This is a genomic window from Steroidobacter denitrificans (assembly GCF_001579945.1).
Classification (GTDB): domain Bacteria; phylum Pseudomonadota; class Gammaproteobacteria; order Steroidobacterales; family Steroidobacteraceae; genus Steroidobacter; species Steroidobacter denitrificans.
Genome location: NZ_CP011971.1, coordinates 57,672 through 173,014 on the forward strand (window position 1 = coordinate 57,672; position 115,343 = coordinate 173,014).

97 protein-coding genes and 1 pseudogene (2 of these 98 cut by a window edge) are annotated in these 115,343 nt (G+C 62.3%); 68 read left to right on the top strand and 30 right to left on the bottom strand.

What is annotated here, in order from left to right; all coding sequences use genetic code 11:
- The 3 genes in view from ACG33_RS00225 to ACG33_RS00235 are tightly spaced (at most 21 nt apart) and all read left to right on the top strand, a layout consistent with a single transcriptional unit that may run on beyond the window.
- On the top strand, window positions 1-285 hold the 3' end of the coding sequence (locus ACG33_RS00225) for an acyl-CoA dehydrogenase family protein (protein WP_066917825.1). Its footprint begins 852 nt before the window's first position; the window shows 285 of its 1,137 coding nt (coding positions 853-1,137); the start codon falls outside the window, past its left edge; it ends in the stop codon at window positions 283-285.
- Between the two features lie 18 nt (window positions 286-303).
- Window positions 304-723 (top strand): MaoC family dehydratase, encoded by a 420-nt coding sequence (locus tag ACG33_RS00230; protein WP_066917826.1) that lies wholly within the window; start codon window positions 304-306, stop codon window positions 721-723.
- A 21-nt stretch (window positions 724-744) separates the two neighbouring features.
- Entirely contained in the window at window positions 745-1,917 is a 1,173-nt protein-coding gene (locus ACG33_RS00235) for a lipid-transfer protein (RefSeq protein WP_066917827.1), read from the top strand.
- Between the two features lie 22 nt (window positions 1,918-1,939).
- On the opposite strand, the gene ACG33_RS00240 is transcribed toward ACG33_RS00235, so the two are convergent.
- Window positions 1,940-3,649, bottom strand: coding sequence for an FAD-binding protein (locus ACG33_RS00240; protein ID WP_210399118.1), 1,710 nt, complete (start codon window positions 3,647-3,649; stop codon window positions 1,940-1,942).
- Between the two features lie 17 nt (window positions 3,650-3,666).
- The gene (gene cofH, locus ACG33_RS00245; protein WP_066917828.1) at window positions 3,667-6,072 is read right to left on the bottom strand and encodes a 5-amino-6-(D-ribitylamino)uracil--L-tyrosine 4-hydroxyphenyl transferase CofH; all 2,406 of its coding nucleotides are present in this window, start codon (window positions 6,070-6,072) and stop codon (window positions 3,667-3,669) included.
- 498 nt (window positions 6,073-6,570) lie between these two features.
- Between cofH and ACG33_RS00250 the strand changes: the two genes are divergently transcribed.
- Entirely contained in the window at window positions 6,571-7,482 is a 912-nt protein-coding gene (locus tag ACG33_RS00250; protein ID WP_066917829.1) for a TIGR03619 family F420-dependent LLM class oxidoreductase, read from the top strand.
- Between the two features lie 6 nt (window positions 7,483-7,488).
- Here the strand turns inward: ACG33_RS00250 and ACG33_RS00255 are convergent, their stop codons facing one another.
- Both ACG33_RS00255 and ACG33_RS00260 read right to left on the bottom strand, forming a co-directional pair.
- Complete coding sequence (locus ACG33_RS00255) at window positions 7,489-8,298, bottom strand: general secretion pathway protein GspB (protein ID WP_066917830.1); 810 nt, start codon at window positions 8,296-8,298, stop codon at window positions 7,489-7,491.
- On the bottom strand, window positions 8,298-10,001 hold the full coding sequence (locus ACG33_RS00260; protein ID WP_066917831.1) for an ExeA family protein: 1,704 nt from the start codon (window positions 9,999-10,001) through the stop codon (window positions 8,298-8,300). The genes ACG33_RS00255 and ACG33_RS00260 overlap by 1 nt, the downstream gene beginning before the upstream one ends.
- Before the next feature lie 428 nt (window positions 10,002-10,429).
- On the opposite strand from ACG33_RS00260, the gene ACG33_RS00265 reads away from it, so the two are divergent.
- Window positions 10,430-11,347 carry an ABC transporter ATP-binding protein gene (locus ACG33_RS00265; protein WP_066917832.1) on the top strand — a complete coding sequence of 306 codons (918 nt, stop codon included), beginning with the start codon at window positions 10,430-10,432 and terminating at the stop codon, window positions 11,345-11,347.
- A 59-nt stretch (window positions 11,348-11,406) separates the two neighbouring features.
- A complete protein-coding gene (locus ACG33_RS00270) occupies window positions 11,407-12,180 on the top strand; it encodes an ABC transporter permease (protein WP_066917833.1) in 774 nt (257 codons plus the stop codon).
- A 22-nt stretch (window positions 12,181-12,202) separates the two neighbouring features.
- On the opposite strand, the gene ACG33_RS00275 is transcribed toward ACG33_RS00270, so the two are convergent.
- Both ACG33_RS00275 and gltB read right to left on the bottom strand, forming a co-directional pair.
- A complete protein-coding gene (locus tag ACG33_RS00275) occupies window positions 12,203-13,729 on the bottom strand; it encodes a glutamate synthase subunit beta (RefSeq protein ID WP_066917834.1) in 1,527 nt (508 codons plus the stop codon).
- Window positions 13,729-18,378 carry a glutamate synthase large subunit gene (gltB, locus tag ACG33_RS00280; RefSeq protein WP_210399119.1) on the bottom strand — a complete coding sequence of 1,550 codons (4,650 nt, stop codon included), beginning with the start codon at window positions 18,376-18,378 and terminating at the stop codon, window positions 13,729-13,731. The genes ACG33_RS00275 and gltB overlap by 1 nt, the downstream gene beginning before the upstream one ends.
- A gap of 413 nt (window positions 18,379-18,791) precedes the next feature.
- On the opposite strand from gltB, the gene ACG33_RS00285 reads away from it, so the two are divergent.
- The 21 genes from ACG33_RS00285 to ACG33_RS00380 all read left to right on the top strand — a co-directional run bounded on the left by ACG33_RS00285 (window position 18,792) and on the right by ACG33_RS00380 (window position 37,873).
- A complete protein-coding gene (locus ACG33_RS00285) occupies window positions 18,792-18,986 on the top strand; it encodes a hypothetical protein (RefSeq protein WP_066917835.1) in 195 nt (64 codons plus the stop codon).
- Between the two features lie 10 nt (window positions 18,987-18,996).
- Window positions 18,997-19,167: a hypothetical protein gene (locus ACG33_RS15945; protein ID WP_157071608.1), complete on the top strand. Its 171-nt coding sequence runs from the start codon at window positions 18,997-18,999 to the stop codon at window positions 19,165-19,167.
- Between the two features lie 37 nt (window positions 19,168-19,204).
- Window positions 19,205-20,482 carry an alkyl sulfatase dimerization domain-containing protein gene (locus ACG33_RS00290; RefSeq protein WP_066917836.1) on the top strand — a complete coding sequence of 426 codons (1,278 nt, stop codon included), beginning with the start codon at window positions 19,205-19,207 and terminating at the stop codon, window positions 20,480-20,482.
- Window positions 20,479-21,231, top strand: coding sequence for an SDR family NAD(P)-dependent oxidoreductase (locus tag ACG33_RS00295; RefSeq protein WP_066917837.1), 753 nt, complete (start codon window positions 20,479-20,481; stop codon window positions 21,229-21,231). The genes ACG33_RS00290 and ACG33_RS00295 overlap by 4 nt, the downstream gene beginning before the upstream one ends.
- 66 nt (window positions 21,232-21,297) lie before the next feature.
- A complete protein-coding gene (locus ACG33_RS00300; protein WP_066917838.1) occupies window positions 21,298-22,155 on the top strand; it encodes an SDR family NAD(P)-dependent oxidoreductase in 858 nt (285 codons plus the stop codon).
- A gap of 20 nt (window positions 22,156-22,175) precedes the next feature.
- On the top strand, window positions 22,176-23,432 hold the full coding sequence (locus ACG33_RS00305; RefSeq protein WP_066917839.1) for a sulfotransferase family protein: 1,257 nt from the start codon (window positions 22,176-22,178) through the stop codon (window positions 23,430-23,432).
- A 264-nt stretch (window positions 23,433-23,696) separates the two neighbouring features.
- Complete coding sequence (locus tag ACG33_RS00310) at window positions 23,697-24,572, top strand: CoA transferase subunit A (RefSeq protein WP_066922609.1); 876 nt, start codon at window positions 23,697-23,699, stop codon at window positions 24,570-24,572.
- A gap of 11 nt (window positions 24,573-24,583) precedes the next feature.
- Window positions 24,584-25,351: a CoA-transferase subunit beta gene (locus ACG33_RS00315; RefSeq protein ID WP_066917840.1), complete on the top strand. Its 768-nt coding sequence runs from the start codon at window positions 24,584-24,586 to the stop codon at window positions 25,349-25,351.
- An 18-nt stretch (window positions 25,352-25,369) separates the two neighbouring features.
- Complete coding sequence (locus tag ACG33_RS00320) at window positions 25,370-25,804, top strand: Zn-ribbon domain-containing OB-fold protein (RefSeq protein WP_066917841.1); 435 nt, start codon at window positions 25,370-25,372, stop codon at window positions 25,802-25,804.
- Window positions 25,801-26,985 (top strand): lipid-transfer protein, encoded by a 1,185-nt coding sequence (locus tag ACG33_RS00325; protein ID WP_066917842.1) that lies wholly within the window; start codon window positions 25,801-25,803, stop codon window positions 26,983-26,985. The genes ACG33_RS00320 and ACG33_RS00325 overlap by 4 nt, the downstream gene beginning before the upstream one ends.
- Window positions 26,986-26,997: 12 nt before the next feature.
- Window positions 26,998-28,080, top strand: coding sequence for an NAD(P)H-dependent flavin oxidoreductase (locus ACG33_RS00330; protein WP_066917843.1), 1,083 nt, complete (start codon window positions 26,998-27,000; stop codon window positions 28,078-28,080).
- Window positions 28,073-28,828: an enoyl-CoA hydratase family protein gene (locus ACG33_RS00335; protein ID WP_066917844.1), complete on the top strand. Its 756-nt coding sequence runs from the start codon at window positions 28,073-28,075 to the stop codon at window positions 28,826-28,828. Before ACG33_RS00330 ends, ACG33_RS00335 begins: the two co-directional genes overlap by 8 nt.
- Window positions 28,829-28,894: 66 nt before the next feature.
- Window positions 28,895-30,049 carry an acyl-CoA dehydrogenase family protein gene (locus ACG33_RS00340; protein ID WP_066917845.1) on the top strand — a complete coding sequence of 385 codons (1,155 nt, stop codon included), beginning with the start codon at window positions 28,895-28,897 and terminating at the stop codon, window positions 30,047-30,049.
- Between the two features lie 11 nt (window positions 30,050-30,060).
- A complete protein-coding gene (locus ACG33_RS00345) occupies window positions 30,061-31,134 on the top strand; it encodes an acyl-CoA dehydrogenase family protein (protein WP_066917846.1) in 1,074 nt (357 codons plus the stop codon).
- Between the two features lie 18 nt (window positions 31,135-31,152).
- Window positions 31,153-32,307 carry an acetyl-CoA C-acetyltransferase gene (locus tag ACG33_RS00350; protein ID WP_066917847.1) on the top strand — a complete coding sequence of 385 codons (1,155 nt, stop codon included), beginning with the start codon at window positions 31,153-31,155 and terminating at the stop codon, window positions 32,305-32,307.
- Between the two features lie 5 nt (window positions 32,308-32,312).
- Window positions 32,313-33,188, top strand: a complete 876-nt coding sequence (locus ACG33_RS00355) for an SDR family oxidoreductase (protein ID WP_066917848.1) — start codon at window positions 32,313-32,315, stop codon at window positions 33,186-33,188.
- 9 nt (window positions 33,189-33,197) lie between these two features.
- Window positions 33,198-34,316 carry an acyl-CoA dehydrogenase family protein gene (locus ACG33_RS00360; protein ID WP_066917849.1) on the top strand — a complete coding sequence of 373 codons (1,119 nt, stop codon included), beginning with the start codon at window positions 33,198-33,200 and terminating at the stop codon, window positions 34,314-34,316.
- Window positions 34,313-35,482 (top strand): acyl-CoA dehydrogenase family protein, encoded by a 1,170-nt coding sequence (locus ACG33_RS00365; RefSeq protein WP_066917850.1) that lies wholly within the window; start codon window positions 34,313-34,315, stop codon window positions 35,480-35,482. Before ACG33_RS00360 ends, ACG33_RS00365 begins: the two co-directional genes overlap by 4 nt.
- Before the next feature lie 24 nt (window positions 35,483-35,506).
- Entirely contained in the window at window positions 35,507-36,292 is a 786-nt protein-coding gene (locus tag ACG33_RS00370; RefSeq protein ID WP_066917851.1) for an SDR family oxidoreductase, read from the top strand.
- Between the two features lie 14 nt (window positions 36,293-36,306).
- Window positions 36,307-36,765: a MaoC family dehydratase gene (locus ACG33_RS00375; protein ID WP_066917852.1), complete on the top strand. Its 459-nt coding sequence runs from the start codon at window positions 36,307-36,309 to the stop codon at window positions 36,763-36,765.
- An 88-nt stretch (window positions 36,766-36,853) separates the two neighbouring features.
- Window positions 36,854-37,873 carry an MBL fold metallo-hydrolase gene (locus tag ACG33_RS00380; protein ID WP_066917853.1) on the top strand — a complete coding sequence of 340 codons (1,020 nt, stop codon included), beginning with the start codon at window positions 36,854-36,856 and terminating at the stop codon, window positions 37,871-37,873.
- 17 nt (window positions 37,874-37,890) lie between these two features.
- On the opposite strand, the gene ACG33_RS00385 is transcribed toward ACG33_RS00380, so the two are convergent.
- Together ACG33_RS00385 and ACG33_RS00390 are read right to left on the bottom strand one after the other, a co-directional pair.
- Window positions 37,891-39,300, bottom strand: a complete 1,410-nt coding sequence (locus tag ACG33_RS00385; protein WP_157071609.1) for an amidohydrolase family protein — start codon at window positions 39,298-39,300, stop codon at window positions 37,891-37,893.
- A complete protein-coding gene (locus tag ACG33_RS00390; protein WP_083536307.1) occupies window positions 39,294-40,748 on the bottom strand; it encodes a CoA transferase in 1,455 nt (484 codons plus the stop codon). The genes ACG33_RS00385 and ACG33_RS00390 overlap by 7 nt, the downstream gene beginning before the upstream one ends.
- A gap of 270 nt (window positions 40,749-41,018) precedes the next feature.
- On the opposite strand from ACG33_RS00390, the gene ACG33_RS00395 reads away from it, so the two are divergent.
- From ACG33_RS00395 to ACG33_RS00445, 11 genes are all read left to right on the top strand, one after another.
- Entirely contained in the window at window positions 41,019-41,330 is a 312-nt protein-coding gene (locus tag ACG33_RS00395) for a hypothetical protein (RefSeq protein WP_066917856.1), read from the top strand.
- A gap of 9 nt (window positions 41,331-41,339) precedes the next feature.
- Window positions 41,340-42,899: a class I adenylate-forming enzyme family protein gene (locus ACG33_RS00400; protein ID WP_066917857.1), complete on the top strand. Its 1,560-nt coding sequence runs from the start codon at window positions 41,340-41,342 to the stop codon at window positions 42,897-42,899.
- Between the two features lie 33 nt (window positions 42,900-42,932).
- Window positions 42,933-43,796, top strand: coding sequence for a TIGR03619 family F420-dependent LLM class oxidoreductase (locus ACG33_RS00405; RefSeq protein ID WP_066917858.1), 864 nt, complete (start codon window positions 42,933-42,935; stop codon window positions 43,794-43,796).
- A gap of 277 nt (window positions 43,797-44,073) precedes the next feature.
- On the top strand, window positions 44,074-44,697 hold the full coding sequence (locus tag ACG33_RS00410) for a CoxG family protein (RefSeq protein ID WP_168159979.1): 624 nt from the start codon (window positions 44,074-44,076) through the stop codon (window positions 44,695-44,697).
- 237 nt (window positions 44,698-44,934) lie between these two features.
- Window positions 44,935-46,176 carry a CaiB/BaiF CoA transferase family protein gene (locus tag ACG33_RS00415; protein ID WP_157071611.1) on the top strand — a complete coding sequence of 414 codons (1,242 nt, stop codon included), beginning with the start codon at window positions 44,935-44,937 and terminating at the stop codon, window positions 46,174-46,176.
- Window positions 46,177-46,206: 30 nt separating this feature from the next.
- Window positions 46,207-47,427, top strand: coding sequence for a CaiB/BaiF CoA transferase family protein (locus ACG33_RS00420; RefSeq protein ID WP_066917861.1), 1,221 nt, complete (start codon window positions 46,207-46,209; stop codon window positions 47,425-47,427).
- 22 nt (window positions 47,428-47,449) lie between these two features.
- On the top strand, window positions 47,450-48,718 hold the full coding sequence (locus ACG33_RS00425) for a CaiB/BaiF CoA transferase family protein (RefSeq protein WP_066917862.1): 1,269 nt from the start codon (window positions 47,450-47,452) through the stop codon (window positions 48,716-48,718).
- A 156-nt stretch (window positions 48,719-48,874) separates the two neighbouring features.
- The gene (locus tag ACG33_RS00430) at window positions 48,875-50,056 is read left to right on the top strand and encodes a CaiB/BaiF CoA transferase family protein (protein ID WP_066917863.1); all 1,182 of its coding nucleotides are present in this window, start codon (window positions 48,875-48,877) and stop codon (window positions 50,054-50,056) included.
- Between the two features lie 12 nt (window positions 50,057-50,068).
- A complete protein-coding gene (locus tag ACG33_RS00435) occupies window positions 50,069-51,277 on the top strand; it encodes a CaiB/BaiF CoA transferase family protein (protein WP_066917864.1) in 1,209 nt (402 codons plus the stop codon).
- A 34-nt stretch (window positions 51,278-51,311) separates the two neighbouring features.
- The gene (locus ACG33_RS00440) at window positions 51,312-52,220 is read left to right on the top strand and encodes an enoyl-CoA hydratase-related protein (protein ID WP_066917865.1); all 909 of its coding nucleotides are present in this window, start codon (window positions 51,312-51,314) and stop codon (window positions 52,218-52,220) included.
- Window positions 52,221-52,408: 188 nt separating this feature from the next.
- Window positions 52,409-53,113, top strand: coding sequence for a DUF2889 domain-containing protein (locus ACG33_RS00445; RefSeq protein WP_168159980.1), 705 nt, complete (start codon window positions 52,409-52,411; stop codon window positions 53,111-53,113).
- Between the two features lie 116 nt (window positions 53,114-53,229).
- On the opposite strand, the gene ACG33_RS00450 is transcribed toward ACG33_RS00445, so the two are convergent.
- The gene (locus ACG33_RS00450) at window positions 53,230-54,459 is read right to left on the bottom strand and encodes a CaiB/BaiF CoA transferase family protein (RefSeq protein WP_066917867.1); all 1,230 of its coding nucleotides are present in this window, start codon (window positions 54,457-54,459) and stop codon (window positions 53,230-53,232) included.
- A gap of 270 nt (window positions 54,460-54,729) precedes the next feature.
- Window positions 54,730-55,632: a TIGR03619 family F420-dependent LLM class oxidoreductase gene (locus ACG33_RS00455; protein WP_066917868.1), complete on the bottom strand. Its 903-nt coding sequence runs from the start codon at window positions 55,630-55,632 to the stop codon at window positions 54,730-54,732.
- Window positions 55,633-56,145: 513 nt separating this feature from the next.
- Here ACG33_RS00455 and scpA point away from each other — a divergent pair.
- The 8 genes from scpA to ACG33_RS00495 all read left to right on the top strand — a co-directional run bounded on the left by scpA (window position 56,146) and on the right by ACG33_RS00495 (window position 64,998).
- On the top strand, window positions 56,146-58,311 hold the full coding sequence (gene scpA, locus ACG33_RS00460) for a methylmalonyl-CoA mutase (RefSeq protein WP_066917869.1): 2,166 nt from the start codon (window positions 56,146-56,148) through the stop codon (window positions 58,309-58,311).
- Window positions 58,308-59,291 carry a methylmalonyl Co-A mutase-associated GTPase MeaB gene (gene meaB / locus ACG33_RS00465; protein WP_066917870.1) on the top strand — a complete coding sequence of 328 codons (984 nt, stop codon included), beginning with the start codon at window positions 58,308-58,310 and terminating at the stop codon, window positions 59,289-59,291. The genes scpA and meaB overlap by 4 nt, the downstream gene beginning before the upstream one ends.
- A 141-nt stretch (window positions 59,292-59,432) precedes the next feature.
- A complete protein-coding gene (locus tag ACG33_RS00470; RefSeq protein ID WP_066917871.1) occupies window positions 59,433-59,906 on the top strand; it encodes a VOC family protein in 474 nt (157 codons plus the stop codon).
- 167 nt (window positions 59,907-60,073) lie between these two features.
- Window positions 60,074-61,246, top strand: coding sequence for an acyl-CoA dehydrogenase family protein (locus ACG33_RS00475; RefSeq protein ID WP_066917872.1), 1,173 nt, complete (start codon window positions 60,074-60,076; stop codon window positions 61,244-61,246).
- Window positions 61,247-61,253: 7 nt separating this feature from the next.
- Window positions 61,254-62,393, top strand: a complete 1,140-nt coding sequence (locus tag ACG33_RS00480; RefSeq protein WP_066922611.1) for an acyl-CoA dehydrogenase family protein — start codon at window positions 61,254-61,256, stop codon at window positions 62,391-62,393.
- A gap of 124 nt (window positions 62,394-62,517) precedes the next feature.
- Complete coding sequence (locus ACG33_RS00485) at window positions 62,518-63,300, top strand: SDR family NAD(P)-dependent oxidoreductase (protein WP_066917873.1); 783 nt, start codon at window positions 62,518-62,520, stop codon at window positions 63,298-63,300.
- 5 nt (window positions 63,301-63,305) lie between these two features.
- A complete protein-coding gene (locus ACG33_RS00490) occupies window positions 63,306-63,935 on the top strand; it encodes a nuclear transport factor 2 family protein (RefSeq protein WP_066922613.1) in 630 nt (209 codons plus the stop codon).
- A 1-nt stretch (window position 63,936) separates the two neighbouring features.
- Window positions 63,937-64,998 (top strand): alkene reductase, encoded by a 1,062-nt coding sequence (locus ACG33_RS00495; RefSeq protein WP_066917874.1) that lies wholly within the window; start codon window positions 63,937-63,939, stop codon window positions 64,996-64,998.
- Window positions 64,999-65,270: 272 nt separating this feature from the next.
- Here ACG33_RS00495 and ACG33_RS00500 read toward each other — a convergent pair whose 3' ends face one another.
- On the bottom strand, window positions 65,271-67,298 hold the full coding sequence (locus ACG33_RS00500; RefSeq protein ID WP_066917875.1) for a M3 family metallopeptidase: 2,028 nt from the start codon (window positions 67,296-67,298) through the stop codon (window positions 65,271-65,273).
- 278 nt (window positions 67,299-67,576) lie between these two features.
- Between ACG33_RS00500 and ACG33_RS00505 the strand changes: the two genes are divergently transcribed.
- Window positions 67,577-68,110, top strand: a complete 534-nt coding sequence (locus ACG33_RS00505; protein ID WP_066922615.1) for a gamma carbonic anhydrase family protein — start codon at window positions 67,577-67,579, stop codon at window positions 68,108-68,110.
- 53 nt (window positions 68,111-68,163) lie between these two features.
- On the opposite strand, the gene aroE is transcribed toward ACG33_RS00505, so the two are convergent.
- From aroE to ACG33_RS00545, 8 genes are all read right to left on the bottom strand, one after another.
- Window positions 68,164-68,961: a shikimate dehydrogenase gene (gene aroE / locus ACG33_RS00510; RefSeq protein ID WP_066922617.1), complete on the bottom strand. Its 798-nt coding sequence runs from the start codon at window positions 68,959-68,961 to the stop codon at window positions 68,164-68,166.
- 130 nt (window positions 68,962-69,091) lie between these two features.
- Window positions 69,092-70,105 carry a porphobilinogen synthase gene (hemB, locus tag ACG33_RS00515; RefSeq protein ID WP_066917876.1) on the bottom strand — a complete coding sequence of 338 codons (1,014 nt, stop codon included), beginning with the start codon at window positions 70,103-70,105 and terminating at the stop codon, window positions 69,092-69,094.
- 298 nt (window positions 70,106-70,403) lie between these two features.
- Complete coding sequence (locus ACG33_RS00520) at window positions 70,404-71,315, bottom strand: 23S rRNA (adenine(2030)-N(6))-methyltransferase RlmJ (protein WP_066917877.1); 912 nt, start codon at window positions 71,313-71,315, stop codon at window positions 70,404-70,406.
- Between the two features lie 200 nt (window positions 71,316-71,515).
- A complete protein-coding gene (gene hemF / locus ACG33_RS00525; RefSeq protein ID WP_066917878.1) occupies window positions 71,516-72,436 on the bottom strand; it encodes an oxygen-dependent coproporphyrinogen oxidase in 921 nt (306 codons plus the stop codon).
- A gap of 14 nt (window positions 72,437-72,450) precedes the next feature.
- A complete protein-coding gene (locus tag ACG33_RS00530; RefSeq protein WP_066917879.1) occupies window positions 72,451-75,150 on the bottom strand; it encodes a DNA topoisomerase I in 2,700 nt (899 codons plus the stop codon).
- 61 nt (window positions 75,151-75,211) lie between these two features.
- Window positions 75,212-75,691, bottom strand: coding sequence for a DUF494 family protein (locus ACG33_RS00535; RefSeq protein WP_066917880.1), 480 nt, complete (start codon window positions 75,689-75,691; stop codon window positions 75,212-75,214).
- Between the two features lie 5 nt (window positions 75,692-75,696).
- Complete coding sequence (gene dprA, locus ACG33_RS00540) at window positions 75,697-76,833, bottom strand: DNA-processing protein DprA (protein ID WP_066922619.1); 1,137 nt, start codon at window positions 76,831-76,833, stop codon at window positions 75,697-75,699.
- A gap of 114 nt (window positions 76,834-76,947) precedes the next feature.
- A complete protein-coding gene (locus tag ACG33_RS00545; RefSeq protein WP_083536308.1) occupies window positions 76,948-78,075 on the bottom strand; it encodes a LysM peptidoglycan-binding domain-containing protein in 1,128 nt (375 codons plus the stop codon).
- A 351-nt stretch (window positions 78,076-78,426) separates the two neighbouring features.
- Between ACG33_RS00545 and def the strand changes: the two genes are divergently transcribed.
- The 6 genes from def to ACG33_RS00575 all read left to right on the top strand — a co-directional run bounded on the left by def (window position 78,427) and on the right by ACG33_RS00575 (window position 85,696).
- Window positions 78,427-78,972, top strand: coding sequence for a peptide deformylase (gene def / locus ACG33_RS00550; RefSeq protein WP_066917882.1), 546 nt, complete (start codon window positions 78,427-78,429; stop codon window positions 78,970-78,972).
- 73 nt (window positions 78,973-79,045) lie between these two features.
- Window positions 79,046-80,008, top strand: coding sequence for a methionyl-tRNA formyltransferase (gene fmt, locus ACG33_RS00555; RefSeq protein ID WP_066917883.1), 963 nt, complete (start codon window positions 79,046-79,048; stop codon window positions 80,006-80,008).
- Window positions 80,005-81,474: a 16S rRNA (cytosine(967)-C(5))-methyltransferase RsmB gene (gene rsmB, locus ACG33_RS00560; protein WP_066917884.1), complete on the top strand. Its 1,470-nt coding sequence runs from the start codon at window positions 80,005-80,007 to the stop codon at window positions 81,472-81,474. The genes fmt and rsmB overlap by 4 nt, the downstream gene beginning before the upstream one ends.
- Before the next feature lie 30 nt (window positions 81,475-81,504).
- A complete protein-coding gene (locus ACG33_RS00565) occupies window positions 81,505-82,137 on the top strand; it encodes a DUF4390 domain-containing protein (RefSeq protein WP_066917885.1) in 633 nt (210 codons plus the stop codon).
- A complete protein-coding gene (locus ACG33_RS00570; RefSeq protein WP_066917886.1) occupies window positions 82,119-84,344 on the top strand; it encodes an ATP-binding protein in 2,226 nt (741 codons plus the stop codon). The genes ACG33_RS00565 and ACG33_RS00570 overlap by 19 nt, the downstream gene beginning before the upstream one ends.
- Window positions 84,341-85,696 carry a sigma-54-dependent transcriptional regulator gene (locus tag ACG33_RS00575; RefSeq protein ID WP_066917887.1) on the top strand — a complete coding sequence of 452 codons (1,356 nt, stop codon included), beginning with the start codon at window positions 84,341-84,343 and terminating at the stop codon, window positions 85,694-85,696. Before ACG33_RS00570 ends, ACG33_RS00575 begins: the two co-directional genes overlap by 4 nt.
- A 68-nt stretch (window positions 85,697-85,764) precedes the next feature.
- Here ACG33_RS00575 and ACG33_RS00580 read toward each other — a convergent pair whose 3' ends face one another.
- The 3 genes from ACG33_RS00580 to ACG33_RS00590 form a co-directional block, all read right to left on the bottom strand.
- On the bottom strand, window positions 85,765-86,313 hold the full coding sequence (locus ACG33_RS00580; protein ID WP_066917888.1) for an SPOR domain-containing protein: 549 nt from the start codon (window positions 86,311-86,313) through the stop codon (window positions 85,765-85,767).
- Between the two features lie 16 nt (window positions 86,314-86,329).
- Window positions 86,330-88,018, bottom strand: coding sequence for an arginine--tRNA ligase (gene argS / locus ACG33_RS00585; RefSeq protein WP_066917889.1), 1,689 nt, complete (start codon window positions 88,016-88,018; stop codon window positions 86,330-86,332).
- An 88-nt stretch (window positions 88,019-88,106) separates the two neighbouring features.
- On the bottom strand, window positions 88,107-90,326 hold the full coding sequence (locus tag ACG33_RS00590) for a primosomal protein N' (protein WP_066917890.1): 2,220 nt from the start codon (window positions 90,324-90,326) through the stop codon (window positions 88,107-88,109).
- 491 nt (window positions 90,327-90,817) lie between these two features.
- On the opposite strand from ACG33_RS00590, the gene ACG33_RS00595 reads away from it, so the two are divergent.
- Genes ACG33_RS00595 through ACG33_RS00605 form a run of 3 tightly spaced genes read left to right on the top strand, consistent with a single transcriptional unit; the run spans window position 90,818 to window position 92,714 of the window.
- Window positions 90,818-91,384, top strand: a complete 567-nt coding sequence (locus tag ACG33_RS00595) for an RNA polymerase sigma factor (RefSeq protein WP_066917891.1) — start codon at window positions 90,818-90,820, stop codon at window positions 91,382-91,384.
- Window positions 91,378-91,890: a hypothetical protein gene (locus ACG33_RS00600; RefSeq protein ID WP_066917892.1), complete on the top strand. Its 513-nt coding sequence runs from the start codon at window positions 91,378-91,380 to the stop codon at window positions 91,888-91,890. The genes ACG33_RS00595 and ACG33_RS00600 overlap by 7 nt, the downstream gene beginning before the upstream one ends.
- Window positions 91,869-92,714: a DUF3106 domain-containing protein gene (locus tag ACG33_RS00605; RefSeq protein ID WP_083536309.1), complete on the top strand. Its 846-nt coding sequence runs from the start codon at window positions 91,869-91,871 to the stop codon at window positions 92,712-92,714. The genes ACG33_RS00600 and ACG33_RS00605 overlap by 22 nt, the downstream gene beginning before the upstream one ends.
- 63 nt (window positions 92,715-92,777) lie before the next feature.
- On the opposite strand, the gene ACG33_RS00610 is transcribed toward ACG33_RS00605, so the two are convergent.
- The gene (locus ACG33_RS00610) at window positions 92,778-94,043 is read right to left on the bottom strand and encodes a chorismate transformation enzyme, FkbO/Hyg5 family (protein ID WP_157071612.1); all 1,266 of its coding nucleotides are present in this window, start codon (window positions 94,041-94,043) and stop codon (window positions 92,778-92,780) included.
- A 400-nt stretch (window positions 94,044-94,443) separates the two neighbouring features.
- Between ACG33_RS00610 and ACG33_RS00615 the strand changes: the two genes are divergently transcribed.
- The 7 genes and pseudogenes from ACG33_RS00615 to pyrF all read left to right on the top strand — a co-directional run bounded on the left by ACG33_RS00615 (window position 94,444) and on the right by pyrF (window position 100,991).
- Complete coding sequence (locus ACG33_RS00615; protein ID WP_066922621.1) at window positions 94,444-95,571, top strand: NAD(P) transhydrogenase subunit alpha; 1,128 nt, start codon at window positions 94,444-94,446, stop codon at window positions 95,569-95,571.
- Between the two features lie 17 nt (window positions 95,572-95,588).
- On the top strand, window positions 95,589-95,927 hold the full coding sequence (locus ACG33_RS00620) for an NAD(P) transhydrogenase subunit alpha (protein WP_066917895.1): 339 nt from the start codon (window positions 95,589-95,591) through the stop codon (window positions 95,925-95,927).
- 112 nt (window positions 95,928-96,039) lie between these two features.
- Window positions 96,040-97,477: pseudogene (locus tag ACG33_RS00625) on the top strand (NAD(P)(+) transhydrogenase (Re/Si-specific) subunit beta).
- Window positions 97,478-97,730: 253 nt separating this feature from the next.
- On the top strand, window positions 97,731-98,291 hold the full coding sequence (locus ACG33_RS00630) for an HNH endonuclease (protein ID WP_066917896.1): 561 nt from the start codon (window positions 97,731-97,733) through the stop codon (window positions 98,289-98,291).
- A gap of 9 nt (window positions 98,292-98,300) precedes the next feature.
- Window positions 98,301-99,179, top strand: coding sequence for a 5'-3' exonuclease (locus ACG33_RS00635; protein WP_066917897.1), 879 nt, complete (start codon window positions 98,301-98,303; stop codon window positions 99,177-99,179).
- 176 nt (window positions 99,180-99,355) lie between these two features.
- A complete protein-coding gene (locus ACG33_RS00640) occupies window positions 99,356-99,925 on the top strand; it encodes a tetratricopeptide repeat protein (RefSeq protein ID WP_066917898.1) in 570 nt (189 codons plus the stop codon).
- A 208-nt stretch (window positions 99,926-100,133) separates the two neighbouring features.
- A complete protein-coding gene (pyrF, locus tag ACG33_RS00645) occupies window positions 100,134-100,991 on the top strand; it encodes an orotidine-5'-phosphate decarboxylase (RefSeq protein WP_083536310.1) in 858 nt (285 codons plus the stop codon).
- A 37-nt stretch (window positions 100,992-101,028) separates the two neighbouring features.
- Here pyrF and ACG33_RS00650 read toward each other — a convergent pair whose 3' ends face one another.
- From ACG33_RS00650 to ACG33_RS00670, 5 genes are all read right to left on the bottom strand, one after another.
- Window positions 101,029-103,203, bottom strand: a complete 2,175-nt coding sequence (locus ACG33_RS00650; protein WP_066917900.1) for an acetyl-CoA hydrolase/transferase C-terminal domain-containing protein — start codon at window positions 103,201-103,203, stop codon at window positions 101,029-101,031.
- A 1-nt stretch (window position 103,204) separates the two neighbouring features.
- Window positions 103,205-103,771 (bottom strand): YceI family protein, encoded by a 567-nt coding sequence (locus ACG33_RS00655; RefSeq protein ID WP_066917901.1) that lies wholly within the window; start codon window positions 103,769-103,771, stop codon window positions 103,205-103,207.
- 1 nt (window position 103,772) lies between these two features.
- On the bottom strand, window positions 103,773-104,330 hold the full coding sequence (locus ACG33_RS00660; protein WP_168159981.1) for a cytochrome b: 558 nt from the start codon (window positions 104,328-104,330) through the stop codon (window positions 103,773-103,775).
- A 144-nt stretch (window positions 104,331-104,474) separates the two neighbouring features.
- A complete protein-coding gene (gene hemH, locus ACG33_RS00665) occupies window positions 104,475-105,578 on the bottom strand; it encodes a ferrochelatase (RefSeq protein WP_066917903.1) in 1,104 nt (367 codons plus the stop codon).
- A 501-nt stretch (window positions 105,579-106,079) separates the two neighbouring features.
- The gene (locus tag ACG33_RS00670; protein WP_066917904.1) at window positions 106,080-107,357 is read right to left on the bottom strand and encodes an acetyl-CoA C-acetyltransferase; all 1,278 of its coding nucleotides are present in this window, start codon (window positions 107,355-107,357) and stop codon (window positions 106,080-106,082) included.
- A gap of 90 nt (window positions 107,358-107,447) precedes the next feature.
- Between ACG33_RS00670 and ACG33_RS00675 the strand changes: the two genes are divergently transcribed.
- From ACG33_RS00675 to fixJ, 5 genes are all read left to right on the top strand, one after another.
- Window positions 107,448-108,866, top strand: a complete 1,419-nt coding sequence (locus ACG33_RS00675; RefSeq protein WP_066917905.1) for an MATE family efflux transporter — start codon at window positions 107,448-107,450, stop codon at window positions 108,864-108,866.
- 528 nt (window positions 108,867-109,394) lie between these two features.
- Window positions 109,395-110,984, top strand: coding sequence for a glutamate--cysteine ligase (gshA, locus tag ACG33_RS00680; protein ID WP_210399121.1), 1,590 nt, complete (start codon window positions 109,395-109,397; stop codon window positions 110,982-110,984).
- A 123-nt stretch (window positions 110,985-111,107) separates the two neighbouring features.
- Window positions 111,108-111,407, top strand: a complete 300-nt coding sequence (locus tag ACG33_RS00685) for a hypothetical protein (RefSeq protein ID WP_066917906.1) — start codon at window positions 111,108-111,110, stop codon at window positions 111,405-111,407.
- Window positions 111,408-111,583: 176 nt separating this feature from the next.
- Window positions 111,584-113,131, top strand: coding sequence for a PAS domain-containing sensor histidine kinase (locus tag ACG33_RS00690; RefSeq protein ID WP_066917907.1), 1,548 nt, complete (start codon window positions 111,584-111,586; stop codon window positions 113,129-113,131).
- 3 nt (window positions 113,132-113,134) lie between these two features.
- Window positions 113,135-113,761, top strand: coding sequence for a response regulator FixJ (gene fixJ / locus ACG33_RS00695; protein WP_066917908.1), 627 nt, complete (start codon window positions 113,135-113,137; stop codon window positions 113,759-113,761).
- 112 nt (window positions 113,762-113,873) lie between these two features.
- Here fixJ and ACG33_RS00700 read toward each other — a convergent pair whose 3' ends face one another.
- Both ACG33_RS00700 and ACG33_RS00705 read right to left on the bottom strand, forming a co-directional pair.
- Complete coding sequence (locus ACG33_RS00700; RefSeq protein ID WP_066917909.1) at window positions 113,874-114,842, bottom strand: DnaJ C-terminal domain-containing protein; 969 nt, start codon at window positions 114,840-114,842, stop codon at window positions 113,874-113,876.
- Window positions 114,839-115,343 carry the end of a M12 family metallo-peptidase gene (locus ACG33_RS00705; RefSeq protein ID WP_066917910.1) on the bottom strand. It continues 1,115 nt past the right edge of the window, so only the last 505 of its 1,620 coding nucleotides appear in the window; its start codon lies off the right edge, out of view — the gene reads right to left on this strand; its stop codon occupies window positions 114,839-114,841. Before ACG33_RS00705 ends, ACG33_RS00700 begins: the two co-directional genes overlap by 4 nt.

Here is a 115,343-nt window from a genome sequence, read left to right on the forward strand (position 1 = left end):
GAGGCGCTGCGCTCGGTCTATCTGCGGGCCGTATGGGCACTGGAGAACGACCTTCCGGCCAGCGCCGAAGTCGCGGTCGTCAAATGGTGGGCGGCACGTGGGGGCCATCGTGTCACCCATACCGCGCAGCATCTGCATGGCGGCCTGGGGGCCGACGTCGACTACCCGATCCATGCATTTTTTCTGCACGCCAAGCAGATCGAACTGGCGCTCGGTGCGGCTGCACCGATGCTTGCAAAAATCGGCACGCAACTGGCCAGCGGTGCCGTGCGACCCCTGACCTGACCCGAGTTGAGAGGACCTATGGCTGCCCAGATCACCTTCGACAGCGTGCAGACCGGCCAGCAACTGCCTGGTCTGAGTGTTCCCATCACCGTCTCGCTCATCGTTGCGGGTGCCATGGCCACGAACGATTTCTCGCTCGTGCATCACGACAAGGCGTATGCACAGACCGCGGGAACACCCGATGTCTTCATGAACATCCTGACCAGCAACGGTCTCGTGCAGCGCTTCGTGAACGACTGGGCAGGTCCCGGGGCACGTATCAAGGGCGTGAAGATCCGCCTTGGTGCACCGAATTTTCCCGGTGATGTGATGCAGATGTCCGGAACGGTCGCCAGCAAGGAGGTGATCGGCAAGGACAGGATCGTGGAAATTGCGGTGAGCGGCAAGAACAGCCTCGGCGAGCATGTCGCCGCGAGCGTGCGACTGGCACTGCCCTGAAGAACGGGGGAACGGATACAGATGACTCATCCATTGAAAGATCAGGCGGCCATCGTCGGCATCGGCGCCACGGAATTTTCCAAGGACTCCGGCCGCAGCGAGTTACAGCTCGCCGTGGAGGCGATCAAGGCGGCCCTCGATGAGGCCGGACTGAAGACCAGCGACGTTGACGGCCTGTCCACGTTCACCATGGACAACAATCCGGAGATCGAGATTTTCCGCAGTATCGGTGGCAAGGAGCTGAAATTTTTCAGCCGTGTCGACTATGGCGGTGGCGGTGCCTGCGCGCCCGTGCATCAGGCCGCGATGGCCGTGCACAGCGGCGTGGCGGACGTGGTGGTCTGTTATCGCGCCATGAACGAGCGTTCCCAGTATCGCTTCGGTGCGGCCTACGTGCCTCCGCCCATGCCCTCGGCGGCGGTGGCGACCTTCGGCTGGACCGTGCCCTTCGGGCTCGCGACACCGGCGTCCTGGGTGGCGATGGCCGCGCAGCGCTATATGCATGACTTCGGTGCGACCAGCGAGGATTTCGGCCGGGTGACCGTGGCCATGCGTCGCATGGCGGCGAACAATCCACAGGCTTGGTTCTACCAGAAACCGATCACGCTCGAGGATCATCAGCAAAGCCGCTGGATCGTCGAGCCGCTGCGGCTTCTCGACTGCTGCCAGGAGTCCGATGGCGCCGTGGCGATCGTCGTGACGAGCGCTGATCGCGCCCGCCACCTGAAACAAAAGCCGGTACTGATCCGCGGTGCGGCGCAGGGCGCCTGCGATGATCAGATGAACATGACGAGCTTCTATCGCCAGGATATTTCTGCGCTCTCCGAGATGCGTCTGGTGGCGAAGCAGCTCTATGCCATGTCGGGTATCGGACCGGACGACATCCAGACGGCGATACTCTATGACCACTTCTCACCCTTCGTGCTGCCACAGCTCGAAGCCTTCGACTTCTGCAAGCGCGGCGAAGCGAAGGACTTCATCCAGGACGGCCATATCGCCATGAGTGGGCGTTTGCCGGTGAATACCCATGGCGGCCAGCTCGGCGAAGCCTATATCCATGGCGTCAACGGCATCGCCGAAGGTGTGCGCCAGGTGCGCGGAACCTCAGTGAATCAGGTCAGGGATGTTCAGCATGTGCTGGTCACCGCCGGCACGGGCGTGCCGACCAGCGGGTTGATACTCGCGGCGGCCTGACTAGCCGCTGCGACAGATCAGCTTAGGGTGTCGTCGTGCGCGCCAGGTGATTCACGGCGCGAAAGCCGAAAACCAGACTGGGCCCAAGCGTGCCGCCGGCGCCGCCATAGGCTCTACCGAGCGGCGCAGCAGCATTGTTGCCGATACAATAAAGACCAGGAATCGGCTCGCCTGTTTCGGCAATGACCTGTCCGTCATCGGTGATGGCCGGTCCGCCTTTGGTGCCGGTATCGCCGGGCTGGATCTTGACGGCATAAAATGGCGGCTTCTCGATCTTGACCAGGCAGGGATTGGGTTTGGCATTTCGCAGCGCCCAGTAACGATCGAAGGCGCTTTCGCCTCGATGGAAGTCCTGATCCACTCCGGTACGGGCGTACTCGTTGTTCCGGCGCACTGAATCTGCAAGGCCCGTCGGATCCACGCCGATCCGACGCGCCAGACCCTCGAGGCTGGCGTCCTTGAATACGAAATCGCCCCACCATGCCTTGGGTACCTTGGAGTCCGGCATCACCGCTGCAGGCAGCAAAGGTCCGAGCGGACAATCCTTGCGATGCTGCGCATCAAAGATCAGCCATGCCGGAATGCTGCCGCCGGTCTTGGCGTGATCGCGATAAAGCGCCTCGTAAAAGCGATCATAGGAGATCGACTCGTTCACAAAACGTCGACCCTGCTGGTTTACGGCGATCAGGCCACCAAAACCTCGTTCGGCGAATATCGCCTGCGTGCCCTGGGATATATCGGGATGACGCACGGACGGCACGCCCCATGCCAGGGTCATATTCTCGAGCTTGGCGCCGATGGCCTGTGCGGCCCGGATGGCATCACCCGTGTTGATGTTGGCCGGGGTCACCGACCATTCCTGGCGAGTGGGCTGCGGCAGATATTGCTCGCGCATCTGTTGGTTGCGTTCAAAGCCGCCGGCAGCGAGGATCACCCCGCGTCTGGCACGCAGCATCACCGTGTGTCCGCCGCGGTGCGCCATCACGCCTTGCACTCTGCCATTCTCGACGATCAGCGATTGCATCGGGCACTCGAGCCACAGCGGTATGTCGCGCGCGAGCATCGCCTGGCGCAAGCCGCCGATCAGCGCGTTGCCCAGACATAGGCGCCGATCGCGCCTGGTCTTGAAACGCCAGGGCAGATCCAGCCAATAGCGCGCCAGGATTTTCAACGCGACCCCGATCCAGCCAGGCGCCTTGGTGGCCATGGCATTGGATTCGGGGATCGTCATCGACATCCCCATCAGCAGGGAGCCCGGATGACTGGGCCGTAACCGGAAGAATTCCTCGCCCAGCAAGCTGCCGTCAAAGGGCAACGGCTCCATGGCGCGGCCGCTCTCCACTGCACCAGGCATCTCAGGATAATAGTCGGCGTAACCCTCGCTGACCTTGTAGCGCAGCGCGGTCTTTTCGTTGATGAAGCGGATCAACTCGGCGCCGCTTTCAAGATAGGCACGAAGCTTGCTATCCGTTGCGGTGTCGCCGGCGGCAGCCTTCAGATAGGTGTAGGCCGATGCGTAGTCGTCCTTGGCCTGGCCGTTCAGCGGAATCCAGAGTGCGCCGCCCGAGGTGGCCGACGTGCCGCCGTATAACTCGCTCTTTTCGATGACCAGGACGTTCAATCCCAAATCATGGGCACGAACGGCAGAGAGTTGCGCCCCGCCCCCCGAGCCCACGACGATGACATCGAATATGACGTCGTGTTCGACGTCCGCGTGATGCGCTTTCGGCAAGGTCTTTCCCAGAACGGCTATTGAGCGATAGCGATGAACGGCGTCGCGATATTGGTATGCGCGCGCTGATAAAGCGTGGTGCGTTGGAAGGTGGGGCGTCCGAGGGTTTGGGCCAGACGCTCGATACCTGCCGCATCGAGTTCCTGACCGTTGACTCCGCCAGCGGCACGCGTGATGGATTCGTTCATGAGCGTGCCGCCAAGATCGTTCGCACCGGCTTGTAACGTAAGCGCCGCTCCTTCAGGGCCCATCTTCACCCACGAGGTCTGGATATTGGGGATCAACGGATGCAACGCCAGGCGGGCGATCGCATGCACCAGCAGCGCTTCACGGAAGCTCACGCCGGAGCGTGCCAGCCCCTTGCGCCACATCGGCGCTTCCATGTGCACGAAGGGCAGGGGTACGAACTCGGTAAAGCCGCCGGTGCGTTTTTGCAGCGTGCGAATATGCAACAGGTGACGTGCCCAGTGTCGCGGCTGCTCCACGTGTCCGAACATCATAGTCGAGGTGCTCTTCAGGCCGATGCCATGGGCCGTGCGCATGACCTGCAGCCATTCATTGGTCGAGAGCTTGTCCGGACAGATGATCGCCCGGACTTCATCGTCCAGTATTTCAGCCGCGGTACCCGGTAGTGTCGAGAGCCCGGCCGCCTTGAGCCGGCGCAAATAATCCACCAGCGAGAGCTGCAGCGTGCGCGCGCCATGCATGATTTCCAGCGGCGAGAAGGCATGTACATGCATGTCGGGTACGGCCGCTTTCACCGCGGCGACGATCGATAGATAGGTCTCGCCCGTGTAGCTTGGATGAATCCCACCTTGCAGACACACTTCTGTGGCGCCGGCGGCGTGCGCCTCGACGGCCCGCTGCGCAATCTCATCGGTATCGATGCGATAGGCGGGTCCACGTAGATCGCGAGCGCTGCGGCCTTTGGAAAAGGCGCAGAACCCACAGCGATAAGTACAGATATTGGTGTAGTTGATGTTGCGGTTGACGATATAAGAGACCTCGTCACCCACCGCATCCTCACGCACCAGATCCGCAGCCCGGAGCACTTCGTGCAAATCACGGCCGGCGGCGTAGAACAGCTGTTCGATGTCACTTTCTTCGAGCGACGCGCCGCGGCCGGCACGGGCCAGTGCGCGAGCAATGGGACGCGACAGGCCGGAGCGGTGCGAGATACCGGTACCCGTGTCGCGCACCGCCTCGCGAATCCAGGTGTAGGCGGCCGCCGGTACCGGGGTCGCAGCACCCGCGTGCCAGAGATCGGTGCGGGCCAGGCCGCGAGTGTCGGCAGCGCGGCGCACCGCGCTGAGCAGTGCAGGATCGACCCAGTGCTCCGGCGTGCGCACGAAAGGCGGAGCGATTCCCAACCGCTCGGTGAGTTCGCGGTCTGCGGCGGCTGTTTCGGTTGCGAGCGTTTCCAAATGCGGCCAGGGCGCTTCCGGATTCACGTGGTCGGGGGTCACGGGCGATACGCCACCCCAATCGTTCACGCCGGCCCGCACCAGAGCGGCGAGCGCTCCGGGCTGCAGGTTGGGCGGCGCCTGCAGCGAAAAACGTGGGCCCAGCACCAGGCGTGCCACGGCAATCGTCCAGAGATGCTCCTGCAGCGAAGGCTCGGGCGCCTGGCTCATGCGCGTACCTGGCTTGGCGCGGAAGTTCTGTATGATGACTTCCTGCAGATGTCCATAACGCTCATGCAATGCGCGCAGTGCCAGCAATGCTTCGAGCCGCTCGAGCCGCGTCTCGCCGATCCCGATCAGCAGCCCGGTGGTGAAGGGGATGGCCAGTTCGCCTGCCCATTCGATCGTTTCCAGCCGCCGTGCCGGCCACTTGTCCGGCGAGCCGAAGTGTGGACCGCCGCGTGCGCTCAGGCGTTCCGAGGCCGTCTCGAGCATCAGGCCCATGGAGACCGAGACAGGTCGCAGCCGCTGCAGATCCTCGCGATTCATGACGCCTGGATTGAGATGCGGCAACAGTCCGACCTGGGTGAACACCGAGCGCGCGGCCGCCTCCAGGTATTCGAGGGTGCTCGAATGTCCGAGTTCGGCGAGCGCGCGCCGGGCAGCCGAGTAGCGCAGTTCGGGCTTGTCGCCAAGCGTGAAAAGCGCTTCCTTGCAGCCGGCGGCGGCGCCGGTACGGGCGATCTCCACAACCTCATCGGGACTGAGATAGGCCTGCTTGAGCGAGCGCGGCGCCTTGGCGAAGGTACAGTAGTGACAGACGTCGCGACAAAGCTGGGTCAGCGGGATGAAGACCTTGCGCGAGTAGGTCACCGCCCGTCCGTGACCCTCCAGCGTGAGCTCCTCCGCGGCCGCCAGCAGTGGACGCAGATCCGTGAGGTCGGCAAGCGCGAGCACCTGGGCATCATCGAGTCGAGTACCCTCGCGTGCTGTGGCAATCGCTTTTTGCGCAGTCGACATTCTTGCAAGTCTCCGTCGCGGACTCGAAACCGAATCGATCACCGGCCTGCTCGCAGGTGAGCAACATCCCCAGGCGTATCCACGCCGATAGCGGGTTCTGGCAGCCTTGCCGATGGACCTCGGCGTTGCCGGCTCCTCAGCGGTCCGCCAGCGCTGTGTGAATGGGAACTAGAATTCGCCGATGGTCCGAGTATAACGCATCCAATCTGGATTCGCGGGGCTCGGACGCGGTGCGCAGATGGGATGCCGAAGCACGCTGATCAGGTGCGACAGCGAAGTCGCCAGGCGGGCTTCATGACCCTCAACGGGCCCTCCCCAGGCAAGGTTTAGCCCAGGCGGGACCTCCAAGGAGACTACGCGCGCCGGGTTCAGGATGAGGTATGGTTTTGCTTCGAACGATTCGCGGGATTCACTGAGCCTTGAACGATCCGAGACATAGGATCTCGGCATAGGACTTGGGCCTGGGACCTTGAGTAGAGCTTTGGGAGTGATTCAAGAATGGTTCAAGTAGCGCAAGTAGCGATCGGGCTGTACGGTCTGCAGCAATGGTTTGACGGCGATTTTGCGCCGGTGGTGGAAGTGGCCCGCACGGCTGAGGAAGCAGGCGTCGATCAGGTGAGCATCACCGATCATGTGGTGATGGGGGAAAACACCGACAAGTACCCCTATGGGCCGTTTCCCGCGCCATTGGATTACCCCTGGTTCGAGCCGCTCACGGTGCTGGCGGCCATCGCCGGGGGGACGCGCCGTATCCGGCTATCGGCAGGCGTGCTGATCGCACCGCTGCGCCCGGCGGTGCTGCTTGCCAAGCAGCTTGCGACGCTGGATGTCATGTCGCGCGGCCGGGTGAGCATTGGCTTGGGCCTGGGCTGGCAGAGGGAGGAATATGAGGCCTCGGGCGTGCCCTGGGAAGGGCGCTACACGCGTCTCGAGGAGCAGGTGCGCGTGTGCAAGCTGCTGTGGAGCCAGGCGCCGGCCAGCTTCCGGGGCAGCACGGTGCAATTCGAGCGCATCCATGCCTGGCCGCGTCCGGTGCAGGCTGGCGGCATTCCGATCTGGTTCGGGCTGGCACCGAGCGAGCGCAATGTCGAGCGGATCGCCGAGCTCGGCGATGGCTGGATTCCGATGGAACAACGGCCGGAACTGCTGGCCGGGCACATCGACAAGCTGCGCAAGGCGTTCGTCGCGCGCGGCCGCGATCCGCAGCATTTGGCGGTGCGGGTGGCATTGCGCCCGGTGTTTCGGGATGACGGCACGCCGGATCTGGAGGCGACGCTGGCCACCATTCCGGCACTGGCTCGTGCCGGGGTGACAATGGTGGAAGCGCTGCCGCTGATTTTTTGTCGTGGCCCGCAGGATCTGGAGGCTTTCTGTAAGCAACTTGTGGCAGCGGGCCGGCAGGCGGCATAAGCCGTCTTATTGCCGCGTCAGCAGGAAGCGCAGGCCCCGGTGATTCAGGACGACGCCGTCGGGTGTGATGCGTTCGACCTGGGGGCCTTCACTCAAGGACTGTCCTTCAATGTATTTGCGCATGTTCACGAATATGAAACGCTCGGCGGGTATGCCGGAATACACGTGGATATCCAGATGCATATCGGGCAGCGACGTGCCGCCGGCAAGCATGTCGCTCACGGTCGGCAGGACCTCGTTGCCGGGATCGGTTCCGGTGCGCGCGGCCTCCGGGAGGGATTCCCGCGGGACGAGCGTGACAGCCGGCGCTTCGATGCGCCGGACCATGGGCGGGCCGTCGGGGACACCGGCCGCCGCTGCGAGATGCGTGTAAGGGGCGAGGACATCGCCACCGCTCCCGTAGGGATCGGCTTCATCGGCCAGCGAGCGTACGGCCGGACTGCGCGATGCCGAGTTTAGGGTGGACGGTGAAGCAGGCGAGTGGGTGCCGTCCGCCGCAGCGAGATTCCTATCCGGCCTGCTCTCTTGCGGCCTGGGAAGTGCCGGTGAAGGTGCCGGGTGCCGAGACCGGCTGCCGGCGGCGGCCTGAATTTCCGGTTGCAAGGCTGCAGCTGCCGGCGGCAGCTGCGTTTCACTGTTGCGGATCAGCACGATCGCCAGTACGCCTAAGTTGACCACCAGCAGCGCGGCGACGCCGATCACCCACCAGGGACGTTCCTCATCGCGGCGCCGGATGCGTATATCCGTCAGCGAGGGACCGCTGTGGCGCTGCCGCTCGTTCTCGGATTTTTTCAGCGCCTCCAGGATGAAGCTCATCAGGAACTCCCCTGGACGGAGTCGGTGCGTGTCAGCAGTAGCGGGGCGTCGCCGGTATTGCTCAAGGTGTCCAGCACGAGCTGAGTCTGTACGCCGGCAACACCGTCGACCGTCAGCCGATAGCGGCGCTGGAAGTCTTCCACCATGCGGACCAATTCCTCGTCGTAGTAATCGCTCGTGTTCGCAGCGGCGGGTTGGCCGCGCACGGTATTCAACGCAGCGCGCAGCCAGCGCACGTTTTCGCCCTGCATCCCGGCCGACAAGGAGTGCGCGCCCGTGACCTGGGGCCGCCACAGCACCAGGTAATCGCCATACCACAGCCGGGAAATCGAGGCCACCGAGACCGTCTGTTGTGCCTCGGGCAGCTTGATCGTCGCTGCGCCGTCTCGCAGTTCCGCGACCACCACCTGGTGTGCGTTCCCATGATCGTCGATCAAGGTCAGGATCGCAGGCCGGTTCAGGGTCCGCAACTGACCCCAGGAACCCTGCTGATAGACGCATTGCAAACCCTGCTGCAGCGCCTGATCACAGGGGCGACCCCGGGCCGGGTCGAAATGGCCGCCCCATAGGGAAAACAGCTGTGCAAAGGCATTTTCTGTGCTCGTGCCGTGCGGCTGATCCTCCAGCAGCATGGCGATGTCCATCTCCGCGGCGGCGGTTGCCGGCCCGATCGGGCCGGGCTCTTCGGCCTGCGGAGCCGTCCCGGTGGATGACATGGCCGCAGTCGTGATCGATTCGGCCGCCGCGACCGGGTCGTGGAGGGCGGCCTGGGTTCTGTCGGCGCGATCGTCCTGGGGCGCCGAATGCAACTGCCACAGGCCGAATGTCACGCCGGCCGCGGCGACGGCGATGGAGGCAAGCGCCAGCGCCTTCATCCAGGGAGAGCCGAAGCGGCGACCATAGACTTCGCCGGCGGCATGACGCACCAGCGCCGGGCCGATGCAGTGCGTGTCCCGGGTGAACGCGCCCAGCAGCGCACGATCGCAGATCACGTTGATGATGCGGGGAACGCCCTGGCTCAAGGTGTGAACTGTCCGCAGCGCCGCCGGCGTGAAGATCTCACCGTTTGCGCCGGCGATTTTCAGTCGATGGGTGACATAGGCGGCGGTCTCGGTCTTGGACAGGGGATCCAGGTGGTAACGGCCGGTGATGCGCTGGGCGAGCTGCCGCAGCTCGTTGCGGCCCAACAGTTCACGCAGTTCGGGTTGGCCGATCAGGATGATTTGCAGTAGTTTCTGCGAAGCCGTTTCTAGATTTGTCAGCAACCGTACCTGTTCCAAGGTCTGCGGTGTCAGATTCTGGGCCTCATCGACGATCACGACGATTCGCCTGCCTTTCGCATGTGCGTCGAGCAGACGCTTGTTCAGCACATCGACCAGATCCTTGATGCTGGCAACATCCTCGTCACGCATGAAAATGCCCAGTTCTTCACAGATGGTCAGCACGAATTGCAGGGGCGTCAACTGCGGATTCAGGATGACCGCGACATCGGCATGACCCGGCATGCGTTCCAGGAGCGAGCGCACCACCGTCGTCTTGCCGGTGCCGACCTCGCCGGTGAGCTGGATGAAGCCGCCGGCTTCGGTGATGCCGTATAAAAGATGAGCGAGCGCTTCCGCGTGACGCTCGCTCATGAAGAGGTAGCGCGGGTCGGGGGTGATTGCGAAAGGCTTTTCGTCGAGGCCGAAAAAGCTCGTATACATGCCGGATACGGGCCCAGGGTGGAGGTACGAATGCGTCATGATGCGCCCTGGCGCTGCAGCTGGCAAAGGTGGCCGCGCGAGGGGCAGGTCGGTCATTACGGCGCGGTGGAATCGGCCCCGGTCCCAAGTAACCGACAAGGGGACATTCGTATCCGGTTAATCGGATGGTATCTGGTTAAAAGGAGACATTACGATCTGACGCTAACACAGGATCCGGCGCTGACACAGGCCCGCGCCGCCTTGCCGCTGCCGCGTGGTACCGTTACGCTTTACTGCACTTTCCCGAAAGTCCGGCCATCGGGACGGCGTCCGATATCCGGACCACCGGGGCATCTCCCGTTTCACCCTGGAAGCGGACGTCCAAAGGCCTAGCCTCAGGATCAGCTCTCGTTTGCGTATCAGGGCGTACCCGACAATGGAGCGGCGGCGTGAAGGCGCTTTCTTTTCAGAAACTGACCAAAACCTACAAGAACGGCGTACAGGCGCTCAAGGGTATCGATCTGACGGTCGACGAAGGCGACTTCTTTGCCCTGCTGGGGCCGAACGGCGCCGGCAAGACCACGGCCATCGGCATCGTGACGTCGCTGATCAACAAGACCAGCGGCAAGGTCATCGTATTCGGCCACGATATCGACAACGACCTGGCCGGGGCGAAATCCTGCATCGGACTGGTGCCTCAGGAAGTGAATTTCAACCAGTTCGAGGATGTGTCCACGATCCTGCTGAACCAGGCCGGTTTCTATGGGATTCCGCGCCGTCTCGCCAAACAGCGGCTGAAAAAGAATCTCGATGCGCTGCAGTTGTGGGACAAGCGTGATGCCGTGGCGCGCAGCTTGTCGGGAGGCATGAAGCGCCGCCTGATGATCGCCCGGGCGTTGATGCACGAGCCGAAGCTGCTGATCCTGGATGAGCCGACTGCCGGCGTGGACATCGAGGTGCGCCGCACGATGTGGACCTTCCTGCGCGGAATCAATACCGCGGGTACCACCATCATTCTGACTACCCATTACCTGGAGGAGGCCGAAAACCTGTGCCGTCACGTGGCGATCATCGACCAGGGCCGTATCATCGAGAACGATCGCATGAGCGTCGTGTTGCGCAAGCTGCAGAGTGAGGTTTTCGTATTCAATCTGCGCCATCCCGCGCCGGCGCCGCCTGCCTTGCCGGGATATGCGACGACGATGCCGGACGATCATACGCTGGAGGTCGAGGTCACCAAGGAGCAGAATCTCAACGATATCTTCTCGATCCTGAGCGCCTCCGGCCTGGAAGTCCTGTCGATGCGCAACAAGTCCAACAGGCTCGAGGAGCTGTTCATGCGGATGGTGAAGCAGACGGTGACATAATCGGATCGTCCGATATCGCACCGAGTTCCGTCTGTAATCTTTAGTCCGCCGCCGATCCCATGAGTGTCAAAACCAACATCATCGGTTTCAATACGATCGTTCTGCGCGAGTTCAATCGTATCATTCGCATCTGGTTGCAAACGGTCATTCCCCCGGCGATCACCGCGAGCCTGTATTTCCTGATCTTCGGCAGCCTGGTCGGCAGGCGTATCGGCGAGATGGGCGGCTACAACTATATCCAGTACATCGCGCCCGGTCTGATCATGATGTCGGTAATCACCAATTCCTACGGCAATGTCGTGTCTTCGTTCTTTGGCGCGAAGTTCGGCAAACACATCGAGGAACTGCTGGTCTCGCCATTGCCGAACTGGCTCATCGTGACGGGTTATGTCGCCGGCGGTCTGGCGCGTGGGTTGCTGGTGGGAGCGATCGTCACGGCAGTCACGCTGCTGTTCACGCGCATGCAGGTTCACGATGCAGCCGCATTGATCTCGGCGGTCGTTCTGAGTTCGATCGTGTTCTCGCTGGCCGGCATGATCAATGCGATCCTGGCCACGAACTTCGATCAGATCACTTTCATCCCGACATTCGTTCTCACGCCGCTGACGTATCTGGGAGGCGTGTTCTACACGATCACGCTGCTACCGCAGTGGGCACAGCAGGTTTCGTATGCCAATCCGATTCTGTATATGGTCAACGCCTTCCGCTACGGTTTCCTGGGTGTATCGGACGTCGAGTTGCGGGCCGCTTACGCCATCATGATCATCGCCGTGCTGATGCTGTACATCGCCTGCGTCTGGATGCTGCACCGGGGTGTGGGGATGCGGGAGTAGCTACGTTCACGGGCCAGCTGCCTCACGGCAGCTGCGTTGTACCCATCAGGTAGCGGTCGCATTCGCGGGCGGCGCCGCGGCCCTCGTTGATGGCCCAGACGACCAGGCTCTGGCCGCGGCGACAGTCGCCGGCGGCGAATATGCCGCCGATACTGGTGGCGAACCGGCCATGCGCGGCCTGGACGTTGCCTCGCGCGTCGAGTTCCACGTCCAGATCCTTCAGCAGCATGCGTTCGGGTCCGAGGAAGCCCATAGCCAGCAGCACCAGCTGCGCCGGATAGATCTTCTCGGTACCAGCGACCTCTATGGGGACAAGGTGGCCCTGGTCGTTGCGGCGCCAGTCGATCTGGATCGTCACTACTTCCTTGACCGCACCTCGGGTATCGGCGCCGAAATGCTTGACAGTGGTGAGATAGCTGCGTGGATCGGCCCCGAACCTCGCCGCCGCCTCTTCCTGCCCATAGTCCATCTTGTAGACCTTGGGCCATTCAGGCCAGGGATTGTCTGCGGCGCGCTCCAGCGGCGGGCGCTGCATGATCTCTATTTGCGTCAGGCTTTTGCATCCCTGGCGCATTGCCGTCGCCACACAATCCGTGCCGGTATCGCCGCCGCCGATGACGATCACGTCCTTGTCGAATGCATGGATCGGGCTGTCCGAAGCATCGTTCCCAACGTCGCTTCCAGCATCCTTCCCGATGTCATTGGATATATCGAGCAGCGCTTTCGTGCTGGCGGTCAGGTAGTCCATCGCGAAATGCACACCCTGCAGCTCGCGGCCCTCCACGGGTAGGTCGCGCGGCTGCGTGGCGCCGGTGCAGATCACGATGGCGTCGAAATCCTTGCGCAACAACTGCGCTTCGACGTTCTCGCCGACGTTCGCGTTGCAGATGAACTTGATGCCCTCCTTCTCCATCACCTGCAGGCGCCGCTCCACAACCCCGCGCTTGTCGAGCTTCATGTTCGGGATGCCGTACATGAGCAGGCCACCGGGACGATCGTCGCGCTCCAGCACCGTGACCTGGTGGCCGGCGCGATTGAGCTGGGCGGCGGCGGCCAGCCCGGCCGGCCCCGAGCCGATGACGGCGACTTTCTTGCCGCTACGCCGGCGCGGCTGCTCCGGGACGATCCAGCCTTCTTCCCAGCCGCGCTCGGCGATCGCGGCTTCGAGCGTCTTGATCGTGACGGGCGGGCTGGAGATGCCAAGCACGCAGGCACCTTCACAGGGCGCCGGACAGACCCGACCGGTGAAATCCGGGAAGTTATTGGTCATATGCAGCCGGTCGAGCGCTTCGCGCCACAAGCCGCGATACACGAGATCGTTCCATTCGGGGATCAGGTTGTTGACGGGACACCCCGAGGCCATACCGTTGATCATCTTGCCGGTGTGGCAGAAGGGTACACCGCAGTCCATGCAGCGGGCCGCCTGGTTGCGCAGACGTTTCTCCGGCATGTGATGATGCATTTCCTTCCAGTCGTTCACCCGCTCCTGGGGCGCACGGTCGACCGGCAGTTCGCGCACATACTCGATGAATCCAGTTGGCTTGCCCATCAGTTTCCACTCGCTCTGGCCAGATCGCGCGCGTTCTCCTCGAACGCCGCCATGACGGCGTCCTCCCCTGCCAGTCCTTGTTCCTGTGCGCGGGCAATGTTTTCGAGCATGCGCTGGTAGTCGCGTGGCAGGACTTTGACGAAACGTTTCACCACGATGTTCCAATCGTCGAGCACCTGTTTTGCTCGCAAGCTCTTTGTATAAGAGTAGTGACGTTCGATCATCGCGACGACAGCCGTGATTTCCGCCGGCTCCTCCAGTGGAGAGACCGCCACCATCTCCGTGTTGATGTTGTCATGAAAGTCGCCATGCTCGTCGAATACATAGGCGATGCCGCCCGACATGCCTGCGGCGAAATTGCGTCCGGTAGCACCCAGTACAACCACGCGCCCGCCGGTCATATATTCGCAGCCGTGATCTCCGACCGCCTCCACCACCGCATCCACTCCGCTGTTGCGCACACAAAAACGCTCGCCGGCCATGCCGCTGATATAGGCTTCACCACTGGTTGCGCCGTAGAGAGCGACGTTGCCGATGATGATGTTCTCATGCGACTTGAATTTCGCGTTGACGGGCGGATGCAGAATGAGCTTGCCGCCGGAGAGGCCCTTGCCGAGGTAATCGTTGGCATCGCCTTCCAGCGTGAAGGTCATGCCGCGCGGCAGGAAGGCTCCCAGGCTCTGGCCGGCGGATCCCTTGAAATGGATCCGGATCGTGTCGTCCGGCAGTCCTGCGGCGCCGTATCGGCGCGTGATTTCACTGCCGGTGATCGTGCCGACCACCCGATTGACATTGCGGATCGGCAGCTGGGCACTGACCGGCTCGCCGCGCTCGATCGCCGGTGCGCAAATATCGAGCAGCCGGGTCATATCGAGCGACTTTTCCAGTCCATGATCCTGCGCTATCCGGCAGCAGCACTCGTTGTCCATGCCGGCGTCCGGTTGATACAGCAGATTGCTGAAATCCAGGCCCTTCGCCTTCCAGTGATCGAGCGCCTTGCGTGCCTCGAGTTTATCGACCCGGCCGACCATTTCCTCGATGGTGCGAAAGCCGAGTTGCGCCATCAGCTCGCGGGTTTCCATCGCGATGAAGCGCATGAAGTTCACGACATGCTCGGGTTTGCCTGTGAATCTTTCGCGCAGACGCGGATCCTGTGTGGCAATGCCCACCGGACAGGTGTTGAGATGACACACACGCATCATGACGCAGCCGATGGCGACCAGCGGCGCGGTGGCGAAACCGAATTCCTCGGCCCCCAGCAGCGCCGCCACGACGACGTCGCGGCCGGTCTTGAGCTGACCGTCGGTTTCCACCGCGATGCGGCTGCGTAGATTGTTCATCACCAAGGTCTGGTGGGTCTCGGCAAGGCCGAGTTCCCAAGGCAGGCCCGCGTGTGCGATGGAAGTCTGCGGTGATGCGCCCGTGCCGCCGTCGTGGCCGCTGACCAGCACCACATCGGCATGCGCCTTGGCCACGCCTGCGGCAATGGTGCCGACACCTACCTCGGAGACCAGTTTGACGCTGATGCGCGCATGGCGGTTGGCATTCTTCAGGTCATGGATCAGCTCCGCCAGATCCTCGATGGAATAAATGTCGTGATGCGGCGGAGGGGAGATCAGTCCGACGCCGGCGGTCGTATGCCGGGTTTTCGCGATCCAGGGATATACCTTGGTGCCCGGCAATTGGCCGCCTTCGCCGGGCTTTGCGCCCTGCGCCATCTTGATCTGGATTTCGTTTGCATTGACCAGGTATTCACTGGTGACACCGAAGCGGCCCGAGGCGACTTGTTTGATCGCGGAGTTCCTGGAGTCGCCGTTCGCCAGGGGTTGAAAACGTTGCGGGTCTTCACCGCCCTCGCCGGTATTGCTTTTGCCGCCGATACGATTCATGGCGATTGCCAGCGTCTGGTGAGCCTCCTGGCTGATCGAGCCATAGGACATCGCACCGGTCTTGAAGCGCTTCATGATGCTTTCGACGGATTCGACCTCCTCCAGTGCGATCGACTCGTCCGTCTTGAGCTGTAGTAGTCCGCGCAAGGTACATAAGTTTCTGGCTTGTTCGTTGACGAGGCGCGAGTAGTCTCCGAATTGTTCGTAGCTGCCGTTACGTACTGATTTCTGCAGCCGATGGATCGTTTCGGGGTTGAAAAGGTGATACTCGCCGTCAGCGCGCCACTGGTACTGGCCGCCCGTGGACAGAACGTTGCCCTCGCGGCGTTCCGAGAACGCGGCGTCATGGCGCACCAGGACTTCCTGCGCGATCACGTTCATGCCGATGCCGCCGATGCGCGATGGTGTCCAGGTGAAATATTCGTCGATCACGTCCTGTCTCAGACCCACCGCTTCGAACACTTGTGCACCGCGATAGCTCTGGATGGCGGAGATCCCCATTTTGGCCATCACCTTGATGACGCCCTTGGTGACGGCCTTTACCAGGTTCTTGCAAGCAGTAGCGTGATCGATGTTGATGAGACGTCCATCCTGGATCATGGAGTCGATCGTCTCGAAAGCGACGTAGGGGTTGATCGCGCTGACCCCATAGCCGATCAGCAGTGCGAAATGATGGACCTCACGCGCCTCGCCCGTTTCCAGCACCAGGCTCACCCGAGTGCGCAGACCTTCGCGAATCAGATAGTGATGCAGCCCGGCGACGGCGAGCAACGCCGGGATAGGCGCGAACTCCCGGTTGACGCCGCGATCGCTCAGGATGAGGATGTTCACTTCCTCCTCCTCGATCAGGCGCCGCGCCATGAGGCGGATTTCCTCCATCGACTTGACCAGGCCCTTTTCGCCGCGCGTGACGCGAAATAGACTCGGCAGAGTGCCGACCCGCAGACCGGGCAAGTCCATGCGCCGGAGTTTCGCGAATTCCTCATTCGTGAGGATCGGCCACTTCAGTTCCAGGCGTCGGCAATCCGCCGGTTGGGGATTGAGCAGGTTGCCTTCCGAGCCCAGGCGGGTTTCCGCGGATGTAATGATTTCCTCGCGGATACAGTCGATCGGCGGGTTCGTGACCTGCGCGAACAATTGCTTGAAATAGTCATAGAGCAGGCGCGGCTTGTTCGACAGCACGGCCAGCGGCGTATCGTTGCCCATGGAGCCGATCGCTTCCACACCGTTACGGGCCATGGGCGTCAGCAGCAGGCGCTCATCCTCGAAGGTATAGCCGAAGGCGATCTGGCGCTGCAGCAGCGTGTCGTGATCGGGGGCGGGCACCTCCGGTGCCGGTGGCAGATCGTCGATATGCAACAAATGCTCGTTCAGCCAGCGGCGATAGGGATGCCGGGTGGCGATCTCCCGCTTGATCTCCCCATCTTCGATGATGCGGCCTTGTTCGGTATCTACCAGGAACATGCGTCCCGGCTGCAGGCGGCCTTTGATGACGATGTCCTCCGGCGGAATATCCAACACGCCGGCTTCCGATGCCATTACCACCAGGTCATCGCGGGTCACGTAGTAGCGGGTGGGTCGTAGTCCGTTACGGTCCAGCAGCGCGCCGATCTGGCGCCCGTCGGTGAAGGCGATCGAGGCCGGACCATCCCAGGGTTCCATCAGCGAGGAGTGATACTGATAGAAGGCGCGCTTGTCGTCGTCCATGGTCTGGTGGTTCGACCAGGGTTCCGGGATCATCATCATCATGGCGTGGGCCAGCGGCCGTCCCGCCAGCACCAGCAGTTCCAGCGTATTGTCGAACATCGCCGAATCAGAGCCGTTGGGATTGATGATCGGCAGGATCGATTCCATGTCGTCGCCGAACAGTTCGGCTTGAAACAAGGCTTCACGCGCATGCATCCAATTGGCATTGCCGCGTACGGTATTGATTTCGCCGTTGTGCGCGATGTAGCGATACGGATGAGCACGATCCCAGCTGGGGAAGGTATTGGTGCTGAAGCGCGAATGCACCAGTGCGATCGCCGTCTCCATCAGGGGATCGTTTAGGTCGGGAAAATAAGGTCCAAGCTGCTGGGTCAGCAGCATGCCTTTGTAGACCAGCGTCTTGTGCGACAGGCTGGCGACATACCAGTTGGAAGCACCTTCGATTGTCGAGGTGCGAATTTCACTGTAGGCGCGCTTGCGGATCACGAACAGCTTGCGTTCGAACGCCATGGTGTCCATATCCGCATCGGCGTTGCGAGCGATGAAGACCATGCGCATGTAGGGCTCGCAGGATTTCGCCGTGTCGCCTAACATGGAGTTGTTGCAGGGAACGGTACGCCAGCCCAGGATGTTCTGTCCTTCGGATTGCACGATCTGTTCGAAACGCTCCTCGATGTGCCGGCGTAGCGTGGGATTGCGCGGCAGGAACACGATGCCGCAGCCATAGTGACCGGCGGTGGGCAGATCGATGCGGGCTTTCCTGGCAGCTTCTACCAGGAAGCGGTGCGGCATCTGCAACAGGATGCCGGCGCCGTCGCCGGTATCGACTTCGGCGCCGCAGGCGCCGCGATGATCCAGGTTCGTCAGAATCTGCAGGCCCTGCTGCAATATCTTGTGCGACTTGCGCCCCCTGATGTCCGCCACGAAGCCGACGCCGCAGGCGTCGTGCTCGAAAGCCGGGTCGTACAGGCCTTGCCTGGGAGGATAGCCTGCGGGACGAGACCGTGATGGACGGCGCGGTTCGGAGCTCCCTTCGTTCTGGCAGGTGTTCATGCTGGTTACCGTGTCGATAAGAAACCGTCGGGCGCCTGTCCTCCACATCCAGCGCGGCGGCGCATACACCCAGGGATCGTTGAATCCTTGAGCGTCCGCCGGCACCCGGAAAGGACCGCCATGCTTTTGCCTGACAGTCCTAAATTACTGAATCAAATGGGGTTGCTTTATGCGGGCAGGTGCTGCGCCCGGCACCGCGGCGCGACGAACTTTCCAAGCTCAACCCGATGAGATGGCATTCATATTACAACGGTGACTTGCTGCGTCAATGCACCAAAAAAACGCCTCATTTCAGTGCATATTCATGCACTTGCATGGTGCGTCCGGCGCACATGTATAGTGCGCGGACGATATGGAATGAGCGGCATCAGCGGCCTTTTTCAGCTCCATGGAGAGCTGTCCCGCTCAGGATCATGCTGCGTACCATCGTGGTCGGTGCCGGTTCGCTCCCGAAGCAGGGGCTGCCTTCGCTGATGCACCGCAAGCAGTGGCAGGTGATCCTCGATCAAGATGTGACAGGCATGACGAGCATCACGCGTCCGGCGGGCGGCGATCTGCCCAGGGAGCGGCCGTTTCAAGCTGCGCGGCAATATGATGCTATCTCTTGATGCCGCCTCCATGAGCGAGATAGCCAACACTGCTGCCGCCGACCTGCTGGCAGCCTCGATCGCGCCCGGTATATACGTGGCGAGCCATGCTTCGGCGCGTCGGCGGTGTGCGGGAAACTTGACCCCTCGAGAAAAATACCCCACCCTTGAAAAAAATAATCCACATTTATTAATCAATTGATTTAGCCGGCTGTTGGGCTGGCTGCAAGGAGCTGTGGATGGATCCGGTCAGGCAATTGGTCGAAAGCCGTCCCGATTTCTTCGTCAACCGGCCTGCGTACCTCGAGCAGGCGATCGGGATCCGCGACTTCATCTGGCAATCCTCCGGACTTTCCAGCGCCTATATGGTGGTGACGCCGGCCGGCCGGGTGATCATCAATACCGGCATGGGCTTCGAGGCGCCGACGCACAAGCGGCTGTTCGATGCCGTATGTGCGGGACCTACTCCCTACATTCTGCTCACCCAGGGTCATGTCGATCATGTCGGCGGCGTGGCGCTGTTTCGTGAGCGCGGCACACTGCTCGTCGCGCAGCGTGATCTGCCGCTTTGCCAGCGCGACGATCAGCGTATCAAGCAGGTACGCGAGGCCCAGGCTTACATCTGGTTCAGTGATGCCCTCGAAGCTGCGCGTCGGCCGCAAGGTTCATCAGATGCCTCCGCGGCCACGCCGCCTCCCCAGGATGTGCCGGTGGCCGAGGTGAGTTTCGAGGACAGCTACACCTTCGAACTCGGAGGATTGCGTTTCGAGCTTTATGCGGTGCCGGGCGGTGAAACCATCGATAGTTGCGTGGTCTGGTTGCCGCAGCATCGCATTTTATTCACCGGCAACATGCTGGGGCCGCTCTTTCCTCACTTTCCAAACTTCAATACTATCCGCGGTGATCGTTATCGTTTCGTCGAGCCCTATCTCGACTCGCTGCGGCGCGTGCGAGCACTGGAGCCCGAGCTGTTGATCACAGGGCGTTTCGCACCGATCGAGGGTCGCGAACTCATCGGCGCCTGCTTCGAGCGACTGGATGCGGCGGTGGACTACGTGCATCGCCGTACGCTCGAGGGTATGAACGCAGGCAAAGACATCTGGACGCTCATGCGCGAGGTACGACTGCCGCCGGAACTCTATGTCGGTCAGGGTTATGGCAGGGTGAGCTGGGCGGTGCGCACGATCTGGGAACAGTACATGGGTTGGTTCAAGGCGCAGGCGACGAGTGAACTCTATCCGACGCAGCCACGCGATATCTATGATGACCTGGTTGCGCTGGCCGGTCTGGAGGCGGTCGTGGCGCGAGGGCGCAGTCAGCTCGTGAGCGGAGATCCGGAGGCTGCGATGCTGCTCGCCGAGGCGGCGCTTGCGCATGCGCCGCGCGATCGCAGTGCACTCATCCTGGCCCGCGATGCCAATCGCGCCCTGCTGGAGCGCTCGGGCGCCAGTAATTTCTGGGAGGCGGGCTGGCTGCGTACCCAGATTCGCCGGCTTGAACAGGAGATCGAGGCATGACTCGGTGGTCGACCGTACGCTACGACTATGATGGCGCGCAGGTACTGGTCACCGGGGCCACCTCGGGCATCGGCGCCGGGATCGCGGCCGCCTATCGGGAAGCGGGTGCGGCCGTGACGATCACGGGCACGCGCTCGAGCGCGGCTGAATATGGCGGCGATCTGGCCGGTTACCGGTATCTTCGCTTGCGGCTGGAGGACGATGCCGAGATCGAGCAGGTGGCCGCTGCGTTGCCGCAGCTGGACATCTTGGTTAACAACGCCGGTGGTAATTTTGCGGCGCAGAATGAATATGAACCGGAATTCTTCGAGCGTGCCGTACGCGTCAATCTGCTCAGCACCTATCGCATGGCGCATGCCTGCCGCCCCAAGCTTGCGGCGAGCGCGCTCGCCGGCGGTGCCAGCGTCATCGGTATCGCCTCGATGACCTCCTACTTCGGTGTGGAGATCGTACCCGGATACGGCGCGGCGAAAGCCGGGCTGGTGCAGCTGACCAAGACGCTGTCGATCGCCTGGGCGAAGGATCGTATCCGTGTCAACGCCGTAGCGGCGGGCCTTATCCAAAGTCGCATGACCGAGCATTTCCTGGCAACACCCGACAGCGAATCCTCGCGTCTGCGCACCCCCATGCAGCGCTTTGGCGCGCCCGAGGAGATCGCCGGCGCGGTGCTTTTCCTGACGAGCGCCGCAGCGAGCTTCGTTACGGGACAGACGCTGCCGGTGGATGGCGGCTTCAGCGTGATGGGCTGAAATACCCGCGCTCGACGGGCAGGAGATCCTGCCGGCGGCGTCGTTCGTAACGACAGGAGCACAGCGATGACAACCCCACGGGATCTCAAAGAAAAATTCAAGGAAAAATACGGACCCTGGGCGCTGGTGACCGGCGCCTCCTCCGGGATCGGTGAACAGTTCGCGCGCCAACTGGCCCGCAACGGCATCAATCTGCTGCTGGTCGCGCGTCGCGCAGATCGCCTGGCGCGTCTCGCCCAGGAGCTAGGCCGTCGCCGCGGACTGCAGATCGAACCGATCATTGTGGATCTGGCCGAGTCTGAGGCGGTCGATCGTATTGTGGCGGCGATCGGTGATCGGGATCTGGGATTGCTGGTGAGTAATGCCGGCTTCGGCCTCAAGGGTGATTTCGCCGCGGCGGCGCGCGGGCGCATCGAGGCCATGTTAAATGTCAATGCACGAACCCCGCTGTTGCTTGCTCACGCACTGCTGCCGCGGTTACGCGCACGTGGGCGCGGCGGCATCATCTTGACAGGATCGGTCGAAGGCGAGGCGCCTTATCCCTTCTCGACGGCTTATGCGGCGACCAAGGCTTTTGTTCATAGCCTGGGCATGGGTCTTCACGGCGAACTGGCCGGTAGCGGCGTGGATATGCTCGTGCTCGCCCCGGGCGCCACCGACACCGAGGCGATCACGCTGCAGGGTTTCAAGCCCGAGCTCATGCCCAATCTCATGTCCCCGGTTGACGTCGTGAAGCAGGCGCTGCATCAACTTGGCAAGACGCCGTTGCATGTGCCGGGGGTCGAGAATCGCAAGTACGTGAATATGATGCGACGCATGCCGCGCGACAAACTCATCGCCTTCAATGCCCAGGCCGTGTTGGCGGCGCTGGATGCCGGCGCCGCACCAGCCGATGCTAGACAAGCCAGCGATCAACAAGACTGAGCCATCCTGGAACATCTCGCATGGCCAACGCCATTCATATCGATGATCTGGCTGCGCCGCGTCTGGGTGAGGTGCAAGCCGGCGCTCTGGCCTGGGGCGAGACGGTCAGCGTCGATTTCAGCGAACAGGCCATCCTCGAGGCTGCACGTCGGCACACCGGCCTGATGGATTTCGGCCCAGATGATTTTCGCGAGCGGCTCGGCGTGCTGCGCAAGGCCTGGGATACAGATACCGAGATCACCGGCTTCCATCGTTCGGTGCTGCACGGCTATCTGGTGCGCTACGCGAGCAATCGTCTGCTGATCCAGGACACGCTGCAGCGTCATCCCGAGATTCTGCAGGAGCCCATCGAGCGGCCCGTGATCGTGGTCGGATTGCCGCGCTCGGGCACCACGCATATGGTGAATCTGCTGGCTGCCGATCGTCGGCTGCACTCGTTGCCGCTGTGGGAGTCCTACGAGCCGGTACCGCTGCCGGGTGAGCCGGCGTCGGGCGATGCCACCGATCCGCGCTATCGGCGCTGTGCCGAAGCGTGGGCGGGCATGCAGCAGGTCACGCCGCTCCTGGCCGCCATGCATCCGATGAATCCGGATCACGTCCATGAAGAGATCGAACTCATGGGACCGGACTTCGCCTCCTATAACTTCGAATGGCTGAGTCTTACGCCCCAATGGCGCGATCACTATTACGCACACGACCAGACGCCGCACTACGAGTACATGAAGAACGTATTGCGGCTGCTGCAATGGCGCCGCGGCGAGTGTAAGCGTTGGGTGCTCAAGTGTCCGCAACATCTCGAGCAGTTGCCGGTGCTCATGAAGACTTTTCCCGATGCGACAGTCGTGATCACGCATCGCGATCCGGTGGCGGTGATCCAGTCCACGGTCACCATGTTGGCTTACGGTCAGCGCATGAATCGCCGTCATGTCGCGCTGCAATCGCTGATCGAGTACTGGAGCGATCGCATCGAGCATCTCTTGCGCGCCTGTGTGCGGGATCGTGAATCGGTACCGGCGGAGCGCTGCGTCGATTCGATGTTCCACATGTTCATGGCCGATCAGATGGGGACGATGGAGCAGGTGTACGCGATCGCGGAACTCGAACTCGGTATCGCGCCGCGCGCGGCGCTCGAGGGCTACATCACTGATCATCCGCGCGGTAAGGAAGGACAGGTCGTCTATAACTTGCAGCGGGACTTCGGCGTCGATCCGGCGGCGCTGCGCGAGCGCTTCCGTTTCTACTTCGATCGCTTCCCCGTCAAGGCCGAGACGTACTGAACCGGGAGAGCGTCTCTGCGCTCGCGGATGAAGCGGCCATGGTCGGCGGCAAACCACTTTTACGAAGCGGCATTCGCCTCCTAGTCCTTTAGGACGTAGGCTTTGAGCTTCTATTCGCGTAAAAGTACAAAACTAAAACTCCAGGTGGCATTTTTTGAGAACGACTATGGCCCGGCGATCCATCCATGACGGATTTCTTCCGACTATAGCCACTGCAGCAGTCATGCAGGCCGGCAGTGGAACGGTCCCGGCATGAACCGCGGCATGAACAAGTTGGTCGGCGCCGGCGATGTCATTGCGCAGTTGCGCGATGGCATGACCATCGGTATCGGCGGCTGGGGTCCACGCCGCAAGCCCATGGCGCTGGTGCGCGAGTTGCTGCGCAGTCCGTTGCGCGATCTGACCGTGGTCGCCTACGGCGGTGCGGATGTCGGTATGCTGTGCGCGGCAGGAAAAGTCAGGAAGCTGATTTTTGCGTTCGTTTCACTCGATTTCATCCCGCTGGAGCCATATTTTCGTGCGGCACGGCAGTCAGGGGCGCTGGAGGTGATGGAAATCGATGAGGGCCTGCTGCTGCTCGGGCTGAAAGCAGCCGCGATGCGCATCCCGTTCATCCCGACTCGGACCGGTCTGGGCACGGACGTGATCAAGCACAATCCGGACATCCGGTTGGTCGATTCCCCGTATGACGAGCGCCAGTGGCTGGCGATGCCGGCGCTGCCGCTGGATGCCGCCTTGCTGCACGTGGATCGCGCCGATGCGCGCGGCGTGTGCCAGGTCAAGGGTCCGGATCTGTACATGGACGATGTGTTTGCGCGCGCCGCGTCGCGTACCTATGTCAGTTGTGATGAATTGGTGGAACCGCAGTTCTTCGAGCAGGATGAGGAGGCGCGTTATGTATTCTGGGAGCGGGCGGAAACCACCGGCGTGGTACACCTGCCTTGTGGCGCACATCCGAGTTCATGTGCGCCGCTGTATGGATTCGATGTGAAGCATTTCAGAGAATACACCGCCAGTGCCAAGGAGGCTGACGGCTGGGCGAAATATTATGAGCGCTATATCGCCTGCAGCGAGGTGGAATACCTGCAGCGCGTCGGCGGCGAAGCGGCAGTGAAAAAGCTGCCGTTGCCGGTGTTCTGACGGAGAACGCGATGACCGACACTGCATTGGTAGATGCCATCATCTGCGCCGCCTCGGAGGCCTGGCGCAACGACGGGGAGGTGCTGGCGACCGGTATCGGCATCGTGCCGCGGCTGGCGGCCTCACTTGCCAAACTGACCTGCAACCCGGACCTCATGATGACCGACAGCGAGGCGTGGATGGTCGCCGAACCCGTGCCGCTCGGACCGCGGGGCGACTATGTCATGCGTCGCGAATCGCATATGGGATTCGCGCGTATCTTCGACAACGTGTGGGGCGGCAAGCGTCACGCCATGGTCGGCCCGACCCAGATGGATCGCTACGGCCAGGCAAACATCTCCATGATCGGCACGGACTATCGCAAGCCTAAGGTGCAGATGCTGGGCGTGCGTGGCTTCCCCGGTAATTCGTTCAATCACGCCAATTCATTCTTTATCCCGAATCACGGCACCAAGGTATTCGTCGCCGGTGAAGTCGACATGGTCGCCTCGGTGGGCTACAACCCGGCTCGTCTTGCACGCGGCTGGCGGCTCGATGATATCGATATCCGCCTGGTGCTTACCAATCTATGCGTGATGGACTTCGGCGGCCCGGATCACCAGCTGCAGTTGCGCAGTCTGCATGCGGGTGTGACGCTGGAGCAGGTGCAGCAGGCGACGGGTTTCCCGCTGCACGTTCCGGCGTCGGTGCCGAGTACACCGGCGCCGACGGCCGAGCAACTGGCGTTGCTGGCGCGGCTCGATCCGCATGGATTGCGCGCCGGCGTATTCGGAGCCTGATCGGAGCATGAAACGAGCATGAGCGACAAGACGGAGCGGCCGTTTCTCGAGGGCTGGTTCACGCGGGATGAGGCTGGGGCGGCTCTCATCGGTACACGGTGCACGAGCTGCGGGACGTATTATTTTCCACGTCAGACACGTTTCTGTCGCAATCCGGTCTGCGAGGGCGAGCAGTTCGAGGAATTGGCGCTGTCCCGGCATGGCCGGCTGTGGTCCTATACCAACGCCTGCTATCAGCCACCCGAACCGTTCATCGCCGCCGAACCATTTGAACCCTTCGCGATCGCCGCGGTGGAACTCGAGGCTGAACGCATGATCGTGCTCGGGCCGGTCGTGCAGGGTGTCGACGTCGATGCTCTGCAGGTCGGGATGCCGATGGAACTGGTGATCGAGAGGCTGTGCGACACGCCGAGCGAGCGGCTTCTTTCCTGGAAGTGGAAACCTGTCGTATGAGCAAGGATATCGTCATTCTCGGCGTCGGCATGCATCCATGGGGCAAGTGGGGGCGCAGCTTCATCGACTATGGTGTCGTGGCGGCCCGCGCTGCACTCAAGGATGCCGGTGTCGACTGGTGCGATGTGCAATTTGTCAGCGGCGCTGCAACCATCCGCAACGGCTATCCGGGACAGGTGAGCGGCGCGACTTTCGCGCAGGCTCTGGGTTGGCAGGGTGCACAGGTCAATACCTCCTATGCCGCCTGTGCCTCCGGTTCCCAGGCGCTGGCCGCCGCGCGTTCGAAGATCCTGTCGGGTGAATGCGAGCTTGCGCTGGTGATCGGTTCGGACACCACACCCAAGGGTTTTCTGGCGCCGGCGAAGGGGGAGCGGCCCGACGATCCGGACTGGGTGCGTTTTCGTCTTGGCATCACCAATCCGAGTTATTTTGCGCTTTATGCACGGCGTCGCATGGCGCTGTATGGCGATACGGTCGATGATTTCGCGCAGGTCAAGATCAAGAACTCCAAGCACGGTTGCGAGAACCCGAACGCCCGTTATCGCAAGTGCTTTAGCGCAGCGGAGGTTGCGGCCTCGCCGATGGTGGCCAATCCGTTGCGGCTGATGGATATTTGCGCGACCTCGGACGGCGCCGCTGCGCTCATCGTGTCGAGCGTCGATTATGCGCGGCGTATCGGGCGTACCGATGCACCGAAGGTGGCGGCGATCTCCACTGTCACGCCGACCTTTGCTTCGAGCATGATCGAGATGCCGGATCTGGCGACGGATTCGGCCGTCAGCGCCGCGGCTCACAGTTTTCGCGCTGCCCTGCCCGTGAAGGCATATGAGGAAGCCGGCATCGGTCCACAGGACATCGATCTGGCCGAGGTCTATGACCTGTCCACGGCTCTGGAACTCGACTGGATGGAGGATTTGCAGCTATGCGCCCGTGGCGAGGCAGCCGCGTTACTGCGTAGCGGTGCGACGCAGGTCGGCGGACGCATTCCCGTGAATGCCTCCGGCGGACTGGCCTGCTTCGGCGAGGCCGTTCCGGCGCAGGCGCTGGCGCAGGTCTGCGAACTGACCTGGCAGCTGCGAGGGCAGGCCGGCGCGCGCCAGGTCAGTGCCGATGCGAAAGTCGGCATCACTGCCAACCAGGGTCTTTTCGGTCATGGTTCATCGGTGATCGTCAAGCGCTGAGGCGGGAACTCGATGTCGGATTTTCACACGCCGCTTTGTGATTTGCTGGGCAGCCGCTACCCGATCGTGCAAACCGGCATGGGCTGGGTGACCGGCTCCGATCTGGTGGCGGCAACGGCGAATGCCGGTGGTTTCGGTTTCTTGGCCGGCGCTACGATTGCCGCGGATCGGATCGAAGCCGAGATCGTCCGGGTGCGCGAACTGACCGGCGATAAGCCCTTCGGACTCAATTTTCACATGTTCCAGCCGAACGCGGCGCAGCTATTGGATCTGGCTGTGAAACACCGTATCCGCGCCGTGAGCTACGGACGCGGGCCGGACAAGAAGGTGATCGGCCGGCTGCGTGATGCGGGAATCGTTTGCATGCCCACCGTCGGCGCCCTCAAGCATGCGCGCAAGGCGATCGAAATGGGCGCCAATGTCATCACCATCCAGGGCTCCGAAGGGGGCGGGCATACCGGCAGCGTGCCGACCACGGTACTGTTGCCGCAGGTCGTCGATGCTGTAAAGGTACCGGTGGTCGCTGCGGGCGGCTTTTTCGATGGACGCGGATTGCTCGCGGCGCTGGCGTACGGTGCACAGGGAATCGCGATGGGGACGCGTTTTTTGATGACGACCGACAGCAAGGTGCCGGCGGTAACTCTGGAATGCTATCTCGCCGCCCGCGAAGCCGAAAAGATCCAGATTTCCCATCTGGTCGATGGTATGCCGCAGCGCATGATTCCGAACGCCTATCTGGCGATGCTGGAAAAGGCTTCGCCGTTGCGACGCCTGCGAATCGCGCTCAATCTCGCATTGCAATACAAGTCACAGACCGGCATGACCAGCGCGCATGCCCTCAAGGTGCTCTGGCAGAGCCTGCGTGACGATGCGGGCAGCGTGGCACAGACCGTCATGGCCGCCAATGCGCCCATGCTGCTGCAGCGCGCCATGATCGAGGGCAAGCCGGCCGAGGGCGTGATGGCTGCCGGCCAGGTGGCTGCCTTGATCAACCGTGTGGACAGTTGTCAGGAGGTCATCGAAGGAATCATTGCGCAGGCGCGTGAGCGCCGTGATGCGCTGTTGGCCATCGGCACCGAGGAAAATCATGTCTGAGCAGTTCACGAGCCGGATCCATGACAATGGTGTGGCCGAGGTGGTGCTCGATCGCCCGCCGGTCAACGCACTCAATTCCGCCGGCTGGTATGCGCTCGCCGAGTGCATCGCGGCACTCGGTGAAAATACGGCCGTGCGCGTCATCGTCATTCGCGCGCAAGGTCGAGGCTTTTGTGCGGGTGTCGACATCAAGGAACTCGATGCCGACTCCAGTCTGATCGTGGCTGTGAATGCCGGCAACTACGCCACCTTCAAGGCAGTGCATCTCAACAAGGTGCCGGTGATTGCGGCGGTACACGGCTTCGTGCTCGGCGGCGGCATCGGCGTCTGCGGCGCGGCCGATATCGTCATCGCCGCCGAGGATGCGAGCTTCGGCCTGCCCGAGGTGGATCGCGGCGCGATGGGCGGCGCGGCGCACCTGCAGCGCATGTTCGGCGTACAGAAGACGCGATACCTGTTTTTCACCGGTGAAATGATCGGTGCGCCGGAAGCCTTCCGGCTCGGCGCCATCGAGCGGGTCGTGCCGCGCGAGCGGCTGCGGGATGAGGCGATGGCCATTGCCGCCAAGATCGCCGCGAAAAGTCCGGCCATGATCCGTATTGCCAAGGAAGCGCTCACCGGTATCGAGGACGGCAATCTCGAGGTAAAATATCGCTGGGAGCAGGGATTTACCTTGCAGGCTTACATGAGCCCGGACTCGGCGGAGACGCGGCGTGCCTTTGTTGAGAAACGCGATACCCGGTTCTAGTACGGCCGGGCTCAAGCGTAGGGACGACCCTGATGAATATCCAACCCGATCGTGTTTGGGCAGCGCATGGACCTTGATTTCACGCCGCAGCAACAAGCGTTTCGCGCCGAAGCGCGCGCCTGGCTGCACGATCACATACCGACGGCACCGCTCAAGAGCTACGATACCCGCGAGGGCTTCGAACAGCATCGCGCCTGGGAAGCCAAGCTCGCCGAAGGCGGCTATAGCAGCGTGACCTGGCCGAAGGAGTTGGGCGGCCGTGGTGCCAACCTTATCGACTGGTTGATCTTCGAGGAAGAGTACCACGCCATCGACGCACCGATGCGCGTGAATCAGAACGGCATTCTATTGCTCGGTCCCACCCTGATGGAATTCGGTACGGTGGAGCAGAAGGCACGCTTCCTGCCACGCATGGCCCGCTGCGATGACATGTGGGCGCAAGGCTGGAGTGAACCGAACGCCGGCTCGGACATGGCCAATATCGCTAGCAAGGCGGTTCGCGACGGCGATGAGTATGTCATCAACGGCCAGAAGATCTGGTCAACGCGCGCGGTATTCGCGAACTGGCTGTTCGGCTTGTTCCGCAGCGATCCACAAAGTGTCCGGCATCATGGGCTCAGCTATCTGCTGGTGCCGCTGGATGCCAAGGGCATCACGATCCGGCCCATCGTGGCGCTGAACGGCAAGCAGGCTTTCGCCGAGGTGTTTTTCGATGACGTGCGCGTCAGCATTGCGAATCGTATCGGCGAGGAAGGCCAGGGCTGGAATGTGGCGATGGCCACGGCCGGCTTCGAGCGCGGCCTGCTGTTGCGTTCGCCGGCACGCTTTCAGCGTACGGCGCAGCGTCTAGTGGAACTGTACCGACGTCATCAGGCGAGCGCCGATCGTGATCCCTCGATCCGCGAAGGCGTACTGAAAGCATGGATGGACGCCGAGGCGTACAACCTCGCAAGCTACTATACGGTAGGCCGGCTGCTGAAAGGCGGGCGCATCGGCGCCGAGGCCAGCACCAACAAGATTTTCTGGTCCGAACTCGATCTGCAGATGCACGAAACCGCCATACGGATTCTTGGGCCGCGCGCCGAACTCATCGACGATCCCGAAGTACGGGACTGGCTCGAAGGATTCTTGTTTGCGCAAGCCGGCCCAATCTATGCGGGCAGCAATGAGATCCAGCGCAATATCATTGCCGAGCGGGTGCTTGGCCTGCCGAAATCCTGAAGGGGCGAGTCGTGGATTTCACCTTCAACGAGGAGCAACTGGCGCTGCGCGATTCGGTCAGCCGTTTCCTGATGAACGAGGCGGCGCCCGAACTGCTGCGTGAGATCTGGGAGACCGGCGGCGGACGGGCGCCCGAATTACGCGCCAAGTTTGCCCAGCAAGGCGTGACGGCGCTGTCGGTTCCAGAGGCTTATGGCGGCCTTGGGCTGGCCGATGTGGATTGGGCGCTGATCACCGAGGAACTGGGCTATTACGCCATTCCGGATTCGCTGGCCGATACGGTTTACGTTGCCACCGGCCTGCTGTGCGCCGTGCCGGAAGCCGAGTCGCTGCGGGCGCAGTGGTTGCCGGGAATCGCCGCGGGCACCGCGCGCGTGTCGATCGAGCATCCGGTCAATCCATGGGTAGCCGATGCACACCTGGCCGACCTGGTACTGGCGTTTCGCACCGAGGCCGACGGTATCCTCGAATTGCATGCGTTGGCCGGTGCCGGGCTGGCTCGTTCGGCGATCGGCAGCATCGACGGATCGCGCCGCCTCTCCGTGCTGGCGCAGCAGCCGTTGGATGCATCGACCCGGTTGTTGCGCGGCGAAGCCGCACGGACGATTGCGGAGGCAACGCTAGACCGGGCGACGGTCGCGGTGGCCGGACAGCTGGTCGGTTTGGCGCAGCGCATGCTCGATCTGTCGGTGGACTATGCGGCACAGCGCAAGCAGTTCGGGCGGCCGATCGGTTCCTTTCAGGCGGTCAAGCATCATCTTGCCGATGTCGTCACCCGGATAGAGTTCGCCCGGCCGGTGCTTTATCGCGCGGCGCTGGCCTTGCAGCGCAACGAGCGAGATCGTGCCGCGCTGGTCTCACACGCCAAACTCGCCTGTGCCGAAGCCGCCTGGACTGCGGCGCGCAAGGGCATCCAAGTGCATGGCGCGAGCGGCTATACCTGGGAGGTCGACCTGCAGATGTTCATGAAGCGTGCCTGGGTGCTGGATGCCGCCTGGGGCGATCGCGGCTTTCACAAAGCACGTCTCGGCGAGGCGCTGCTGCGCGATGATGCACCGCTCGGACCTGCCGCTACGTTGTATTGAGAAAGGAAGGACGATTCCATGCCAGAAGCCTTTATCGTCGATGCGCTGCGCTCTCCTACGGGCCGGCGTGGCGGTTCGCTTGCCCAGGTGCACGGTGCCGATCTCGGTGCGCATGTCATCAAGGCACTCGTCGAGCGCAATGCCGTGCCGGCGGCCGAGTACGATGACGTCATCTTCGGCTGTGTCGATACCATCGGTGCCCTGGCAGGCGACATCGCCCGCACCGCGTGGCTTGTAGCGGGTATGCCGCTCAACGTTCCCGGGACGACGATCGATCGGCAATGCGGCAGTTCACAGCAGGCGGTGCATTTCGCCGCACAGGCGGTGATGAGCGGGACGCAGGATGTGGTGCTGGCCGGCGGCGTACAGACCATGTCCAGCATTCCGATTTCCTCGGCGATGCTGGCGGGGCGGCCGCTGGGGTTTACGACGCCATTTGCGGAAAGCAAGGGCTGGCAGGCGCGCTTCGGGGATGCCCCGGTGAATCAATTCTATGCCGCACAACGCATCGCCGATCACTGGAATATCAGTCGCGAGGCCATGGAGATCTTTGCCAAGGAGAGCCATGATCGTGCGCTCAAGGCGATGGCGGAGGGGCGTTTTGATCGCGAGGTGGTGCCGTTCGGCGAGTTTCTGATGGATGAGACCGCGCGCGTCAGCACCTTGGAGAAGATGGCGACGCTGCAACCGGTCGATCCGGCGTATCCGAAGATCACCGCGGCGGTATCCAGTTCGGTGTGTGATGCGGCCTCGGCCGTGTTGGTGGTTTCGGAGGCCGCCTTGAAACGCTACGGCCTCAAGCCGCGTGCGCGCATCGTGCACCTCTCGGTGCTGGCCGACGATCCGATCTGGCATCTCACCGCGCCGATTCCGGCGACTCGCAATGCGCTCAAGAAAGCCGGTATGAAACTCGAAGATATCGATCTGGTGGAGATCAACGAGGCCTTCGCCTCGGTGGTGATGGCCTGGCTGCAGGAAACCGGCTATCCGCACGCCCGGATCAACGTGAACGGGGGCGCGATCGCGCTCGGCCATCCGCTCGGGGCGAGCGGTACCAAGCTGATGACGACCCTGCTGCATGAGCTCGAGCGCACCGGCGGACGCTATGGACTGCAAACCATGTGCGAGGGCGGTGGGCAGGCCAATGTGACGATCATTGAACGAATGGGATAAAGATCATGGGTATTTGTGACGGACGTACCGTAATCATCACCGGCGCCGGCGGCGGCCTGGGCCGTGCCTATGCGCTGGCGTTCGCGGCCGAGGGCGCCAGCGTCGTCGTCAACGATATCCGGCGCGATGCGGCGGAAGCGGTGGTCGCACAGATCGTGGCCGCCGGCGGTCGAGCGTTGGCCGATAGCGGTGACATTACGACCTTCGTTGGCGCGCAGGGGATCGTCGACGCCGCGCTGTCGGCGTTCGGCGAGGTGCATGTACTGGTCAACAATGCCGGTGTATTGCGCGATCGCATGTTCCTGTCGCTCAGCGAAGATGACTGGGACACCGTGATGCGTGTGCATCTGAAGGGACACTTTTGCCTCGCCAGTGTGCTCGGCCGGCGGTGGCGGGATGCGAGCAAGGCGGGTAAACCGCTCGATGCACGCATCATCAATACCAGCTCCGGTGCGGGTTTGCAGGGTTCGGTGGCGCAGAGCAATTATTCGGCTGCCAAGGGCGGCATCGCTGCACTGACACTGGTGCAGGCCGTGGAACTGAAGCGCTATGGCATCACCGTCAACAGCCTGGCGCCGGCGGCGCGCACGGCGATGACCGAGGGGGCGATGCCCGAGATGGTGAAAAAACCAGCCAGCGGCTTCGACGTCTGGGATCCGATGAATGTCGCCGCGATCGTCGTCTGGCTCGGCAGCCCGCTGTCGGCGCATGTCAGCGGGCATTGTTTCGAGGCCAAGGGTGGAGAACTGTCGATCGCCGAGGGCTGGCACACCGGCAAGATCACCGACAAGGGCGCTCGCTGGGAGCCGGCGGAGCTGACCGCGGTCATCGATAAGCTCATCGCCGAAGGCAAGCCGGCGCAACCGGTGTACGGCAGCTAGGCGCGCGGCATGGATCTGAGGCTTACCGAAGAGCAGCGTCAGATCGCGCAGTCCGTGGAGCAGCTGTTGGCGCGGGCGAGCGACTCGACGCGCATGCGTCACGCGGCCTTCGATGGCGGCGGTTTCGACGCCGAACTATGGGCGCAGCTTGGCGAACTCGGAGCGTGCGGGCTGCATATCCCCGAGGCGCATGGCGGTCTGGGTCTGGGCGCCACGGAGCTGGCGTTGGTCGCAGAGGCGCTCGGCCGTCGGCTGGCCTGCGTTCCTTGGCTGGAGAGTCTCGTCCTGGCCGGCACGACCCTCATGTCTGTCGGCGAGGAGATCGTTGCGGCACGCTGGCTGCCGTCGCTGGCCAGCGGCGAGCAGGTGTTGACGCTGGCTACCGGCCTGCTGGAGAACGCGCCACCGGCGGTACGACGCGAGGGTGAGTGCTGGCAACTCGATGGCCTGCTGCCGGCCGTGCCGGCGGCGATGGCGGCGCACTGGCTGCTGCTGTCCGCGCAGGCCGGGCAAGAGCGGCTGCTGCTGGCCGTCGATCTGGATGCGCCCGGCGTGAGCCGGCGCCCGAGAGCCAATTATGACGCCACGCGGCCGGTCGCAGAAGTGCGCTTGCAGGGCGTGCAGGTACGCAACAGCGAATGCCTGGCCAGCGGTGCGGCGGTCGATCGTGCGCTTGAACAGGGCCGGCGGCTGGCGGCTGTCGTGCTGGCCGCCGAGCAAGTCGGTGTGGCGCAACAATGTCTGGATATGACTGTCGCCTACCTGGGAGAGCGCGTGCAGTTTGGTAAGCCGCTGGCAACCTTCCAGGCGCTCAAGCATCGCTGCGCGACCATGATGGTGGCGGTGGAACTGGCACGCTCGGCGGTGCAGGGTGCCGCCCATGGGTTGGATGGCCAGCCGGATGAGACGCGCATGCTGCGTCTTGCCACCATGGCCTGCAGCCTGGCCGACGATGCGGCGCAGTACTGCACCCAGGAGGCGATCCAGCTGCATGGCGGTGTCGGCTTCACCTGGGAGTACGATCCGCATCTGTATTTCAAGCGTGCACAGGCAGCCCGTGCCTGGCTCACGCCACCGGCATGGCGCGAGCGGCTGGCCGCTGCGTTGTTGGACGAGGCTGTCGCATGACGGACATCGGTCACAAGGCGTTTCGCGCCGAGGTGCTCGCCTGGATGCAGGCGCATCTGCAAGGCGAGTTCGAACCGTTGCGCGGTCGCGGTGGACTGGGCGACGCCGGTTACGATCCCGAGCTTGCCAAGCGCTGGGAGCAGCAGCTCGCACAGGGTGGCTGGGTGGGCATCGGTTGGCCCAGACAGCATGGTGGGCGTGAGTTGCCATTATCTCAGCAGGTGGCATTTCACGAAGAATACGTGCGCGCCGGCGGTCCGGGACGCCTTGGGCATATCGGCGAGACCTTGCTGGCGCCCACGCTGATGGCGTTCGGTACGCCGGCACAGCAGCAGCGCTTCCTGCCCGGTATTCGCTCGGGCACGCAGTACTGGGCCCAGGGCTATTCCGAGCCGAGTGCCGGTTCTGATCTGGCAAATGTGCAGACTCGCGCCCGCCTCGACGGTGATCACTGGGTCATCGACGGCCAGAAGATCTGGACCTCCTGGGCGCACCAATCGGACTGGATTTTCGTGGTCGCACGCTGCGAGCCCGGCTCACGGCGCCACCATGGCTTGGTGATGTTGCTGGTACCGTTGCGGCAGGTGGGCGTCACGATCCGGCCGATCAGGCAGATCACCGGCGAGTCGGAATTCAACGAAGTGTTCTTCGACGGTGCGCGCACGGAGGCGTCACTGCATCTGGGAACCCCCGGCGAAGGCTGGAAAGTGGCGATGGCGCTGCTCGGCTTCGAGCGCGGGGTGTCGACACTGGGCCAGCAGGCAGGGTTCGAGCGTGAATTGGCGTGTCTCATCGAGGTGGCCCGGCGCAATGGTGCGGCGCGTGATCCGCTGCTGCGCCAGCGCATCGCACAGGCCGCGGTGACGCTCGATGCGCTGCGCTGCAATGCATTGCGCGTGCTCGCCCAGGACGATGCTGGCGCGGGCAGCGCGCCGGTGTCGCGCGAAGCCTATATTGCCAAATATGCCTGGTCGAACTGGCGCCGCGACTTCGGCCGCCTTGCAGCCGACGTGCTCGGTGCAGCAGCCTTGCTCACCGATGAGGATCCGTTGACACAAAAACTGCAGCGGATCTGGTTGTTCAGCCGTTCCGATACGATCTACGCGGGCACCAACGAGATCCAGCTCAACTTGATCGCCGAGCGCGCGCTCGGCATGCCACGCTGACGGCGAAATCATTTTGGAAAACCCATGAGACCACCTCCTGAGTATGTACCCGCGCATGCATTGCTGCGCGACAAGACCGTGCTGGTGACCGCTGCGGCCGGTGCTGGAATCGGCTTTGCGGCCGCGAAACGATGCGCCGAAGAAAACTGCCGGGCCTTGGTCATCAGCGACACTCATGAACGCCGGCTCGCCGAGGCCGTGGCCGCGATTCGCAAGGAGACAGGACTGGAGGCCGTGTATGGTCAGCTCTGCGATATTTCCCAGGAGGAGCAGGTCCAGGGGCTGTTCGAGTTCGCCGCAGCCAGGCTTGGCGGAGTCGATGTGTTGATCAACAACGCGGGTCTGGGCACTAGCAAAAGCATCGTCGAGATGCAGGATGAGGAGTGGGCCAAGGTCATCGATGTCACGCTGACCGGCACGTTCCGCATGATCCGGGCAGCGCTCAAGGTCATGCGCCCGCGCGGACGCGGTGTGATCGTCAACAATGCCTCGGTGCTCGGCTGGCGCGCCCAGGCCGAACAGGCTCACTATGCGGCCGCCAAGGCGGGTGTGATGGCGTTGACGCGCTGTGCGGCCATCGAGGCCGCAGAGTTCGGGATACGGGTCAATGCCGTGGCGCCGTCGATCGCCATCCATGCCTTCCTGCGCAAATCCGCATCGGATGAATTGCTTTCCCAACTAGTGGCTCGTGAGGCTTTCGGGCGCGGCGCCGAACCCTGGGAAGTGGCCAACGTGATGGTCTTTCTGGCCAGCGACTATTCGTCTTACATGACTGGCGAGGTGGTCTCGGTCAGCTCGCAGCGTGCCTGAGGAGTAAAGCGGCGATGACGCAGCTGTTCGATTCGGTGGCGGGTGTACTTGCGGCAGTGGGCCGTGATCTGGGTGTCACCGAATGGATGACGCTCACTCAGGAGCGCATCAACCGTTTCGCGGATGCTACCGACGATCATCAATGGATTCACGTGGACGAGGCGCGGGCGGCCGAAGGTCCGTTCGGCGGCTGTGTGGCGCACGGCTACCTGACGCTGAGTCTTGCCAACAAATTCCTGCCGGAACTGGTAGCGTACGAGGGCTTGAAGATGGGCGTCAACTATGGCTGCGAGCGGGTACGGTTTCCTGCCCCCGTGCGGGCCGGATCGCGCATCCGCGGTCGCGGTGAGGTGGTTGCCGCCGAGAAGGTCAAGGGCGATGGTGTGCAGGTCATCATCCGCATCACGGTCGAGATCGAAGGCGGCGACAAGCCCGCCTGCGTCGTCGATACGATCAGCCGATTATATTTTTGATGCATGCGCCCGAGGAAACCAAGGCATCGAAAGCCAAGATCCACGCCTGCGTGAACAAGGAGATCAGCATGCCGGGAATGACTCGCGTATGACATCGCTCACTTTTCCGTTCAAGGCGCCCGCCTGCAATGGCGAGTTGATCGACGTCGTGCCGGGCTGCATCAAGTGGCTGCGCATGCCGCTGCCGATGGCCCTCGACCACATCAATCTCTATTTGGTGCGCGACGGCGAAGGCTGGCGCATGATCGACACCGGCTTCGATACCGCCGCCACGCGTGAGCTGTGGACGCGGATCCTGCCCCGCCTGGATGCACCGATCACCGGCATCGTCTGTACGCATCATCACGGTGATCATTGCGGCTTGGCGGGCTGGCTGACGGAGAAGCTGCGCGTGCCGCTGTACATGAGCCGTGCCGAATATTTCGCCATGCGCCTGGTGCACGACACGTCCTTCGATTCATGGGAAGAACGGACTTACTTCAGACATGCCGGTATGAGCGAGGCACAAGTGGCCGAGTTGCCGCAGGCCTTGCAGCTGTTCGCCCTGGCATCCCCCCCGGCGCGGGCCTATCGACGGCTGCGCGAGGGTGAAACCTTGGTCATCGGCAGCCACCAGTGGCAGTTGCGCGGCGGCGAAGGCCATTCACCCGAACATATCTCGCTTTATTGCAGCGAACTTGGCGTTTTGCTCAGTGGTGACCAACTGCTCGGGCGTATCAGTCCCAATGTCGGCGTGCTGCCTTTCGAGCCCGAGGCCAACCCGCTGAAGGATTGGCTGATCTCCCTGGAGCACATCGGCGAGTTGCCGGAGGAGACGCTGGTGCTGCCGGCGCACGAACTGCCTTTCTATGGTCTGCGAACCCGGGCGCGTGAGCTGCAGCAGCATCATTTCAGGGTACTCGAGCGCGTGTTGACTCATTGTGCAGAGCGACCCGATACGGCCTACGGTCTGTCGCAGCGGCTATTCCCCGGCCGATCCGCGGCGCTGGAGAATATCCTGGCCGTCGGTGAGACCATGGCGCATCTGGCTTATCTGCTCAAGCAGTGTCGCGTGCAGCGTATCTTGACTGCCCAGGACAGCTACCGGTACCAGGTTTGCGGTATCTGAGTCCTCGTCTCGATGAGCTAACCCTGCCATATCAGGTGTCCAGCCCGTATCGTTGCGATCACGCGTGTCGCTGCGAGATTTTTTTTGGCTACGGTCCAGGGTCGATCCAGTACGCAAAAATCGGCGGTCGAGCCTGGCGCAATCCGGTGGCCGCCACTTCCGGGTGCGAGTGGATCGCCGCTGAAGAGCGATAACGCCTCCTCCGGAGAAAGGGCTTCGTCCTCACCGAGCATTTTGCCGCCCAGGGTTCGACGATCGACGGCAGCCTGCATGGCGAGCCAGGGATTCGGCTCACCGAGCGGCGCGTCCGTACCGGCGGCGAGGTGAATGCCGGCATCGATGAATCCGCGTCCGCGATATAGCCAGGCTCGATCACGGGCGGGGACATCCGTCAGGTAGGTATCGCCGCGCTCGCGAATGAAGTTTGGTTGTGTCACCACCGTAAGCCCCTGGTCGGCCAGCAGCGCAATGACCTCCGGTGGCGCGATCGAGGCGTGCTCGATGCGATCCCCTGGCCGGCTGCCGACCTCGGCGAAGGCTGTGCTTGCAAAGACAACTTCGGTTTCAGTGACGCAATGTATTGCCACCGCCCGGTCGGCTGCGTGGCTGTGCGCAATCGAGGCGAATAATTGCTCGACGGTAGGCAGGGCGGCTTCGCGCAGGTAGATTTTCGTCGGGCCGCGTTGGACGAACGCCGTGGACTGTGCTGCATCCAGGCTGGCATCGCCCATCACGATGAGTCGCTGTAATAATTCATCGCGGGCCACGATGTCGATGAAATGCTCATAATCGCACCACGTGTTGCGTGCACTGGCATCCGTTACGCCGGTGATCCCATAACTCGCCAACAGGGTGCTGGCGCGGCGCAGTGACGGTGCTCGTCCGCCGAGCCGGTCACGAAGCCACAGGTCCGCATCGAGGATGCGGCCGGTTGCCAATTCGGCGGCGGGCGGCGCCTGCCTCAGGGTCGTTGCCGTGGATGAGGAACACAGGCGTTCCAGGCCAGGGGAATTGATGATCCACAGACGGCCGGAGCGGTGTTGTACCCGCACGGGGCGCGATGGCACCACGCGATCCAGCCAGTCGCGATCGATTTCCCCGGCGACCGACTCGTGATAGCCGATGCCGCGAATCCAGTCCTGACCCGGCTCGATCGGAATGGCTGCATGCTCAACAAGCCGATGCTCGAGTTCCTGCGCGGTCGACACATGCGGCGGTCCGCAGCGCAGCGATTCCAGTGAAGTGGCTAGCGCCATCAGGTGAAGATGATGATCGTGCAGTCCGGGCAGCAGTACACCGCCGCCGGCATCGAGCAGAATTTCGCCTGGACGGGGCGGTAGGTGTGTTTCGATTGCCGCTACGGATGGCCCCTCGATACGCAGATCCACAAGGGTGCCGTCTTGCAGGGTCGCATTGTGTATCAGCATGAGCGGTCCCACCCGCCGAGCGCGGTATCGGTGTCGGCTCCGAGGTCGCGCGCGCGATCGGCGGCGCGTCGTGCGGCCGGCGGAGTAGCGTCCAGACCGTGTGCCCTGGCGATCTGTGTCCAGGACTTCCAGCGCTCGCGCAAAACTTCCCGATCTGCAGGCATCGAATAGGAGATGCAATGTGCAACGACGTCGCGCAGGGGGAGCGATAGCAGGCGGCCGCCCCCGCCTTGATGGCTGGCCAGCGCCGCCAATGCCGCGTGCATGCCGGCGAGCGGGTCGGCGATGGCGTCGCCGCAGATCAACGGCAGTCCGGTCATCTCGTACATCATGGCGGAAAGCCCGGCAGCGACACCGGCATCATCGCCGAAGGCCGTCCAGTAGGCTTCCGGCTCATCACGACCGTAGCCGGTGATGCTGATCCAGGTGAGTCCGCCGCGCCGGGCGATACAGTCCTCGGCGATCACGCCGAGTTGGCGCAGCCCGCGCGGTCGCGAAGCCTCGATGACCACATCGGCCCAGTCGATCAATTCCTGCAGACGCGCGATGCCCGGTCCGTCGAAATTAACAGCGACGCTGCGCTTGCCGCCATTGAGCAGATCGTAGAATTCCGCAGGCCCGCCGCGGGCGCCGTCGGGCCGCGCCAGGCTCTCGACCTTGATGACCTGTGCGCCTAGTATCTGCAACAGGTGCGAGCACAGCGGTCCCGCCCACAGCGATGATAGATCCACGACGCGCATCGGACCGCGGCGCTCCATGGATGAAGTCGGCGGGCCGCACCGTGTCGCGATATACCATGATCCTGTCGACGGGGTAGGTGGGGCCGAGACGCAGGCAGCCAGGCCGAGCAATCGTGCGCGCTCCACCAGTGCGACGGTGCGGCGCGATGCCACTGCGGCGATCACGGCCTCCCAGGTACCGCTATGTTCGTCTTCGAGCCAGGCGGGCACACTGTCCCAGTCGGCTTCGCGCGTCAGGTTGATAGCGAGCCAGCCGTCGGATGTCTGCAGCAAATGGCAGCTTCCACCGGGTGAGACAGAGCCATTGCGGCGAAGTCCTGCGATGGCGGCTCGTTCTCCCAGTAGTGCCGAACCGACCGGAAGCGTGTCGGCTGAAAGAGCATCGGCCAAAGGACTATCGACATGGCTGGCAACAGCGATGCAGCGCAACGCCTTGAGCGTTCCGTCCGCACAGCTTGCCAACGGGACTGGGCACATCTGCGCCGGACCGTCAGCCGTTCCGGTGAGAGACATCAGTCCGCTGCGTGCCCATGCGATCGCGGGGTCTGTATCCTCGGGGCCCGAGGATGCCTCGACGCTGGCTCCCAGTGACTGAAGCAATACCCGCGCATAGCCGGTCGCCATGCCGCGCCCCGTCAGGTGCAGTGCCTGGTATGCAAGCGGGCCGCCGGAGTCGTATGCAGCATGAGGAATCATTATCATCGGCATCTTAGATTATCGGACCGCCTTCGCATTCAGCCAGCAACTCGGCAACGACCCGGCAACGACCCGGACTGCGACCCGGCCGGCAAGGAACTCAGGCAGTGACATGCCGCCGGAATGATCCGGGAGGCGTCGAGGCAGTCCGGTGTAGTCTGGGTGGACGATGAATGACGTATTATGGCGAGCCATAATTAAAGGTCTATATCTGTCGCGCAGCTAGGCTGTGCGGTGAAAGATCAAGGCACCAATGCCTGAATTAAAGCGACGGGAATACACATGAGGCTGTTGAAGGCAGGCACACGCGTGAAATGCGCGGTATGCGATACGGAAGTGATGGTGGTGCGCTCGCCGGCCGAGGAGGTGGTGCTGAGCTGCGGAGGGGTGGAGATGGTGGCGATGGATGCGCCCAAGAGGGTCGGTGAGCATGTGGCGGCTGAGGCGGGGGAGATGGCGCTGGTGGGCAAGCGTTATGTGGATGCGGGCGATACGCTGGAGCTGCTGTGCACGAAGGCGGGCAAGGGTGCGCTGGGGCTTGGGGGTGAGGCCTTGACGGTGAAGCAGGCCAAGCCGCTGCCCTCTTCGGATTAGGATCAAGCGATGAATCTGGTCATGGCGCTGGAGATGGCGGCGCAGTGCCATGCGCAGCGCATTGCGGTGAGCTGCGGGGAGACGCATCTGACGTACGGGCAGCTGCTGGCGGGCGCGCAGGCAGGCTCGCGGCGCATCGCCGCGGCGGGGGTGAAGTACTTTGGGGTGCTGGACACCAACAGCCCGGCGGTGCCGATTGCGCTGTTCGCCGCGGCGTATGCCGGGGCGGTGTATGTGCCGCTGAACTACCGGCTCACCGCGCCCGAGCTGCAGGAGCAGCTGCAGCGTATTGCCCCGGCGGTGCTGCTGAGCGATGAGCCGCTGCTGAGCACGCTGCGCTTGCCGGCGGGGATCGAGGTGCTGCGGCGGGAGGAGTTTTTGCGCCTGAGCCTGGGGGCGATCGAGGCCTCGGCATCACCAGGGGCATCACAAGGGGCATCACCAGCGGTAGCGGAAGATCTGGCGGCCCCGGGCCAGGGTGAGGATACCGCCATTCAGCTGTTCACCAGCGGCACCACGGGGCGGCCCAAGGCGGCGGTGCTGCGTCATCAGAACCTGATGTCCTATGTGCTGGGCACGGTGGAGTTTGGCTGTGCGAGCGAGACGGATGCGATCCTGATCTCGGTGCCGCCGTACCACATCGCGGGTATCTCGGCGATCTTGAGCTCCACGTATGCGGGCCGGCGCATGGTGCAGATGGCGAACTTCGATGCCGCCGGCTGGCTGCAGCTGTGCCGCTCGCAGCGGATCAGTAATGCGTTCGTGGTGCCCACGATGCTCTCGCGCATCGTGGATCATCTGCAGCAGGCGGGGTGTGCGACGGCCGAGGTGCCCTCCTTGCGGGCGATCGCCTATGGGGGGGGCAAGATGCCGCTGGCGGTGATCGAGCAGGCGATGGGGTATTTCCCGGGGGTGGACTTCACCAATGCGTACGGGCTGACCGAGACGAGCTCGACGATCTGTCTGCTGGGCCCTGAGGATCATCGCAGTGGCTTTGAGAGCCAGGATCCGCAGATTCGCCGGCGTCTGGCCTCGGTGGGCAAGCCGGTGCCGACGGTGGAGCTGCAGGTGCGCGATGAGGACGGCCAGCTGCTTGGAGCGGGGCAGTCCGGGGAGATCTATGTGCGCGGCGAGCAGGTCTCCGGGGAGTATCTGGAGCAGGGCAGTCAGCTCAATGCGCAGGGGTGGTTCGCCACGCGCGATCGCGGCCATGTGGATGGCTTCGGGTATGTGTACCTTGAGGGCCGGGCGGATGATGTGATCGTGCGCGGCGGGGAGAATATCTCCCCCGGGGAGATCGAGGAGGTGCTGCAGGAGCATCCGGCGCTGCGCGATGCGGCGGTGGTGGCGGTACCGGATCGTCAATGGGGCGAGGGGGTCGGGGCGGCAGTGGTGCTGAAGGCGGGCGCGAAGGCGACGCCGGCGGAGCTGCAGGAGTGGGTGCGCCGGCGGCTGCGTTCCTCGCGCGTTCCCAGTGAGATCCGTTACCTGGATGAGCTGCCCTACAATGAGATGGGCAAGGTGCTGCGGCGGGTGCTCAAGCAGCAGTTCGCCGATCTGACGACCTAGCCGATCTGACGACAGAGCGGATAGGAGGGTGGGATGAAATTCGCACTGTTGCTCGGTTTCAGCCACTATCAGGACTTTCCTGCGCTGGCGCAAGCAGCGGAGACCGCCGGCTTCAGCTCGGTGAGCATACCCGACAGTCTGTTCTATCCGCAGACGACCGAGTCGGAATACCCCTACAACGACACGCAGACCATCCGTAATTACATCAATGCCACTGCGTTCATCGAGCCGTTCATTGCCATGTCCACGATGGCGGCGGTGACTTCGCGTATCCGCTTCTACCCGGGTGTGCTGAAGGTGCCGGTGCGCCAGCCGCTGATATTGGCCAAACTACTTAGTTCGCTGGCGGTAGTTAGCAATGAGCGGGTGGCGCTCGGAGCGGGACTCAGTCCATGGAAGGAAGACTTCATCTACAACGGCGTACCTTTCGAGCGTCGCGGTGTGTTGATGGACGAGTGTATTGCGATCATCCGCGGAGTGATGAGCGGAGAGTTTTTCGAGTTCCACAGCGAGAACTATGACTTCGGGCCGCTCAAGATGAATCCGGTGCCCGCAACGCCGATACCGATTTTGATCGGCGGACACACAACTCCGGCGCTGAAACGAGCCGCCTATCTCGGTGATGGCTGGGTGTCGGCCAATAGCGACTTCGATACGCTGGCGAAGCTGATCGGCGAGTTGAATCGTTACCGCCAGGAGTACGGTACTGCGGACCGCACCGATTTCGAAGTGCACGTCAATGATGCAGCGGCCCGCACGGTGGCAGACTTCCGGCGCCTCGCACAGTTGGGGGCGACCGAGGCCGGTTGGGGATATGCCTCGGCCGTGCGCGATCGACAGGGACAGATCGACGCCATCAAGCGTTTCGGCGACGAGGTCATTGCCAAGTACTCATAACCGCCGGGCATCTCAAGCATCCCGGGCATCCACAGGCAGGTCAATCGGTGTCAGTTCCGGCTGGCATCGCCACACTTCGCCATGTCCCGAGACGCAGGTATCATTCGATTAGGGGTATCATGTACGCCCGTGAGTGTCCGTGGCGAGGGCCGGTTCCTGCAGGACTCGGCAGCCGAAGCGGCGCGCGAGCTCATCGATCTGTCCCGTGCGGATGGCGTTCCCTGAGGCGCCGGGCAGGGCAGCGGTATTTTTTCAAGCAACGGATTCGACACTCGACATGGCGATAGAACTTCAGCAGACCTTTCAGGTGCAAGCACCCGTCAAAACCGTCATGGACTTTCTGCTGGATCCGCAGAACGTCGTTGCATGCATGCCTGGCGCGTCGTTGACCGAGATTGTCGACGACAAGAGTTTCGTCGGTACCGTGAAGATCAAGGTCGGCGCAGTGACCGCCCAGTACCAGGGTACGATCACGTACACCGAGGTTGATCGCGCTGCCGGCCTCGTGAGGATGCTGGCCGAGGGCAAGGAGCGCGGCGGCGGCACCGTGCGAGGTACGATCGTCAGCCAGCTCACCGGTATCGACGGCGGCGCGGCGACCAGTGTCGAGACTACCTCGAGCATCGATCTTACCGGAAAGATTGCGCAAGTCGGCCGTGGGATGATCGAGGGTGTTTCGGGTCAGATCATCAAGATGTATGTCAATAATGTCCGGGCGATGCTGGAGCCCGCAGCAGCTGCAGCAGCGGCGGCGGCATCGTCCGATGCTGCGCCGGCGGGTTCCGGACAGTCTCCGGTTCCGCCTGTCAGGCAGGAGTCGATCAATATTGTGGCGGTGGTCTTGAAAGCGATCGGAGAGCGGCTCGGGAATTTCTTCAAACGTCTGTTCGGGCGTGCCTGAACAGAAGACATTTCGCGACATCATGTACATGGCGCAGCAGATTCATGACGATATCGGCGTGCCAAGCGGTTACAGCTGAATTGGCGGGACTCGCGCAATCTCGAGGGGCGGGTCGCAACGGATGTACTGGATCGCGGCCTGCCGCGGACGATTTCCGACCTGTTTTCAGCATGAAATCATTGGGGCGATGTGTTGGCGGGTAGTGTTGCCTGACGCAGCGTAACGAGGGTCGGTATCGTGGCTGAATCTGTAGTGCAGGCGGGTTCGTCCCGTGGCGGGGCGCTGGCCGGTATCAAGGTGCTGGATTTCGGGCAGATGGTTTCGGCGCCGTATTGCGCCAAGCTGTTCGGCGATTATGGCGCGGACGTGATCAAGGTCGAACTGCCGAATGGCGATGCCGCCCGCAGGGCCGGGCCGTTCCCGGGTGACATTTCCCACCCCGAGAAGAGCGGACTATTCTTCATCAATAACACTAACAAGCGCGGCATCACCTGCAATGTGTCCAGTACGGCCGGGCGCGAGTTGTTCCTCGGCCTGCTGCGCTGGGCGGACGTGCTGATCGAAAACAATCTGCCGCAGCAGATGCGTACATGGAATCTCGACTACCCGCAATTGCAGGCGGCCAATCCGAATCTGGTGGTCATCTCCATCACTCCGTTCGGACAAAGCGGACCTTATAGCGCCTGGAACGGCTATGATCTGAATGCGTTCCATCTCTCCGGGGCCAGTTCACGCTACTGTGGCCGGCCCGGGGAAATGCCCTTGGAACACGGTACATTCTCCGCCGACTACTATGGCGCCATCGCCGGGGCGACCTGGGGAATGGCCGCCGTCTACGGCCGCGATCTGGTGGGCGGCGGTCAGCAGGTCGATGTGTCCTGCGCCGAGGTGATCGCAGCTTCGTTCGTCGGTAGCCAGAACATTGGACTGGTGGCGCAAGAGGGCTATTTCGACAAGCGCACCGGCGTCGGCATGCCGCTGGGCGCGCCGGCAACCATATTGCCCTGTAAAGATGGACATGTGTGGATGCTGGCGCTCGAGAGCGGCCAGTGGGCAGGCCTTTGCAAGGTCATGGGCGATCCGGAGTGGGCGACCCTGGAGATGTTCAAGGACATGAACACGCGCGCCCAGAATGCCGACATCCTGTATTCCTTCATTCAGGAATGGACGGCCGAACATACCAAGATGGAAATCATGGAAAAATGTCAGGCTGCCGGTTGTCCGATCACCGCGGTATTCACGATCGCGGAAGCTGCAGAGCAACCGCATCTGCAGGCACGTGATTATTTCGTCGATATCGAGCATCCGGACCTTGGACGCATCCGTAATCTCGGTGCGCCGTTCAAGCTGTCGGCCAGTCCCGGCGGTCCCGTCGAGCCGGCGCCGCGCCTGGGGCAGCATAATGCGGAGGTGTATGGCCGGTTGTTCGGTCTGCAGACGGCGTCGATTGCCTCGTTGCAGGATCAAGATGTCATCTGACATCGCCAGGATAACGAGAGGAAAGCCGGTATGGGCAAGATACTGCCGTTGAAGGGTATCCGGGTCGCCAATTTCGGCTGGGTTTGGGCGGGACCGGTCGCCGGCCAGACGCTGGCATTTCTCGGTGCCGAGGTGTTCAAGGTCGAGTCGCGCCAGCGCATCGACATGACACGCACCTTGCCGCCCTTCGCCGAGGGTAAACCCGGGCCGGACCGCAGTCTTTCCAATCATGCAAGTTGGGCGGGCAACGGTTCCGTATCCCTGAACCTGAAGGAGCAGGAGGCATGCGATCTCGCGCGCGACCTCATCGTCCACTCCGACGTGGTGGTGGATAATTTCGGTCCCGGGGTGATGGATAGGCTGGGCCTGGGCTATGAACGGATGCGCCGGGCGAAACCCGACATCATCATGCTGTCCATGCCCGCTGCCGGACTGTATGGCCCGTTGGAGCATGTGCGCACCTATGGGTTGAGCCTCACGTCGGTGACCGGCCTCGACAGCCTGGTCGGCTACAAGAAGGGGGGGCCGGTACCGTTCGAGAATGCATTCTCCGATCCGCTGGCCGGTATCTTTGCGGCATTCGCCGCGATTACGGCGCTGAACCATCGCCGCAATACCGGCCAGGGCCAGCAAGTGGATTTTTCGCAGCAGGAGGCAGTGATGCAGATGGTCGGGCCGGCCTACATGGATTATTTGTTGAATGGCCGGATCGGTGGACCGAAGGGCAACGAGCATCCACTCGGTATCGCCGCGCCGCATTCGGTATTTCCTTGCCGCGGCGATGATCGTTGGATCAGCATCGCCGTGCATACCGAGTCGGAGTGGGCGGGCTTGGTCAGTGCAATGGGCGAACCGGAATGGGCGCAGGCGGAGCGGTACTCGACGCTGCAGGGGCGCATCGCCAATATCGATGCGCTGCATGCGCAACTCGCCGAGTGGACGGTGCAGCATGATGATCGTGCGCTGGCGGAACAGTTGCAGCACCATGGCGTGGCGGCTGCGCCGGTATTGAATGTAGGCGACTTGTTGCAGGATCCGCAGTATGTTTCACGCAAGACTTTCCTGGAGGTCGAGCATCCACTCGGCTTTCGCGAAACGATCTATGGTGCGTATATCAAGATGAGCCGTACGCCGCCCGATGTGCGGCCAGGACCCATGATCGGCCAGGATAACGATTATGTCTTCAGGGAAATCCTGGGGATGAGCGAAGAACGCTATCGCGACCTGGTGGAGCGCAAGATCATCTATTGAACGGCATCCGTTGGAGAGGGACATGTCTGAACAAAGCTTATCCGAAAAACCACTCGCAGGGCTGCGAGTCCTCGATGTATCGACCATGCTGGCCGGTCCCTACGGAGCGACGCTGCTCGGTGATCTTGGCGCTGATGTCATCAAGGTGGAATCGCATCTCGGTGATGACAGCCGGCGACTAGGAGCCATGCGCGATGGTGAGTGCGGTCCCTTTCTGAGCCTCAATCGCAGCAAACGCGCCATTGTCATCGACATGCAGTTGCCGCAGGGGCAGGAGTTGTTCGCCAAGCTTGCCGCGACTACGGATGTGCTGATCACCAACGTGCGCGAGCCGGCTCTCAGCAAGCTCGGACTGAACTACGAACAGGTGAAGGCGCATCGACCGGATATCGTCTGGATCGGCGTCACGGCGTTCGGGCCGGATGGGCCGTATGCGGGGCGCCCCGGAATCGACTTCCTGACACAGGGTTACTGCGGTGTCCTCGGGCTCAACGGCGAGCCGGACGGCGGCCCGGTACGGACCGGCTTCCCGGCCGTCGATGTCATCACTTCCCTGTTGGTCAGCAATGCCGCGCTCGCCGCGTTGCGTGTGCGCGATCGTACAGGTCAGGGCCAGCGCGTCGAGGTGTCGCTGCTGGATGCGCTGATGCATGCTCAGGCAAGTTCCATCGGCAGCTATCTGGCCACCGGCGAGCCGCCCAGGCGCACCGGTAATCGCAGCCAATACTTTGCACCATCCGGCGTCTATCCGACCAAGGATGGTCGGCACGTGATCATCACCACGCCGAGTGAAAAGTTCTTCGGCCATGTCTGCCGGGCTCTGGATGCGGAGTGGGATACCGATCCGCGCTTCCACGATATTACCTCGCGGCTCGCCAATCACGATGAGCTCGATCGCGTCATGTCCGAGCGGACGCGGCAATTCAATCGTGATGAGCTGGTCGAGCGCTTGATTGCCGCGGATGTGCTGACTGCACCGATCAACGATGTCGATGATGTCGTCAATGATCCGCAGATCCGCCACAATCGGATGATCGTCGGAGTGGAGCATCCGCTGCTCGGAAATGTGGAGGTGACCGGCGTGCCGATCCGATTCTATAGCACCCCGTGCCGCGTCGAAAAGCATCCGCCGATGCAGGGTGAACATACGCGCGAACTGCTGGCGACGCTGGGTTATACCAATACGGATATCGATGCGCTGATCAGTGCCGGCGTGGCCGCGGATCGGCAGGATATGCTGCGCCGGCGCGAGGCCAGGAAAGCCCGCCGGGCACAAGCGCAGCGCGCCTGATACCGATACATCGCGCGGGATCGATGCTGGATCCGCGAACGCCTGGATGCGGGTGGCGCAACCGGCCGGCGATTGCGATGATTGGGAGTTGCGCCGGCCGAGAATCCGTGCAGCTCGAAGTATCGAGCCAATGAGCGAGGAGCAACGAGGAGTAAGATGGGCCAGTTTCTGAAAGACGTCACCGTACTGGATTTGACGCAACAGTTTTGCACCGCGCTGTCCGCTGCCTTCCTGGGGGATTTCGGCGCCCGTGTGCTGCGCCTCGATCTGTTGCCGAAGTCATCGGAGACGACCGGCCGCTGGAATCATGAGGCCGATCTGATCCACCGTAATAAACTGTCCATTGCGGTCAATCCTGCAACTTCGCAGGGTCGGGATATATTGGCGGCTCTGGTCGCCAAGGCGGACGTGATCGTGACCGATTGGCAGCGCGACGAATTGACACGAATCGGGCTCGACTATGCGTCGGCCAGCGCCATGCGGCCGGACATCATTTTTGCCCGCCTGTCCGGTTTCGGGCCCGCCGGCCCCGATCAGGATCTGCCAGCCATCGATGAATTGGCGGCGGCGCGGACCGGGGCCATGCCGATTCTGCCGCAGCCGGGACAGCCGCCGGTCTATACCGGTAGCGGAGCGATGCATGCCACCGGACAACTGGCATTCGGGATCGTGACGGCACTGCTGTACCGCCTGCAGAGCGGCGAAGGCCAGGAAGTCGACGTTTCACTATTCGGCGCGAACATGTATGGATCGTCTCTGGATCTGCAGGCCTTCCTGGCGATCGGTCATGGCGATCGTTTGCTGAACCCGATTTCGAGGCTGGATGTCTCCAATCCGATGTCGGGTTCGGTATACGTAAGTGCCGACGGGCGCTGGGTCACACTCACCATGCCGGATACCGACCGCTGGTGGCCGGCGTTTTGCGGCATCGTCGATATCCCGCAGGACGATCCTCGCTTCGATTCGCATGAAAAACGTACGGAGATCAATCGGCTCGAGCTGATCCACGAACTGGAAGGGCGGTTTCGCCGGCATCCGGCCGACCACTGGCGCAAACAATTCCTCGACAAGCAGCTCTCCGCCGATATCATCGAACAGTTCGACTTTCCGGCGGACGATCCGAGTGCGCGCGATAATCGCTACATCATCGAACTCGATCATCCGAGCTTCGGCAAGGTGAAATCACTGGGCTTCCCGGTTTGGGCGAGTGACAGCCCGGCACGTCTCGACCGGCTGGCACCGTGCGTCGGCCAGCATACCGATCAGATCCTGCACGAACTGCTCGGCTACTCGCGCGAATTCATTCACGAGCTGGCGGATGCCGGCGTTCTGGCATAGGCGGAGTCCATCATGGCGAAGGCACTCGAGGGCGTCCGCGTCGTCGACTTGACGGTCTGGTTCCAGGGACCGGTTTCGGCACAGTATCTGGCTGATTTCGGCGCCGAGGTCATCAAGGTGGAGCGGCCCCAGGGCGGCGATCAAGGCCGCGGCGTACGCAGCATCAAATCGTTGGAAATCGGCGACTGGAACCAATACTTTCTAGTCACCAACCGTAACAAGAAGAGTATGGCGATCGATCTCAAGAAGCCGGGGGGACAGGAGATCCTGTACCGGCTGATCGAGAAATCCGATGTGTTCCTGTCGAATCTCGCACCGAGCATGCTCGATGGCTGGAACCTGTCTTACGAGAAGCTGTCCGCCGTCAATCCCAGGCTCGTATATGCCACGAATACCGGCTACGGCAGGTTCAGCAAGGTTACGAAGCCCTCCTTCGACATGACGGTGCAGGCGCTGACCGGCATCATGGCGCGCCTCGGCGAGCCCGAGCAGCCGCCCATCTATCTCGGCATGGGCTCCGGTGATGCCTACGGCGGTATTATGTCGGCATTGGGTATCGTCCTTGCACTGTACCATTGCCGGCGCACCGGCAAGGGTCAGAGCATCGATGCGTCGCTTTACGGCGCCCAACTGTACCTGGGCGCCCGGCATCTGCAGGCCTATCTGGCCGGCAACAAGGAAAGTGCTCTGCAGCGCTCGCGCCGGCAGGTCGAGAATCCGCTGTGGAATCTGTATCCCACCACCGGCAAGTGGATCTACATCTGCGAACCCAATGAGGACCGGCGTTTCGCGGCATTATGCTCGGCGCTGAGCCAGCCCGCAGCGCTTGCCGACGCGCGCTTTACGGATGCGCATCGGCGTCGGGAACATCACGAGGCACTGATCGCGGCGATCGAAGCGGAGACGCTCAAGCGCAGCCACGACGATCTTATGGCGGCACTGGATGCAGCCGGCATCATCGCCAGCCCGGTGAACAATTTTGCCGACGTGGTGCGCGACGAGCAGGCCTGGCAGAACCGCTATTTCATGAAAACCTATTGCGAGGAAGTGCAACGCGAGGTGGATATCCGCGGCTTGCCGGTGACGCTGTCGAAGTCGCCGGGAGAGGTGCACTGTCTCGGTCCGCAGCTTGGTCAGGACACCGAACTGCTGATGATGGATCTGCTGAGTTACGACTGGGAGCAGATCGAAGCGTTCAAGGCCAAGGGTGCGATTCCCTGAACCGGCCTGTTCAAGAGGGAGCCAGGTGGAAGCAATGAATACAGCAAATTTCAGCGACTGGGCCGTGGTCAAGGGCGAGGGCCTCGATAACTTCAAGGAAATTGTCTACGAAAAGCGGCATCACCGGACGCTCGGCGGTGGCGTCGCACGCATCGCGCTGAACAAGCCCGAGAAGATGAACGCGATGACCGTCGCTACGGTGGATGAAATGTTTCGCGCATTCTATGACGCGAGCCATGATTCATCGATCGGCGTGATCGTAGTCGCAGGCCGTGGAAAGCATTTCGGCGCCGGCGGCGATGTCAATTGGGAACGCTGGGGTTTGCGGGAGGCCTTCTACAACCGTTACCCGCCCAACCGCCTGATCAGGATGTCGCGCAAGCCGGTGATCGCGCAGGTGCAGGGATATTGCGTCGGCGGCCACAATCATATGGCTTATTGCTGCGATTTTACGATCGCCGCCGACAATGCGGTGTTCGGCCAAGCCGGCCCGCGCGTATCCTCGCCAGCGGACGGTTATTTCGTACCGTATCTGACCAAGGTGGTTGGCGCGAAGAAGGCCCGTGAACTCTGGATGCTATGCCGCAAGTACAAGGCCGAACAGGCATTGCAGATGGGGCTCGTCAATACCGTTGTTCCACTCGACCAACTGGAGGCCGAGGTGGAGAAGTGGTGTGAGGAAATGCTGTCGGTCAGCCCAGGTTGTCTGGAGATCCTCAAAGCCGCCTTCGATCAGGAAATGGACGGCTACAAGGAACCGTGCAGCATCTCGGCCGCAATGTATCCGGACTGGTTCGACATGCCGGAAGGCAAGGAGGGGGGAGCCGCCTTCGTCGAGAAGCGTCCGACCCGGTTCTGGGATATTCGCAGGCGTGAAACCGAGATGCGTCGGCAGTTGCTGGAGGAGTATGAGGCGCTGCAGGCCGAAGGCAAGGGAACGTGAGTACGCATATTTTGCAGGACACTATCTGTCGTGCCGGCATCAGGCCGTTTTCAAGCCTCCACTGTGAGAGATTGCGTTTCGCGGTGTCGCACGATCGCGCGCGACGCTGTGGATGATGCTGATGACGATCGCCGGTTAAAACATTGAAGCCGAATCCGAATTACGGCAATGGAATCTTTCGCAGGCGCGTGCGATTCGATGTTTCGTCACGTCAGGTACACGTCGATCTCGAGGATACCAACCACGCGTTTCGTCTAGTGCTGAGTCATGATGGCGAACATATCACGGCAATCGAACCGGAATTCGTCCGCCATCCGTTCAACACCTGCCCCGAATCAAAGAAATATCTGGTGGGACTTCTCATCGGCCAGCCGCTTCAGCAGGTGCCCGATATTCGCCGTGCACTCGAGACGCGCTCGAGTTGCACGCATGTCACGGACATGACGGCGCTGGCGCTGAGCCATGTTGGCGAGCCGGGGCTCGAGCGCCTTTATGATATCGAGGTCGATGATGAACGTGATGGGCGTGCGCGGGCACGAATCACCTGTGATGGACTGGCCATGCACGATTGGATCGTTGCGGCGCACGCTGTGGTTGAGCCTCGTGTTTTTGCCGGTCAGCCGATGATGCGAGGCTTTCATGCCTGGGCGCGCGAGGCCTTCTCCGGCCTGCAGCGGGAGGCGGCATTCATGCTGCAGCGCGGCTACTTCGTCGCGCAGGCGCGCCGCTATGACAGTTCGCCGGAACGGGAGCATCCGGCGATTCGCGATGGCATGCCCGACGGTGTTTGCTATTCGTACAGTGCGCCTGTCGTGCAGCGGGCCGAGCGTATCGAGGGCAGCAGGCGCGACTTCACCGACAATCCCGAGGCGCTGCTGCGGTTCGAGCGCTAGAATTGGCGTATTGCAGCGGTAGTGCAATACCGCGGGGCCACGAGGCAGATCGTGGCTGCTTCGCTACTCGCCTCGCCGCGCAGGCGTTCGAGGAAAGACTTGGCCGCCGCCTGTTGTCAGCCGAGCGCGCCGGTGGCTTTGGCGGTCGCACAGCGCTGCTCGTCGTAGCCGAGTACGTCGCGCAATATCTGTGCGGTGTGTTCGCCGGCAGTCGGCGCGATAGCAGGCGCCGGCAGTTCCTCGCCGATGAAGTGTACGGGAAACTCGAGCATATCCGCGCCATGCGCCGTGTGCGGCAGAAGCTTGAATCGCGCCTTGAACTGCGGATCGTCGACGATGTTCTGTGGCGTATTCACCGGCGCGATCGGAGTATTCGCTTCAGCGCTGAACTGTAGCCACTGTTGGCTGGTCTTGGTCTTGAAGAGGGTACGCAACTCGGCCTGCAGTTCGCGGTTGCCGCGCGCATGATCGGCATATTTTGAGCCGGGCCATTTCTCGAAAAGATCCATACGGCCGACGCCCGTGCAGAAATTCTTCCAGAACGCCTGTTCGGAGGCCATGAACAGTATGTGGCCGTCGGCGGACTCATAGATTTGATAGCGTACACCCTCGCGCATACCGGCAGTGGCGACCGGACGTCGCGCGTAACCGTCGGCCTTGTTGCCGGTCACGATATCCTCGGGACGTGCATAAGCCATGTAGCTTTCGCTGCGATACCAGTCAAAGGCTGCAGCGGCGTCGCTCTGAGCTAGCTCCATGAAGCAGCCTTGGCCTGTGGCACGAGCACGCAGCACGCTGGCCAGTACGGCGAGGCCGCCGTATAACGGGGCCGCATTGATACCGATGCCGATATGCTCCGGGATATAGCAGAAACCTTCCTCATCGTAGGCGGGCGTGCAGGCTCCCGACCAGGTGTCATACGCGATACCGTGGGATGGCATGTCCTTGTACGGACCCGTCATACCGTAGCCGGAGACGGTGCAGAATACGATCTTGGGATTGATCTGCCGCAGATCCTCATAGCCGAGGCCATACTTTGCCAACGCGCCGGGTTTGGACGCCTCGATGACCACCTCGGCGCCCTTGACCAGTTCCCGATAGATTTCGCGGGCCGCCTCGACCTTGAGGTTGAGGGTGATGCTCTTCTTGCCACGGTTGAGGTGGTAATGCATCAGTGAGGTACCCTGGATGATCGGCCAGGTCATCTCGCGGATATAGTCGCCCGCCGGAGTTTCAACCTTGATGACCTCGGCACCGAGATCGACGAGAGCGGTCGTGATGGCGGCCGGACCGAGGATGGAGCTCTCGATGACGCGGAGCCCTGCAAGGGGAGCGGTTTGGGTCATGTCGTTCCTTGGCGGTTTTGCCGCCGTACTGATTTTCGATCCAAAGCACCGTGGAGGTCAGCCCGTGGAAATCAACGGCGGACTCAGGCGATTCTTAGTATTGACTGGGGTATGGAGGGCTCATACGTCCATAAGGACTAACGCAGCAGCGCCAGGCGCATCACCATGATCCATGGGAGTGACGAAACGCAAAAATAAGGCGCCTGGCGCGTGATTTCATGGTTACGGAACTGTCTTCGCGGGGTTCGCAGCTGGAGCCGCGGATTTTTGTCATCTGCACTTGGCAATCACTTTGTCCGCATAGCGCTGAATCGCTTCCTGCTTCACCTTCAGTGAAGGTTGCTGTTGCATGATGGCACCGACCCCCATCTCGGCCATGATGCCGGGGACGCTCCAGGGAGTGACCTGAAGATCGGTGACGCCCAGGTCTTCCAGACGCCGAATGTCATCGATCGAATCGGCATCGGGGCAGTGCAGCATGATGTCGAACGGCTCCTTGTCGCGACCATACTCGCGGCGATAGCCGTTTAATTCGGCGATCACCCCTTCGACATCCGATTTGTTGTGAATGACGCTGACCCAGCCGTCACCGAGGCGTGCGGCGCGGCGCATGGCCGGCGCAGTCGTTCCGCCTACATAGATGGGAATCTTCTTTTTCGGTACCGGCGCCATGGTCAGGCGGTCGAAATCATAGTATTTGCCGTGAAATTCGTTCATACCGCCGCGCATCAGCAAGCGCAGAATCTGGATGGCCTCGTCCTGGCGCGCGCCGCGAGTCTTCATGTCCATACTGAGCCATTTGAATTCCTCAGGCATCCACGCCAGACCGACACCCAGACTAATGCGGTCGTCGGCAAGGGCGGCGACCGAGCACAGACTCTTGCCTTCGAGTAACGGTTGGCGGACGGCCAGCCTGAGCACCGATGGCATGAAGCGGATGCGCTTGGTGACGACGGCCATTGCCGTGATTGCCACCCATGGATCCAGGACGGGCATGTCCAGCGGCCAGAAGCGGCTCCCATCCGGAGTATATGGATAGGGAACGGAAGTCACCTCGGGGAAGAACGGGGCATCGGCGACTTGGATGCAATCCCATCCGGCTTCGTCGGCCGAACGTGCGACTTCCTGAAGTTCGCCAGGAGGCACCATGAACATATGGAATCCGAATCTCATGACATGTTCTCCCCTTCATGCTTGCTGCTGGGTACTTAATTCATCGACTGCGCTCGGCAGTCCGGTGCGGACTTGAGATCGCGCCGGTCGTCCGCTCGGCCGCGAGCGCCGGGTGATTATGCATGATCGAGATCTCGCCGGATGCATGCGAGGGTTTCAATAGTCCTTGACGGGCGTATCGCCGGTGAGCGGGTGCGTTCATACGCACAGTGTGCCCGGGACAGCGTGCCCGGGGTCTTGCACAATACTTCGACGCGCTGAAGATCCACGATGCCGAAGCTCGGATTGAGCGGCGCCATGCAAAACCAGACCCAGTGATTTGCCATAATCTCAATATTCGTTGTGGCTGTGCAACATTCTGGCGTCCTATGCCCTGAAGCTGGCGCGATGCTGCCGCCAGCCTTATGTGCTTATAATTCGTGCCTGCGCCGGACGCGTATCTGCGTCGGGCTGCTCCTGCCGTTCCGCCTGTCTTGGTCCGGCACCATAAACTGATTACGCCGAGAGCCAACGATGAGCCGAGACGATACCTTGCCGAATTCCGCACAACTCGATGCCTGGCGTGTTGCGGCCGCCAAGTCGGCACCAGGCGGCGATGTCGAGGCGTTGAACTGGCATACACCGGAGGGCCTGACCGTCAAGCCGCTGTATACGGCGGCCGACACGGCCGAGCTGCCGTTTGCAGATACCCTGCCGGGATTCGCCCCCTTTCTTCGGGGACCGCAGGCCACCATGTATGCGGTGCGACCCTGGACGATCCGCCAGTACGCGGGATTTTCTACGGCGGAAGAAAGCAATGCGTTCTATCGTCGTGCGCTGGCCGCGGGTGGACAGGGCATCAGCGTGGCATTCGATCTTGCCACCCATCGCGGCTACGACAGTGATCATCCGCGCGTCACAGGCGATGTCGGTAAGGCTGGCGTGGCGATCGATAGCGTCGAGGACATGAAAATTCTGTTCGATGGCATCCCACTCGACAGGGTGAGTGTGTCGATGACGATGAATGGCGCGGTATTGCCGATACTAGCGGGCTATATCGTCGCCGGTGAAGAGCAGGGCGTGACGCTGAGCGAGCTTTCCGGGACCATTCAGAACGACATCCTCAAGGAGTTCATGGTCCGCAATACCTATATCTATCCGCCGGAACCCAGCATGCGCATCGTCGGCGACATCATCGCCTACACCGCGCGGAACATGCCGAAATTCAACTCGATCAGCATTTCCGGCTATCACATGCAGGAGGCAGGCGCCAACCAGGCGCTGGAGCTCGCCTTCACGCTCGCCGATGGCAAGGAGTACGTGAAGGCAGCACTGGAACGCGGACTCAACGTGGACGAGTTCGCCGGCCGGCTATCGTTCTTTTGGGCGATCGGCATGAATTTTTATCTGGAAATCGCCAAGATGCGCGCGGCTCGGCTGCTATGGCATCGGATCATGAAGGATTTCGGTGCTCGCAAGGACAGGAGCTTGATGCTGCGTACCCACTGTCAGACATCAGGATGGAGCCTCACCGAGCAGGATCCGTACAACAACGTTGTACGCACGACGATCGAGGCGATGGCTGCGGTGTTCGGCGGCACGCAGAGCCTGCATACCAATGCTCTCGATGAGGCGATCGCGCTGCCGACGGATTTCAGTGCCCGTATCGCCCGCAACACTCAGCTGATCATCCAGGAAGAGACGAATATCACCCGCGTCATCGACCCCTGGGCCGGCAGCTACATGATGGAAAGTCTCACCCAGCAGATGGCCGACAAGGCCTGGAGCATCATCGCCGAGGTCGATGCCATGGGCGGCATGACCCGGGCGGTCGAGTCGGGTTGGGCCAAGCTCAGGATCGAAGCCAGCGCCGCTGAGAAACAGGCGCGTATCGACTCCGGGACCGACGTGATCGTGGGCGTGAACAAGTATCCGCCGCCGAAAGCCGAGCCGATCGAGATCCTGGAAGTCGATAATCTCGCCGTGCGCGAGAATCAGATCAAGCGCTTGGCAGCGCTGCGCGCCGGGCGCGATACTGACGCCGTGCAGGCCGCGTTGCAGGCATTGACGGAATCTGCCAGAACCGGCGAAGGTAATCTGCTCGAGCTGTCGGTGCGTGCTGTTCGGCTGCGCGCTACGGTCGGCGAGGTGAGCGACGCGTTGGAGAAGGTGTTTGGACGGCATCGAGCCGATACTCAAAAGGTGACCGGAGTGTACGCAGCCGCCTATGACAGTGCCGAAGGATGGGAGAAGCTCAAGCGCGAGATAGACGCTTTTGCTGCCGAAAACGGCCGCAGGCCGCGCGTGATGATCGCGAAGCTCGGACAGGACGGTCACGACCGCGGCGCCAAGGTGGTCACGACCGCCTTTGCGGATCTGGGGTTCGACGTGGACATCGGCCCCCTGTTCCAGACCGCGGAGGAATGCGCTCGTCAGGCCATCGAGAACGATGTCCACGCGGTCGGCATCTCGACCTTGGCCGCGGGTCACAAAACTCTGGTGCCGGCGATCGTCGAAAGCCTCAAGGCGCAGGGCGGCGAGGACATTATCGTCTTCGTCGGCGGCGTCGTTCCCCAGCAGGACTACGAATTCCTTTTCGACGCCGGTGTGAAGGGGGTCTACGGACCCGGTACGCCGATTCCGGCGAGCGCAAAGGATGTGCTTGAACAAATCAAGGCTCACCTCAAGCAGCGTCCGTGAGTCTGTCTCCCGAAACGCTGGCCCTGGTCGAGGGGCTGCGGCGTGGCGAACGGCGTGCCCTCGCCAAGTCGATTACATTGCTCGAATCGACGCGCCGCGACGATCGTGTGCGCGCCGATGCGTTGCTCAATGAACTGTTGCCCTCGACGGGCCGCTCCTGCAGGCTGGGCATCTCCGGTGTTCCCGGAGCCGGCAAGTCGACCTTCATCGAAGCGCTCGGCCTGTACCTGATAGAGCGGGGTCATCGTGTGGCGGTGCTCGCCGTCGATCCTTCTTCCAGCCGATCGGGTGGATCCGTCCTCGGCGACAAAACGCGCATGGAGCGTTTGTCCGTGCAGCCGGCAGCATACATCCGGCCGAGTCCTTCCAGTGGCACGCTTGGCGGCGTGGCGGAAAAGACCCGCGAAGCCATGCTGGCCTGCGAGGCCGCGGGCTTCGACATCATCATCATAGAAACCGTGGGTGTCGGCCAGAGCGAGATCGCGGTAGCGGGGATGACCGATGTGTTCGTGCTGCTCCAGTTGCCCAATGCCGGCGACGAATTGCAGGCGATCAAGCGTGGCGTGATGGAAGTCGCCGACATGATCGTCATCAACAAGGCTGACCTCGACGCCGATGCGGCGACCCGTGCGCGCGCGATGATCACCAGTGCATTGCGCACATTTTCACTGCATGGCCGCGGAGACAGCCAGCCGCCGGTGCTGCAGCTCAGTGCATTGAAAGGTGAAGGCATCGCGGACTTCTGGACTGCCGCCGGGCAGATCGTTGCCGAACGGCACGCCAGCGGCGCATTCACAGAACGCCGGCGCAGCCAGGCACTATCCTGGATGTGGGATAATGTTCATGCTCGTCTTTTGGCGGATTTTCATGCGCATCCTGGAGTCAGGGCGGCGCTACCCAGCGTGCTGCAGGACGTGAACGAGGCGAAGGTAGCGCCGTCAGCCGCCGCCCGCGCTCTGCTCGAACTGTTCAAGCACTGAAGCGTAAAGGAACAGCAACGATAATCAGACCGACTCAGGCCTGAGGCAGGCCGGGTCTGGGCGAATCCGACTACTCCGGTCCCGGAATGCCTGGACCGGAGTAGTCGGCCGGAATAGTCAGGTTGAGAAGAAGGAGTTCGAATGAGTGACACCGGGAAACGACCGTTTCGCATTCTCGGCATCCAGCAGATCGCGATCGGCGGGCCGAGCAAGGCACGTCTGCGTACCCTGTGGGTGGACTTGTTCGGCCTCGAGGTCACGGGTACGTTCCGTTCCGAGCGTGAGAACGTCGACGAAGACATCTGTACTCTCGGAACCGGTCCGGGCAGAGTGGAGGTCGACCTGATGGAACCGCTGGATCCGAATGGTAAACCCGCCGTCCATACGACGCCGCTGAATCATATCGGTCTGTGGGTGGACGATCTGCCGAAGGCGATGGAATGGCTCGCCGCGCAGGGACTGCGGTTCGCGCCGGGCGGAATTCGTCGCGGAGCGGCGGGCTACGACATCTGCTTCGTGCATCCCAAGGGCAACGATCAGTTCCCGCTCGGTGGCGAAGGGGTGCTGATCGAACTTGTGCAGGCGCCGCCCGATGTGATCGCAGCATATCGGTAAAGTGTGCCGCAGTATCGGTGTTCGCCGTAACACTGGGTGGCGCCAGTGCGTTGCCGCCGGTGGACTGCCATGACGAGGCGACCAAGCAGCTCGGCAAGGCTGACTATGCGTGGACTAGGAGCGGCGATGGAATCCGCGCTGTCCGCCATCGATGAGGAGGTGCACGAATGAGTGGAAGCGACACATTTCGCGCCGAAGTGCGGCAATGGCTGGAGGCCAATTGCCCGCCTTCGATGCGCATGCCGGTCAAGACCGACCAAGATATGGTGTGGGGTGGTTCCCGTATCACCTTCCATTCTGCGGACCAGCGTCTTTGGTTCGAACGCATGCGCGATCGCGGCTGGCTCGTCCCGGGTTGGCCGAAGGCTTACGGTGGCGGCGGCCTCGAGCCGCGCGAACTGCGAATCCTCGAGAAGGAGATGCGCGCGCTGGGTTGTCGTCAGCCGCAGTATAACCTCGGAATCTGGATGCTCGGCCCGGTGCTGCTCGAATTCGGCACCGAACCACAGAAGTTGGAGCACCTCGTGCCCATGGCACGCGGCGAGGTACGTTGGTGTCAGGGCTTCTCGGAGCCGAGTGCCGGTTCGGATCTTGCGAGTCTGAGAACCGCTGCGGTGCGTGATGGCGAGGATTTCGTCATCACGGGCCAGAAAATCTGGACCAGCCATGGCGATAAGGCCGACTGGATGTACGCCCTGGTGCGAACCGATCCGCAGGCCAAGAAACAGCAGGGCATCAGTTTCATTCTGCTCGACATGAAGACGCCCGGCATTATCGTGCGCCCCCTCGGGCTGATCAGCGGCAAGTCGGAGTTCTGCGAAGTATTCTTCGACGCCGTGCGAGTACCGGCCAGGCACGTCATCGGGGGCGTCAATCAGGGCTGGCGCGTAGCGAAAAAATTGCTCGAACACGAGCGGGCCGCAATGTCGACGTTGTCCTCAGGCGCGGCCCCATCGTTTGATATGCTGACCATCGCAAAGTCGTATTTGGATGCGGCAGGTCCGGTATGGCGGGACCGCGTAGCTGCCGCGCTGATGGACCAGCAAGCCTTCTCGTTGACCATGCGGCGTCTGCAGGAATTGATGCTGGCACGTGAAGACGCATCCGGCGTCAGTTCGATCATGAAGCTGGTGCAGACCGAGCAGGAATCCGCCAAGCATGAACTGCTGCAGCAGCTCATGGGGCAGCGCGCCCTGAGCCTGGACAGTGAGGGTTTCACTCCCGAGGAGCTCGCGGTGTGCCGATTCTGGCTCTATACCAAGTCGTACACCATTGCCGGCGGCTCATCGGAAATCCAACTTAATATTATTGCCCGGCATGTACTCGGACTGCCGACGTGAGGGCGCGGTGACACTCCTGCTAAACGACGAACAGCGTTTGCTGCGCGACAGCGCACGAGACTTTCTGGCGACACGGTCACCGGTTGCAGCGCTGCGAGCGCTGCGTGATCGCGGCGACGAGCGCGGTTATGACCCACAACTGTGGCATGAGATTGCCGAACTCGGCTGGCCGGCAGCAGTACTGCCTGAAGCGTACGGCGGTCTGGGAGTCGGTTACAAGGGGCTCGGCGCGGTGTTCGAACAGATTGGTCGGACGCTTGCAGCGACCCCTCTTTTACCCACTGTCGTATTGGGCGGAGGACTGCTCGCCGAGGCCGGTAGTACGGCATTGCGTGATTTCTGGCTACCGAAGATCGCTGCCGGTGAGGCGCTGTTTGCCCTCGCTCTCGAGGAGGCGCCGCGTCATGATCCCACGCAGGTAACATTGCGTGCATGGAGTGAGGCGGGTCACTGGCGGCTGGATGGCGACAAGCAGTTCGTACTGGATGGCCATATTGCCGATCGGATGATCGTGGTGGCGCGCAGTTCGGGTACAGCGGGGCAGCAGGCGGGACTCAGCCTGTTCCTGGTGGATCCGGCCACACCCGGCGTGCAGATCGAGCGTACTTCATTGGTCGATAGCCGCAATGCAGCACGCGTTCGCTTCTCGCAGGTCCAACTCGATGGCGGGGCGCTGATCGGTGCGCCTGATCAGGCTTTTGCCGTGCTCGATGCGGTGCTCGATCGGGCGCGAGCCTGTATTGCCGCCGAACTACTGGGTGTGATTACTGAAGCGTTCGAGCGTACCGTCGCTTACCTAAAGGAAAGAGTGCAATTCGATGTGCGGATTGGTTCATTCCAGGCCCTGCAACACCGTGCTGCACGGCTGCATGTAGAGATCGAACTGCTGCGCAGCAGTGTTGCTGCGGCGCTCGAGGCTATGGATGCTGCAGGCAATGAGGCTGCCGAACTCGTGAGCGTTGCCAAGGCGCGCGCTTCCGATCTGAGTGAAAAGGCTCTCAACGAGGCGGTGCAGATGCACGGTGGAGTTGGTGTCACGGATGCTCTCGAGATTGGTTTTTTTCTCAAGCGTGCCCGCGTGCTGCAGCAAACCTTCGGCGATGGTTCGTATCACCGCGATCGTTATGCACGGTTGCGGGGGTTCTGACGAGTTCTGGTACCGGAAAATACCGATCTGTTGTTCGCCTTTATCGAATCGGACTAGGCGCCAATAATCATCGTTGGCGGCATCGTTCCCAACCGCAGCTTGGATTTCAAGTGAGAGGATCGATATGACAGGGCGCCTGAAAGGAAAGGTTGCCTTCATTACCGGAGGCGGTTCGGGTATCGGTGCGGCGACGGCATGCCGCTTCGCGGAAGAAAAGGCTATCGTGATCATCTGCGGCCGGCGCAAGGAATTGCTCGACCAAGTCGTTGCCGCTATCTGCGCCAAGGGCGGTCAGGCATATGCAGTGCAGGTCGACGTCAGCAATGAGGATCAGTACGTCGATGCGATCAACGATGCGGCGCGATGCCACGGGCGTCTCGACATCCTGGTCAACAACGCCATGGCCTATTCTGCTGGACCGATCGAAGCCACATCGACAGCCGCTTGGCATGTCAATTTTTCGACTACGCTCGATGGCACTTTTTGGGGTACACGGGCGGCGATGCAACTGATGCATCAGCAGGGTATGGGCGGATCCATCGTGAATGTCTCATCGATTTGCGGCCTATCCGGCGCTGCCTACATGGCGGGCTACAGTGCGGCCAAGGCGGCTATCATCAATTTCTCACGCGCCGCGGCAGCCGAAGGCGGCGAGCACAATATCCGCTGCAACGTCGTGATACCCGGTACGGTGGAGACTCCACCGATGCTCGAGATGCTGAAGAGCGAGGCGTTGCGCAGCAAGACCGAAAAACTGATTCCCATGCGTCGTGTAGGACAACCCATGGAGGTCGCCAACGCTATTCTTTTTCTGGCTTCGGATGAGGCGTCGTACGTGAACGGTTCCACACTGACGGTGGACGGCGGCCAATCTTCCACCCTGCTTACTTCCGCTGCATTCGATTGATGGCCATGGATAATTCCCGACTCCTGGCGCGCGTCGATCGTCTCGAATCCATCGAGGAGATTCGGCAGCTCGCTGCCAAGTATTCGCTGTCCCTCGATATGCGTGACCTGGACGCACATGTGAACCTATTCGCCCCTGATATTCGCGTCAGCCATGAAAAAGTCGGGCGGATACACCTGAAGGCCTGGTTGGACGATACGCTGCGTAACCAGTTCACTGGGACTTCACATCATCTGGGCCAGCACATCATCGAGTTCAAGGACCCGGACCACGCGATCGGCGCCCTGTATTCCAAGAACGAGCACGAGTGCGGCGGCGAGTGGGTCATCATGCAGATGCTGTATTGGGATGACTACGAACGCATCGAGGGGCGCTGGTATTTCCGGCGCAGACTGCCGTGCTATTGGTATGCCACGGACCTCAACAAGCCGCCGGTGGGAGATATGAAAATGCGTTGGCCGGGGCGGGAGCCGTATGACGGCGCTTTTCATGAGCTGTTCCCGTCGTGGAAGACATTCTGGGCGACACGTCCAGACCGGGACAAGCTGCCGGAGGTGGCCGTGCCGGCGCCAGTCGAACATTTCCTCGAAACCATGCGGCGTGGTGCGCCGACGCCAAAGATCCGGGTGCGCTGATATGACGAGGCTTTTCGATCATCTGCAACTCGGCGATATCGCGCTTTCCAATCGCGTGATCATGGCACCGATGACGCGCTCACGAGCCGAAGCCGGCGCCGTGCCGACCGCTCTCATGGTCGAGTATTATCGGCAACGCGCCAGCGCCGGGCTCATCGTTTCCGAAGGTATCGCGCCATCGCCTCATGGCATCGGTTACTGCCGCACCCCAGGCATCTATAATAGCGAGCAGGTCGTCGGCTGGCACCGGGTGACCGATGCCGTGCATCAGGCTGGCGGGCGCATCGTCGCCCAGATCATGCATTGCGGCCGTGTGGGTTCCCGCCTCAATAAACCTGCCGATGCAAGGACGGTGGCGCCTTCTGCCGTACGTGCAGCCGGAATGGTCCATACCGATGTCGCCGGCATGCAGAATCACGATCTGCCTCGATCATTGGCACTCGAGGAGATTCAGGGCGTGGTCGATGAGTATGCAGCCGCGACGCGGAATGCCCTGGCAGCGGGATTCGATGGAGTGGAGTTGCACTGTACCAGCGGCTATTTGCCGATGCAGTTCATGGCGACCAACACCAATTTACGCACCGACTCCTATGGAGGATCTGTGCACAATCGGGTGCGTTTCGTGATCGAGACGCTGGAGGCCATGGTCGGTGTGGCCGGCGACCGGGTCGGAATGCGCATTTGTCCAGGCAACCCGTTCAATGACGTGATCGATCCGGAACCGGCAGCGACCTATGGGGCGCTGCTTTCCGGCAGTGCCCATTTGAATCTGACTTATCTGCACGTGATTCGCTCACCGCTCGAGGACTTCGATGCCTTCGGGTTTGCGCACGAGCATTTCAAAGGGCCGCTTATCCTCAATGATGGTTTCGATGGCGCTTCCGCTTCGCAGGCGCTGGCCGAGGGCTGTGGCGCAGCGATTTCCTTTGCGCGTCATTTCATCGGCAATCCCGACCTTGTGCGTCGTCTGCGTGAGGGTTTACCGCTCAACGACTTCGATTCCAAGACGCTCTATACGCCGGGATCGGCAGGCTATACCGACTATCCCTGCGCACCGACCTGATTCGCCGATGCCGGAGATCATCCCGCTCATGGTCCTTGCCTGCCACGAACCCGGCAGACACAGGCTGCGTCGCGGTGTTGGATGCGAGCGTCCCGCTCATGGTCCTCGTCTGCCGTGAATCCGAAGGCACGGCAGACGAGGACCATGAGCGGGACAGCCCCGCCACGAAGTGATTTCGACGCAGGTTCGTGGCAGGCAAGGACCATGAGCGGGATGGACCAACCCTCGCAGCGGCTTCGACCGCCCCTGGTGCCGGGGGCCAGTTGGGGGCGCTAGGCTGCCAGGCCGAGCTGTTTCAGCAACGGTTCGATGCGCGGCTTGCGACCGCGGAATTCCACGAAGGCTTCCATCGCATCGCGACTGCCGCCCTGTTCCAGGATGGCGGACAGGAATCGTTGTGAAACCTGGGGATCGAAGATGCCGCTTTCCTCGAAGGCACTGAAGGCGTCGGCCGCCAATACTTCAGCCCATTTATAGCTGTAGTAGCCAGCGGCGTAGCCGCCGGAAAAAATATGCTGAAAGCTGTGCGGAAAGCGATTGAACGACGGCGGGCGCACCACGGCGACCTCGGCGCGGACTTCATCGAGAATCCGCATGATGTGAGTGACCGGCATCCGCTCGTTGTCGGACTCGCTGTGAATGAGCAGGTCGAACAGGGCAAATTCCAACTGGCGTACGGTCTGCATGCCGGCGTGGAAGGTGCGGGTGCCGAGCAGGCGCCGGAGTTCAGTCTGGGGCAGCGGCTCACCGCTGTCCACATGAGCGGAAATGAGCGGCAGCACTTCCTCGCGCCAGGCGAAGTTTTCCATGAATTGACTGGGTAGTTCGACGGCATCCCAGGGGACGCCGTTGATACCGGCAACGCTCGGATAATCGACACGTGTCAGCATATGATGCAGTCCATGGCCGAACTCATGGAACAGGGTGACGACTTCGGAGTGGGTCAATAAAGAAGGCTGGCCGCCTGTCGGCGGCATGAAATTGCAGACCAGATAGGCCACAGGGAGCGAATGCTTGTCCCGCAGGCGTTTTCGTCCGACGCAATCATCCATCCAGGCGCCGCTGCGCTTTTTCTCTCGCGCATACAGGTCGACGAAAAAACCGGCACGTACGGATCCGTCCGAATCGAGGATGTCGTAGTAGCGTACGTCAGGGTGATAGACATCGACGCCGTCGCGCTCGGCGATACGAACTCCATAAAGTCTGCCGGCTACGGCGAACAGACCGGCAAGCACCTTGGGCAGCGGAAAATACGGTCGCAGCGCTTCTTCCGACACCTCGAAACGTTGCCGCTTGAGCTGTTCGGCATGGAAGGCGACGTCCCATGCCTGCAGATCGCGGCCGGCGAAGCGTATCAGCTCGTCGTATTCGTGCCGGGCCACAGGCTGGCTGCGGCGCGCCAGTTCCTTAAGAAAATCCCGCACCTCGGCAACCGAACCCGCCATCTTCGTCGCCAGGGAATACTCGGCATAATTCGGATAGCCGACGAGGGCGGCGATCTCATGGCGCACGGCGAGAATCCGGGTCATCAGCAGGCTGTTGTCCCAGCCGGAAGCGGCAGATTCCCCCTGGTCCGATGCTCGTGTGACCCAGCCTTCGTAGAATTCCCGACGCAGCGGTTCGTGCTCGGCGTGCATCAGAACGGCCTGGTAGTTCGGCGCATCCAGTGTGAAATACCAGCCTTCCAGCTGACGCGCACGGGCGGCGAGATTTGCGCGTTCGAGAATGGGCGTGGGCAGGCCGCTGAGTTCGGCGGGATCGGTGACATGGCGCGACCAGGCGTTGGTGGCATCCATGACATTCTCGTCGAATTTCGCTTGCAGACTGACGAGTTGCTCCATCAGCCCCTTGAAATGCTGTTTGCGATCTTCGGGCAGCGCCACACCCGCAAGCCTGAAGTCCCGCAATGCATTATTGATCAACTTGCGTTGAGCGGCGGTCAGCTGAGCCGCTTCGCGAGCGAGGATTTCCTGGTAAGCCTGGAATAGGCGCTCATTCTGGGCGAGGTCGGTCTGCCAGGCGGTCAGCAGCGGCAGGCAGGCGTTATAGGCAGCACGCAGGGCATCGTTGTTGACTACGCCGTTCATATGACTGATGGGTGACCAGGTGCGTGCCAGTTGATGCTGCATTTCCTCCAGCGGCACGATCAGGCTGTCCCAGCCGGCGGCATTGGATTGCAGCAATGCCGTGAGGCGTTCGCGGTGTGCTGCGAGTAGCGCGCGGAGGGTCGACTCGATGTTTTCGGTGCGAATGGCCGAAAAGACGGGCAGTTCATTGCGGATCATGGCGGCCTGGGTCATGCGTGAGTCCGGTCGTTAGGTGCGTGTCGAGAAGGACTGATGCGATCGTCCGACTCGCGCGCCGGGTGTGGGGCATCGCCGGTAGTCAGACTGGACTGTCGGCGTTCGGGGATGTCGCTGTCGGGTTTCGGCCGGACGGCAACGTCCGACCATTGTATCGCGTCCGGAAGGCTGGATCGGATACAGCGGGCTTGGGTGCGCAGGGTCAATCAGCTTGACACCGGGCCGTCATGAAGGTGAATCTTCTCGGCTACCCTTCGATTCTGCGGGCCTGTTTCATGTCCACCCAGACCTATCGCAATATCCACCCCGAGATCGGCTCTCGAGTCTACGTACATCCTTCCGCCGTCGTCATCGGCCGCGTGACGCTGGGTGACGATGTGTCGGTCTGGCCGACGGCGGTGGTGCGAGGAGATGTACATTTCATCACTGTGGGTGCACGCACCAACATCCAGGATGGCGCGGTGCTGCATGTGACACATGATGGAAAATATGTGCCCGGCGGCCGACCTCTGATCCTGGGGGAGGGCATCACGGTGGGACATCGTGCGGTGTTGCACGCCTGCACGATCGGCAATACCTGTCTCATCGGCATGGGCGTGATCGTATTGGATGGCGCCGTGATCGAGGATGAGGTGATGATCGGGGCGGGGAGCATGGTCACTCCCGGTAAGCGCCTGGAAGCTCGCGGCCTGTATGTGGGCAGTCCGGCGCGGCGGGTGCGCGATCTCACGGCGCAGGAACTCGAGTTTCTGCCGTATTCCGCCAATCAGTACGTGAAGCTCAAGGACGAGTACATGGCGGCGCGCTGATCGTTGGGGTCAGGTTCGCCGGGTCTTGAGTGCTGGGCGGGTCTGGATGCCGCCTATCGCGATTTCACGGCATCCAGCACCGGCTTCGTATCCGGCTTGATGCCGCGCCACAGGGTGAAGGATTCCGCGGCCTGTTCCACCAGCATGCCCCAACCGGTCTCGGCGCGGCCGACACCGGCCATTTTCGCCCATCGAGTGAATGCAGTGTCGCCTTTCCCGTACGCCATGTCGTAGGCCAGGGCCGCCGCGCCGACGATCGCAGCGGGAATCGGCGGCACCGTATCTTGCAGACTGGCCGAGGTGGCGTTCAGCACCAGGTCGAAGGGCGTGCCGACATCGATATCGCCGAAGCCGCAGGCATGGACACTGCCGAGCATGCCGAATTCTTTTGCCAGCGCGCCGGCACGCTCGACGCCGCGGTTGGCGATCAGGATGGATTCCGGAGCAGTCGCCAGCAGGGGACCGAGGACACCGCGTGCCGCACCACCGGCGCCCAGCAGCAGGATGCGGGCATTTGTCAGGGTAAAGCCGAGATTGCGTGTCAGGTCCGTGACCAGGCCCGCACCGTCGGTGTTATCTCCGAGTATGCCGTCGTCCAGCAGCGCCAAGGTGTTCACCGCGCCGGCGATTTCTGCGCGCGGCGTACGGTAGCGTGCCACCAGGCAGGCCGCCTGCTTGTGTGGAATGGTGATGTTGAGCCCCTTGCCGCCGTCGGTGAAGAACAGGTCGACGGCCTGTGAGAATTCTTCGGGATCGACATCCAGGCGCCCATAGCTGATATTTTGATCCGTTTGCTTGGCAAACATACCGTGAATGAACGGCGACCAGCTGTGCGCGACGGGATGGCCCATCACGGCATATTTGTCGTTCTTGTCGTTGGGGGATTTGGCGGACACCGGATTCCTGGCTGCGCGTTCCTGCACGTGGATCGAGGCAGTGAGTGTGAGGTCCTGATCGTTCCTGGGCAATCGCAGGGAATGCCTAGCTCGATGATTTCAACCAGCCGGCGGCGCGTTTCGCGAAATAGGTCAGCACGCCGTCTGCGCCCGCCCGACGGATCGACAGCAACGATTCGAGTACTGTGCTGCGTTCATCCAGCCAGCCGTTGCGTATGGCAGCGGCGAGCATCGCATACTCGCCGCTGACCTGATACACGAAGGTCGGCGCTCCGAAGGTGTCCTTCACCCGTCGCACGATATCCAGGTAGGGCAGCCCGGGTTTGATCATGACCATGTCGGCACCTTCCTGCAGGTCGAGTGCGACTTCGCGCAGGGCTTCATCCGAGTTCGCGGGATCCATCTGGTAGCTGTGCTTGCCGCCGCAGCCGAGATTGCCGGCCGAGCCGACCGCGTCCCGAAACGGACCATAGAAACTGGAGGCATATTTCGCCGAGTACGCCAGGATGCGGGTGTTGGCATATCCGGCGATTTCCATTGCCTCGCGAATCGCGCCGATGCGGCCGTCCATCATGTCGCTGGGCGCGACGATGTCCGCGCCGGCTTCGGCGTGCGAAAGCGCCTGCTTGACCAGCGCCGAGACCGTGAGGTCGTTGAGCACATAGCCGGATGCGTCGAGGACGCCGTCCTGGCCGTGGGTGGTGTAGGGGTCGAGCGCCACGTCGGTGATCACACCGAGTTTCGGTACGGCCTGCTTGACGGCGCGCACGGCGCGCTGAGCCAGTCCCTCGGGATTCCAGGCTTCCTGGCCATCGGCGCTCTTGGCTTCGGCCGGGGTGACAGGAAACAGGGCCAGTGCCGGAATGCCCAGGGCCGCAAGTTCCTCGGCCTCCCGCTGCAACTCGTCGATGCTGACGCGCTCGATGCCCGGCATGCTCTCCACCGGTATGCGCTGAGCCCGTCCCTCGACGACGAACAGCGGATAGATGAGATTGTCGACGCTGAGCGTATGCTCGCGCATCAAGCGGCGCGAGAACTCGTCACGACGCATGCGCCGCAAGCGGGTGCGGGGAAACTCCCCGGTTTCTCTGCCGGACATGGCTCTATTGGACATGAGAGGCCTGTAAGCGGATGCGCATGGCTACGCGCTGCACCGTGCCTGAATGGTAACGAAGACCACATACGTTATCACGATCTGAAATTGGGTGTTTCGACCTGGGACGATCGCATCCACTGCGACTTCCTGATTCGCGACAGCGCAGAGAGAGGTCCAGCCTGGCTGACTCGAATCATCACTGCAGATCAGTTGCTGCACGGGGATTCTTAACCCTTGTTCGAAGCGATGCTCGAAGCCCGGCCAAGGGCTGCAGCCTGGGCCGCACCGGCGGTCCGGGCGTTCACTCTCCTGCCAGCCATTCCACCACGGCTGAGGGATGGTGCCCCGGACTCGCGGGCCTGGCATCGGTTGCGGCGGTGCCGATGCCCCGCGGCGGCTCGACAGCCGCTTCGAGCGTCAAGGCGGCCGCGGCATCCTGTAGCGCAGGCAGGATCTGGGTGTCGAACTGCCAGGGAGGATTGGCGATGATGAGACCTGAGCCGTTCAGCCTCAGCGGTGAGTCGGTAGGATGCAGATGCAGCTCCACTCTCAAGAGCTTGCGCAGACCGCTGCCCTGGAGGCCGGCGCGCAGCCGAGCCGCCTCCGGGGTCGCTTTGATCGGGTACCACAGGGCGAACATGCCGTTTGGCCAGCGGCGCAGGCCGGCCTGTAGCGCCTGCTGTGCACCGGCGAACTCGCCGTCGGATTCATAGGGCGGATCGATCATGACCAGACCGCGGTTCTCACGAGGCGGGAGATAGGTTTTCATGGCGGCGTAGCCGTCGCCGCAGACCACTGCAAGACCTCGTCGCCGCCCGACCGCTTCCTCCAATGCCTGGGCTTCCTGGATCTGCTTTTCCACCAGTACGATGCGATCTTCCGCGCGCAACTGTCCGGCGGCGAGCAAAGGCGATCCCGGATACCGTGCCGGCGGCTCCCGCGGCACGGTTTGCACGGCGCGAACGGCATCCAGGTAGCGGCACAGATCTTCGTTCGCTGGGTGCAGGTCCATGAGCCGACCGATGCCATGTCGCCATTCGCCGCTGCGGCTCGCCGCCTCGCCGCGCAGGTCGTACATGCCGCGTCCGGCGTGGGTGTCCAGATAGAACAGCGGCTTGGGTTTGCGCTGCAGCCGTTCCAGAAGAGACAGCAATACCAGATGCTTATGGACGTCGGCGAAGTTGCCGGCGTGGAAGGCGTGGCGATAGTTCATTCCTGGCGCGGACCGACGGAAGGAGACGATAGGGCATGTTCAAGGCAGCATGCCCACGCTGCAAGCATACCGTCCGATCTGCGTGAGGGGTGCCGGGCATTGTCGCATCGCCCGTACCGCATCGAAGCAGCGGCCGCCGGGGGAGCGAGCATCGTGGCCGCCTGGTGTCGAGTGCCAGGGACGGGTGCTTGCGACAGGTCCTAGGCGAGTTCCTTCAGCCAGTCGCGCGGGCGCAGAAAGTCGGTATAGAGTCGGGCCTCGGGTGACCCTGGCTGTGGTTGCCAGCCGTATTCCCAGCGAGCCAGAGGCGGCATCGACATCAGGATGGACTCCGTGCGCCCGCCCGACTGCAGTCCGAACGCCGTGCCGCGATCATAGAGCAGGTTGAACTCGACATAGCGTCCGCGACGGTACAATTGGAACTGCCGCTCGCGCTCGCCAAAGGATAAGCCCCTGCGCCGTTCGACGATGGGCAGGTAGGCCGGAAGGAAATGATCGCCGACGCTTTGCTGGTAGGCGAAGCAGCGATCGAAGTCCCAGTGGTTCAGATCATCAAAAAACAGTCCGCCGACGCCGCGGCTCTCGTTGCGATGCTTCAGGAAAAAATAGCGGTCGCACCATTGCTTGTGGTGCTGATAGACCTGCGCGCCGAACGGCGCACAGGCCTGCTCGGCCATGCGATGCCAGTGCAGGACGTCCTCATCGAAAGGATAGTACGGGGTCAGGTCGAAGCCGCCGCCGAACCACCAGGTGCAATCGCCGGGTTTGGAGGCCGAGAAAAACCGCACGTTGGCATGCGTCGTAGGTACGAACGGGTTCAGCGGGTGCAATACCAGCGATACGCCGGTGGCGAGCCACTGCGCGCCCGCCAGCTGCGGACGCTGCGCCGTCGCGCTCACCGGGAGCACCGATCCCGTTACCAGCGAAAAATTGACGCCGGCCTGCTCGAAGACTGCGCCGTTGCTGAGTACGCGGCTTTCTCCGCCGCCGCCTTCGGTGCGCTCCCAGCGATCGCGTTGGAATCGAGCCTGCCCGTCGATTTTCTCGAGCGCCGCGCAGATGCCGTTTTGCAGTTCGCGCAAATAGGCGATGACCGGCGCTGGATCGGGACTCGCATCCATAGTGCTTCGCGGGATTACTTCGTAGTCGAGGCGCGTTTCGCGGCAGGTTTTCTTCCTTTCCCCGTGGAGGTCGGGGCCGCTGTGGTATTTTTCACGGCAGCCTTCCGTGCCGGTTTTCTCGCGGCCTTGGGAGTGGCTGCGGCGGATCTTGTCCTCGCGGAATGCGTCGCACCGCGCTGGTTCGTTCCGGCGCCCGACGCATCCTGCTTCGCAGCGCCCTTTCGGGTTGTATCCTTCTTTACCGCAGCAACCGCAGGTGCAGCGGTAGCGCCTGCGGTTGCTGCGGTTTTTTTCGCGAAGCGTCCGAAACGCCCCTTGCCGCGTTCCGGCGCGGCGGCAAGCAGTTCGCGGCATTCCTCCAGCGTCAGGGTTTTCGGATCGCGGTCCTTGGGGATTTTTGCGTTCTTGACGCGATCGGTGATGTATGGACCGAAGCGTCCATTCAGTACCTGAATGCCGGCCTCCGGGAAATCCAAGAGGGTGCGATTCGCGTCGAGTTCCTCCTTGGCGCGGATCAGCTCCAGGGCGCGCGACAGGCCGATCGTGTAGGGATCATCATCCTTGATGGAAACGAATTTCTTCTGGCCGTACTGCACATATGGGCCGAAGCGGCCGATGGCGATCTTGATCGGATGTCCTTCCGGCGTTTCGCCGACCGTTCTGGGCAGAGTGAACAGTTCGAGCGCTTCCTCCAGGGTGATCGAGTCCATGCGCTGGGTCGGGCGCAGGCTGGCGAATCGAGGTTTCTCCTCGTCATCCTTGGTGCCGAGCTGCACGAACGGTCCATACTTGCCGTAGCGCACGGAAATCGGTTTGCCCGTCCGCGGATCGCTGCCGAGCTCGCGTGCTTCGGAGACGTCCTCGCGCGTCACCGTCTCGTCGACATGATCGACACGCTGCTTGAACTCCTTCCAGAAACGCTCGAGTACCGGGATCCACGCTTCCTTGCCGCCGGCGATCTCGTCCAAATTATCTTCCATCTTGGCGGTGAAGCCATATTCGACGTAGTGATGGAAGTTACGCGTCAGGAACCGGTTGACGATCTTGCCTAGATCGGTGGGCACGAAGCGGCGGTTGAGCAGTTCCGCGTATTTCTTGCCGATGAGCGTCTGAATGATACTGGCATATGTGGATGGCCGTCCGATGCCATGTTCCTCCAGCGCCTTGACCAGGCTGGCTTCGGAATAGCGCGGCGGCGGCTCGGTGAAATGCTGCTCCGGGCGGACCTGCAGCAGCGAGAGCGTATCGCCGACTGCCATGGGCGGCAGGATACGGTCGTCGTCGTCGTCGCTGACGTCGTCCAGACCTTCCTTGTAAACGGCGATGTAACCCGGCTTGACCAGCGTCGAGCCGTTTGCGCGCAATACCGCAGCGGCATCTTCGCGCCGGCCGGACGTGCCCGGCAACAGGTCGACGGCCACCGTGTCATAGACGGCCGGCTCCATCTGGCTGGCGACCGCCCGCTTCCAGATCAGGCTGTAGAGCTTGAACTGGTCGGCATCGATCTTGCCCTCCAGTCGCTCCGGCGTGAGTGCAGCCGAGGTTGGCCGAACTGCTTCGTGGGCTTCCTGTGCGTTCTTGGACTTGGTCTTGTAGTGGCGCGGGGCGTCGGGTAAGGATTCGGTGCCGTACAGCTGCCCGATGACCTGGCGGATTTCCTGCAGTGCCTCGTTGGCCAGGTTCACCGAGTCGGTGCGCATGTAGGTGATCAGACCCACCGCGCCCTCGCCGAAGTCGACACCCTCGTAAAGCTGCTGTGCGAGCCGCATCGTGCGCTGAGCGCCGAAACCGAGCTTGCGGGCGGCCTCCTGCTGCAAGGTGGAGGTCGTGAAGGGCGGGGCCGGGTTGCGGCGGCGCTGCTTGCGATCGATCGCCGCAACAGTGAGTGTGCCCGGCGCGGCAGCTGAGCCGGCAACCTCTCCGGAGCCGAGAATCCCGGCGGCCTGCTCGATCTCCCCGCGTACCTTGCCGGCCTCGGCTTCGGTCGTGATCGTGAACTGCTCGACCTTTCGACCCTGGTATTCGATCAGCCGCGCGAAGAAGCCCGGCAGGTCGCGGTTCGGCTGCGGCATGGACGTCTGGCCGCTGCCGGTCTCGACTTTCCGGGCGTGGGCATCGATCGTCCAATATTCACGGGACTGGAAACGCGCGATTTCCTCTTCGCGCTCGCAGATCATGCGCAACGCGGGACTTTGCACCCGCCCCGCGGACGCACCGGACAGACCGGCTTTTTTCCACAGCAGCGGCGACAGGTTGAAGCCGACCAGATAGTCGAGCGCACGCCTGGCCTGCTGCGCGTCGACGAGATCCTGGGAAATACCGCGCGGATGTTGAATCGCCTCGCGGATGGCATTGCGCGTAATCTCGTAGAACACCACTCGGTGTACGTCCTTGCCGTCGAGTGCGCCGCGTTCCTTGAGCAGTTCCGCGAGGTGCCATGAGATGGCCTCGCCCTCGCGATCCGGATCGGTGGCCAGATACAGGGCGTCCGATTTCTTCAGGGCTCGAGTGATGGCCTGCACATGCTTTTCATTCTTGTCCAGAATCTGGTAACGCATGGCGAAATCGCGCTGCGGATCGACCGCGCCTTCTTTGGGCACCAGATCGCGAACATGGCCATAGGATGCCAGTACCTCGAAATTACTGCCGAGATACTTCTTGATGGTTTTCGCCTTCGCCGGCGATTCCACGATGACGAGATTCTTCTGGTCCATAAAAAAAGAAAACCGCGGTCGACCGCGGCACTTCAGCTGCGCTCGTCTCTACCGGACAGTTTCAGTGCACCGCATCCAGACGGTCGTCGAATACCAAGTCCTCCATGCGTAAATACGCACTTTCCTGCCCGGGCTGCGTGAACAGCACCATCAGTACAACCCATTTGACCTGTTCGATATCGATCTGCGGCGTATCCAGCGCCAGCAGCCGGTCTATAACCCGTTCGCGCTGCGTCGCATTGAGTATGCCGATATTCTCCAGATATAGAATGTACCCTCGGCAATCGGTGTCGAGACGAATCTGCTCGTTGGAGGCAAAGATCCGGATCGCACGAGAGGCCGGCGTTGCGGCCATGTGCGGCGGATCCGCGGACAGCTGTTCCAGCCATTCCAACGCGTGTCCGACTTCCCGTTCCGAGAACCCCGCCCGTTCCAATTCGTCGCGCAGCGTGTCGCGGTCGGGTCCCGGTGCGCTGTGAAGGTCGGTATCGAAGTAATTCTCGAACAGGTAGATCAGGATATCGAGAACACTTTCCTTCATTTTGCTCACTTCGGGGCGCGCCGGACATACAGGCCGCCGGGGCAGGGCTCGATGCGCGCTTCAAGCTCGAGAATCAGCAGCATCGATGCCACTTCTTCAGCCTTGAGCCCTGTACGTGCGACCAGTATATCGACACCGGCCGGCTCGAAGCCGAGCGCATCTAACAAGATTTTATAGTCTTTGTCCAATACCGAACCCGCATCCGCTTCTGTCGGACCGGCGGTGCGGGCGCCAGCAGTAGCCGCGTTCATTCCCGTTTCCGGCGGCAAGGGGCTCAGTTCGTTCAGGATGTCCTGTGCCGTTTCCACCAGCGTCGCTCCTTGCCGGATCAGCTGATGGCAGCCGCGAGCCAGGGGGTTGTGGATGGAGCCGGGAATGGCGAATACCGCCCGGCCCTGTTCCCCAGCCAACCGCGCTGTGATCAACGAACCGCTACGCGTGGCGGCTTCCACGACCAGGGTTCCCAGAGACAGACCGCTGATAAGCCGGTTGCGGCGCGGAAAATTGTGCCTGACGGGCGGCGTACCGAGGGGAAATTCACTGATCAGCGCGCCCTGCGCCGCGATCGCCGCGGCCAGGGCTGTATTCGGACCGGGATAGTCGATGTCCAGACCCGTGCCGCATACGGCGATCGTTCGGCCGCCTCCATCGAGCGCGCCGCGATGACTGGCAGCGTCTATGCCTACAGCCAGACCGCTGGTGATCGTCAGGCCGCAGCGTGCGAGGTGGGCGGCAAAGTGGCCGGCGGTGTCCCGGCCGGTCGGGGTAGGGCTGCGCGATCCGACCATGGCGAGTTGCGGCAGCGCCAGGACTTCGGGGTCGCCGCGCACGAACAAGCCGACGGGCGCATCGGGCAGGTGCTCCAGCAGTGCCGGGTAGTCGGCGCTGCCCCAGGGTACGAAATGATGTTCCTGCGCGGCCAGCCAACGCAGATCTTCGGCCAGCCGTTGCTGGTCGCCTCCGCCGGCACGCGCCTGCAGCCAGTCGAACAGGGCGGCCGGAGCTCCGGCGGCGCGCAAGGCCGACGGTGAGCTGGTGAGAATCGCCGTGGGTGAGTGCAGCAGGGCCAGCAAGGGCTGCAATATGCCGGCATGCAGCCCCGGCGCACGCGCTAGAACCAGCCAAGCGTGGAGCTCATCCATGAGCAGGGCTCCGGCGGTCATTCCTTCATGGGGACCGAAGGGGTTGCGCCAACGAGGGGGTCATCCGGACAATCATCGCCGAGCCTGCAAGCCGTAATTCTTCAGGCTCTGGCATCAAGGATTGCGGGCCGAATCACCCTGGCGGATCTCGTGCGAAGTTTCCATGACCAGCCCATAACTCATGCGGTCGAAGGCTTTGAAGATCATGATCAGGCCGATGCGTTCTTCGGGTAGCCGTATCTTCTGGCCGGATAAAGCTCTGGACTTGCGTGCCGCCAGGCCGCCTCTGGCATAGGTGTTGCGCACTACGTCACCGGCCTGGTGGACTGCCAGGACGTGGCCTGCCTCGAGCCCGTGCCGTTCGCCGCGATTCAATGCCACCACCTGGTATTGCCCCATCATGGTGTGGCTGCGCACGGCAATGATGCTGGCGGTGACGGCCGCACTCGGAGCATGCGGCACGAAGTCCACGTTGACGTCCAGGCGCTCCGGGAACAGTTTGTCGCCTTGCAAGGCTTCGCGCGTCGAGTCGGTCAGAATCAACTTTGCGGGGTCGCCCGCCACCGCGATAGGACCGGAACCGACATAGATGCCGGAGTAGCCGAGCAGCGCGCCACCGTCCGGATCATACAGGCGTTCCTCGATATGGATGATGCTGTGACGGGTATCGACGGGATCCTTGCCGATGCCGCGAGCGTAGATCTCGTTGCCGACCGAGCCGATCAGGTGTCCGTCACGCATAGCCACCACGTAGGGCGCCTTCGCCACCTGGTCCTTGTCCAGCAGGGTGGGGCGGCCCATGAAGCTGGCTATGACTTCATAGGGAATGGCGGTCACTGCCTGGCTCAGCGGTTCTCGACGAATCCGAGGGGATAGGCGCGTGAGGCCGCTTGCCGTGTCGCGCGCCAAGGTTACGCGTGGCTGGCCGTCGACATAGACCAGTTGCAGTACATCGCCGGGATAGATGAGATGAGGATTGGCTACCTGAGGGTTGACATACCAGATTTCGGGCCAATACCAAGGATCGCGCAGGAATACCTTGGAGATATCCCAGAGTGTGTCACCGGGCTTGACGACATACTTGTCGGGCGCATCCGCCGATACCGGAATATTGCTGCCGGTCGCGAGTGTGCGCGCAGGGGTATCCTGCGCTACGGCGCCGTTCAGACCGGCGGCAAGGGTCAGGCTGGCGATGAGGCTCAGCAGGATCGCAGGCCGCATTGGCAAATTCGCAGTTTTCATGCGCCGAACAAGCTCCAGTGAAGGACCGACTCGAACCCGCGCCGGACTTGCCCCCTCGGCCGTATAATGCCCGGGGTCGAACCTTCGGGCGCGTTCCGGCACGGCGGCAAGCAATGCTCGAGCGTTGCGCCGTACGGTACGCGGGTTGGTGACCTCGCGACTCAGGCGGACGCAGCACCTTCGGGGTCGATATTAAGTTCAACCGTGACCTAACTTTAGCAGCATATTTGCAGCGATTGCACGAACAGGATTCCGCCCCCGCGACGTGGTTCTCAATTTGCCCGGCAGCTCGCCGGCAAGTCCCAAGGCAGGCATTCTGACGGGTATAACTTCAGCTTTGTGGTTTCAGTCATGGCGCTTCTTCCCATTCTCGAATTTCCGGATCCCCGCCTGCGGACACGCGCCCAGCCTGTACAGCAGGTCGATGCAGCGGTACGCAAGCTGATCGACGATCTGTTCGAAACCATGTACGCGGCCCCGGGTATCGGCCTGGCCGCAACCCAGGTGAATGTGCATCAGCGTGTCCTGGTGATCGACGTCAGCGAGGGCCGCAAGGAACCTCTGGCACTGATCAACCCGGAAATCCTTTCGCGCGAGGGAATCGAGGAAACCGAGGAGGGCTGCCTGTCCGTCCCGGGTATTTATGACAAGGTGACGCGGGCCGAGCGCATCCGGGTGCGTGCGCTGGACTACACCGGCAAGATGATCGAGTTCGATGCCGACGGATTGTGCGCGGTGTGCATCCAGCATGAAATCGATCACCTGGACGGCAAGTTGTTCGTGGACTACCTCTCCGACCTGAAGCGTACCCGCATTCGCAAGAAGCTTGAGAAGGAGCGCAAGGAGCGCGCCACCGCAGGCAGATCGCGCCCGCGCATCGAGGTTCCAGCACTCTGAAACACTTCGACCTGCGCCCGACCAGCCGCCTCGATTCCTGGCGCAACTTGTCCGCTGACCCGGTGACCTCCGCTTGAAAGCTTTGTCCATAGTGTTTGCCGGCACACCGGAATTCTCGGTACCGGCGCTCGAAGCCCTGCTGGATTCTCGCCATCAGGTGGTGGCGGTCTACACTCAGCCGGACCGGCCGGCCGGCCGGGGACGGCGGTTGGCCATGAGCCCGGTCAAGCAATGTGCGCTGCGCCACGGGCTACCGGTGGAACAGCCGGGCAGCCTGCGTGATCCCGCTGCCGTGCAGGATCTTGCGCGGCGAGCGGCCGACCTGATGGTTGTGGCGGCCTATGGACTGATTCTACCGCCTGCCGTGCTGGCGTTGCCCAGGCTGGGCTGCGTGAATATCCATGCCTCGCTGCTGCCTCGTTGGCGTGGCGCCGCGCCCATACAGCGTGCCATCCTGGCCGGTGATCAGGTCAGCGGCGTGACGATCATGCAGATGGATGCCGGACTGGATACCGGTCCGATGCTGCTCGAACGCCGCTGCCCGATCGAGCTGCGCGACACCGCCGCCACCCTGCACGATCGGCTGGCAGCGCTGGGCGCCGACGCCATCGTGCAAGCCGTGGACGCATTGGCGATCGGTACGGCACAGGCTCGCCCTCAGCCCGAGACGGACGTCACTTATGCCGCCAAGCTGCGCAAGGAAGAAGCGCTGATCGACTGGTCGGTGTCCGCCTGTCAAATCGATCGTCAGGTGCGCGCGTTCAATCCTTGGCCGATCGCCGAAACTCGCTGGGAGGGGCGGCAGCTGCGTATATGGGAGGCGTATTGTGAGGACGTCCCGACGATGACTGGAGCGATGGGTGGGACGATGGCCGTACCAGGCAGGGTCATGGCCGCCGACGCCATGGGTCTGCGGGTAGCGACGGGTCGCGGGATGCTGCGAGTTACACAAGTGCAGATCGCCGGGCGCAAGGTGCAGCCGGCTGCCGACTTCGTCAACGCGTATCGGCTCGAGGGCGTGGTACTGGGAACGTGAGCCGTCCAGGACAAACGGCTGGTTCGGCACGATCTGCGCAACTGCGCGCCCAGGCAGCGCGGGTTGTGGCCGGCGTGGCGATACACGGCCGCTCATTGGATGCGGCGCTGGAACGGATGAGGATGCATGCAGGCCACGACCGTGGATTGCTGCGTGCCCTGTCCTATGAGAGCCTGCGTTGGTATCTGCGTCTGGATGCTTTGCTTGTCAAGCTGCTCTCGCGGCCGAATCAGTCTCTGGCCCCGGACGTCCGCGCGCTTTCGATCGTGGGTTTGTGTCAGTTGTTGCACATGAATACTCCGGCGCACGCCGCGATAGCAGAAACGGTTGAAGCGGCGCGTCACCTCGGTCATCCTCGCGCAGCGGGATTCGTCAACGCGCTGCTGCGCCGCGCGCAGCGTGAAGGGGCGCAGCTGCTCGCCGCCGTCGACCGCGATCCGGTCTTGCGCATGGCCCATCCGGGCTGGCTGGTCGATGCTTTGCGTGAGGATTGGGGCGAGGCGGCTGCAGGTATTCTCGATGCCAATAATCAACATCCACCGTTCTGGCTGAGGGTCAATCGCCTGCGCGGCACGGGAGCGCAATACCGCGCACGGCTGGAAGCTGCCGGTATGGCGGTGGTCGCCGGCGAGTTCCAGGATGAAACGCTGCTGCTGGCAGCGGCGGCGGATGTCGCCGATCTGCCTGGCTTCGATAGCGGTGATGTCTCGGTGCAGGATGCCGCCGCTCAACTCGCCGCCAGATTGCTGGCACCTCGCGCGGGTGAGCGGATCCTGGATGCCTGTGCAGCACCTGGCGGCAAGACCGGCCACTTGCTCGAACTGCAACCCGAGGTCGGCTCACTGGTCGCCATCGATGTCTCACGGCAACGCCTGCGGCGGGTTGCGGACAATCTGCTGCGGCTGGGATTTCCCGTCGAGCAGGGTACCGGCGAGCATTTCGGCGCGTACCCGTCAGTCCTGCCCATTCCGTCCAGGAGCCGCATCCAATTGATCGCAGCCGATGCCGCTGCACCCGAGTCCTGGTGGGATGGCGTTGTATTCGACCGCATCCTGCTCGATGTGCCTTGTTCGGCGACCGGCGTGATTCGGCGTCACCCGGACATCAAGCTGCTGCGCCGCGCCGAGGATATCCCCGTGCTGGCGGAGCGCCAGTTGCAATTGTTGCAGCGGCTATGGCCGCTGTTGGCTCCGGGCGGCCGATTGGTTTATGCGAGTTGTTCCGCTCTTCTTACGGAGACTCATGACACCGTGGCGGCGTTCCTGGCCTCGTGTGACGAGGCGCGCGACATCACCGTCGCCGTGCTGGGTACACTGGGGTTTGATCGAGGGATCGAGACTGACCGGATTTCTGGCCGAATTCCCGGCCGGTCTTCCGGTCGCCTTGTGGGCCGCCGGATCGCCGCGGGAACCGCCGGCATGGACGGTTTCTATTATGCTTGCCTAGAAAAAACAAAGGGACGATGAGTGGCAGCGAGCCTGCGACATCACCGCTGGATGCGCGGTTTCTTGCACGATGCCGGGCGCGTGTGCATCTGCGTCTGGAAACTCGTGGCCGCCTGCGTGTTGCTGAATCCGGGTGTCGCCTTGGGCGGCGGCCAGGCAATGAGTGCCGATCCCCCGGAGCAGCGTACGGGTCCAGGCCGCTTCGAGATCCGCTCCGCCTATGTAGAGCCTGCTGAACAGGTTTATCAGCTCAACGCGACGATCGACTTTCATCTGCCGCAGGAGGCCCGCGCGGCCATTCGCGACGGTGCACCACTATTGTTGCGTGTGGATATCGTCGTGCAGCGGCAGCGCAACTTCTGGTTGGATGAGACCGTTGCGGCGCTCAGTCAGAACTACGAGGTGTCATTTCATGCCCTGAGCGAGCGCTACCTGGTGCGCAATTTGAACAGCGGTGAACAGACCTCCCATGGCACCTTGGATGCTGCGTTGAACCAGTTACGGGTCATCAGCAATCTGCCGATTCTGGATCAGACGCTGATCCGACCGGGCAGCCGTCACGAGATCAGCCTGCGCGCTTCCCTGGACGTTCGCACCATGCCGGATACCTTGCGCTTCCTGTTGTTCTGGGTCGACGATTGGCGCCAGCGGACCGAGTGGTATACATGGTCGCCGCAACTCTGAAACGTACGCTCGTGTCGGTCCTGGTGCTGATCGGCTCGGGGCTGTGGGTGGCGGCGCTGCTGATCATGGCCCACACGGTGCAGCAGTCGGCGCATTTCAGCGACGCACATCCCTTCATCGTCGGCGTCAACGTCGCCGGACTGTTGGTATTGCTGATACTCATCGCCGGCCGCTTGACGCAGTTGGTACGGGACTGGCGCAGGCGGGTCGTCGGCTCGCGGCTGGAAGCGCGGATGGTCACGATGTCGGCTACCGTTGCTCTGGTCCCGCTGCTGCTGGTGTTCTATTTTTCCGTCGTATTTCTTAATCGCGGCATCGACAGCTGGTTCCACGTGGAGATTCGCCAGGGATTGGAAGATGCGCTGACCTTGTCGCGTGCGGCGCTGGACCTGCGCATGCGCGAACATTTGGATCGCACCCGGCTGTTGGCACGGCAGCTGGCGCAGGATCCACTCGACCCGGTGCCGCGGCTCGATGAAATGCGTCAACAAAGCGCAGCTTTCGAACTGACTTTGCTGGGCTCCAGCAGCAGTATCCTCGCCACCAGTTCCGATCGGCCGGCGGAGATCGTACCGATGCGCCCCAGCGAGGAAGCGTATATGCAGGTGCGGCAGGGCCGCGATTACGTCACGCTCGATCCTGTGGCCGGCGGCGGATATCTGGTACGCACCGCGGTGCAAGTGCCGCAGATGCACCCTGGAGACGAGCCGCGCATGCTGCTGGCGATCTATCCGATCGAACGTCGCCTGGGCGAGCTCGCCGATACGGTGGAATCTTCCTACCAGCGCTATGGCGAAAAGGCGCGGCTGCGCGAACCGCTCAAGACCAGTTTTACCCTGACCTTGACCCTGGTGCTGCTGCTGTCGTTGTTTGCGGCACTTTATGGAGCCTTCTGGGCGGCGCGGCGCCTGGTTCGCCCCATTCAGGACCTGGTGGCCGGTACCCGCGCCGTCGCGAAGGGCGATTTCGACCTGCGTTTGCCGCTGACCTCGCACGATGAAATGGGCATCCTGGTGCATTCTTTCAATGACATGACCAAGCGGCTGGCGAAAGCCCGGGAGGAGGCAGCCCGCAGCCAGCAAGCGGTCGAAGCCGAACGCGCCAACCTTGCGGTCATCCTGGCACGCCTGTCGACGGGGGTCGTTTCGCTGCAGCCTGATCTGACGGTGCGCACCGCCAACGAGGCCGCGGGCTCCATCCTGGACGCAGATATGGCCGCTCTGATCGGCCAATCGTTGGCGAGGTCGGGCTCGCCGAACTCCCTCCTGGGGCAGTTCGCATTCGCCTGCAGCGGACATCTGGAAGCGGGACAAACCGAATGGCGCGAACAAATGGTGCTGCAGGGCGAATCCTCGCGCCGGATCCTGATGTGTGCCTGCACCACCTTGTCGGGCGAAGACGGTGGTCCTCGTGGTTTCGTCATCGTATTCGACGACATCACCATGCTGCTGCAGGCGCAGCGCGATGCCGCCTGGGGCGAGGTTGCGCGCCGGCTTGCCCATGAAATCAAGAATCCGCTCACGCCGATTCAGCTATCGGCGGAGCGTCTGCGTCGCAAGCTTCTGGACACCATGGAGGCTTCGCAGGCGCAGATATTGGACCGTGCCACACATACGATCGTGCAACAGGTCGAATCCATGAAAGAGATGGTGAACGCCTTCAGTGAATATGCGCGCGCACCGGAAATGGATGTGTCACGCTTCGACCTCAATCAGCTGATCAGCGAGGTGGCGGAGCTGTATCGTGGACAGATTCGTACCGACTGGATCAGGCTGCGGCTCGATACGACGCTGCCGCAGATCGAGGCCGACCGTGGACGCATGCGCCAAATCGTCCACAATCTTCTGGCGAATGCCAGTGAGGCACTGGAAGGCATGGAGGATCCGCGGATCCGGATCGAAACGCGGCACCTTGATCACTCCGGCGGCGCGGCGGTCGAGATCATCGTCGAGGATAATGGTCCTGGATTCAGGCCTGATGTCATCGGTCAGGTGTTCGATCCATACGTGACCACCAAGCCGAAAGGCACGGGTCTGGGGTTGGCGATCGTGAAAAAGATAGTCGAAGAACACGGCGGCACCATAGATGCGGACAATGCGCGCTCAGGCGGCGCGCGAATACGCCTCGAGCTGCCGCTCATCGCGGTGGACCGAACCGGCGGTTCGGCCCGGGAACGGCGTGGCGGACCTAGGAGGGAACGTACATGAGCGCAGCGCGCATTCTGGTAGTCGATGACGAGGCGGAGATCCGCGAACTCCTGAAAGATATCCTCGCGGACGAGGGTTACGACGTGGAGGTCGCCGCCGATGCGGCCGAAGCACGTGCCAGCCGCGCCGAACAGGATCCGGACCTGGTGTTGCTGGATATCTGGATGCCGGATACCGATGGCATCACCTTGCTGCGCGAATGGACGCAGATCGATGGCGCGTCCTGCCCCGTCGTCATGATGTCGGGGCATGGCACCGTGGAAACGGCAGTGGAAGCCACGCGCCTGGGTGCCTTCGATTTCATCGAAAAACCCTTGTCCTTGGTCAAGCTGCTGCATACGGTCGAGCGGGCGCTGGAATCCGGGCGCAGCAGACAGCGCCAGACAGGCCGCACGCTGGTGCCGCAGCTCATCGCTCCGGTGGGCCGCAGTCGTGTCATGCGCGCCCTGCGTGAGCAGGTGGAGCAGATCGCGCCTCATGAAACGCCGGTATTGATCGTGGGCGAACCAGGTTCGGGACGTGAGGCGTTCGCCCGCTATCTGCATTCTCTGAGCCCCCGTGTCCAGGGACCGTTCGTTCAGCTGGTAGCCACCGGCGTGAGCGACGAAGGCGCCGCGGCCATTCTGCACGGCACTCAGGACGCCGATGGGGTACATGCCGGCGTGTTCGAACAGGCCTCCGGCGGCATCCTGTTCATCAACGGCATCGAGGATCTGCCGCCCAAGGCGCAGGGCCTGCTGGCCGCCGCACTGGAGACCCAGACTTTCGCGCGCGTCGGCGGCGCCACACCGATCAAGCCCGATGTGCGCGTCGTGGCCTCGGCGACCCCGTGCTTTCTGAGCGCCGACGTCCGCCAGGAACTCTTGTCACGACTAAGCATCATTACCTTGAATGTGCCGCCGCTGCGCGAGTATGCGCAGGACGTACCCGAGCTGCTGCGCCACTATGCCGATCGTCTGGTTGATGAGCAGCACCTGCCGCTGCGTCGTTTCAGCGTTGCCGCACAGAATCGCCTGCGTAACTATCCCTGGCCCGGCAATGTGCGTGAACTACGCAACCTGGTGCAGCGCTTGCTGATTCTTGGCGGCGAGGAGGAAATCAGACTCGATGAGATCGAGCGCGAACTGACGACGCATGCGCCGATGAGCGAACCTTTGGTGAAGCAGGATCTGCTGGCGCTGCCGCTGCGCGAAGCACGCGAGCACTTCGAGCGCGCCTACCTGCAGCAGCAGCTGATCCTGTGCAACGGCAAGGTCGGGCAGCTGGCCAAGCGGGTCGGAATGGAGCGCACCCACCTGTATCGCAAGCTCAGGTCCCTCGGCGTGGACTTCCGGCAGCTGGCGGAGGAGTGAGCGGACCCGGTTTCCGTGGCGGCGGTGGTTCGAGGTGTCGATGCTCGCCGATCGCGCCCGCCGGCGGCCTACTCTCCCACGCGTATGACCAGCGCTTCGACGCGGGCCTGGCGCAGTTTGCTGCGCGTATCCTCCAGCTGCTTCAGGTTGGCGATGGGGCCTACGCGCACACGATGCCAGGTATCCTTGTCGATAGTCACTTTCTGGATTTTCGATTCGACACCCTGCATGGCGATCAGGGCTCGCATGCGATCCGCATCGACGAGATTGCGGAATGAGCCGGCCTGCAGGATGTAGGCGCCTGGTTTTTGTACGGGGCCCGGAGTGGTCGGACTGCCGCCGTCCTGTTCCGGCACTACGACCTCGAACTTCGGCAACATTTCGTAAAAATCGAACTGTGTCGCGGCATCCTGGGAGGCAGGTGCGGGCTGTGCCGGTGTTTCATCCTGCGGCATCGACGCTGCGGGCGGCGCCCGTCGCGCCTCCGGGCGGCGATCGTACAAATACACGCCCATCGCTACGATGAGTCCCGCCGCCAGGCCGCTGACGAAACCGGCAGTGCCGGACAGGCTCGAACCGCCGGTGCGCCGCTTGCGGTGTTTGTAGTCGCGCGCCATTCTGCCGGTGATCCCGCTACATCTTCTCGGGTGCCGATACACCCAGTAGCTTCAGTCCGTTGGCGATGACATGGCGGGTCGCAGCGACCAGATTCAGGCGGGCATTGCGCAGGCCGGCATCATCGACGATGAACATGTGCGCGTTATAGTAGGTATGGAAATCTGCGGCGAGATCCCGCAGATAGTGCGCTATCTGATGAGGCTCGAGCGCTGCGGCAGCGGTTTCCAGGACTTCGGGGTAGGATGTCAAGCGCCGGATCAGCGCCTTCTCATGGGCTTCCGTCAGCCGGTCGATACTGCGCTCGCCCAGGCCGCGGTCGTGCTCATGGCCTTTTTCCCGTAGTTGCCGAAACACGCTGCAGACGCGGGCGTGGGCATATTGCACGTAGTACACCGGATTCTCCTCGCTTTGCGAACGTGCCAGATCGACGTCGAACACGAACTCGGAATCCGCCTTGCGCATCACCAGAAAGAATCTCACCGCATCGCGCCCCACCCATTCGATGAGATCGCGCAAAGTCACATAGGCACCGGCGCGCTTGGAGATCTTCACCTCCTCCCCGCCGCGCATCACTTTCACCATCTTGTGTAATACATAGCTGGGATACCCCTGGGGGATGCCGATGTCCAGCGCCTGCAGACCGGCGCGCACGCGCGCGATCGTGCCATGATGATCGGTTCCCTGGATGTTGATCGCCCGCTGAAAGCCGCGCCGCCACTTGGTGACGTGATACGCCACGTCGGGCAGGAAATAGGTGTAGCTCCCGTCCGACTTGCGCATGACGCGGTCCTTGTCGTCGCCATAATCGGTGGTCCGCAGCCACATTGCGCCTTCGCTTTCGTAGGTCTTGCCACTGGCAGCCAGTTGCCGAACGGTTTCCTCGACCTTGCCGTCGGTGTATAGACTGGATTCGAGATAGTAGACATCGAAGCGCACCCCGAATGCCCGCAGATCGATGTCCTGCTCATGACGCAGATAGGCCACTGCGAAACGGCGAATCGCCTCCAGGTCATCCGCCTCGCCGTTGGCCTCGACGGATTGGCCATCGAGCGCGTCTACCGTTTTTTTCTCCAGAAAATCATCGGCGATGTCCTGGATATAGTCGCCCCGGTAGCCGGATTGCGGCCAGCCCGGTTCATCGGGGCCGATGCCGCGTGCGCGCGCCTGTACCGATAGCGCGAGGTTTTGGATCTGTACGCCGGCATCGTTGTAGTAGAACTCGCGGCTGACCTGGTGACCCCGCGTCTGCAGCAGGGCGGCCAGCGCATCGCCCAGCGCCGCCTGGCGGCCATGCCCGACGTGCAGCGGACCGGTCGGGTTCGCCGATACGAATTCCACGATCGTATGCTCCCCGGCACCGGACCGGTCCTGACCGTAGGCGGGCCCTAGAGTGAGGATTCGCGATATCTCCAGCTGATGGGCGCGCGGGGAGAGATGGAAGTTGATAAAGCCGGGGCCGGCGATCTCGGCTTTGGCGACCAGTTCGCTGGCCGGTAGCGCATCCAGGATCGCCTGGGCGAGTTGGCGCGGATTGCGGCGGGCTGGCTTGGCCAGCCGTAGGGCGATGTTGGTCGCATAGTCCCCGTGCGCGATGTCGCGAGTGCGCTCTGCAGCGATTGCAGGCAGGATGGCTTCGCCGGGCAGAATTTCGTGCGGCAGGGCGCCGAGCGCAATTTGCACCAGCCGTTCGATCTGGTCTTTCAAGGGTATCGATGGTCTCAAAAAGGGCGGAAAGTCTATCAGTCCGGCGCCGCTTCGGCGGCTTCATTCACAGCCGCGGCGCCGGACCGTCTCAGAATAGTTCCTGGGCATCCACATCGATCGACCAGCGCACCTGCCTGCTTGCCGGCAGGGTTTCCAGGATGGGCAGCCAGCCGGCCAGGAATTTTTGTACTGGACCATGCGATGGCGCCTGCAGCAGCAGTTGGGCGCGGAAGCGTCCTGCACGGCGCTCCATGGGCGCCGGAGCGGGCCCCAGCAGTCTCAGGCCGCGTAGCGCGCTTTGGTTCGTATCCTGTGCGCAGGCCAGGAGTCCACCTGCCTGCGCCGCGTCCCGCGCCGCGTGCAGGAACTGCATTGCCGCAGCCGGCGTCGGCGCTTCCGCGCGCAGCAAGGCGATGCGTGCGAACGGCGGCCAGCCGCTGCGCTCGCGTTCCTGCAGCGCGCCTTCTGCAAACGCCTCGTAGCCGCCGGTCAACAGTTTCGTGAGCAACGGATGGTCGGGGTATTCCGTCTGGATGAGCACTTCCCCGGGACGTTGCGCGCGACCGGCGCGGCCGGCGACCTGGACGATGGTCTGGGCGAGGCGCTCACTGGCGCGATAGTCCGTGCTGAACAGACCCTGATCGGCATTCAGCACCACGACCAAGGTGACATTCGGAAAATCATGCCCTTTGGTGAGCATCTGGGTGCCCACCAGCAGGCGCACCTCATTGTCATTGATCCGTGTCAGTACAGCTTCGAGCTCTCCCTTGCGGCGGATACTGTCCCGATCGATGCGTGCGAGCGCCACGCCGGGGAACATGAGACCGAGGGTTTCCTCGATGCGCTCGGTGCCTTGTCCGACCGGCTTGAGCATCGTCGAGCATAGCGGGCAAAGCTCCGCTACGACCTGCCGATTGCCACAGTGATGACAGGCCAGCTGCGTGCCGCGGCCATGTACGGTGAGATGGGCGTCGCAGCGCCGGCACTGTGCCGTCCAGCCGCAGCCCGGGCAGAACATAACCGGCGCATAGCCGCGCCGGTTCAGGAACAGCATGACCTGCCCGCCGTCCCGCAGATGCCGGTCGATGGCCTGCACCGTCGCGGTGGCCAATCCCTGCGTTTGAGGCTGATTGCGCAGGTCGACCAACGAAAGCCGCGGTGGCTTGGCGCCAGCCGCACGCCGTGGCAGCCGCAACAGGGTTTCAGGCTGGCGCCGGGCATGCAGCAGCGATTCCAGTGAAGGTGTGGCCGACCCCAGGACGATGGGAATGTCCAGACGTTGCGCCCGCAGGATCGCCAGATCGCGCGCCGAATACCGGAACCCGTCCTGCTGCTTGAAGGAGGGATCGTGTTCCTCGTCCATGACGATCAGTCCGAGGCGCGGCAGAGGCGCAAAGACCGCCGAGCGGGTACCAATGACAATGTGCACCTGTCCCAGCTGCGCCTGGCGCCAGGCCGCCAGACGTTCGCCGTCGCTCAGGCCGGAATGCAGCACGGCCATCGGCAGATCGAATCTTTCGCGAAAGCGCGATACAAGCTGCGGCGTCAATGCGATTTCCGGCACCAGGACCAGTGCCTGTCCGGTGCGTGCCAGCACGGCGGCGATTGCCTGCATGTAGACCTCGGTTTTGCCGCTGCCGGTCACGCCCTGCAGCAACAATGCGCTGAAACCGCCGAGGCAGGCAGCGATGTGCTCGACGGCGGCCTGCTGCGCATCGTTGAGCGATGGCCCGGGATGAACGGTGCCGCTCGATGCCGTTTCGGCTACGGGTTGTTGCCACTCGACGAAGCCGCGCGCCGCCAACCGGTGCAGCGCCTCCATGGACGCGCCGGCGGCCTGAAGAATGTCGCTGGCCGGCGCCGCGTCGCGATGCGCAAGGTATTCGACGATGCTGCGCAGCCGGGTTGCCCGGGCGGATAGCTGCGTCATCGCTTGACGGCGCCCCGCCTCGGTGAGCCGCCACACTCGCAGCTCTTCGCGTAGCGGCGCGCCGGCGCGCAGCGCTGCCGGCAGCGCCGCCGCCAGCACCTCGCCCACCGGATGACGATAGTATTCGGCAGACCACAGCAGCAGTTTCAGCAGTTGCGGGTCGAAGACGGGTTCGGTGTCGATGCAGGCGTGGATGTCTCGCAGCTTGCCGGCAGGAACCTCGGTGTGTTCACGGTATTCGATCACGATGCCGACCACTCGCCGTCGGCCGAAGGGAACCCAGACTCGCCCTCCATGCGGTGGGCTGGGCTGGCCCGCCGATACCCGGTAGTCGAAAATCCGCCGCAACGGCGTGTCGATGGCGACACCCAGGATCATGATGCCTGGTCCCGCCCGCGCGGCGGAGGCGCGAATCGCCGGCAGATTGCGTACATGCTCAGGATATCGATGTCTGTCGTTTCGCTTCTGTCCGCCATGTCCTCATCGTCGTGCAGTGTCTCGGCCGCCGATCCGCCCGGTCTTTGTCCACCGGTTTTCCGGCTGCGCATCAGGCGGATGCTTCCCGAGGCTCCCGTGAATTTTTGCTGTCAACCGATTCCGCGCCTGGACGTTCTATTCACGAGTGCCCCGAAAACTCCCGGATAAACCTTATGCATCGTTCCGCGCCCGTGTGGATTCCATCCTGGACGCTTCCCGGATCGGGCATGCCCGAAAACCCGCATCCGGCGGCGGCTATGCCGGGGCGGCCAGGCGCGGCGGCCGGTGTGGGATCATCCTCGTTTGTGCGCTTCCGGTTGCCGCCGTCTGTAGAGCCGGCTTGCCTGGAATCGTGCTCCCGGGGTCTGTTTGCCCTAGGATGGGACGCCGACATGCCGGTAAGTCTCGAGGACTCGACCCTGGATCCGTCCCGCGCTCTCGAGCGCTTCCTGCTCGATACTGAGAAACGCGCCTTTCGCATCGCTCGCATCACGGTCCGCGACGACGATGATGCACTCGATATCGTACAGGATGCGATGCTGCAGCTCGCGCGGCGCTACGGAGGGCGGCCCAGCCAGGAATGGCGGCCGTTGTTTTACCGGATCCTGCAGAATCGCATTCGGGACTGTTTGCGGCGACGCAAGGTGCGTTCCCGGATCATGGCCTGGCTGCCTGCACGGAAGGAGGAGGGGGAGCGCCAGCCGGATCCCTGGAATGACGTTCCGGATGGACGGCCGCAGCCAGCCGAGCATCTGGCCATCGACGAGGCCATGCAACTGCTCGAAGATACGCTCGCGGACTTGCCGGTGCGTCAGCGCGAGGCCTTCACCCTGCGTACGCTCGAAGGCCTGGACGTGGCGCAAACGGCCCAGGCGATGGGTTGCAGCGAGGGCAGCGTCAAGACGCATTATTCGCGGGCCGTGCATCGGCTGCGCGATCTTTTGGGGAGCGCATGGTGAATCGCTGCGACCACGAATCTTCGCAAGGGCCTGGGGAACATGCCGGACTTGTCCGCCCGCAGCCCGAGATCGACACCGGCACGCGCCGGGCTCCGAGCAGGAAGGAATGGGATGCCGTTGCCCGCCGCGACGCGACGGAGGATGCCGGCCCGGATCTTGCTGATGAGGCACTGGCGGACGCCTGGCAGCGCCGTGCGCGGTCCGTGTTCGATGACGGCGTCGAACGAGTGGATGCGCGCATCCGCTCGAAACTGACCCAGGCCCGATACGCGGCTGTCGATGAACTCAGGAAGCATGCGGCGTGTCGGCGCCTGCCGCGGCTGCCGGTGGCCGGATTGACCGTTGCGGCGGTTGCGGCGGTTGCCGTCCTGGTCTGGAATGAGGGTAGTCCCGGATTCATGCCCGGTGAATTGCCGCTGGAAGACATGGAACTGGTCGCGGAGGTCGACAGCCTGGAAATGCTTCAGGATGTGGAGTTCTACGCATGGCTCGGCTACCAGCGATGAGCATGCCGGTTGTGCGCGCAGCCTCGGCGATACTGCTGGCCTGGACCGTGCCGGATGCGGCATGGACCCAGACCCAGACCCATGCTCAGACTCATGTCCTGGCCTCCATTCACGTCCATGCCCCGGGCCAATCTGGTCTCCCCGATCCGCTCCCGCGGGTGTGGATGGCGACACTGGAACGACCGCGAGCGCCTGTCCCATCGCCGCCGGGTGCCGGCTTGCTGGCGGCCGCAGATCATCCACAGGGGCTTTCATCTCGGCGCGCGCCATCGGCGCATGACTCCCGTGATGCGCGATTTTCGGGCGAGGAATCCGATCGCGATGAACTCCAGGGAGCCGGCGTATCTTGGGAATCGCTTTCCGAGGAGCAGCGCGAACTATTGTCGAAATATCAGGCACATTGGGACCAGCTGCCGATGGGGCGCCAACGCGCGCTTGCCAGAGGTGCGCACCGCTGGCTAACCCTGCCGCCGGAACGGCGCGAACAGGCGCAGCGGCGCTTCGAGCATTGGCAATCGCTGGATTCGAAGCAGCGTCGTGAACTGCGGCGCCGGTACCAGGAGTTCAAGGTTCTACCCGCACAGGAGCAGGAGCGTATCCGGCGAGGGTTTCAGAACTTCCAGCATCTGGCGCCGGAACAAAGGCGCGAACTGCGCAAGCGATTCCATGATCTGCCGCCCGAGGAGCGCCGGCGACTCAAGGAGCATCGACAACCAGCATGGGAGGCCGGACATGACATCCATCCTCCCGGAGAGCCTGCCGATCAAGAGTCGCAGGATCATTCCCGGCGCCGGCCTCAGCAGGGAGACTCGCCACCGGAATGATCGCTGCCGCCGGCAAGGTGGAAGGATCGAACGGCGGACTTACAATGACCGCCGGGCCGGAAATCAAGTGATTGTTCGAGGATCTGCGGCGGGGAGGGGTTGTCTGAGAGGCTGGATTCCTTCGATTTCGAGCAACAACTCGCGGCGGCAGATATCACCGGCGAGAAATAATATTTGCGGGTCAGGCCAGGATCGTCGCAGGCGCGCGGCGACAGGTGCCAGCAACGCAGGGTCGCGCAAATAGACCTTCATGAGATCCCGCGCCGGATGGCCGCCGGATATGTCGTCCGACGCGGTTCGAATCGGGGCGGCATGGTTTACGCCGGCCTGCTGCGTCTCGACCTGATTTGTCTCGGTCTGGCTTGTCTCGGCGTGGACGGGCACAGGCGCCGGGATACTCGCCTGGCCGCGCAACTCGGCCAGATTGCGCAGGATTTCCTCGGCCTGGGCCAGGACATCATCATGATGTCGTGATGTATGACCGACGATGCTGGCGGTACCCGATACCAGCAGCGTGCCATCCGCCGCGAGCGTCGCCCGTGAGAAATGAGGGCTGACCGGTCCATGGATGCGAGGATAGCGATATGCGCTGACCTGGCGAGGATTCTCGATGGCGGTTCCCGGCTGCCGCGCGGCAAGCCAGAATACCTGTACGTGGTGCGTTCTGCGCTGATGACCGATGCCCGTCGCCGCGGGATAGCGTCGTAGGCCCGTTGCGCTCCCGCCTGCGAGGTTCGCGCCATCTCCGAGTCCCAGGCCGCATGCCCGGCCGACGCAGAATTGCCGGTAGCGTTCCATATCGCCGGTTCCCTCATTGATTGCATCGAGATAATTCCAGATGCGCAGCAGGTGAGGAAAGGCGGATTGCTCTTGGAAACGCTTCAAGGCGGCATAGACGGCTTCGCCGGCGGCGCAAATTCCAGGGTAGGCGTCTTCCGGTTCCTCGATGAGCGCGAATAAAAAATGATCATCGCAGGCATAGCGTACGATGCCGTCACGGCCGCTGCGTACCGGTCCATGCGAGAACCAGAGTTCCGTCGGTGCAGGCTGCCGCAACGGCAGCAGGCCAACTTCGATCTCGAGGGCCGGACTGGCTCCGTGCAAGGCAGCCCCCAGGGACTGCGGCCCGAAGTGGACGGCAGCCAGGATGTTCGGGGGGAGCGGCGCACGTGGGTCGAGGATGCGGTATTCGACCTGGATCGGTACCGGCTGGCCACGGTCATGCGCCTCGTGTGTCGGCCGTTGGACGGGGCGTTCGCCGCTCGAGTCTTCTGGAAACAACAGGCTGGATCCTTCGCGCATACCGATGCCGCAGCGCGAATGATACACCGAGCTTTTCCTTTGCCGACGCATATCGTTATTTTCCGTGCGCCGAAGGCCGCGCCGCTACAGAACGAGAGGATGCGTCGACATAACGAAAGGCTATGGCGTGAAGGCGGGCGCGAGTTGCCGAGCCGGGACAACCCGTACACAATAAGGAACATCCCTGGGAGGGGCTGTCCCATAGTGCATACTACGCGTCCTACGCGCCTGGGGTTCAACCCCGGGTGTGTTCGGGTGCCCAGGATCAATGATCGGGGTGGGGTGTGCAGCGAATCATGAGCGCCGCTGCACGATCGGAAGCCCTGCCGCGATCGGATGTTCTTACTTGCCCGGCGACGGCCCGGCGGCGGGCGCAAGTTGAAAGTGTTTGATCGAGCGCCTTCCGGGCGTTCGTGCTGGAGTGTTCATGCCGGTAAAGATTGCTGTACTCAAAGAGACGCGTCCTCATGAGCGGCGCGTGGCCCTGGTGCCCGCCGTGGCCGATAAGCTCATCAAGCTTGGTGCGCAGGTCTGTATGCAATCGGGTGCGGGCGAGGCGGTGAAGCTTGCGGATGCGGCATTCAAGAATGTCGTCATCGAATCCGATCCCGTCGCGCTGGTGGGAGATGCCGATATCGTCCTGGCGGTACAGCCGCCGGAAGCCGCCTTGATCGGCGCGATGAAGCCGGGCGCCATCCTGATCAGTTTCATCTACGCACACAAGGAACCGGCGCTGACCAAGTTGTTGCGTGATCGCGGCATCACCTGTTTCGCGATGGAACTGGTGCCGCGCATTACTCGTGCCCAGGCGATGGATGCCCTGTCCAGTCAGGCGGCGTTGGCCGGCTACTATGCGGCGCTGCTTGGGGCGACCCACCTGGCGCGTATTCTGCCGATGATGACGACGGCGGTTGGATCGATCCGGCCGGCACGCACGCTGGTGATGGGGCTGGGCGTGGCCGGCCTGCAGGCGCTTGCCACGGCACGCCGCCTGGGAGCCATGACGGAAGGATATGACGTCCGGCCGGAAACCAAGGAACAGGCGGAATCCCTGGGCGCAAAGTTCGTCGATACCGGCGTGGATGCCCGCGGCGCGGGAGGGTATGCGCGCGAGCTGACGCAGGAAGAGAAGGACAAGATTGCCGGTGTCATCACTCGCCATATTCAGAACGCCGATATCATCATCACCACGGCAGCGATTCCCGGCCGGCCCGCTCCGAAGTTGATCAGCAAGGCGCAGGTGGAAGGCATGAAGGCCGGCAGCGTAATCGTCGATCTTGCGGCAGAAGGCGGCGGCAATTGCGAATATACGCAGCCTGGAGAGACCGTGCAGGTGGGCCAAGTGACGATCGTCGGTCCGCTGAACGTGCCCAGCATGCTCGGTGAGCATGCCAGCGAACTGTACGCCAAGAATCAATTCAATCTGATCGAACTGTTTCTGAAGGAAGGCGCGGTGGCGCTCGACTGGAGCGATGAGGTCGTCGCGAACACGGTGTTGACTCACGCCGGTGAAATCAGGAATGAGGCCGCGCGAAAGGCCATCGAGAGCGCTTGAGCGCAAGGGGATATTTCATGGATCTGACGACTACGATGACGGGCTTCGTCGCCCTGTATATCTTCATGCTCGCGGCCTTCACCGGATACGAGATCATCGGACGCGTTCCGTCGATTCTTCATACACCGCTGATGTCCGGGTCCAACTTCGTTCACGGCATCGTCGTGGTAGGCGCCATGTACGCTCTGCTCAACGCCACCTCGACCGTCGAACAGGTCATCGGCTTCGTGGGTGTGCTGCTCGGTGCGGGCAACGCTGCAGGAGGCTACGTGGTGACCGAGCGCATGCTGGAAATGTTCAAGCCCAGCGCAAAGACCGGCGCTCGACCTGAATCCGCGGGCAGGGCGGACGGCTGACCGGCCAGCCACTGGCAGCCGCATCCAGCGCTGCGAGGCTCATGGCCATCCGAGACGGCGGCCGCGGGTAGCACGACGAAAGGCAACAAACTCAATGAATCCCGGTTTCCAGATGAATCCACAGATCATCATCGATACGAGTTATTTCGCGGCGGCGTTCCTGTTCATCTATGGACTCAAGCGAATGTCCTCTCCGGTGACGGCGCGTTCGGGCATCGTGGTCGCCGGCTTCGGCATGCTGGTGGCTACGCTGGCGAGTTTTCTATACGTCTTCGGAATCAACGAAGCGGCTGAGCCGCATCTGAACACGAACGTGGCGTTGGCCGCGGCCGCACTGGGACTGGGCACGATCTGGGCCTGGTGGAGCGGCAAAAAAGTCGCCATGACGGCCATGCCGCAGATGGTGGCGTTATACAACGGCATGGGCGGCGGCGCGGCCGCGGCGATTGCCGCCGTCGAACTGCTGCGCCCGGGCGCGGTCCATGAAACCGTGCCGCTGGTGCTGGCCATCCTGGGCGCGCTCATCGGTTCCGTTGCCCTGTCGGGTTCGCTCATCGCCTGGGCGAAGCTGGATGGCCGCATCGACGGAACCTGGCGCATGCCCGGGCAGCAGGTCTTCAACGGCCTGATTTTTCTGGTGACACTGACCATCGGTGCCTACATCATTTTCATCGCCGGTGGACATGCGCATTCGGGCGTCGTGGCGGCGTTCTTTGCCGGCGCGCTGCTCTTCGGCGTGCTGATGACCATGCCGATCGGCGGTGCGGATATGCCGGTGGTCATCTCGTTGTATAACGCCTTCACCGGACTTGCCGTCGGCTTCGAAGGCTATGTGCTGCAGAACCCCGCGTTGATGATCGCCGGTATGGTCGTCGGTTCGGCCGGCACCTTGCTGACGCTGTTGATGGCGAAGGCTATGAATCGCAGCGTTGCCAATGTGATTTTCAGCAATTTCGGCGCGGCAGCTGAGGAACAACAGGGCGAAATCAAGGGTAGTCAGAAACCCGCCGAGGCGGGCGATGCGGCGATCAACATGCGCTATGCCGCGAAGGTCATCATCGCTCCGGGCTATGGCCTGGCGGTGGCGCAGGCACAGCACAAGTTATACGAATTCGTGAAGCTGCTGGTCGATGCCGGGGTGGAAGTAAAATTCGCGATTCATCCGGTCGCCGGCCGCATGCCTGGACATATGAACGTGTTGCTGGCCGAAGCCGGCGTACCCTATGACATGATTTTCGATCTGGAAGACGTCAACGGAGAGTTCAAGGATGCCGATGTCGCGATCGTGATCGGCGCCAACGATACGGTCAATCCGGCCGCGCGCACCAACAAGTCCAGTCCGATCTACGGCATGCCGATCTTGAACGTCGACCAGGCACGGCAGGTCTATGTCGTCAAGCGAGGCCAGGGCAAGGGCTATTCGGGAGTGGGGCTATTCGGGAGTGGAAAACGAGCTGTTTTTCGCTGATAACTGCAACATGGTCTATGGCGATGCCCAGAAGGTGATGGTGGCCATGATCCAGGCCGTGAAGTCGCTGGACGGCGGCTAGTCTTCCGGATCTGCCGAAGGGCGGGTGCTAAAGGCACCGGCATGGCATGCAGGGCACACATGCAGGCTACGGAGGCGCATTAAGCTTTCCGTGTGAATGACTTAGCGCCATTGAAAATTAATACAAAGCTCGCGTATCTTACGTCGTCCCGCGCTGAAGTCACGGCCGGACGTGGCCGGACGTGCGCGGCGATCGTGTCGTGCAAGAGCTCTACAACTTGAGTCAAGAAATCCTGCGGACGGATGTCTCGGGAATGCCCCTGGAGTGGATCGACTACCGGGATGCGGTCCGCTTGTATCACACCGAACAGGTGGCCTACGTCTGCGGCACGCGCTTGTATCGCCTGTATGGCGGCACCAATGCCCGCTCGGGGCTGCGTACGATCGTCGACGTGAATTCGATCATCGCGACCCGCGGGCATACCCACAATCCCGGAAACCTGCGCCAGGATTACACGCCGCCCTTGAACAATCAGACCTTGTTCAAGCGGGATGCGCATCTGTGCTTGTATTGCGGACTGCGCTTTGCCAGCAGCCAGCTGTCGCGCGATCATGTGCGGCCGCTCAGCCAGGGAGGGCGCGATACCTGGATGAACGTCGTCACGGCCTGCCGCCGCTGCAACAACATGAAGGCATCGAAAACACCGGAGCAGGCAGGGCTGCAACTGATCGCAGTGCCGTTCACGCCGACATATGCGGAGTATATCTATCTGCAGGGACGCCGCGTGTTGGCCGATCAGATGGAATATCTGCTGGCACATTTTCCACGGACCAGTCCTCTGCATGCCAGGTTGAAGGTGCATGCGGTTCAATAGCGAGCCGCCGTGCTTTACCTGATCGACGCCTCGGTATTCATATTTCGCGCCTGGCATTCCATTCCCGATACGCTCACGGATCCAAGCGGCCGTCCCGTCAATGCCGTATACGGTTTCGGACGCTTCCTGGGCGAGTTGCTGGAGCGGGTTAGGCCCGAGCATATCGGAGTCGCCTTCGATGCCCGTCCGTCCGGTTCATACCGGAATCGCCTGTATCCTGCCTATAAGGCAAATCGCAAGCCGACGCCCGAGGCGTTGAAACGTCAGTTCGCGCTATGTCGAGAACTGTGCGAGGCGTTGGGCGTAGCCACATTCATCAGCAGCGGCTATGAAGCCGACGATATCATCGGTACGCTGGCGATGCGTTTGCGGACGAGCGACAAGCCGGTGGTGATCGTGACCCGCGACAAGGATCTGTCTCAGCTGATCCGGCCAGGCGACCACTACTGGGACTACATCAGCGGCCAACGCTTCGGCTACGAGGACATTGCCGGCCGCTTCGGCGTGCTGCCGGAGCGCATGGCCTGCTTTCTGGCAGTCACGGGAGATGCGGTCGACAATATTCCCGGTGTACCCGGCGTGGGGCGCAAGACCGCCTCGACCTTGTTTCATCACTTCGAGTCCCTGATGCATCTATACCAGGATCTGGAGCGGGTGCTCAGGCTGAAGCTGCGCAACGCGACTTTTGTGGCGACTCAACTACGCGATCATCGTGAAACCGCCCTGCTTGCCCGTCAGCTCACTGCCATCGCCTGCGACGTCCCCTTGAGGACCGCATTGCCGGATCTGGAGCGTCGATGTCCGGACCTCGCTGCGCTCGATGTCTTCTATGACACTGTCGGATTCGGTCGTTTGCTGCGCCTTCAGGCCGAACGCCTTTCGGCTTGAGCCCGGGGGGATGCGACGTACCACGATGGTATGCGCAGCGGGCAGGTGCATAATCGTTCTGCGCCAGCCGCTGACGGTTTCGGCGTCAGCGGCGGAAAACCGAGGCCGATCCGGTATTCCGGATGCGGGTTCGAAGTGCAACGATCGAGGGCTGAGATCGGCCTGCGGGAGTCGCCATGACAGCATTAACAAGACTCGAGACCCGGGCCGAAGCCAAAGCCAAAGCCAAAGCCAAAGCCAAAGCCAAAGCAAGGATGGGAGCGTCGACCCGTCTGGTAGCCGGCTTGCTGGTCTTGGCATGGGTCTCGTGGCCCGGCATCGGCAGCGCTCAGAGTGATTCCGCCGATGAACTGCTGAGCCAGGCCCAGCAGGCTCTGAACGCCGGCAAGCCTGGACAGAGCGAGTCCCTGCTGGACAAGGCGATCAAGGAGATGCCGGACGGTGCGGATTTTTACCTGTTGCGCTCGCGTGCGCGGGAATCCCAGGGGAAGTTCAAGGCGGCCCTTGCGGATGCTTCGAAATATATCGAACTGTTGCCGCAGGAGGCCTATGGTTACTTGAACCGGGCGCATATCCATCTGTCTCTCGAGAAACCGCAGGAGGCGCTTGCCGACGCGAATCAGGCCATTGCGTTGCAGCCCGAAGAGCCGGATGGTTATTACCGGCGTGCGGATGTGTATCAGGCGATGGGCAAGATGACCGAGGCACAGGCGGATGAAGCAAAAGCGGAAGCGTTGAGCCGCTGACCACCGGGCCGTCTTCGAGATCTCGATACAGGACGAACCCTGCCGCATCGAGCCGGCAGGAAGCCGGTTCGGCTGGTTTGCTCTAGAGGCCGCCTGGCACCGCGACCCGCGTGCGTGCCGTGCCCGTCCCGGCGAGAATCAACCTGCGCGCGGGAGCGGCGGCCACGACGTACAATGCCGGTCCGATCCTCGGCCAAAGCTTCAACTCATGCCTGCTTTTTCCGTTCGCCTGCAGCAAAAAATCCTCGAACACAGTCCCCTGTGCGTGGGAATCGATCCCTCCGCCGCCTTGCTGAAAGGCGCCGGATTACCCGATTCTCCCCAGGGTGCGTTCGAATTCGGCAGGCGCGTGCTCGAGGCGGTAGATTTCGGTATTTCATTGTTGAAGCCACAATCCGCCTTCTTTGAACGTTTCGGCAGCGCGGGATTGCGGGCTTTGGAGGAACTGGTGCGCCTGGCACGCGGCCAGGGTGTGCTGGTGCTGCTGGACGGTAAGCGCGGCGATATCGATTCGACTGCCGCAGCCTATGCAGAAGGCTATTTCTCGGCGGGGACGACTCTGCGCGTCGATGCCGTCACGACCCAGCCCTACATGGGCCTGGGTGCATTGGATTCGTTTCTGGATATCGCCTTCAAGGCCGAGGGCGGCGTTTTCGTGGTGGTGCGTTCCTCGAATCCCGAAGGCGAGGCGCTGCAGACCGCGAGGCTGGCCGGCGGAGAGAGCGTCGCACAGGCCCTGTGCAGGGAAATCACCAGTCGCAATCGCCAATGGAGCGAGAGTATCGGGGCTGATGCCGGGCCGTTGCCGGGACCCGTGGGGGCCGTCGTCGGCGCAACCTGTGCCGATGCGGACGCAATGACCGTGGCAATGCCCCATTCATTCATCCTTGCGCCGGGCGTGGGGGCGCAGGGCGCCACGATGCACGACGTGCTGCGCCGGATGCCGAATGCTCGCGGCCGGGTCCTGCCCAATATATCGCGGGCTGTTCTCGCCAATGGCGGCAGCAAGGCCGAAATCGCCGCGACGCTGCGGGAATTGCAGGCGCAGGCCCGCGACCTGATGTAGGTCGGGGAGTGCGGGCGAGTCGTCCGAGCAGCTCGAGCTAGGTGCGCCCACGCCCCGACAATGTCTCGTCCAGCGCCTGTGCCAGGAGGCGTCGCTGCAAGCGTTCGCCAAGGCTGCGGGGCCGTTCCAAGGACATTCTTTCCAGATAGGGGCGCAATGCAGGACGAACCGGCGCGCCGAGCGCCCGTGCCAGACCGCCCAGGCGTCCTCGCCAGCCGGCCATGCCGTTTTGGAGCGAATGCAGGGCCTTGGCCAGTACGATTTCTTCGTCGCTGAAATCGCTACCGAAAGGCAGCTCGGAAAACAGGCCTTGAGCGTGCCAGGGTGCAAAGCGACGGGCAAGCCGCCGCGGATCGTTTTCACGCGCGGCGTCCGGAATACGCCAGCGTACCGGAAGCTTCCCGGCGCGCTTGGCAGCACTCACGAAAGCATCCTGAAAACGGGCATCCATGACCGTGACCAGCGCAGCGACGATTTCATGATCTGTCTTGCCGCGCAGGTCGGCGATACCGTATTCCGTCACCACCAGATCGCGCAGGTGGCGCGGAATGGTCGCATGGCCGTAGCTCCAGCGGATGTTCGAGGTCACCTTGCCCTGCGCCGTGCGTGTCGAGCGCAGGCATAGGATCGAGCGCGCCTCCGGCAGCGCGTGTGCCATGGCCACGAAATTGTATTGGCCGCCGACACCGCTGACGACACGTCCGTTCTCCAGGGCGTCGGAAACAGCGGCGCCCAGTCCGGTGACCATCATGGTCGTATTGATGAAGCGCGCATGCCGCCGCTGGGCCAGCTTCAGTTCCCATTCGTGGCCATGCAGTTCATTGACGAAGCTGATTCCGCGCATGGCGAACAGGCGGCGTTGTTCTGCGGGGAGTTCGCGCAACTGCGCATAGAACGAACGGGGGCCGAAGAAGAAGCCACAGTCGACTAACACCCCGTTGCGCAGGCGTTCGCCCAGGCAAGTCTCGGCGATGCGCGCACGCTGCTCTGCAGTGTCGAAATTCGCCTGGATCTCGGTTCCATCCGGTGCCACCAGAATACCCCGGTCGTATTCGACGTCCTCGCGGAACAGGCCGACATCGCGCAATTCGTGGAAGTCCGCGAACGACATGCGGCGCATGCCGGCAGCATGCAGTGCATCCAGCGTACGTACGTCGACCTGTTCGTCGATATGACCGCCATCGATCAGACGCTGCAGCTTGGCGCTCGGAAATACGCGCCGCTTGAGGATACCGCTGCGATACAGATCCAGGAAGCCGTCGGCCAGCATCTCGGTGCAGCCGTACAGGCCATGATTGAATGGAGCGGTCCCTCCTTCGGTTTCGATCAAGCGGCGATGGCGAGAGAGCAGACCGGAAGACTCCAGGATATCGCGGTAGATCGCCGGCTGTTGATGTCTCAGTTGCAGCGCATGCACGATGCCGTCTGCCAGCCCGCCGATGCCCAGCTGCAATGTTCCGCCGTCACGCACCAGAGTGCTGACGTTCAGGGCAATCGCATGCTCGATGGATGCGATCGGTTGGTTGGGCGGACAGAATAGAGGCGCGCCGGTGGCCTCCAGCAAAAAATCGAAAGTGTCCGCGGCAATGAGCGCATCGCCGTACATGAACGGCAGCTGATGATGGATCTGGCCGATGAGCGCGAACGGTTGCCGGCCGGCCCGCAGCGCGGCGATCCGCGGCAGCAGATCCGCAGTCAGATCCGAATTCGAGCCCAGGCTGAGCAGGCCGACCGGCGCTTCACCTTCAGGCGGAACGGCCACCAACTGCGCGATGACATTCAGGCCGCGCCGCAGCGCATCACGTGCCACATGCGTGTAATTCGAGCTAAGATGATGCTGCTGAAGATAGTCGTTGCGCAGCCAGGCGCCCGGCTCCACGTAGAATTCGATGATCTCGATATTGGCGGGCAGCTGGTCACGCTCCATCAGTCGGACATAGTCGAGTTCGGGATAGTCGCCGAACACTCTACGGGAGAAGGGTTCGATGAAGCGGCGTTCCAATTCGCTGCGTCCTCGCGGTTTACGCAAGGACAATGCAGTGATGATCGTGAGCTGCAGGCTGGCGTCGGCAAGAGCTCGAGCGACGAAGGCATTGACCAGTTCGTTGGGCTTACCGATCGCGACGGGCAGACCCAGAACGACTTGTTTGCCGACCAGCCGCAGCGTAGCTTCGACGCAGTCCTCCGGACTGGCGATGCGCTGTACCGCCATGTCAGGGCTTCAATAGCAGCGCGAAACGTACCTTGACTTCATTGCCGACCATGCTGGTGTCGGTCCATTCTCCCTTACCGATACCGAACGCCAGCCGCTCGATGCTGGCGTCGCCCTTGAGCCAGGCGCCATCCTTGTCCTCCTCGAAACTAAAACGGATCGGAATCTCACGCATCACGCCGAGCAGGGTCAGCGTGCCGGATGCCGTGTACTTGCCGTTGCCGGCCGGCTGGAACTTCTGCGCCACATAATGACCGGTCGGCCATTGCGCCACGTCGAACAGGTCTTTCCCCCTGATGATCTGGTCACGTTCCGAATCGCGCGAATTGACGGATGCCATATCGATTGTCACATCAAAGCGGCTGGCCGCGAGATCCTGCGGATCGAAGTGAATGTCGGCACTGAACCTGTCGAATCCGCCTTCGAAGGCCGCACCCGCCTGGATACCGATGAAGTCGAGCCTGCTGTTGGCGAGCTGCATGTTCCACTGCGTACCGGAGAGCGCCCATACAACTCCGGCCAGCGCGAAGCCAGCCAGTGCGGCCGGGATGACGAACCATCGGGTCATATCACTCTCCTTTCAGTCTGACCGGTAGCATGCGGCGCAGGATATTGTCGCGATCCATTAAATGATGCTTGAGGGCAGCGGCAATGTGCAGCAGCGCGACCATGAACAGACTGGCAGCGAGTATTTCATGGCCTTTATGAAAAAAATCGTAGGCGTGCTGATTCGGCTGGATCAGATCGGGCAGTGTGACCAGACCGAACCAGCTGACCGGGAAATTGCGGGCGGATGACATGAGCCATCCGAACAGAGGGGTGATCACCAGCAGCACATATAGAAGCGCATGGGTGATGTGCGCCACGCGCTGTTGCCAGCGCGGTACGGTATTCGGCATGGCCGGGACCGGATTCAGCCAGCGCCACAGCAGCCTCAGCAGCATCAGGCCGAGTATGGTGATACCGACGGATTTGTGACGTGCCAGCATGGCGACTTTCGCGACCCCCAGCGGTAGATCCTCGGCCATGTTTGCGAGCACGAACTGCGTGATCACCAGGGCTACGATGGCCCAGTGAAAAAATTGCGCGATGGCGCCATAGCGCAGAGCATCGTTCTTTATTTGCATGGCGGGTTTCATGTCATCCAGGATGTGCCGGGTTGAAATCATCCGACTGAAGCTTATCGCCCAAATATAGCAAGCTTAACAAGTGTAAGCCTAAGCACCGGCCGGCGCCGGATCTGCCGCCGGCGCGATCTGCAAGGCGATGTGTCAAGAAGTCATCCAGCCGGCCGCATGCCGGCGAATCAGGCCGGCCAGGGCCAGCGCATGCCGCTTGCCGGCATTGAGCGCCGGAATGTACGTGTAATGCTCGCCGCCATGTTGCATGAATGCATTCCGGTTGCGTATGGCGATTTCTTCCAGGGTTTCCAGGCAGTCCGCCGCAAAGCCGGGACACATGACCGTGATGCGCTTATGACCGGTGCGTGCCTGTAGGAGCAGGAATTCATCAGTGTAGGGGCGCAGCCATGCTTCACGTCCGACCTGCGATTGGAAGCTCACGCTCCAGTCGGCTGCGCTCAAGCCGAGTTGTGCGGCGACACGGCGTGCCGTCTCCCTGCATTGGCGTTCATAGGGATCGCCTGCGTTGCTATGGCGCTGGGGAATGCCGTGAAACGAGAATAGTAGATGCGTGCGCTCATGGCTGCGCCAATGATCAAGCACGCTCATGGCAAGCGCATCGATATACGCATTGTCGTCGTGATAGTTGTTGATGAAGCGTAGTTCCGGGATCCAGCGCCAATGCTGCAGTTCCCGGCTGATACGATCGAATACCGAGCCGGTGGTAGCGCTGGAGTACTGCGGATACAGCGGTAGAACGATCAGCCGGCGCACTCCTGCATTCCTGAGCTGCATCAGGGCTTGCGGAATCGACGGTGATCCATAGGACATGCCTAAAGCCAGCACCGGAGCGCCGTCTTCGTTGTGCGGTGGGATTACTGCCGTGATGTTGCCGGCCGGCGATAGTTCCGGCAGCGAATTCATGGCGATACATTGCGTGCCCGACAGCTCCTCGCGCAATGCTTCGGAGAGCGCGCGAGCGTGGAGCAGTAACGGTGAGCCTTGCCGTGTCCACACCAGGCGATAGGCGCGGGCGCTTTTTACCGGACGGATACGCAGGATGATGCCGTGCAATACCAGCCACCATAGCCAGCGCGGCGCATCGACCACCCGCGGATCCCACAGGAACTCGGCCAGGAAGTTGCGCACCGCAGCAGGCGTCGGCGCGTCCGGCGTTCCTAGATTGGCGAGCAGAATGCCCAGCGTTCCAGCCAGGTTGGATTCGCTTTGTCGCTCGCCGGGGTCATCCTGCATTCGCACCTGCCTTTTGCTTCGTCATCGTTTTTTCGAGGGTCGGTCTGCGGCGTCCGCGTCCCGGCACCCGGTTGCCGGAGTACGGGAGAAAAGCGGGATCGGCCTCTTGTGTCTTGTGTGAGGGTAATTATCTCGATTTGTCGCTTTAGTTTATATGGAAGAACTGCATCGGGGAGCTCGATCGCTCAATATTTCCCTTCCGGAGATCGTGCTGGTCCGATGAGTGGGCGGTATCGTGGTGCATGCGGACCGTTCAGGATGGCGACCGGTGGTTCCCATGCACATCGGACGTGCAGCGGAATCCTCGGTCGCCTCCGTTTTTCGAGTGTCGGATTCGATCGTCGCCGTCTCACCTGTGTCGCCGGTGCGGTCGACCGGGTTCGTCGGCTTGTACGCGACTTATAGGGCCTGAGCGGTTGCGGGCGGCAGTGGCTGACAGTCCGGGCAGCAGAGCCATTCCTCCGGATCCCGCCTCCCTTTGGATCAGTGTGCTCTTCTGGATCAGCGCTCCAGAATCGCCGTCACACCCATGCCCCCTGCCGTGCATATTGAAATCAGCCCGCGCCCCCTGCCTTTTTGGGCCAGGAGCTTCGCCAGAGTGGCCAGGATGCGCGCACCGGTGGCGGCGAAAGGATGACCTATTGCCACGCTGCCGCCTTTGACGTTCAACCGGCTGCGATCGATGGCGCCCAGCGGTTCGGATAGCCTGAGCCGTTCACGACAGAATTCCGCCGATTCCCATGCCTTGAGGGTGCATAGCAATTGTGCCGCGAAAGCTTCATGGATTTCGTAAAAGTCGAAGTCCTGCAGCTGCAGCTGTGCGTCGGCGAGCATGCGCGGTACGGCATAGGCGGGTGCCATCAGCAAGCCTTCCTGATCAACAAAATCGATGGCGGCGTACTTGCCGTAAGTCAGGTAGGCCAGTACCGGCAGGCCGCGGGTCTTTGCCCAAGACTCACTGGCCAGGAGAACCGCCGCGGCACCATCGGTCATGGGCGTGGAGTTGCCTGCGGTCAGGCTGCCTTGCGGGTCGAAGGCAGGTTTCAGTCGTGCCAATTGTTCCAGCGAGGTCTGGCGCCGGATATTGTCGTCTTGCTTCAGGCCGCGAAATTCATCCACCAGATCATCGTAGAAACCTTCGTCGTAGGCGGCCACGGCCTTGCGATGGCTGTCCAGGGCGATCTGGTCCTGTTCGGCGCGCGGTATCTGCCAGGTACGCGACATGGTTTCACAGCTTTGACCCATGGACAGCCCGGTACGCGGTTCGACGACCTGCGGCAAGACGGGCTTGAAATGACCGGGTCGTAGTCCGAACCAGGGACCGATCTTCCGGGCGAGCGTCTTGCCCCGGGCGCTACGCAGCAGCAGGCGTCGATACGCTTCGGGATGCACGATGGGCACATCGCTGGCGCTGTCGACCCCCGCGGCAATCGCCGAATCGATCTGGCCGGTAGCAATCTTCAGGCCGAGAACGATGGCCGTATCCAGGCTGGTGCCGCAGGCGCGCTGTAGATCGAAGGCGGGCGTTTCCGGGGCAAGGCCGCTGTCGAGCACGCATTCGCGGGTCAGGTTGAAATCCCGGGAGTGCTTGAGTACCGCGCCCGCGCCGACATCCCCGAGGCGTTCACCGCGCAGATTATAGCGATCCACCAGCGCTTGCAGAGTGACCGTCAGCATTTCCTGGTTGCCGGCTTCGGCGTACGCACCCATGGAGCGTGCGAAGGGAATACGTTGTCCGCCTAGGATGGCGACCCGTCGTATCGATGATCCTACGAGCATGGCTGTCTCGTTATGACAGAATGATGAGGCCGGCCAGCATGCCAGCGATGCAGCGATCCGGTCAAAATCACTTTTCCCAGAGATTCCTCAATGCGTGCTTCAGGCCATCGCCTGCCCGAGGATCCTTCAGCCGTCCGGCGGATACGCTTGATCATGGACGCTCGGGCGATCGCCGCGTTTGGCGGACCGTTGCTGGCCAACAATCTATCCATCACCGGAATGTCGTTTGCGGATACGGTAATGGCCGGACAGCTGGGTGCCCGTGATCTGGCGGGGCTGGCGGTCGGGGCCGCCTATTTCAACCTGTTCATGTTCATCGGCATCGGCATGCTGCTGGCCGTATCTCCTGTGGTTGCGCATGCCTACGGAGCGGATGACAGCGAGGGTCTGGTCCGCTATGCGCGGCAGTCATGGTGGCTGGTGCTGGCGCTGGCCGTGCTGCTGGTGATCGGCATGCGGCAGGCCGGCTGGGTGTTGCCGGCCGTCGGCATCGCCTCCGACATCCTGCCGATCGCCGTGGGCTATGTGAAGGCGACGGCCTGGGGTATGCCCGGGTTGCTGGCGTTCCTGTCGCTGCGCTATACCAGTGAAGGCATGGGGCGGACCCGTCCGATCATGTATATAGGCTTCCTGGGATTGGTGCTCAATGTGCTGGGCAACTGGCTGTTCATGTACGGCAAGTTCGGCCTGCCGCGGTTGGGTGCTGTCGGTTGCGGTGTGGCTACAGCCATCGCCTTCTGGGTGATGTTTGCAGCCATGCTGGGGCATATGCGGACGCATCGCGCCTATCGTCCGCTGGCAATCTTTGCCCGAGTGGAGCGGCCGAATCTGACGGCCCTGGGTGAGCTGACGCGCATCGGCGCTCCGATTGCCGGCAGCGTCGTCGCCGAGGGCGGCCTGTTCGTGGCGGCTGCGCTCATGGTGGGCGGGATGGGTGCGGCGATTGCCGCAGGGCATCAGATTGCCCTCAACTATGCCAGTTTCATGTTCATGATGCCGCTGGCAATCAGTTCAGCGACGACGATCCATGTCGGTCATACGCTCGGACGTGGCGACCCTGTCGGCGGCCGGCAGGCCGGTCTGCTCGGAATCGGGATATGTGCCGGGGTGATGTTCCTGTCCGCCATCGGCATGGTCGTATTCAATGATTCGATAGCGGCGTTATATACCCGGGATCCGCGGGTGCGTGCGCTGGCTGCCACCTTGCTGCTCATGGCAGCGCTTTTTCAGCTATCGGATGGGATCCAGGTCGGTGCCGCCGGTGCATTGCGAGGTTTCAAGGACACGGCGGTGCCGATGGCGCTTTGCGTATTTTCCTACTGGGCCGTGGGTTTCAGTCTGGCCTACCTGCTCGGTGTGCGCGGCGGCGGCGGACCTGTTCTGGTCTGGGCTGGCTTGACGGCCGGACTCAGCGTCAGTGCGCTGCTGCTGGTGGCCCGTTATTTGTACGTATCGGGCAGGGCGACGGCCGGCGGGGCCACAGAGCATCGTGTCGACGTACTCTTGTGAATACAACAGTCTGGCCAAGGTCAGCAAGGGGATGGCGAAGGCGCGCATGAACCTACGATGCTACCGGGGTGCTAAAAGCCAATGAATATCTTCTGTGGGATCTGCTTGTTTGAGATGAGGCTGCCCCGCTCAAGGCTTCTGTCTGCTGTGCTTGCGGGATTCACAGCAGACAGAAGCCATGAGCGGGACAGTTCTGTCATGAAGCGGTTTCGAGCCGGGAAACCGGAGAAAGTCTCGGATTTGGCAGAATGCGTCGAAGGGAGATTCCGGAAGAGAGGCGCCGGAGGAAGCGCCGGAGGGCTTGACGTCCCAGGATCAGCTAGGGAAACTTCTCGGTTCCATACCTCAGACCCTTCGGCCAGCCCGTGAACTTCATCCACGTCACCCGCTTTGCATGGCCGCTACGCTTGCCACATCAGGTCCCATCCAAATCATTCACCGGATGCCGCCCTTGCTTGCAGATTCGTCGATGACCTTGTCGTGTTTCGCGGCATGCCGGCCGAACGCATCGAGCACCAAGCACCACCCATGACCGGCTCCGGAATAGATCGCGCGTTCGAGCGGCGCCTGGCATCGCTGGTCAATTCTCGCGAGTCCGGGGTGTTGCAGGGCGGCCTCAAGGGCGTAGAGAAGGAATCGTTGCGAGTCTCCCTCGATGGCTGTCTGGAGCAGAGCGGTCATCCGCGCAGCCTGGGTGCGAGTTTGACCCATGAACATATCACGACGGATTATTCGGAATCCCTGATCGAGCTGGTCACGCCTGCCTTCGGCCAGTGCCGGGAGCTGCTGCAATACTTGTGCGATCTGCATCAGTTCGTCTACAGGCACCTGCCGGACCAGTTGTTGTGGGCCACCAGCATGCCCTGCGGCCTGGAGGGTGATGCGAACATTCCGGTGGCGCGCTATGGCCGATCGAACATCGGACGTATGAAGGAGGTCTACAGGCTCGGCCTGGGCTATCGCTACGGCCGGATGATGCAGGCGATCTCGGGCATCCATTTCAATTATTCCTTTCCTGAGCGCTTCTGGCCGGTATTGGCCGACAGCCTGCAGGAGCGCAAGGTCGATCGCGATTTCATCTCGGCACGGTATTTCGGGCTGTTGCGCAACTATCGGCGCTATGGCTGGCTGATTCTGTACCTGTTCGGCAATTCGCCGGCCTTGTGCAGCTCTTTTTTGAACGGACGCCGGCACGCCATGCCGGAACTGTCGCCGGGTACATTCTATGAACCCTACGCGACTTCACTGCGCATGAGCGACCTGGGTTACAGCAATAAAAGCCAGAAAGGCCTGCATATCGGCGTCAACAGCATCGACGAGTACATCCGCGACCTGACGGCCGCCGTGAGCACGCCGCATCCCGAGTATCAGAAGATCGGCGTCAAGGTCGACGGCAGTTATCGTCAGTTGAATGCGAACCTGCTACAGATCGAAAACGAGTACTACAGCTATATCCGGCCCAAGCGCGTGACCCGTTCCGGGGAGCATCCGACGCAGGCTTTGCGCCGCGGCGGAGTGGAGTATGTCGAGTTCCGCGCTTTGGATGTGAACGTCTTCGATCCCGCCGGCGTCGATCAGACCAAGCTGCGCTTTCTGGAAGCATTCGCAGCCTTGTGCATATTGAAGCAAAGCGATCCGATCACTTCTGGAGAGCAGGTCGGTCTGGATGCCAATCACGCACTGGTTGCGCATCGGGGCCGCGAACCGGGATTGACACTCAACCGTCATGGGCGGCAGGTACCCTTGCTGGCATGGGGACGGGAACTCATCGATTCGATGCGCGGGATTTGTGAACTTCTCGATCAGGGCGATGTGCAGCGTCCTTATGGCGCGGCGCTCGACCTGCAGGCGTTGAAGCTCGATGATCCACAAAGCACTCCCTCGGCGCGCAGCCTGAAAGAATTACGGAGCAGCGGGGAATCTTTTATCCAGTTCGCCCTGCGCATGTCGCGGTTGCACAAGGTTTATTTCACGGATCTGTATCCGCCGAACGAGCGGCGCATGACTGAATTTGCCGTGGAGGCGGAGCTGTCCCTGCGCAAGCAGGAGGAACTGGAGGCTGCCGACGAAGTCGACTTCGATCAATTTCTGGCGAACTATTTTGCATCTGCCGGGTAGATCATTCGCCCGGTGTTCGCCCCGGAACATGGGAGCACTCGCCAGGGAAACTTTAGAATTGTGAACCGTATCCGAATTACGGTGGCGATACCGGCTATCATACCGGTTTTTTTCTAATTATCCGTGAGCAGTACGCCGAATCTTTTTTCCAATACCCCGGTCGTCTCCGCCGCCGGGGTTCAGGCGGGCGCGGTGGCCGGTGTGACGGTTTCCCGCCGCGTCTCCCGGTCGCAACAAGCCTCGGCTGCCCATACGACCGGGATTTTGCCGGAGGCGGCTAGAGGGCATTGCGCGGCGAGTCAGCAGACGCCGGCTGCGGCCGAGGACGAAGCGAATTTCGTACAGACGGGTGGCTGGAGCGCTTACGAGGTATGGTTTCGCTTCATCAAGGAAGCACGCGAAAAACGTCGCCCCCCCGGCTGAGCGCAGCGAATACCCGCGCCGCGCGCTGCGATCGCTCCGGCTAAGCGCGTCGACCACTTGCCCCGAGTGCTTCGGTTGTCGGTGCCGCCAGCCCCCTCGACGCGCAGGATCCGCTTGCCGCATATCGTAGTCGCCCGACTTCCAACCAGGCCATCGGTCATGGTTAGAATGACCGTATGACCCCGACGCGAGCAGCCGAACAGCAGGAAGAGCGCGCTCATCGGCTGGAACAGGAGTTTCAGGCCGTTCTCGACGCCGCCGTCGATGCGGTGGTGCTGTTCGATCATGAGGGCCGTATCGAACTGCTCAATCGTGCGGGCGAGCGCATGTTCGGCTACCACGAACAGGAAGTGATCGGTCTGCGGGTCAATCTGCTGCTGCCCGAGCCGTATCGCTCCCAGCAGGACGACTATCTGCGTCACCATATCGAAGCCGGTGAACCTCGTATCATCGGCATCGGCAGGGAGTTGCTGGCGAAACGGCGCGACGGCAGCGAATTCTCCGCTGAACTGGCGGTCGGGCGCGTTCAGGGTACGGATCCTCCCCGATTCGTGGGCTTCATTCGCGACGTCACGGTCCGGCGCAATTCCGAAGAAGCCTTGCGCCGCAGCGAGGCGCAGCTGACGATTGCTCAGGAAATCGCTAATTTAGGTAATTATGTCGTTCATCTCGACAGCAATTGCGAGGATTACTGGTCGCCGCATCTGTACCGTGTCCTGGGTCGGCGTTATGGCGACCTCTATATCGGCGTCTACGATTATCTTGAACCCATGGTGCATCCAGCCGATCGGGTACGCTGGCAGCAGGCGCGCCGTGCATTGGATACACAGGGGCGCAGCATGGATATCGAGTACCGGGTGATTCATCCGGATGGGTCGCTGCGCCATGTGCATCATATCGCCCAAGTATCGCGCGCACTGGACGGCCGTATCGTGCGGCAGGTCGGCACGCTGCACGACATCACCGACCGGCGCCGGGCAGAGGATGACGCACGCCAGATGCAGGATCGTATTGCCCATTTCGGCCGGATTTCCACCATGGGAGAGATGGCTGCCGGCCTGGCCCACGAGGTCAACCAGCCTCTGACCGCCATAGCGACCTATGCGCAGGCCTGTCAGCGGCTGATCGCCTCGGAGCATGCATCCAGCGATGATATCGCAACTGCACTGGATCATATTTGCACTCAGGCGCTGCGAGCGGGAGAGGTCATCCGCAGGCTGCGCCAGTTCGTCAAGAATCGCGAGGTTCGCCGCGAATTGCTGGATGCGAACCGGCTGCTGGACGACGTTCTGGTACTGGCTCAAACGGATCTGCGCCATCACGGCGTGCGCATCGTCGTGGAGCATGCGCCGCGCAGCTTCCCGGTACAGGCCGATGCGGTACAGATCCAGCAGGTCATACTCAATCTGGTGAGGAACAGCATCGATGCAATGCTCGATTTGCCGGAAACACACCGCGAGATCCTGCTGCGGGCCCGTATGGATGGGGAGGGAGACGTGGAGCTGATGGTTGCCGATCGAGGTACCGGCGTCGATGTCGCGGCAGCGGCGGCATTGTTCGATCCATTCTTTACCACCAAATCAGGCGGCACCGGGCTGGGGTTGTCTATCAGCCGCTCGATCGTGCGCGCACACGGCGGTAAATTATGGTGCAGCGCCAATCCAGGGGGCGGCGCCTGCTTCTTTTTTACTTTGCCGGTCGTTCCGGCGCCTGCGGGGAGCTGATCAATGCGGGGAAATTCAACTAACCAACGCCCTACGATTTTCATCGTTGATGACGATTCGGCGGTGCGCGATGCGCTGAAACTACTGTTGCGCTCGGTCGGGCAGGCTGTCGAAACCTATGCCTCGGCACAGGAGTTCCTGGATTCCTATGGGATGGATCGCCCTGGATGCCTGGTGCTGGACATTCGCATGCCCGGGATCTCCGGCTTGGAGCTGCAACAAAAACTGAACGAGAAGCATTCCATTCTACCCATTATTTTTATCACCGGGCATGGCGATGTGCCGATGGCAGTGGAGGCCATGCAGGCGGGCGCGGTGGATTTCATTCAGAAGCCGTTTCGGGATCAGGATCTGATCGATCGTATCAACCAGGCTCTGGAGAAGGACAGCAGCAACCGGGCGGCGCTGGGCGAACGGAATGACATACGGCGGCGGCTGGAAACGCTGACGCCTCGAGAACACGAAGTCCTGGAACTCGTTGTTCGCGGCAAGGCGAACAAGGTCATTGCCGGAGATCTGAAGTTGAGTCAGCGAACCGTGGAAATACACCGGGCGCGCGTCATGGAGAAGATGCAGGCATCTTCCCTCGCACATCTGGTGCGCATGGTGCTCGAAGTGGGGCAGGGATAAGGGAAAGCGAATACGAGGAATGCGCCTGTCCGGGATGCGCCCACGGAGCTCAGGGTCGGGCAGCGCTGAAAGCCGCCTCGGATCCCTGTAGTGACGTCGCTGGAGCGCCTGCTCACGGATACAGATCCGCCCGGGCATCGAAGGGCAGCTCATTACGCATCCTTTCATAGAATTCACGAGCTTGCGGCGTATCCGCCGGCGGCAAGACGATCTGCAGGATCACGAACTGATCGCCGGGCGTCGGACCGGGCAGGCCGCGGCCCTTGAGGCGCATTTTCTGTCCTGCCCGTGCATTTGCCGGAATGCGCAAGGCCACCGGTCCGGCCAAGGTCGGGGTCTGGACCGTAGTTCCCAGCGCTGCTTCCCATGGAGCTATCGGCAGCGTCAATGACACATCACGGCCCTGTGCCTCGAATAGCGGATGTTCGCGGAATCCGATTTCCAGGTATAGATCGCCTGCAGGACCGCCACCGATGCCGGGGCTGCCCTGGCCGGCGAGCCGGATGCGCTGACCCTCGACGACGCCGGCGGGAATGCTGACCTTGAGCGTGCGCGGCTGCAGTGTCACCTGGCCGCCCTGGCCGACCCGGGGCGATTTCAACTCGATTGTCTGCGAACCGCCGCGGAACGCGTCTTCCAGGGTAATCTGGATTCGGGCCACATGGTCTTCCCCGCTCGCTGCAAAGCCGCGGGCACCTGCACCGTGGCGTGCGGTACCCGCGGCGCCTCCGAACGGACTACGCTGCCCGAACAGTGAGGCAAAGAAATCGCTGAACCCGCCCGTGTCGCCGCCGAAAGAGGTGCTGGAGAATTCGAAATCCCGGCCCCAGTCGGGCGGCGGCCGGAATTCCTGGCCCGCACGCCAGTTCGAACCTAACTGGTCATAGGCGACGCGTTTCTGCGGATCTTTGAGGACTTCGTAGGCTTCCTGGACTTCCTTGAACCTTTCCTCGGCATTCGCCTCCTTGCTGACATCGGGATGATATTTGCGCGCCGCCCGCCGATAGGCGCGCTTGATGTCGTCCTGGCTGGCGTCCCGGGCTACGCCCAGCAGCTGGTAATAGTCCTTGTATGTGGTCACCGGCGATTCTCGGATGTGGTTTCAAGCTGGGCGGGACGGTGTCCAATGCCGGCTGCCGGGCTGACACGGCGCCGTACCGGTACACGCTGCGCCTGGGGGCGCAGGACTAGTATACCCAGCAGACCCAGCAGGAACGGAATGCTCAGCGAGCCGCCACCGGAACTGCTGCCCGCCTGTGTCTGCGAGGCGGGAGCGCCCGCCGGCGGCAAGGGACTGATGCAACGGGCCGCCAATGCACGCTTGTTCATTTGCTCGAGGCTGCATTCCGAGAAGATCCCTAAGGCGTTGATCGCCGGCGCCATCAAATAGCCGGGAGGCGCGTCGCGACAGACTTCCTCCGGGTCGCCGTCGTGTGGAGCGCCGAAGTTGTGGCCGATTTCATGCGCCGCCACCAGAGTGTCATGCCAGATACTGCCGGGATCCTGCCAGGCACTGCCTCGCACCTGGGTGAGCGCCACTCCATACCGCGACGAGCACAAGGAATCCACGTAGGCGATGCCT

What these genes read in the sequence shown, in the direction of transcription:
- ACG33_RS00475 (WP_066917872.1), top strand. Translation starts at nt 60,074, where the DNA reads ATGAGTGGAAGCGACACATTTCGCGCCGAAGTGCGGCAATGGCTGGAG.
- ACG33_RS00615 (WP_066922621.1), top strand. Translation starts at nt 94,444, where the DNA reads ATGCCGGTAAAGATTGCTGTACTCAAAGAGACGCGTCCTCATGAGCGG.
- fixJ (WP_066917908.1), top strand. Translation starts at nt 113,135, where the DNA reads ATGCGGGGAAATTCAACTAACCAACGCCCTACGATTTTCATCGTTGAT.
- hemB (WP_066917876.1), bottom strand. Translation starts at nt 70,105, where the DNA reads ATGTCCGGCAGAGAAACCGGGGAGTTTCCCCGCACCCGCTTGCGGCGC.
- ACG33_RS00655 (WP_066917901.1), bottom strand. Translation starts at nt 103,771, where the DNA reads ATGACCCGATGGTTCGTCATCCCGGCCGCACTGGCTGGCTTCGCGCTG.
- cofH (WP_066917828.1), bottom strand. Translation starts at nt 6,072, where the DNA reads ATGTCGACTGCGCAAAAAGCGATTGCCACAGCACGCGAGGGTACTCGA.
- hemH (WP_066917903.1), bottom strand. Translation starts at nt 105,578, where the DNA reads ATGCAGGATGACCCCGGCGAGCGACAAAGCGAATCCAACCTGGCTGGA.
- ACG33_RS00320 (WP_066917841.1), top strand. Translation starts at nt 25,370, where the DNA reads ATGAGCGACAAGACGGAGCGGCCGTTTCTCGAGGGCTGGTTCACGCGG.
- ACG33_RS00410 (WP_168159979.1), top strand. Translation starts at nt 44,074, where the DNA reads ATGGCGATAGAACTTCAGCAGACCTTTCAGGTGCAAGCACCCGTCAAA.
- ACG33_RS00360 (WP_066917849.1), top strand. Translation starts at nt 33,198, where the DNA reads ATGGATCTGAGGCTTACCGAAGAGCAGCGTCAGATCGCGCAGTCCGTG.
- ACG33_RS00255 (WP_066917830.1), bottom strand. Translation starts at nt 8,298, where the DNA reads ATGAGCTTCATCCTGGAGGCGCTGAAAAAATCCGAGAACGAGCGGCAG.
- ACG33_RS00375 (WP_066917852.1), top strand. Translation starts at nt 36,307, where the DNA reads ATGACGCAGCTGTTCGATTCGGTGGCGGGTGTACTTGCGGCAGTGGGC.
- gltB (WP_210399119.1), bottom strand. Translation starts at nt 18,378, where the DNA reads ATGAACACCTGCCAGAACGAAGGGAGCTCCGAACCGCGCCGTCCATCA.
- ACG33_RS00270 (WP_066917833.1), top strand. Translation starts at nt 11,407, where the DNA reads ATGAGTGTCAAAACCAACATCATCGGTTTCAATACGATCGTTCTGCGC.
- ACG33_RS00660 (WP_168159981.1), bottom strand. Translation starts at nt 104,330, where the DNA reads ATGCAAATAAAGAACGATGCTCTGCGCTATGGCGCCATCGCGCAATTT.
- ACG33_RS00295 (WP_066917837.1), top strand. Translation starts at nt 20,479, where the DNA reads ATGACTCGGTGGTCGACCGTACGCTACGACTATGATGGCGCGCAGGTA.
- ACG33_RS00405 (WP_066917858.1), top strand. Translation starts at nt 42,933, where the DNA reads ATGAAATTCGCACTGTTGCTCGGTTTCAGCCACTATCAGGACTTTCCT.
- ACG33_RS00595 (WP_066917891.1), top strand. Translation starts at nt 90,818, where the DNA reads ATGCCGGTAAGTCTCGAGGACTCGACCCTGGATCCGTCCCGCGCTCTC.
- ACG33_RS00395 (WP_066917856.1), top strand. Translation starts at nt 41,019, where the DNA reads ATGAGGCTGTTGAAGGCAGGCACACGCGTGAAATGCGCGGTATGCGAT.
- ACG33_RS00675 (WP_066917905.1), top strand. Translation starts at nt 107,448, where the DNA reads ATGCGTGCTTCAGGCCATCGCCTGCCCGAGGATCCTTCAGCCGTCCGG.
- ACG33_RS00350 (WP_066917847.1), top strand. Translation starts at nt 31,153, where the DNA reads ATGCCAGAAGCCTTTATCGTCGATGCGCTGCGCTCTCCTACGGGCCGG.
- ACG33_RS00640 (WP_066917898.1), top strand. Translation starts at nt 99,356, where the DNA reads ATGACAGCATTAACAAGACTCGAGACCCGGGCCGAAGCCAAAGCCAAA.
- ACG33_RS00370 (WP_066917851.1), top strand. Translation starts at nt 35,507, where the DNA reads ATGAGACCACCTCCTGAGTATGTACCCGCGCATGCATTGCTGCGCGAC.
- ACG33_RS00620 (WP_066917895.1), top strand. Translation starts at nt 95,589, where the DNA reads ATGGATCTGACGACTACGATGACGGGCTTCGTCGCCCTGTATATCTTC.
- aroE (WP_066922617.1), bottom strand. Translation starts at nt 68,961, where the DNA reads ATGGGCCATCCCGTCGCGCACAGCTGGTCGCCGTTCATTCACGGTATG.
- ACG33_RS00390 (WP_083536307.1), bottom strand. Translation starts at nt 40,748, where the DNA reads ATGCCGATGATAATGATTCCTCATGCTGCATACGACTCCGGCGGCCCG.
- ACG33_RS00385 (WP_157071609.1), bottom strand. Translation starts at nt 39,300, where the DNA reads ATGCTGATACACAATGCGACCCTGCAAGACGGCACCCTTGTGGATCTG.
- ACG33_RS00630 (WP_066917896.1), top strand. Translation starts at nt 97,731, where the DNA reads ATGCCCCTGGAGTGGATCGACTACCGGGATGCGGTCCGCTTGTATCAC.
- ACG33_RS00650 (WP_066917900.1), bottom strand. Translation starts at nt 103,203, where the DNA reads ATGGCGGTACAGCGCATCGCCAGTCCGGAGGACTGCGTCGAAGCTACG.
- gshA (WP_210399121.1), top strand. Translation starts at nt 109,395, where the DNA reads ATGACCGGCTCCGGAATAGATCGCGCGTTCGAGCGGCGCCTGGCATCG.
- ACG33_RS00495 (WP_066917874.1), top strand. Translation starts at nt 63,937, where the DNA reads ATGACGAGGCTTTTCGATCATCTGCAACTCGGCGATATCGCGCTTTCC.
- ACG33_RS00605 (WP_083536309.1), top strand. Translation starts at nt 91,869, where the DNA reads ATGGCTCGGCTACCAGCGATGAGCATGCCGGTTGTGCGCGCAGCCTCG.
- ACG33_RS00430 (WP_066917863.1), top strand. Translation starts at nt 48,875, where the DNA reads ATGGGCCAGTTTCTGAAAGACGTCACCGTACTGGATTTGACGCAACAG.
- ACG33_RS00690 (WP_066917907.1), top strand. Translation starts at nt 111,584, where the DNA reads ATGACCCCGACGCGAGCAGCCGAACAGCAGGAAGAGCGCGCTCATCGG.
- ACG33_RS00450 (WP_066917867.1), bottom strand. Translation starts at nt 54,459, where the DNA reads ATGACCCAAACCGCTCCCCTTGCAGGGCTCCGCGTCATCGAGAGCTCC.
- ACG33_RS00315 (WP_066917840.1), top strand. Translation starts at nt 24,584, where the DNA reads ATGACCGACACTGCATTGGTAGATGCCATCATCTGCGCCGCCTCGGAG.
- ACG33_RS00600 (WP_066917892.1), top strand. Translation starts at nt 91,378, where the DNA reads ATGGTGAATCGCTGCGACCACGAATCTTCGCAAGGGCCTGGGGAACAT.
- def (WP_066917882.1), top strand. Translation starts at nt 78,427, where the DNA reads ATGGCGCTTCTTCCCATTCTCGAATTTCCGGATCCCCGCCTGCGGACA.
- ACG33_RS00425 (WP_066917862.1), top strand. Translation starts at nt 47,450, where the DNA reads ATGTCTGAACAAAGCTTATCCGAAAAACCACTCGCAGGGCTGCGAGTC.
- ACG33_RS00485 (WP_066917873.1), top strand. Translation starts at nt 62,518, where the DNA reads ATGACAGGGCGCCTGAAAGGAAAGGTTGCCTTCATTACCGGAGGCGGT.
- ACG33_RS00275 (WP_066917834.1), bottom strand. Translation starts at nt 13,729, where the DNA reads ATGGGCAAGCCAACTGGATTCATCGAGTATGTGCGCGAACTGCCGGTC.
- ACG33_RS00575 (WP_066917887.1), top strand. Translation starts at nt 84,341, where the DNA reads ATGAGCGCAGCGCGCATTCTGGTAGTCGATGACGAGGCGGAGATCCGC.
- ACG33_RS00330 (WP_066917843.1), top strand. Translation starts at nt 26,998, where the DNA reads ATGTCGGATTTTCACACGCCGCTTTGTGATTTGCTGGGCAGCCGCTAC.
- ACG33_RS00305 (WP_066917839.1), top strand. Translation starts at nt 22,176, where the DNA reads ATGGCCAACGCCATTCATATCGATGATCTGGCTGCGCCGCGTCTGGGT.
- hemF (WP_066917878.1), bottom strand. Translation starts at nt 72,436, where the DNA reads ATGGATGCGAGTCCCGATCCAGCGCCGGTCATCGCCTATTTGCGCGAA.
- ACG33_RS00285 (WP_066917835.1), top strand. Translation starts at nt 18,792, where the DNA reads ATGCTGCGTACCATCGTGGTCGGTGCCGGTTCGCTCCCGAAGCAGGGG.
- ACG33_RS00365 (WP_066917850.1), top strand. Translation starts at nt 34,313, where the DNA reads ATGACGGACATCGGTCACAAGGCGTTTCGCGCCGAGGTGCTCGCCTGG.
- ACG33_RS00670 (WP_066917904.1), bottom strand. Translation starts at nt 107,357, where the DNA reads ATGCTCGTAGGATCATCGATACGACGGGTCGCCATCCTAGGCGGACAA.
- ACG33_RS00420 (WP_066917861.1), top strand. Translation starts at nt 46,207, where the DNA reads ATGGGCAAGATACTGCCGTTGAAGGGTATCCGGGTCGCCAATTTCGGC.
- ACG33_RS00570 (WP_066917886.1), top strand. Translation starts at nt 82,119, where the DNA reads ATGGTCGCCGCAACTCTGAAACGTACGCTCGTGTCGGTCCTGGTGCTG.
- ACG33_RS00545 (WP_083536308.1), bottom strand. Translation starts at nt 78,075, where the DNA reads ATGAAAACTGCGAATTTGCCAATGCGGCCTGCGATCCTGCTGAGCCTC.
- ACG33_RS00310 (WP_066922609.1), top strand. Translation starts at nt 23,697, where the DNA reads ATGAACAAGTTGGTCGGCGCCGGCGATGTCATTGCGCAGTTGCGCGAT.
- ACG33_RS00505 (WP_066922615.1), top strand. Translation starts at nt 67,577, where the DNA reads ATGTCCACCCAGACCTATCGCAATATCCACCCCGAGATCGGCTCTCGA.
- ACG33_RS00440 (WP_066917865.1), top strand. Translation starts at nt 51,312, where the DNA reads ATGAATACAGCAAATTTCAGCGACTGGGCCGTGGTCAAGGGCGAGGGC.
- ACG33_RS00235 (WP_066917827.1), top strand. Translation starts at nt 745, where the DNA reads ATGACTCATCCATTGAAAGATCAGGCGGCCATCGTCGGCATCGGCGCC.
- ACG33_RS00435 (WP_066917864.1), top strand. Translation starts at nt 50,069, where the DNA reads ATGGCGAAGGCACTCGAGGGCGTCCGCGTCGTCGACTTGACGGTCTGG.
- ACG33_RS00590 (WP_066917890.1), bottom strand. Translation starts at nt 90,326, where the DNA reads ATGATCCTGGGTGTCGCCATCGACACGCCGTTGCGGCGGATTTTCGAC.
- ACG33_RS00530 (WP_066917879.1), bottom strand. Translation starts at nt 75,150, where the DNA reads ATGGACCAGAAGAATCTCGTCATCGTGGAATCGCCGGCGAAGGCGAAA.
- ACG33_RS00520 (WP_066917877.1), bottom strand. Translation starts at nt 71,315, where the DNA reads ATGAACTATCGCCACGCCTTCCACGCCGGCAACTTCGCCGACGTCCAT.
- ACG33_RS00535 (WP_066917880.1), bottom strand. Translation starts at nt 75,691, where the DNA reads ATGAAGGAAAGTGTTCTCGATATCCTGATCTACCTGTTCGAGAATTAC.
- ACG33_RS00250 (WP_066917829.1), top strand. Translation starts at nt 6,571, where the DNA reads ATGGTTCAAGTAGCGCAAGTAGCGATCGGGCTGTACGGTCTGCAGCAA.
- ACG33_RS00230 (WP_066917826.1), top strand. Translation starts at nt 304, where the DNA reads ATGGCTGCCCAGATCACCTTCGACAGCGTGCAGACCGGCCAGCAACTG.
- ACG33_RS00490 (WP_066922613.1), top strand. Translation starts at nt 63,306, where the DNA reads ATGGATAATTCCCGACTCCTGGCGCGCGTCGATCGTCTCGAATCCATC.
- ACG33_RS00355 (WP_066917848.1), top strand. Translation starts at nt 32,313, where the DNA reads ATGGGTATTTGTGACGGACGTACCGTAATCATCACCGGCGCCGGCGGC.
- ACG33_RS00300 (WP_066917838.1), top strand. Translation starts at nt 21,298, where the DNA reads ATGACAACCCCACGGGATCTCAAAGAAAAATTCAAGGAAAAATACGGA.
- pyrF (WP_083536310.1), top strand. Translation starts at nt 100,134, where the DNA reads ATGCCTGCTTTTTCCGTTCGCCTGCAGCAAAAAATCCTCGAACACAGT.
- ACG33_RS00580 (WP_066917888.1), bottom strand. Translation starts at nt 86,313, where the DNA reads ATGGCGCGCGACTACAAACACCGCAAGCGGCGCACCGGCGGTTCGAGC.
- ACG33_RS00455 (WP_066917868.1), bottom strand. Translation starts at nt 55,632, where the DNA reads ATGAGATTCGGATTCCATATGTTCATGGTGCCTCCTGGCGAACTTCAG.
- ACG33_RS00340 (WP_066917845.1), top strand. Translation starts at nt 28,895, where the DNA reads ATGGACCTTGATTTCACGCCGCAGCAACAAGCGTTTCGCGCCGAAGCG.
- ACG33_RS00290 (WP_066917836.1), top strand. Translation starts at nt 19,205, where the DNA reads ATGGATCCGGTCAGGCAATTGGTCGAAAGCCGTCCCGATTTCTTCGTC.
- dprA (WP_066922619.1), bottom strand. Translation starts at nt 76,833, where the DNA reads ATGGATGAGCTCCACGCTTGGCTGGTTCTAGCGCGTGCGCCGGGGCTG.
- ACG33_RS00470 (WP_066917871.1), top strand. Translation starts at nt 59,433, where the DNA reads ATGAGTGACACCGGGAAACGACCGTTTCGCATTCTCGGCATCCAGCAG.
- ACG33_RS00335 (WP_066917844.1), top strand. Translation starts at nt 28,073, where the DNA reads ATGTCTGAGCAGTTCACGAGCCGGATCCATGACAATGGTGTGGCCGAG.
- ACG33_RS15945 (WP_157071608.1), top strand. Translation starts at nt 18,997, where the DNA reads ATGAGCGAGATAGCCAACACTGCTGCCGCCGACCTGCTGGCAGCCTCG.
- ACG33_RS00400 (WP_066917857.1), top strand. Translation starts at nt 41,340, where the DNA reads ATGAATCTGGTCATGGCGCTGGAGATGGCGGCGCAGTGCCATGCGCAG.
- ACG33_RS00380 (WP_066917853.1), top strand. Translation starts at nt 36,854, where the DNA reads ATGACATCGCTCACTTTTCCGTTCAAGGCGCCCGCCTGCAATGGCGAG.
- ACG33_RS00565 (WP_066917885.1), top strand. Translation starts at nt 81,505, where the DNA reads ATGCGCGGTTTCTTGCACGATGCCGGGCGCGTGTGCATCTGCGTCTGG.
- ACG33_RS00325 (WP_066917842.1), top strand. Translation starts at nt 25,801, where the DNA reads ATGAGCAAGGATATCGTCATTCTCGGCGTCGGCATGCATCCATGGGGC.
- scpA (WP_066917869.1), top strand. Translation starts at nt 56,146, where the DNA reads ATGAGCCGAGACGATACCTTGCCGAATTCCGCACAACTCGATGCCTGG.
- ACG33_RS00500 (WP_066917875.1), bottom strand. Translation starts at nt 67,298, where the DNA reads ATGACCCAGGCCGCCATGATCCGCAATGAACTGCCCGTCTTTTCGGCC.
- ACG33_RS00260 (WP_066917831.1), bottom strand. Translation starts at nt 10,001, where the DNA reads ATGTATACGAGCTTTTTCGGCCTCGACGAAAAGCCTTTCGCAATCACC.